Origin of the sequence: Pseudomonas monachiensis (genome assembly GCF_047345015.1) — a bacterium.
Lineage (GTDB): Bacteria > Pseudomonadota > Gammaproteobacteria > Pseudomonadales > Pseudomonadaceae > Aquipseudomonas > Aquipseudomonas monachiensis.
The window spans coordinates 2,222,661-2,335,428 of record NZ_CP178857.1 but is presented as its reverse complement, the minus strand read 5'-3'; the positions used below and the strand labels follow the sequence as shown (position 1 = coordinate 2,335,428).

Here is a 112,768-nt window from a genome sequence, read left to right as displayed (position 1 = left end):
GTCGTACACGCCCGGGCCGATTTCGTTGGGGTAGGCAAAGGCTTCGAACGCGTCCAGCAGTTCCATGTCCGAACGCGAGGTCTCGATGGTGATCACGTCGGCATCCATGGCGGCAATGGACTCGATCACATCGTTGAATTCGCTGTAGCACATGTGGGTGTGGATCTGGGTTTCGTCACGCACGCCGCAGGCGCACAGGCGGAACACTTCGGTCGCCCAGTCCAGGTAGTGCTGCCACTGCGCCTGGCGCAACGGCAGGCCTTCGCGGAACGCGGCCTCGTCGATCTGCACGATCTTGATCCCGGCGGTTTCCAGGTCCAGCACCTCGTCGCGAATGGCCAAAGCCAGTTGACGAGCCTGCACTTCGCGGCTCACGTCTTCACGGGGGAACGACCACATCAGCATGGTCACGGGACCGGTCAGCATGCCCTTCATCACCTTGTCGGTGAGGCCCTGGGCGTAGCGGATCCACTCCACGGTCATGGCTTTCGGGCGGCTCAGGTCACCGTAGATCACCGCCGGTTTCACGCAGCGCGAACCGTAGCTCTGGACCCAACCGAAACGGGTGAACACGTAGCCGTCGATTTGCTCGGCGAAGTATTCGACCATGTCGTTGCGCTCGGCTTCACCGTGCACCAGCACGTCCAGGCCTAGCTGCTCCTGCACTTGCACGGCGTGACGAATCTCGCTGTGCATCGCCTCGGTATATTCGGCTTCGGTCAGCTTGCCTTGCTTGAACGACTGGCGAGCCAGACGGATCGACGCGGTTTGCGGGAACGAACCGATGGTGGTGGTCGGGAACAGGGGCAGGTTCAGGCCGGCGCGCTGTTTCTCGATACGCAGGGCAAACGGCGAATGACGCTGGCTGTCCTGGGCGGTGATGGCAGCAACCCGCGCCTGCACGGCCGGTTTATGAATGCGTGGCGACGCAGCACGGCTGGCCTGCACGGCGCGGCTGTGAGTCAGCGCTTGCAGCACCTTCGGCGCTTCCGGTTCGCTGACAGCCTGAGCCAGCACCGCGACTTCTTCACACTTCTGCACGGCAAACGCCAGCCAGCTTTTCAGTTCGGCATCGAGCTTGTCTTCACGCTCCAGATCAACCGGGCTGTGTAGCAGCGAACAGGATGGCGCGACCCACAGGCGATCCCCCAGACGCTCGTGAGCATGTTGCAAGGTAGCCAACGTGTTTTCCAGATCGCAGCGCCAGACGTTACGGCCGTTGACCACGCCCAGCGACAGAACTTTGTAGGCCGGCAGGCGATCGAGGATGGTCGGGTACTGCTCAGGCGCACGCACCAGATCGATGTGCAGGCCATCCACCGGCAGGTTGGCGGCCAGGCCCAGGTTCTCTTCCAGCCCACCGAAGTAAGTGGCAACCAGCTTCTTCAATGGGTCACGCTGAATCAGGTTGTAGGCCCGCTCAAAGGCGTTCTTCCAGGCCTGTGGCAGGTCGAGCGCCAGGATCGGCTCGTCGATTTGCACCCATTCGACACCCTGTGCCGCCAGGCGCTGGAAGATCTGGCCGTACAGCGGCAGCAGGCGATCCAGCAGTTCCAGCTTGTCGAATTCGGCGCCCTTGGCCTTGCCCAGCCACAGGTAAGTCAGCGGGCCAATGATCACCGGCTTGACGTTATGCCCCAGTGCACGGGCTTCTTCGACTTCTTCGAACAACTGGTCCCAACCGAGCTGGAACTGCTGATCGGCGCTGAATTCAGGGACGAGGTAGTGATAGTTGGTGTCGAACCACTTGGTCATTTCCTGGGCGTGCGCGCCGCCGCAGCAGCTGTCGCTCACACCACGGGCCATGCCGAACAGGGTTTGCAGGCTGGCCTTGCCATCGTGCGGGCGGAAACGCTCCGGGATCACACCGAACATCAACGAATGGGTCAGGACCTGGTCGTACCAGGCGAAGTCGCCAACCGGCAGCAGCTCGATACCGGCGTTTTTCTGCAAGTCCCAGTGGGTCTTGCGCAGGTCGCGGCCCACGGTACGCAGACCGGCTTCGTCGAGTTCGCCCTTCCAGAACGCCTCTTGCGCCTTTTTCAGTTCACGGTCGCGACCAATGCGCGGAAATCCAAGGGAATGGGCCACAGCCATGTCAAATAACTCCAATGCGTTCAATGGGGCCATTGTCGACAGTGCCAGCGAGTGAGACAAACTCATTTTAATCTTGATGATCACAAGTTCTCCTCATGATCGATAACGCCATACATAAACACCTGATCTGGCGTGACCGAACCGTGGCGTGTGCGTAAGCCGGGCGTCGATGGCATCATCACCCGCTACGAACCCCTCTGATCGGCCAAGGAATAGTCCCGATGCGTATCAAGACACTGCCGGCCCGTGCCACGGCGTTCTACCCGGACGCCAAAGCGCGGACCGCCGGGATCAGCCCATGACGGCCATTTTTCGGCCGCGTCCGACGTTGATCTTTTTGCTGTTGTTGCTGGTTCTGGTGTTCTGGCTGTCCCTGGCCCTCGGGCCGGTCAGCCTGCCGCCGGGAGACACCTTGCTGGCCGGGATGCGTCTGCTGGGGTTGCCGCTCGAAGGTGGCGACACGCAGCAGGCGGAGTTGATCCTCGGGCAGATTCGTCTGCCGCGCAGCTTGCTCGGCATCGCCGTGGGTTCGGTACTGGCGCTGTCCGGCGTGGCGATGCAGGGGTTGTTCCGCAACCCCTTGGCCGACCCGGGTCTGGTCGGCGTCTCCGGTGGTGCGGCGTTGGGTGCCGCCCTGGCCATCGTCGGCGGCAGCCTGCTCGGTGGCTTGCCGCCGGCCATCGAACCTTATCTGCTGTCGGTGAGCGCCTTCTCCGGCGGCTTGATCGTCACGATAGTGGTGTATCGCTTCGGTCGCCGCAATGGGCAGACCGACGTCGCCACCCTGCTCTTGGCGGGTGTGGCGATGACGGCCATGGCCGGTGCCGGGGTCGGTCTGTTCACCTACCTGGCCGATGATGCGACCTTGCGCACCCTGACGTTCTGGAACCTGGGCAGCCTCAACGGTGCCAGTTACCCACGCTTGTGGCCCCTGTTGATTGTCACCGTAGGCGTGGCGTTGTGGTTGCCCCGTCGCGCGGCGGCGCTCAATGCCATGCTGCTGGGTGAATCGGAAGCGCGTCACCTGGGTTTTGACATCGAGCGGATCAAGCTTGAGCTGGTGTTGTGCACGGCGCTCGGCGTCGGCGCGGCCGTCGCGGCGGCCGGGCTGATCGGTTTTATCGGTCTGGTGGTGCCGCATCTGATGCGCCTGCTGGTGGGTCCGGATCACCGGGTGTTGCTGCCCGCCTCGTTGCTGGCCGGTGCCAGCCTGTTGTTGCTGGCCGATCTGGCGGCGCGCCTGTTGTTGGCGCCGGCCGAACTGCCCATCGGCATCGTGACTGCACTGATCGGCGCTCCGTTCTTTCTATATCTGCTTGTGCGAGGGCGTTCCTGATGCTGCGGGCAAACAACTTGCTGGTACGTCGTGGCAACCGCACGGTACTGGCAAACATCGATATCGAGTTGCGCCCCGGTGAAGTGCTAGGCGTGCTGGGGCCGAACGGTGCCGGCAAAAGCACCCTGCTCGGGGCTTTGTGTGGTGAACTGGCGACCAGTGAAGGCAGGGTCAGCCTCGACGAGCGTCCACTCGCCGACTGGCCGGGTCAGGAACGGGCCAAACGCCTGGCCGTGCTGCCGCAGAGTTCGAGCCTGAACTTTGCGTTTTCGGTCAATGAAGTCGTCGGCATGGGGCGCTTGCCCCACGCCAGCGGCCGCGTGCGTGATACCGAAATCGTCGCCGAGGCGCTCAAGACCGCCGATGCCCTTCATCTGGCCGGACGCAGCTACCTGGCCCTGTCGGGCGGTGAACGCCAGCGCGTGCATCTGGCGCGGGTGCTCGCTCAGCTCTGGCCAGGTGCCGAAGGGCAAACCCTGCTGCTCGATGAGCCGACATCGATGCTCGATCCACTGCACCAGCACACTATTTTGCAAGCCGTGCGCGACTTCGCCGAGCGTGGTGCCGCGGTGCTGGTGATCCTGCACGACCTCAACCTGGCCGCACGTTACTGCGATCAACTACTGTTGTTGCAACAGGGCCTGCCCCACGCCTACGGTCCACCGGCAGAGGTGCTGACCACCGAGGCGCTGGCGGCGGTGTATGGTCTGGAAGTGCTGATTCAGCAACACCCGGAACGTGGCCACCCGTTGATCATCGCGCGCTGAGACCAATAAGGAAAACCGATGCGCTTTGTGTTGCTCTGTGCATTCAGCCTGCTGGCTGCCTGCCAAACCCATCAGGTCACCCCACTGCCGGCGCCGATCGCCCCGCAAGGCCGTGATCACACCGACCTCGGGGTCATTCGCGAACTCGCCACGGGCCGTACGCTGACGCCACAAGAACTGGTCGAACGCCTGGCCGCTGCGCCGCGTGTTCTGGTCGGCGAACAGCACGACAACCCGGACCACCACGCCCTGCAATTGTGGCTGCTGCGCGAACTGGCGGCGCAACGCCCACAAGGCAGTTTGTTGATGGAAATGCTCAATCCAGATCAACAGGCCAGGGTCGATGCCGCGCAAGCTGCGACCCGCGCGGGCCAGCCACCGATCGATGCGTTCAAGGCGCTGGCCTGGCAGGCCAATTGGGACTGGAGTGTTTATGGCGCACCCGTCAACTACGCGCTGCGGCAACCGTATCCGCTGCTGGCGGCGAACCTGGACCGCGCGCAGATCATGCAGATCTACAAACAGCGCCCGCTACTCACGGGGCAAGCATCCACCACTCAACAGGTGCAGGCGACCTTGCTGGACGACATCCGCGAATCCCATTGCGGCCTGCTGCCCGAAGCGCAGATGCCGGCCATGCTCGCCGTGCAGCAGCAACGTGACCGGCGCATGGCCGAGCGCCTGATGGCCGCGCCGAAGCCTGCGTTGCTGCTGGCCGGTGCCTTCCACGTGCGCAAGGACCTGGGGGTGCCGCTGCACCTGAAGGATCTGGGTGCCGGTGAAGGGAATGCGGTGCTGATCCTGGCCGAAGCGGGCAAGACCGTGACCGCCGAGAGTGCGGATTACGTGTGGTACACCGCTGCGCAACCGCAACAGGATCATTGCGCGAAGCTGCGTCGTTAAAACGACCCGACAGATTGCCCTGAACCTTTGTGGCGAGGGAGCTTGCTCCCTCGCCACAAGAGCACTTTCACCCTGACAGCGCGACACTATGTCACGCCTGTGCGCCGGTCCAATGGTCGTATCCGCACCTCCGGCACCGGCACAGTTTGTTAACATCCCTGCGATTTTTTCGTCTGTACAGTCATCACGCTGTCATTTCAGCCTGTTCAACAGGATGCTTTTTTTCATGAGTACTTTGTATACCCGCCGGACTGTCCTGCAAGGCATGGGCCTGTTGAGCCTGGGCCTGCTCGCCGGTTGCGACGACAGCAGCAAGCTGTCGTTCAACTACGGCAAGGACCTCAGCGACAAGATCATGGGGCGTAACTTCAAGCTCAAGAACCCTGAGGGCGAAACCCGGATGCTGGGCAGCTATCGCGGCCTGATGCCGATGGTGTTCTTCGGTTTCACCCAGTGCCCGGCCGTGTGCCCGACCACCCTGGCCCGCGCCGCACAGGCCAAGAAACTAATGGGCCGCGATGGCGAAAGGCTGCAGGTGGTCTTCATCACCCTCGACCCTGAACGCGACACGCCAGAGTTGCTCGACAAGTACGTCAAGGCTTTCGACCCGAGTTTCGAAGCCCTGTACGGCACGCTGGAAGAAACCGCCGCCACCGCCAAGGAATTCGGCGTGTTCTTTGAGAAAGTCCCAAGCGGCGATACCTATACCCTCTCCCATACCGCGACCAGCTATGTCTTCGACTCCCGGGGCAATCTGCGCCTGGGACTGTCCGCGTCCCTGACGGCCAAAGAGTGCGCAGAAGACCTGCTCACCGTGATGGAGGTTTGCTGAAATGAATGCCCCGCAGGCTAAAAACCGCTTCGTGCAACGCTGCAAGCAACTGGCACTGGGCCTGTCCCTGGTCGGCCTGGCCCTTCAGGTCTCGGCACAAACCCGGGTCGACGACGCCTGGGTCCGCGCCACCGTGGCCGGCCAGCCGTCGAGCGGCGCCTTCATGACCGTCACCGCCAGCAGCGACAGCAAGTTGCTGAGCGTGCAAACGCCGGTCGCCAAGCTGGTGCAGATTCATGAAATGAGCATGAAAGACGACGTGATGAAGATGCAGCAGGTGGACTCCGTGGCTCTGCCGGCCGGCAAGCCGGTGAGCTTCGATCCCAACGGCTATCACATCATGCTGATGAACCTCACAGGCCAGATCAAGGACGGCGACAAGGTGCCACTGACCCTGACCGTCGAAAACGCCAAGGGCGAGAAAGAGTCGATTCAGGTAGAAGCCGTTGCCAAAGCGATTAACACCATGGATCACGGCACGATGATGCATGATCACAGCAAGATGAATTGAATTTCTCGTAGTATCGCAACACAAAAAAAAGATCGCAGCCTGCGGCAGCTCCTACACCGATTTCGTAGGCGCTGCCGCAGGCTGCGATCTTTTTTTAGATCAAGACCTTTTCACGTCAACTTAAACAAGCTTGAGCACCACATTGATGTTGTTGCGCGTGGCTTTCGAGTACGGGCAGTACTGGTGCCCGGTGTCGACGATTTTCTGTGCGGTTTCACGGTCCAGCCCCGGCAGGCTGACATTGAGCCGCGCCTGCAGCAGGTAGCCGCCTTCATTGGTGCCCAAGTCAACCTCGGCATCGACCGCCACATCCTTGGGCAGCGCCACTTTCATTTCCCTGGCTGCAACCTGCATGGCGCCGATGAAACAGGCTGACCACCCGGCAGCGAACAGTTGCTCGGGGTTGGTTCCGCCACCGCCCGCACCCGGCGACGACAGCTTCACGTCGAGGATCCCGTCGGAGCTGCGGGACGCGCCATCACGCCCGCCGGTGGTGTGGGTTTGGGCGGTGTACAACACTTTATCGATCTGGCTCATGATGACCTCCTGATTGAGTTGTAAAAAACCGGTTTCACCCCATCGGGTCGCTGGGATGGTCAATCAATATAGTCGTCACAGCCCCGCACGGCGGTCGATCCGACCGACGCCCGCTTCTTCTTTATTTACGCGCCAACTTGTACCTGACGCAGTCCTCATAAAAGCTCTGGCGTACAGCAGCCGGTTTGAATCGCGACGGACTGTCATAAGTTTGCTCTGTAATGCCAAGAGCCATCATGCGCATCCAGCTTTTAGCGAACTTGTAGACCTGGATTTTCTGCCGGGCGGCATACAAGGAAACCCCTGAGAGCTTGAGTTCCTGTGCCCTTGCAGCGGTGCCCGCCCCCCAACTGCACATGTACTGATCTTTGGCGGCCAGTTCTTTTGCTTGAACCGAAGTGGCTATGCCCGCAACTACTAGCGGGACTAATGCGATCCATATCTTGCGCATTTCGACCTATCTAACCAATTGAAAACCAAGTAATTTTGCAGATAACTTTGAAACTTGGGGGCCAGCATCCTGCCTTTTTTGCAAATAAATGAAAAAGCCGGATGGGGGGTCGTCAATTTCTTGCGGGATTTCAAACCTTTGCTATAGCTAAGGTTCTCAATCGCCAACTAAGTGAGGCAACGGAATGTCAGTCGCAAAGAAAATGAGTGTGGGGCAACTGACAATGTTGACCGCCGTCAACATGTTGGGCTCAGGAATTATCCTGCTACCGACTAAACTCGCCGAAGTCGGTGCGATTTCTATCCTCTCCTGGCTGATAACGGCCACCGGCTCCCTCGCTCTGGCCTACGCCTTTGCGCGATGCGGGATGCTCAGCCGCAAGACCGGCGGCATGGGCGGTTATGCCGAATACACCTTCGGTAAAGCAGGTAACTACATCACCAACTACACCTACGGTCTCTCGCTGTTGATTGCCAACGTGGCGATCAGTATTACCGCCGTCGGCTACATCCAGGTGTTGTTCGGGATAAAGCTTGATTCGCTGCAAGTAGGCCTGGCCACTATTGCCCTGTTGTGGATCACCACTTTCGCCAACTTTGGCGGTGCCCGCATTACCGGCCGGATCGGCGCGGTCACGGTCTGGGGTGTGATTGCACCGGTGGTACTGGTATCCACGGTGGGCTGGTTCTGGTTCGACAGCAGCGTTTACGCCGCTGGATGGAACCCCCACGACAAGGGCTGGTTCGAAGCGGCAGGCGCCTCGGTGGCAATTACCCTGTGGGCCTTCCTCGGCCTGGAATCGGCTTGCGCCAACACCGACGCGGTGGAAAACCCTGAGCGCAACGTACCGATTGCCGTGCTGGGCGGCACCCTGGGGGCGGCGGTGATCTACATCGTCTCCACCAACGTCATCTTCGGCATCGTCGGCAACGAAGAACTGGTCACGTCCACCGCGCCGTTCGGCCTGGTGTTCGCCAAGATGTTCACCCCAATGGTCGGCGATATCGTGATGGCGGCCATGGTGCTCGCCTGCATCGGTTCGCTGCTGGGTTGGCAGTTCACCATCGCCCAGGTGTACAAAAGCTCGGCCGACACCGGCTACTTCCTGCCGATCTTTGCCAAGGGCAACAAAGCGGGAACGCCGATTGTCGGCATGCTGGTGCTGCTGGCGGCACAGACCGCGCTGGCCCTGCTCACCATCAGCCCCGACCTGAGCAAGCAGTTCGACACCCTGGTCAACCTCGCGGTGGTCACCAACCTGGTGCCGTACATCCTGTCCATGGCCGCACTGATGACCATGCAGAAAGTCTCCAACGTGCCGGAAGGCAAGGCACTGGCCACCAACGTCATCGCCCTGATCGCGGCGGCCTACAGTTACCTGGCACTGTACAGTTCCGGTGAACAGGCACTGATGCTGGGCGGCGTGGCCACGATCGTTGGTTACACCCTGTTCGGCTTCGTCAACAACCGCCTGATCCGCCTCGAAGCACTCAACAACAGCGTACCGACGCAAACCGTCAGCGCGCAGCACCTCACTGCCGAGCCAGTGCCGGTGAACAATCTGAATACAGCCACTATGGAGGTTCAAGCATGACGGAATATAAACACTCGCTGGGCATGCTGGCGCTACTGGTCAGCAGCCCGCCGGACAAGCGAACGGTGTTTGGCCGCGCCCTGGACCAACTGGTCCAGGACGTAGAGGGACGTGGTGTCAGCGTACTGGCCTCGGAAAGCCTCACCGATGCCGCCTCGATCCTGCGCTCGGACCCTGCCATTCAATGCGTGCTGATCCGTTGGGAAATGGACACCAGCGAAGGCCACGCCGACTGCACCAAATTGCTGGTCAAGCTGCGCGAGCGCAACACCCGCGTGCCGGTGTTCCTGATCAGCGACCGTACCACCGCGTCGAGCATTCCGTTATTGGTCATGCAGCACGCCGACGACTTCATCTGGCTGCCCGAGGACACCTCCCGCTTCCTCAGCGGGCGCATCCTGGCGGCCATCGAGCGCTATCGCCAGGCCGCCCTGCCGCCGATGTTCGGCGCGCTGGTGAAGTTTGCCCGCAGCTATGAATACTCCTGGCACACCCCAGGCCATGCCGGCGGCACCGCGTTCCTGAAAAGCACAGCGGGTCGGGCCTTCTACGAGTTCTTCGGGGAAAACCTGCTGCGCTCCGACCTGTCGATCTCGGTGGGCGAACTCGGTTCGCTGCTCGATCACAGCGGCCCTATCGGCCAGGGCGAACGTTATGCCGCCAAGGTCTTTGGCGCCCACCGCACGTACTACGTGACCAACGGCTCGTCGATGTCCAACCGCGTCATCCTCATGGCCAGCGTCACGCGCAACCAGATCGCCCTGTGCGACCGCAATTGCCACAAGTCCGCCGAGCATGCGATGACCCTGTCCGGGGCGATTCCGACCTACCTGGTACCGACCCGCAACCGCTACGGCATCATCGGCCCGATCCTGCCGCAGACCCTGAGCGCCGAAGGCGTGAAAGCCGCCATCGCCGACAACCCGCTGGTCAAGCAAGGCATCGACCCGACGCCGGTGCACGCCATTGTCACCAACTCCACCTACGACGGCCTGACCTACAACGTCACCCGCGTCGAAGAACTGCTGGGTGAAAGCGTGGACCGCCTGCACTTCGACGAAGCCTGGTACGGTTATGCGCGTTTCAACCCGCTGTACAGCGGACGCCATGCCATGCACGGCGACCCGGCCGATCATGACAAGTCCGGGCCGACCGTGTTCGCCACCCAGTCGACTCACAAGCTGCTGGCCGCCCTGTCCCAGGCCTCGATGATCCACGTGCGTGACGGGCGTAACCCGATCGAACATGCGCGCTTCAACGAGTCGTACATGATGCACGCCTCGACCTCGCCGAACTACGCGATCATGGCGTCCTGCGACGTCAGCTCGGCGATGATGGAGGCACCGAGCGGGCAGATCCTCACCAACGAGTCGATTGAAGAAGCCATCAGCTTCCGCCAGGTGCTCTCGCGCATGCATAACGAGATGCTGAGCAAGGACGACTGGTTCTTCACCTGCTGGCAGCCGCCGACCGTACAGGTTGGCGCAGCGACCGTGCCGTTCCATGAGGTCGACCCGGCCACGCTGAAAACCGACCCGAACTGCTGGGTCCTGCACCCGAACGCGGTCTGGCACGGCTTCGGCGACATCGAAGACGGCTACTGCATGCTCGACCCGATCAAGGTCTCGGTGCTCAGCCCGGGCATGGGTGACGACGGCAACCTGCTCGCCTCCGGGATCCCCGCTTGCGTGGTCACGGCGTACCTGGGCCGTCAGGGTATCGTGGTCGAGAAAACCACCGACTTCACCATCCTGTTCCTGTTCTCCATCGGCATCACCAAAGGCAAGTGGGGCACGCTGCTCAACGCCCTGCTCGACTTCAAGCGTGACTACGACGACAACGCCGAGCTCGAGCTGTGCCTGCCCGACCTGTACAACGCCAACCAGCATCGTTATGCCGGCATGGGCCTGAAGGATCTGGCCAACGAAATCTTCGCCGCAATGAAGAAGCACAAGACCACCGCCAACATGTCCCAGGCCTTCGGCACCTTGCCAAAAGCCGAGTTCAGCCCGGTGGAGGCCTACGAAAAACTGGTGCGCAACGACATCGAGCTGGTGACGCTCAACGAAGCCGCCGGGCGTCTTGCCGCGACCGGTATCGTGCCGTATCCACCCGGCATCCCGCTGCTGATGCCGGGTGAGAACGCAGGGCCGGCGGACGGTCCGCTGCTGGCGTATCTCAAGGCACTGGAAGCCTTCGACAAATCCTTCCCCGGCTTCACCCATGACACCCACGGGATCGAAGTCGAAGACGGCGTTTATCGGATGCTGGTACTGAAATAGGTCACGCAGTTTCACCGCAACACCTGTGGGAGCGAGCTTGCTCCGGGCGGCGCTCCGACGATAGCGTTTTTGCAGTCAACATCACTGTTGCCTGACACGACGCCATCGCGAGCAAGCTCGCTCCCACATTGCTTTGCATCCCCCCAAAAATCCCTATGGGCAAACTCGATCACTGCGCTCTATGATTGATCCCCATGACCACCACTGCTGCGATCCGCTCACCCTGCCCGCCCGGCGCCTGCGACTGCGGGCGCGACCCGCTGCTGGAAACACCAGGGGCGGACCTGCGCATTCTGTTTCTGACCCGCAACGAAGAAAAACGCCTGATCGAGCGCCTGGAGAACCTGCAGAGCCTGAGCGATCTGGAGCACCTGCAACGGCGCATGCTCGAACAGTTGGGTATCCGCGTGCACATCGCCCCCGGTTTCAACGAAGTGCGCACCATGCGCGGCATCGGCATCCAGGTTGGCGAACTGCCGGGGCTGTGCCGCAAGACCCGCGCCAACATCCCCGCCGCCATTCGCCGGGCCATGGAAAAGCGCCCGGAGATCGCCTACGACCTGCTCAATGCCAACGACCTGTTGCGTGACGCCTGATGACACCTCTTCTCGAACTCCCCCTCACCGACGAGATTCTCACTTCGTTCGCCCTGGCCATCGGGGCCGACCTTCAGGGCTACCGCAACCATATTTACCGGGTGCTGAATTTCCATGGTGCCCTGCGTGGTGCCGAAGGCCTGCCCCCGGACGCGGTACAAATCGCGGCGGCGTTTCATGACCTGGGTATCTGGACCGATGACACCCTCGACTACCTGCCCCCGTCCATCGCCCTGGCCACCGAGTACCTCGACAACCGGCAACGACCGGAACTGAAAGATGAAGTCAGCGCGCTGATACTTGAGCATCACAAGCTGCGCCGGTATCGCGGTGTCTACGCCGACAGTGTCGAACCCTTCCGCCAGGCCGACCTGGTGGACGTATCCCTGGGCCTGGTGCGTTTCGGCTTGCCCCGCAGCTTCATCAAAACCGTGCAGGCGACCTTTCCCGATCACGGTTTCCACTCGATGCTGATCAAGCTTTCCGCCCGGCAGCTCATCCGCTCGCCGCTGCGGCCGCTGCCGATGTTTCGCTGGTAACACAAACGTCTGCCTTCCCCTCTGACGTCGCCATTGCCGGAAAGCCATTTCGCGGCAATGTGCCTGAAACACTAACTTTCTGACTATTCACTACTGGATATTTCGAAATTCAAACCTACGCTCTTCGCGGGGGGTAACGCATTTCAACGACGGTTGGGGGCTCGTCTCTATGTACTCACGCTAGTGCGCAGGAGCTCGACATGAACCGGACAACCTTTTCCTCGATGTTTGCAGTCCCCCTTTTACTGTCTGCAATGGCGTTTCCCGGTCAGGCCCTGGCCGCCGACAAGGCCCCCAACATTCTAGTGATCATGGGCGACGATATCGGCTGGTCGAATATCGGCGTCTACAACCAGGGCATGATGGCCGGCAGAACCCCCAACCTCGACCAACTGGCGAATGAAGGCATGCGTTTCACCGATTACTACGCCGAAGCCAGTTGCACCGCTGGACGCGCCAATTTCATCACCGGCGAACTGCCGATTCGTACAGGCATGACCACCGTCGGCCAGGCTGGCTCGCCCGTGGGCATTCCTGCCGAAGCCGTGACCATCGCGACCGCCCTCAAGGCCATGGGTTACGCCACCGGCCAGTTCGGCAAAAACCACTTGGGTGACCTCAACCAGTTCCTGCCCACCGTCCACGGTTTCGACGAATTCTTCGGTTACCTCTACCACCTCGATGCCATGGAAGACCCGGCGCACCCCAATTATCCGAAGGAGCTGCTGGACAGTGTCGGCCCACGCAACATGGTCCACAGCTGGGCCTCCACCACCGATGACACGACGGTGATGCCACGCTGGGGCAAGGTGGGCAAGCAGAAAATCGAAGACGCCGGCACGCTCTATCCGGAGCGGATGAAAACCGTCGACGAGGAAATTCGCGACAAGGCCTTCTCGTTCATCGACAAGGCCAAACAGGACAACAAACCCTTCTTCGTCTGGCTCAACCCGACCCGCATGCACATCGTCACGCATCTGTCCGACAAGTACCAGGCCATGCGCAACTCGGAAAATGGCTGGTCGGAACAGGAAGCCGGCATGGCGCAGCTCGATGACATCGTCGGCGACGTCCTGGCGAAGCTGAAAAAAGACGGCATGGACGACAACACCATCGTCATTTTCACCACCGATAATGGGGCCGAGAACTTCACCTGGCCCGATGGCGGTACGACGCCGTTTGCCATGGGCAAGGGCACGGTGATGGAAGGTGGCTTCCGGGTGCCGGCGATCATTCGCTGGCCGGGCAAGGTACCGGCCAACCAGGTCGCCAACGGCATCATGTCCGGCATGGACTGGTTCCCGACCCTGGTCGCGGCGGCGGGCAACCCGAACATTACCGCCGAACTGCTCAAAGGCAAACAATTGGGCGACACCACCTACAAAGTTCATCTGGACGGCTATGATCAAACTCCAATGATCACCGGAAAAGGACCGTCGAACCGCCATGAAATCTTCTACTTTGGAGAGAGCGCCTTGGGTGCAGTGCGCATAGACGACTACAAATATCGCTTCATCGACCAACCGGGTGGCTGGATGGGAGCTAAAGTTGCTGTGGATGTGCCGATCCTGACCAACCTTCGACTCGACCCGTTCGAGCGCATGGGCTGGCCGGAAAACCAGGCCGCGCAGGGTTCGCAACAGTACTTCGACTGGTTCAAGTTCCAGTTCTGGCGCTTCGTGTTCGTCCAGCAACAGGTGGCCAAACTGGCGGAAACGGCGATCGAGTTCCCGCCGATGCAAAAAGGCGCAAGCTTCAACCTCGACTCGGTTAAAGCCAAGATCGCCGCGGCTCGGGCAGAGATGGCCAAATAACAGCCGAATCCACGGGTGGCTGGTGCAGTCCACCCGTATTCGAAATGGACAATTGCTGAGGGATTTCAATGCCAATAAAAACAGCTGCCCTGCCCACTTCTGCGCTTCTTGCCCTGTGCTGCCAACAAGCCTGGGCCGGTGGCATCATGCTCTATGAAATCGGCACCGATAACGCCGGCCTGGCCAACGCCGGTGCCGCCGCCCGTGCCCAAGGCCCCTCGACCATCGCCAGCAACCCGGCGGGCATGAGTTTTCTGCCGGGCACGCAAATCACCGGTGGCTTGCAGGTGCTGTACGGCGACCTGAGCTTCGACCGCGACTCCGGCACCAACACCCCGGGCACAGGCAGTGGCAATGCCCTCGATCCGATGCCCGGCGCCAGCTTCTTCATCAGCCATGAACTCGACGAGCACTGGAGCGTCGGTTTCGGTTCCTATGGTGACTTCGGCCTGGCGCTCAATTACGACAACGACTGGTCCGGCCGCTACTTCGCACAAAACTCCAGCCTGCTCGGCTTGTCACTGGTACCGAGCGTGGCGTATCGCTTCAACGAGCAGTGGTCGGTCGGCCTCGGCGTCAAGGCCATGTACGGCATGTTGCAGGCCGACACCGCCATCGACCGCTCCCCTTTCGGCTTCACTGACCGCGCTGACGGCCAATACAAGTATCAGGACAACACCTGGGGCTATGGCGCCAACGTCGGTGTGATCTACGCCCCGCAACCCGGCACGCGCATCGGCCTGACCTACACCAGCCAGGTCGACCTGGACTTCAAGGACAGGCTTGATGTGAAGGGCGACGGACGTCTGCTCGACAGAGTCAACAACACCAACACCGAACTGGACATGAAGGTGCCGCAAACCGTCACCCTGAGCCTGTTCCAGCAACTGGACCGACAATGGGCACTGCTGGCCTCGGCCAACTGGCAGGACTGGTCGGAATTCGGCGACATCGCCGTAGAGGTCGACACCACGGCGTTCGGCTCGCAATCGAAGACCGTCGACGCCGGCTTCAAGGACACCTGGCACCTCTCCCTTGGCACGCAATACCAGGCCACCGAGCAGTGGTTGTGGAACTTCGGCGTGGCTTACGACAGCAGCGCCGTCTCGGACAGTAACCGCAGTGTAGTCGTGCCGATGAACGAATCCTGGCGTATTGCCACCGGGGCCACCTATGCTCTGGACAAGGACACCGATGTCAACGTCAGTTGGGCCATGGTCTGGCTCGGCGACATGCCGGTTGAGCAGACCAAATCCGTATCGGGCAATCGAGTATCCGGTCAATTCGACAATGCCTGGATTCAAGCCTTGAGCGGAAACATGACCTGGCGATTTTGATGTCTTGTAAACAAAAGAACGAAGATTTCTTCCAAGGAGTAAACACCACTATGAATCTGTCCCGAAAACTGCTCGTCGGCGCCACGCTGGCCAGTCTGCTGCTAGGCGGTTGCACCTCGAAAGTGACTGAGAAAGAGCAATACTCAGGCTTCCTGTCCAACTACAACAACCTGCAGGAAGTGGAAACGCCGAGCGGCGGTACCGTGATGCGTTGGGTCAGCCCTTCGTGGAACCCGAATGCCTATGACACCGTGGTGTTCAATAAACTGGAGCTCTACCCTGCGCCAAAACCCGATGAGCGGGTCAACCAGCAAACGCTGACCGACATTCAGAACTACATGACCAACAAGGCCAAGGCCACCCTGGGTCAGAAGTATCGCGTAGTGACCAACACCTCATCCGCACCGGCGGGTTCTCGTCCCCTGATCATGCGTGCGGCAATTACCGGGGTGAACGCCGAGAACGAAGGCATGAAGTGGTATGAAGTGGTTCCCATCGCGGCCGTCGTCGGCGCAACCCAGGCCGCCACCGGCCACCGTGACCAGGAAACCACCCTGTTCATCGAAGCCGAGTTCGTCGACGCCAGGAGCAACCAGACCGTAGCCAAAGCGGTGCGTAAGGTGTTCGGCACCGAACTGAAAAACGAAAGCCAGCAGATTACCGCCAAGGACTTCAAGGCGGCGATCGACAAACTGGGTACCGACTTCCAGGCATTCCTCAAGTAACACCTGCCTTTGTGGCGAGCGAGCTTGCTCGCGCCGGGCTGCGTAGCGGCCCCTGGACTGTCGGCAACGACATGTTTTGCGACTGCTGCGCAGTCGGGAGCGGGAGCAAGCTCCCTCGCCACAGAGGTTCCCCTCCTGACCCTTGCGGTCACTTCTTCATCCCCACCCGCCGGCGCATCTCGGCAGTGATCGCTTGTCGGGTTCCGGGCATCTGCGCCCACGGCCCATCCCCGACTTCAGCCAGACGTTCATGCACGTTGTGCAGGTTCCATTGATTGGCACCCTTGAGTTCGGCCACCTCTTCGCGCCAGATCGGCATCGACACCGGCAACCCTTCGCGGGTACGTACGGCGTAGGCGCAAATGGTGGTCGCCCCCAGGCCGTTGCGCAGGTAATCGATAAAGATCCGTCCGACCCGGTTCTTCGGTCCCGACACCGCCGAAAAACGCTCGGGCAACAGCTTGGCCATGTGGTTGACAATGGCATGGCTGAAATCCTTGACCTCGTCCCAACCGAGCTTGCGGGTCAACGGCACTACCACATGAATGCCCTTGCCGCCGCTGGTTTTCAGAAACGCCTTGAGCCCCAGTTCATCCAGCACCGACAGCGTCAGTTGCGTGGCCTCGACCATGCGCTTCCATGGCAGCGCCGGGTCCGGGTCAAGGTCGAGGACAAAACGGTCCGGCTTGTCGAGTTTGTCAGACGTCGCATTCCAGGTATGCAGTTCCACGGTACTCATCTGCACCGCGCCAACCAGCGCCTCGGCATTGTCGATGAGCATCATCGGCTGGCCAGTGAGTTGTTTGTCCAGCATGGTGATGCCGGGGATCGCCAGGTGCTCGGCGTTTTTCTGAAAAAACAGCTCGCCAGCGATGCCGTCCGGGGCACGCACCAGCGCCACCGGACGATCCTTGAGTTCGGGCAGGATCCACTCGGCGACACTGGCGTAGTACTGCGCCAGTTGCAGTTTGGTCGTGCCGCTGGCGGGGTCGATCACCCGGTCCGGGTGAGTGATGCGGACCTTGCCGTCCTCCAGACCGATCTGTGAGGGGGCAGGCGCGGTTTTCTTTTGCGTGGCTGCGGGCTTTGCCGTGCCGGTTTTTTTCTCAGTGGAGGTTTTCACGGTACTCGCACGCTCCTCGGTGATGGCTCGGGCCGGTTTGTCCTTGCGCAGACCATGGAACACGGCATGGCGTACCGAGCCGTCCCTGGTCATTTCAGCGAAGGCCACTTCCGCCAGCAGCCTGGGTTTGAGCCAGTGCACATCCCTGGCCTGCGAACCGACGGGTGGGTTAACCACAGGCGGCTTTTTCACCTGCAACGGCTTGAGTTGTTCATGGAGGCTGCGCAAGGTCGCCTCGTTGAACCCGGTGCCGACCTTGCCGGCGTAGCGCAACTCGCCGCCATCGCGGTCATGCAGCCCCAGCAGCAATGCCCCGAAGGCATGACGCGAGCCTTTCGGCTCGGTGAAGCCAACGATGATGAATTCCTGCCGTTGCTGGCATTTGAGCTTGATCCAGTCACTGCTGCGCCGGGAGAGATAGGGCGAACCCAGACGCTTGCCGATCAACCCTTCCATGCGCATCTGGCAGGCGCTGTCGAGCAAGGCCCGGGGCTCCTGGCCAAACGACTCGGAGAAGCGCAGCAACGGATCTTTATTGGCCTTGAGCACGGTCGCCAGCGCGGCCCGACGCTCTTCGACCGACACCTCGCGCAGGTCCACGCCATTGAGGTACGGCAGGTCGAACAGGTAGTAGAGAATGCCGTCGCTGCGATCCTCTTCGAAGGCGTTTTGCAGCGCCTGAAAGTCCGGCACACCCTGTTCGTCCATCACCACCATTTCACCGTCGAGCCACGCCGATTCCAGGCCCAGCGCGGCCAGGGCCGCGGCCTGCCCCGGCAGTTTGTGGGTCCAGTCGTGGCCATTGCGGGTGATCAGCTTCACCTCGCCGTGGTCGATGCGGGCCATGATGCGGTAGCCGTCGAACTTGATTTCGTAGCTCCACGGGCCGTCGGGGATTTTTTCCACCAACGTCGCCAACTCAGGCTTGAGCAACTCGGGTAGCCTGGCTTTGCGCGCACCGGTGAGGGGCGATGATGTTCCCGGGCGTGAGCGCTTGGCGGCGGCCCTGGAGGTCGCCGAAAAGTCACCCAGGCGGTTGTAATCATCGAGGTTGCGGGGCATGGCTTACCTGCTTCACGCCAGGACGTCGAATGCAAACGTCTTCTAATCAAGCAGAGCCAGCGAGCGGCGCAATAATTCAATCAACGTTGAAAAAGCCCGGACGGACGGGCTTGTAGCGCGGGGTACGGCCGGTGTTTGCGCAGGTTGACCGAGTCATCGTTCTTCGCGAGCAGGCTCGCGAAGCTTTACCAAGGCGGATGCACCCTTTCAGGCAGTACCCTTGGCCTGCTGTTCCAGATGCAATTGCAATAGCGGGTCGATCTGCAACGCCGCAGCCAGTTCATCCAGGTAGTTGCGCTCGGCGTCCTGCTGGTCGTCCACCAGCATCACACTGGCCAGGTACATCTCCGAGGCCATGGCCGGGTCGGTGGCCGATTGCGCCACTTCATTGGGGTCCAGAGGCTTGGCGACCTCGTCGTCCAGCCATTGCTGCAATTGCGGATCGTCGGTGTGACGGCCGATTTCAGTGCTGATCATGTGCTTCTCGGCTTCGTCGATGCGGCCATCGGCCTTGGCCGCGGCGATCAATGCCCGCAGGATCCCATGGCTGTGCTCCTCGGCCTCCGGGCCGGCCAGCAAGTCCACGGTCCGTGGCGCTTCTTGCGGCGCCGACGCCTGACTGCGTTGCCAGGCCTGGTACGCCTGGAACGCCATCATGCCCAGGGACGCCAGCGCCGCATAATTAGTGCCGCCAGCGGAGCGACTTTGCGGTGCACCGCCCATCGGCGAACCACCACCGAGCAAGCCACCGAGCAAATCGCCCAACCCAGCGCCACCACCGCCACTGCCTGCACCAGCACCACCACCCAACAAGCCGCCGAGCAATCCACCCAGGTCGCCGAGCCCGCCTTGGGCCGACGAGCCACCGCCCCCCTTTTGCGCCATCGAGCCCTGGCCGGCGCGCAGTAATTGTTCGAGCAGATCGCTGGTGTTCATGGCAGTTGTCCTCTTGAAGGGCGTTTATCCAGTCAGGCAACGATAGCCCCCGCCGGCGAATGTGCCAGCACCGTTGGGCTGACCCGCCCGCGCTACCGCGGATTGCTCCGGAGTATTTCCTGGCGGCGCAGCTAAGATTCACAGGTGGTGAACCTTATTCCCGCAAACCCGGTCGATACCTGCAACCCGACCCGGTTTGCCACCGCCCCCATACGCGGGGCGACAACTGGCTTGCTTCATTCACTGGAGAACGCCCCCGTGATTTCAACCCTGTACATCGCCAGGCTCAAAGCATGGGGCGCCCATGGCTTTACCGCCACTGGCGTGGTCACCGCTTTCCTCGCCACCCTGTCCCTGCTGGATAACCAACCGACCCATTGCCTGCTGTGGCTGGGTGTCGCCCTGATCGTCGACGGACTGGACGGTGCGCTGGCACGCAAGGTCAACGTGCAGTCGGTGTTGCCGAGCTTCGATGGCTCGATCCTCGACCTGGTGATCGACTACCTGACGTACGTGTTTATCCCGGCACTGTTCATCTACCGCTACATTCCGTTGCCGGACTACACCCTGCTGCTGAGCGTGTCGCTGATTCTGGTGTCGTCGCTGTTCTGCTTCTGCAACGTCAACATGAAGAGCACCGACAACTACTTCCAGGGTTTCCCCGCCGCCTGGAACGTGGTCGCCCTGTGCCTGTACATCATCGCCCCGCCGCCGTGGATCACCTTCGCCACGGTCATCGGCCTGGCGCTGCTGACCGTGACCCGGATGAAATTCCTGCACCCGTTTCGCGTGCGCCGGTTCATGCCGATCAACATTGCGGTGACAGCCATCTGGTTGCTGTGCAGCCTGTCACTGGTGCTCAACCATCCACGGATCAATCCGTTGGTAATGGGCTTGTGGTTGCTGATGTCGGCGTACTTCCTGGGCATCTGCCTGTGGCGCACGGCGCTGGAGTGGTTCGACGAGTCGGGGCTCAAGTAGCCATGGCGGTCCATATCGTTCAACTCGGATCACCCCGTCGGCCTGACGAAGGCTTGCGCCTGGGCACGGTACGCCGCCCTCCACGCGGCGTACCGAAAACCGAATTCGCCCGTCGGGACTTTTATGATGTCTGGCAACCGCTGCTGTCGCCCAGTGCCGAGTTGGTGGCCGAGGCCAAGGCTGCACAGGATGCCAAGGCCTGGGAGGTGTTCCGGCGCAAGTTCAAGGCCGGGATGAGCCAGCCCGCTGCCAGTCAGATGCTGGACCTGCTGGCCGCGCTGTCCCACCAGACGTCCCTGGCCGTGGGTTGTTATTGCGAGGATGAAGCGCATTGTCACCGGTCGGTGTTGCGCGAGTTGCTGCAAGCCCGTGGTGCCCTAGTGATTTAGAGGCAATGACCACCACACAACTCCTGTGGGAGCTGGCTTGCTCGCGAATGCGGTCTTTCAGTCGAAGATGCTGTGGCTGACACACCGCTTTCGCGAGCAAGCCCGCTCCCACATTGGACTTGTGGTAACTCAACGCCGCGTAATCACCACCTCCAGGTATTCACTCGGCACCACCAGCGACTTGTCGCCCGCCCGGTTCATCCGGTTGATCAGCTCGCTCAGGTCCCTCTCCAGTGCCTTGGCGCCATCCGCGGGCAGCGCGGCGAAGGCCTTGTGCACCGGCCCGTACCACTGGCGGAAGGTGTCGATGAAATGCGCCGCCGAGCGATAGCGGAAATTGAACGTGCGGCGTGTCACCTGAAGCAGGAATTCACGCTCGTCGAAATGCTCGCGCAGCCAGGCTTCGCTGCCCCAGCGGGAGGGCGGATTGGCGCCCGGAGGGGGTGGCAGGTGTTGGCCCAGGGTCTTGAACATCTGGCCGACGAAACCTTCCGGCGTCCAGTTGGCCAGGCCGATCCGCCCGCCCGGGCGACAAACCCGCGCCAGTTCCGCGGCGGCCTTGGGCTGGTCTGGCGTGAACATCACGCCGAAGGTCGACAGCACGGCATCAAAACTGCCGTCGGCAAAGGGCAAGGCTTCGGCATCGGCGACCTGGAAGGAGACCTTCAGGCGTTCTGCCCGGGCCCGTTCTTCGCCGCGTTCGAGCAAGGCGGCGACATAGTCGGTGGACGTCACCTGGCAGCCACGGCGGGCAGCCGCGAGGGTTGCGTTGCCGTTACCGGCGGCTACGTCGAGCACGCGCTCATCGCACAACAGGTCGCAGGCTTCGGCCAGTTGCTCGCCGACGATCTGCAGGGTGGTGCCGATCACGGCGTAGTCACCGCTGGCCCAGGAGGCCATCTGGCGGTTTTTCAAGGCAGTCAGATCAATGGGTGTACTCATGGAAACGGTCTCTGGTTTGAAACACGAGTCGGGTCCGGTCGCGGTTACTCCGCCGTCGTCGGATCGATGATATTCATGACCTGGGAAATGCGGTTGGCGGGAAAACCACTGATCCTGGCGTGCTCCCGGATCTGCTCCTCGTTCGGCGAGATGTACACGCAGTAGAGTTTGTCACCGGTGACATAGCTCTGCAGCCACTGCACCTCTGGCAACTCACGCAACGCCTGGCAGGACTTCAGCGAAGCGGCTTTCAAATCCCTTTCCGACAATGCTCCGGCGCCCTGGATCTCGCGTTCAATCACGAACTTCGGCATGGCAACCTCTCTTTTCTTGTTCTGGGTAGCAGGGCCGGTATTGACCCCGTAGACAAACTATCGTCCTGACGGGCGCTGGCGTCCTGTCCGATCGTCGCCCAACCCTGCCCGATCGTCCGGAGATTCCACGTAGCGCGCAGGCGCGCTCACAATCAGGAACCTCCCACGGGGAAACCCCAATGGACGCTCTGTCACAGACCCTGCGCGTCGTGCACCTGGTCGGCGCGATCTTCATTAACGCCCGGTTCACCGCGCCCTGGTGCTACCAGTCGCCCAGCGCCGATACGGCGGCGCCGTTCCTGGAACCCGATGCGGAACGAGTGGTGATCTTTCACCTGATCACCGAGGGTGAGTGCTACGTGGAATTGGGCGATGCCCCGCCGCTGCTGCTGAGTGCGGGCGACGTGGTGATCTTCCCCCAGGGCGATGCCCACCGCATGTGCTCCCGTCCCGGGTTGCCCCCGGCCACGGGTGCGCGACTGGATGCGGTGCTCGCGCGCCGCCCTCGGCAGTTGAGTTATGGCGGAGGTGGCGCGGTCACCCGGTTGGTGTGTGGTTACCTGGCGTGCGACACGCGCCTGGCGGGCATGTTGCTCAAGGGCTTGCCGGCCGTGGTGCGCGTCAATGTACGCGGTTCGGATGCCGGTATCTGGCTGGAATCCTCCGTGCGTTATGCCCTCGCCGAAGCCCGCTCGCCTCGCCCTGGCGGCGAAGGGGTATTGGCCAAACTGGCCGAAGTGCTGTTCATCGAAGTGTTGCGCCTGTACATGAACGAACAGGGCGAAGGCCGCACCGGCTGGCTGGCCGGCGTGCGCGACCGCATCGTCGGCGCCGCCCTCAACGCCTTGCACAAAAAGCCCTGCCACGCCTGGACGCTGGACGAACTGGCGCGCACCGCCAGCACCTCAAGATCGGTGTTGGCCGAACGCTTCCAGCAACTGGTGGGGGTGTCGCCGATGCAGTACCTGACGCAATGGCGCATGTTGCTCGCCGCCAACCTGTTACGCAGCAGCAACAGCTCATTGACGCGCATCGCCGAAGAAGTGGGTTACCAGACCGATACCGCTTTCAGCCGCGCCTTCCGTCGCGAGTTCGGTGCGCCACCGGCGGCGTGGCGGCGCGGCCAGGAGAAAAAAATCATGGCCCACGAGGCAAGACCTGTGAGCCATTGATCGAGCCAATTACGCCGTTGGCGCGCTTGCCTTGGCCTCCTCCAGCAACTGCTGAATCATCTTCTCCTGAGTGTCATAACTACCCTCACCGAAGTGGGTGTAACGCATCTGCCCCTTGGCATCGATCAGGTAGTGCGCCGGCCAGTACTGGTTGTCGAAGTTGCGCCAGATCGCGTAGTTGTTGTCGATCGCCACCGGGTAGGTGATGCCGTACTCCTTCACCTTGGCCCTGACGTTGTCGATGATGCGTTCAAAGCCGTATTCGGGCGAGTGCACGCCGATCACCACCAGCCCGTCCTTTTCGTACTTCTTCGCCCAGTCCTTCACGTACGGCAGGGTGTGCTTGCAGTTGATGCAGTCGAAGGTCCAGAAGTCCACCAGCACCACTTTGCCTTTAACGGCCTCGTTGCTCAGGGCCGGCGAGTTGAGCCAGTCCACCGCGCCGGACAGCGAGGGCATGGCGCCCTGGGCGCTGTCCATGGTGCTGTCGGCCTTGACCTTGCTGACCAGGTAGTCGACGACTTTCGGCACGGTTTCCAGCACGCCTTTCTCCACGCTACCGACACCTTGCGAGGAGGTGTTGGCCAGCAACAGGTCATTGGCCCCCGTTGCAATCACCGCCGCACCGGACAGCACCGCAACCCCGGCGCCACGGCGCAACCAGCCAGTGACCGGAATCGACGGTTTCAAGCGATTGACCAGGCCGCGACCGGCAAAGATCAAGGTGCCCAGGGACAGCGCACTGCCCGCGCCATAGGCCACCAGCAACAGACTGGTGCCGGCGTTCGCGCCTCGCAGCATGGCGCTGGTGAGAATCACCCCGAGGATCGGCCCGGCGCAGGGTGCCCAGAGCAGCCCGGTGGCGACGCCGATCATGATCGAGGCCAGCGGCCGGGACATCTTGCGCGAGTTCGGGTCGATGCGATTGCCCAGCAGCACGAAGGGCCGCGCCAGCCATTCACCGACCCGGGCGGAAATCAGCGACAGGGCGAACAGCACCATCACCACCAGCGCGACGTGGCGGCCGGTATTGCTGGCCTGGATCACCCACTCGCTGCTGACCACGGCCAGGCTGGAGACCAGGGCAAAGGTCAGGACCATGCCGCCGAGGGTCAGCAGGATCGAGGAACGTGTGCGGTCGGCCCCGGCAAACAGGAAGGGCACGACCGGCAGGATGCACGGGCTGAGGACGGTCAATATGCCGCCCAGGAAAGCGATGAGTAACATGGGATCACCTGATGCAGGTTATAGGGCGACACAGAGCCAGTGTGGGAGCGGGCTTGCTCCGGGCGGCGTTCCGACGAAGACGTACTTTCAGTTGATATCAATGTTGAATGTACTGGCCTCTTCGCGAGCAAGCCCGCTCCCACATTGGATTGGGGTGTTCTCAAGCCGTCTGCTCATCCAGCAACTGCCCTTGCGGCGTGCGGCTGGAACCGTCTTGCGCCAACAAGCCCTGGGTATCCTTCTGCGCCACAGGCGTGAGCTGGAAGCAGGTGTTGCCGGCGCAGGCGCTTTGCTCGACAGTGGCGTTGGCATGGGCCGCCGCACCGGCGACGGAAAAGACGATGGCGGTCAGGTAGCGGGAAACGTTGTTCATGATGTCCTTCCTGTTTCAAATGGATCAGGCGGTGGTCGGGCGCGACACTCAGTTTTGCGAGTTGCAGTTGTCAGCGAATTTGCGGTAATCCAGCACTTGGGTCCTGGACTGGGAGTCGAGGTACGTCAGCTGCGCATTCACCACGCCGCAGGAAGGCGTAGCGTCCTCGGTCAGCGACAGCACTTTCCTGATGTCCAGTTGGGTGCCGTAGGTGTAGGTTCTGGGAGCGACATCGGCTTCGGCACGGGCCGACAAGGTGCAGATGTTCAGGGCGGCAAACAGGCAGGCGGCGTAGATGGCCTTGGTGTTCATGGCGGATTCCTCAGGGTTCGACAGGTCGTTGGGCCGAGGCGCTCTGGCTGGCCTCGATGGAACCCATTAAAAGCCTGTGAGGTATCTCGTCTGTGTCGGGAATCGGCGTGAATCAATCGCTGCGTATCAGAACGGCGCCTGGATACACAGGCATACAAAACCGCTGGAAATCGGCTTTTTTGCCTTCGTGTGTATCCGCAGGCAAGCCAGATACACTGCAATACAAAGGGTGGCAGGCGAGCCCGCCCAGGCTCTATAGACTGTGTGGCATTCCCCATTTACCAGAGGTTTGGCCCAATGGATCACGTTGATCACATCCTCATCGTTGACGATGACCGCGAAATCCGCGAACTGGTTGGCAACTACCTGAAGAAAAACGGTCTGCGCACCACGGTCGTGGCGGATGGACGGCAGATGCGCGCTTTTCTGGAAACCACTCCAGTGGACCTGATCGTGCTGGACATCATGATGCCAGGGGACGATGGCCTGCTGCTCTGCCGCGAATTGCGCGCCGGCAAGCACAAGGCCACGCCGGTGCTGATGCTCACCGCCCGCAACGATGAAACCGATCGCATCCTCGGCCTGGAAATGGGCGCCGACGACTACCTGGTCAAGCCATTCGCCGCCCGCGAACTGCTGGCGCGGATCAACGCGGTGCTGCGACGCACGCGCATGCTGCCGCCGAACCTGGTGGTGACCGAAGCCAGCCGCCTGTTGGCCTTCGGCCGTTGGCGCCTGGACACCTCGGCCCGTCACCTGCTCGATACAGACGGCACCATGGTGGCCCTGAGCGGTGCCGAATATCGATTATTGCGGGTGTTTCTCGACCATCCGCAGCGGGTGCTCAACCGCGATCAATTGCTCAACCTGACCCAGGGCCGCGACGCCGACCTGTTCGACCGTTCCATCGATCTGCTGGTCAGTCGCCTGCGCCAGCGCTTGCTCGACGACGCTCGCGAGCCGGCCTACATCAAGACCGTACGCAGCGAAGGCTATGTGTTTTCCCTGCCGGTGGAAATCCTGGGCGATCAATCATGACCCTGGCGCTGCATTGGCCACGCACCCTGGCTTCGCGGCTGTCGCTGATTTTCCTGATCGGCCTGATCCTCGCCCAGGCGCTGTCCTTCGGTGTGCAGTACTACGAACGCTACGAGTCCTCGAAAAACACCATGCTCGGCAACCTGGAAACCGACGTTTCCACCTCCGTTGCCATCCTCGACCGCTTGCCCGTCGATGAGCGAGCCGCCTGGCTCAAACAACTGGAGCGGCGCAATTACAGTTACATGCTCAATGAGGGTTCGCCGGGCACGCCCATGCGCACCGACATGCCCGATGCGCCCATCGCCATTGCCTCGATCAAGGACGCCATCGGCCACGATTACCCGATGACCTTCACCGACATCCCCGGGCCGAAAAAACATTTCCAAGTGCACTTGAACCTGGCCGATGGCAGCCCGCTGACCATCGACGTCCGCCCGGCGATGGTGCCGTTGTCACCCTGGCTGCCCATCGTGTTGCTCGGGCAACTGGCGTTGATGCTGGCGTGCTCCTGGCTGGCGGTGAGAATCGCCATCCGCCCCCTCACCCGCCTCGCCGGTGCCGTCGAAACCCTGGACCCCAACGCGCACCCCGTGCTCCTCGACGAAAGAGGCCCGAGCGAAGTCGCCCACGCTGCCAGGGCCTTCAACTCGATGCAGGCACGCATCGCGGCCTACTTGAAAGAACGCATGCAACTGCTCGCGGCAATCTCCCACGACCTGCAAACCCCGATCACCCGCATGAAACTGCGCGCCGAGTTCATGGACGACTCCAGTGAGAAAGACAAACTGTGGAACGACCTGGGCGAGATGGAACACCTGGTGCGCGAAGGCGTGGCCTACGCCCGCAGCATCCACGGCGCCACCGAAGAAAGCCGCCGCACCGACCTCGACTCGTTCCTCGACAGCCTGGTTTTCGACTATCAGGACGTGGGCAAGGATGTTCAGCTCACCGGCAAGAGTGCGGCCGTCATCGATACCCGCCCCCACGCCTTGCGCCGGGTGCTGGTCAACCTCACGGACAACGCATTGAAGTTTGCCGGTGCTGCTCAATTGCAGGTGGAAAAACGGGCCGATGGCAACCTCTCGATCAGGATCCTCGACCGTGGTCCGGGGATCGCCGAGGAGGAACTCAAGCAAGTGATGGAGCCGTTCTATCGCGTTGAGAATTCCCGCAACCGCAGCACCGGCGGCACCGGGCTGGGGCTGGCGATCGCCCAGCAACTGGCGGTCGCGATTGGAGGGTCGTTGACCTTGAGCAATCGTGAGGGTGGCGGGTTGTGTGCGGAGTTGCGATTGCCGGTGTAGATGTTTTTGGTTCGGGTTTGCGGGTTTACTCGGGACTTGTGGCCACTGAGGATCCCTGTGGGAACGGGCTTGGTCCGGGCGGTGTTCCGACGATGGCTTTGTGTCAGGCGGCATGGATTTTTGAGGGTGTACATATCCGTTTCTGCGGTAACGGCGGCTTATGGTTCCGCCCTTACGGCGGGTCACTTGGAAAAACGGAACGCCGCCCGACCCCAAGTAACCAAGGGCTCTTGCCCCTGACATTCGGTGCCTCGCCTAGGCTCGGCATTCCCTCGCTCCGGTCCTGCTCCGTGGGCCCGCCGCCATCGGCCATCCATGGCCGGGGGCGGCTAACCCGGCATCCATGCCGGGTTGACCACTGCGCAGAACCTGCGCTCGGCCTCACGAGGGGGCGTACACTGTAACAGCGTCCGAGGCGGCCTACCGGCCGACCTGGTTGACGGGGTCGTTCGTCTGGGAGGTACCTGGTCGCCGGTAGACTGCTATCGCGAGCAAGCTCGCTCCCACAAGTACTCAGTACATCAGCAAGATTTCGGTCGGCTGGCAGGCCGTCTTCGCGAGCAAGCCCGCTCCCACAATTGGACCGTGTGCAGCAGCAAAACCAGGTCGGCTGTCAGGCCGCCTTCGCTGGCAAGCCAGCTCCTACAGTTGATCGGCGTACACCCACGCTTTTCACCACTCATCAGGCCGAGCGTTAGCTCGGCAGGCTGAGCGGAGGTGTTCATCCGGGGATGGGCGCGCAGCGCCGTTCGACGCAGTCGAACTCATTGCATGTAGGTCGAAGCGAAGCCGACCGGAGGGCAATGCCCCCGGATGAATACCGCAGCGAAGGAACCCCGAGCCTTAGCGAGGGGCCGTACGTAAGGGGCGAGACCTTTGGTTCCTTTGGGGCGTTTGCCAAAGGGACTCGCCGTAAGGGCGAAACCGCCAGCCGCCGTTACCGCAGCAACGGATATGTACTCAATCAACCAAGAACCTGGTCGGCCCAAAGGCCGCCAAGGTCAAAGCAGATCAAACACCCCCAACAACCCCCTCCCCATGCATCTGCCGCAACAACGCCAACCCACCCACCAGAAACCCCGAATCCCCCACCATCCCCGCCTCCACCGCCAATCCTTGCAACTGCTCATGCCCGGTCAACTCCGGAAACTCACGAATACGCAGCAACAACCGCCACGCCAACGGACTCAACTCAGAAAACCTCACACTCCAATCCTCGGCACGACGCACCAGCAACAAAGTCGGCTGAGCAGGTAAAACGTCCGGCTGATAATCCGGCCCCACCTGCTGCACCGGCCAGGCATAAGCCAACGGCCAGGCCAACGGCGACACCCCCAAGGGCCGATCCAGCAGCAACGCGGCATCACCGCCAACCAGAGGCTCGGCGTCGGATTGTTGCAAGGCCATTTCCACCCACTCGTAATGCGCCAGCTCCACCATGAACGGCGGCCACGGCCCATCGCTCAACGCCTGAGGCCCGGCCGCGAGAAACCCGACAAACTCCTCAGCAATCTCACCAAACTTCGGCGTGCGGGCGCGGTAGTCCCGCAGAAAAATCCGCACCAGCGAACGCCAGTGCTCATTGCCCAGAATCTTCACCAGCACCGGAAAAGTGCCACTGAGCAAGGACGACAGATTGGCAAACACCAGATCGCGATACACCTGCGCCCGGGCAGCGTCCATTTCGGCCGGTGGCGCGAAACGCTCGGGATCACGCAGGTATTGGCCCATGGTGCTTTGCTGCTGATGCAACGATTGCTTCTCCACGGTTCAAACCTCCTGTTGCAAGCGGCGAATGGTCTGCAATTCCGCCACCAGCTCAGCGAACGCCGGAAAGTTGAAATCCCGCTCCAACAAGGTCGGTTGCACACCGAACCGGGCATAGGCCTGGGCCAGCAACGACCACACCGCCGGTTTGACCGAAGCGCCGTGAGTGTCGATCTTCAAGGAATCGGACTCGTCGAAATGCCCGGCAATGTGCATCGCCACCACCCGGCCCGAATCGATGCCAGACAGAAACGCCTGCGGATCGAAACCGTGGTTGATCGAATTGACGTAGACGTTATTGACGTCCAGCAACAGGTCGCAATCGGCCTCACGCAGTACGGCATTGGTGAAGGTCACCTCGTCCATGTCCTGTTGAGGCGCGGCGTAATAGGAAACGTTTTCCACTGCCAGGCGCCGACCAAGGATGTCCTGGGCCTGACGGATACGCGCCGCGACGTGGTGCACCGCTTCTTCAGTGAACGGCAACGGCAACAGGTCATACAGGTGGCCGTCGTCGCTGCAATAGCTCAGGTGCTCGCTGTACAGCGGCACGTTATAATGATCGAGGAAGCTGCGAACCTCCTGCAGAAAACCGACGTCCAGCGGCGACGGCCCGCCGAGGGACAGGGACAAGCCGTGACAGGACAATGGATAGCGTTCGGCCAGGGCGCGCAATGCCGCGCCGTGGGCACCGCCGATGCCGATCCAGTTTTCCGGCGCGACTTCCAGAAAATCGAAATCCCCTGCCGGTGCGGCCTGGAGGTCTTTGAGTAAACCGCGACGCAGGCCAAGCCCTGCGCTGGCCTTGGCTACGGGGGGAATGGATGTCTGCATGGTGTCGATCTCACAAGATGTTCAAGGACGCGAGCCGGTGCCCGCCATGAGACAGAGTTAATCGAAAGGGTGTATCTGGACTGTGTTCGGCTGGGGTCTGAAGTTGCGCGGGACTGTATCGAAAGGCCGGTGGGACACAGTGAGATACATCTCTCCCACAGGGTCGTATAGCGGCAGAATAAACGTTGCTTTCGTCGCGCCAGGCCGCGCGCTACAAGGCCCGGACTAAACTTACTGCACACAGGGCCCGCTTGGTGCCCTGTACATCCCCACGACCACCGCCCAGCGGCGAACGCCTCGCCAGACAATGCCTCTGGACCGTGATCCTGCTAAAGGAGCACACATGATGGACGAGGCCAGACTCAACGATTTCATGGGCAAACTGGTGAATGACATGGGCGGCGCGGCGATGCTCGCCAACGTCATCCTTGGCGAAGAGCTCGGCCTGTACCGGGCGATGGCCGACAGTCAGCCCATCACCCCCGAAACCCTTGCCGAGAAAACCGGCTGCAACACCCGCCTGCTGCGCGAATGGCTCAGCGCCCATGCAGCCTCCGGCTACATGGAACACCGTGACGGCCAGTTCCGGCTCCCCGAAGAGCAAGCCATGGCGTTGGCAAACGAAGACTCACCGGTTTATGTGGCGGGTGGGATTGGCGTGGTCGCGTCGTTTTTCCATGACAAGGACAAACTGGTCAGCGCCATGCGCGGCGACGGCGCCCTGCCCTGGGGCGATCACCACCCGTGCATGTTCAGCGGCACCGAACGCTTCTTCCGCCCCGGCTACAAAGCCCATCTGGTCGCCGAATGGTTGCCGGCCCTCGACGGCGTGGTGGCCAAACTGGAAGCCGGGGCCAAAGTGGCGGACATCGGCTGCGGCCATGGCGCCTCGACGGTGATCATGGCCCAGGCGTTTCCGGATTCACGCTTCGTCGGCTTCGACTACCACGCACCGTCCGTCACCGTTGCCACCCAGCGGGCCGAAGAAGGGGGTGTATCCAGCCGGGCCAGGTTCTTCCAGGGCACGGCGAAAAGTTACCCCGGCAGCGATTACGACCTGATCTGCTACTTCGACTGCCTGCACGACATGGGCGACCCGGTGGGTGCGGCCAAACACGCCTATGAATCGCTGAAGGACGACGGCACGGTGCTGCTGGTCGAGCCCTACGCCAACGACTTGCTCGACGACAACGTCAACCCGGTCGGACGCCTGTTCTACGCGGCATCGACCTTCATCTGCACGCCCAACTCGCTGTCCCAGGAAGTTGGCCTCGGCCTCGGTGCCCAGGCCGGTGAAGCACGCTTGCGCAAGGTGTTCAGCGAGGCCGGCTTCACTCGTTTTCGCCGGGCCACGGAAACGCCGTTCAACCTGATTCTGGAGGCGCGTAAATAATCCTCGCCGTCATCTGTAGGCGCGAGCTTGCTCCGGGCGGCGTTCCGACGATGGTGTGTCAGCTATATTGATGTCGACTGACACTCCATCGCGAGCAGGCTCGCTCCTACAGGTTTCCCGGCATGCTCGACCGCCAGACCCGTGACCAACTCGATCGCCTCCATCAGCTCATGGCGGATCAACCGTTTGCCGTGCTGACCGGGGCCGGTATCAGCACGCCCTCAGGCATCCCGGATTATCGCGACAGCCAGGGCGTGCGACGGGGCCGGCAGCCGATGATGTACCAGGAGTTTCTCTCGGCCCCGGAGTCCCGGCGGCGCTATTGGGCGCGGGCGATGCTCGGCTGGCCGAGGGTGCGAATGGCACAACCGAACGTGGCCCACGACACCCTCGCCCGCTTGCAAGGCACGCGGCAGATCAGCGGGTTGATCACCCAGAACGTTGACACCCTGCACGACCAGGCCGGCAGCCACGACGTGATCGAACTCCACGGCAGTCTGCACCGGGTGTTGTGCCTGGATTGCGGCCAGCGTAGTGAGCGCGACTCGATCCAGCACCTGATGGAAACACAGAACCCGTACCTGGCCGGCGTCGACGCAGTGCAGGCGCCGGATGGCGACACCTTGCTCGACCCGGCCTTCGAGGCACGCTTCCAGGTCCCCCGCTGCCCACATTGCGCCGGGGAACGGATGAAGCCGGACGTGGTATTTTTTGGCGAGAACGTCGCACAGGCCACGGCGGCCAAGGCGATGGCCGCCGTCGAACAGGCTGCCGGGCTGTTGGTGATTGGCTCGTCGTTGATGGCCTACTCGGCGTTTCGCTTGTGTCGGGCGGTGGTGGACCAGGGCAAGCCGTTGATTGCGATCAACCTGGGCAAGACCCGGGCCGATGAGATGCTGGATTTGAAGATCGAGGGGTCGTGCGAGCGGTTGTTGCCAATATTGGCCGAACGCCTCTCTTCCTGATCAACACAGTACCCTGTGGGAGCGGGCTTGCTCGCGAAGAGGGCGGCACATCCAACATCTTTTTTGCCTGACCCACCGCTTTCGCGAGCAAGCCCGCTCCCACAGGTAATGTGATCAGTTCGTGGAGAAACGTTGCCCAAGGTTTTCCTCTTTGAGCACATCAAACAACGCCTGCGCCGCCGCCGACAGCTCTCCCCCCGGCAACGTCAGCACCCCCAGCGCGCGCTCCACCACCGGGTCGCGCAAGGTGATGCAACGCGCCCCCAACTCACGCATCTGTCCGGCACACAAGGCTGGCACCGCGCTCACGCCCAGGCCACTGGCGACCATGCGCCCGACTGTCGCCAGTTGATGGCTTTCAAACTCCACCGGCAGCTTCATGCCCCGGGCCTGCAAGTGTTCTTCGAGCATCACCCGCACCGTCGACGGACGCTGCAAGGTAATGAACGGCTCCTTGAGCAGGGTCTGCCAGTCGATGTCATCGAGTTCGGCCAGCGCCGAATCCAGGGGCACCACCGCGACGAAGCGGTCGATGTACAACGGCGTGAACTGCAGCGACGAACTCTGGGTCGGCTCGAACGCCACCCCCAGTTCCACCTGGCGGTCCCGGACCATTTCCAGCACTTGCTCGTTGATCACGTCATTGACCGTCACGTTGACATTCGGATAACGGGCGCGGAAGGTCTTGAGGATCGGCGGCAGCAGGTTGCCGGCGAACGATGGCATCGCCGCCAGGGTCACGCGACCGCGCTGCAAGGTAAAGCGCTGGCGCAACTCATCCTCGGCATTGTCCCAGTCGGCGATCAACCGGCGCGCCAGCGGCACCAGGGATTCGCCTTCGGCGGTGAGCGCCACATTGCGCGTGGTGCGGGTGAACAAGCGCCCGCCCAGGCCCTCCTCCAGCGCCTTGATGGTCAGGCTCAGGGCCGATTGCGACAGGTGCAGGCGCTCGCAGGCCACGGCAAAGCTCAGGCTCTGGGCCACGGCCAGAAAGGCACGGATCTGCTTGACGGTCATACTCGATTTCTCCCGGCTATTGTAGGAGCTGCCGAAGGCTGCGATCTTTTGATCTTGATCCAAAAGATCGCAGCCTTCGGCAGCCCCTACAGATTGTTGAGTTTTATCTATTAATTAACCTTAAAAATCAACTTAACAAATGAATACTCCAGCGAGACACTCCATCCCATTCGGCTAGCCAGCCGCCCACAAAGAATAAAAGAGGTGCATATGGCAGGTTTCGACAAGCGTGTGAGTTCCTACGAGGAAGCTCTGGCAGGTCTTGAAGACGGCATGACCGTGATCGCCGGCGGCTTCGGCCTGTGCGGGATCCCGGAAAACCTGATCAACGAGATCAAGCGCAAGGGCACCCGCGATCTCACCGTGGTTTCCAACAACTGCGGCGTCGACGGTTTCGGCCTCGGCGTACTGCTGACGGACCGCCAGATCAGCAAAGTGGTGGCGTCCTACGTCGGCGAAAACAAGCTGTTCGAAGAGCAACTGCTCAAGGGCGAAATCGAAGTCACCCTGACCCCGCAAGGCACCCTCGCTGAAAAAATGCGCGCAGGCGGCGCCGGCATCCCGGCCTTCTTCACCGCCACCGGCGTTGGCACCCCGGTCGCCGAAGGCAAGGAAGTGCGCGAATTCCATGGCCGCAAGTACCTGATGGAAGAATCCATCACCGGCGACTTCGCTATCGTCAAAGGCTGGAAAGCCGACCATTTCGGTAACGTGATCTATCGCCACACCGCCCAGAACTTCAACCCGCTGGCGGCCACCGCCGGCAAGATCACCGTGGTCGAAGTCGAAGAAATCGTCGAACCCGGCGAGCTGGACCCGGCGCAGATCCACACCCCTGGCATCTACGTCGACCGGATCATCTGCGGCACGTTCGAGAAGCGCATCGAACAGCGCACCGTGCGTAAGTGATCCCCTGCCCCCGGACCGAATGAAGGAATAACGACAATGGCACTTTCCCGCGAACAAATGGCTCAACGCGTCGCCCGCGAAATGCAGGACGGCTTCTACGTGAACCTGGGCATCGGCATTCCGACCCTGGTCGCCAACTACATCCCCGAAGGCATGGAAGTCATGCTGCAGTCGGAAAACGGCCTGCTGGGCATGGGTCCGTTTCCTACCGAAGAAACCATCGATGCCGACATGATCAACGCCGGCAAGCAAACCGTGACCGCCCGTACCGGCGCGTCGATTTTCTCCTCCGCCGAGTCCTTCGCGATGATCCGCGGTGGTCATGTCGACCTGACCGTGCTGGGCGCCTTTGAAGTGGACGTGCAAGGCAACATCGCCTCGTGGATGATCCCCGGCAAACTGGTCAAGGGCATGGGCGGCGCGATGGACCTGGTGGCCGGCGCCGACAACATTATCGTCATCATGACCCACGCCTCCAAGGATGGTGAGTCCAAGCTGCTGGACCAATGCAGCCTGCCGCTGACCGGCGCCGGGTGCATCAAGCGTGTGCTGACCGACCTGGCCTACCTGGAAATCGAAAACGGCGCGTTCATTCTCAAAGAACGTGCGCCGGGTGTCAGCGTCGAAGAGATCGTCGCCAAGACTGCCGGTAAACTGATCGTGCCGGACCACGTGCCGGAAATGCAGTTCGCTGCCCAGTGAGGAATCATTCCATGCAAGAAGTCGTCATTGTTGCCGCCACGCGCACCGCGATCGGCAGCTTCCAGGGATCCCTGGCCAATGTGTCCGCGGTTGACCTGGGCGCTGCGGTGATCCGTCAGTTGCTGGCGCAAACCGGCCTGGATCCTGCGCAGGTCGATGAAGTGATCATGGGCCAGGTGCTGACCGCCGGCGCCGGGCAAAACCCTGCGCGCCAGGCCGCGATCAAGGCCGGCCTGCCCTTCGCCGTACCGGCCATGACCCTGAACAAGGTCTGCGGCTCCGGTCTTAAAGCATTGCACCTGGGCGCCCAGGCGATTCGCTGCGGCGACGCCGAGGTGATCATCGCCGGTGGCCAGGAAAACATGAGCCTGGCCAACTACGTCATGCCCGGTGCCCGCACCGGCCTGCGCATGGGCAACGGGCAAATCGTCGACACCATGATCAGCGATGGCCTGTGGGACGCGTTCAACGATTACCACATGGGCATCACCGCCGAGAACCTGGTTGAGAAATACAGCCTGACTCGCGAGCAGCAGGACGCGTTCGCCGCCGCCTCGCAGCAGAAAGCCGTGGCCGCCATCGAAGCCGGGCGCTTTGTCGATGAAATCACCCCGATCCTGATCCCGCAGCGCAAGGGCGATCCGCTGTCCTTCGCCACCGACGAACAGCCACGGGCCGGCACCACCGCCGAATCCCTGGGCAAACTCAAAGCCGCCTTCAAGAAGGACGGCTCGGTGACCGCCGGTAACGCCTCGTCGCTGAACGACGGTGCCGCGGCCGTGATCCTGATGAGCGCCGAAAAGGCCAAGGCCCTGGGCCTGCCGGTCCTTGCAAAAATCGCCGCCTACGCCAACGCGGGTGTCGACCCGGCGATCATGGGCATCGGCCCGGTGTCGGCCACCCGCCGCTGCCTGGACAAGGCCGGCTGGAACATCGACCAGCTTGAGCTGATTGAAGCCAACGAAGCCTTCGCCGCGCAATCGCTGGCGGTGGCCAAGGACCTGGAATGGGACTTGAACAAGGTCAACGTCAACGGCGGCGCCATTGCCCTGGGTCACCCGATCGGTGCCTCGGGTTGCCGCGTGCTGGTGACCCTGCTGCATGAAATGCTCAAGCGTGACGCCAAAAAAGGCCTCGCCACCCTGTGTATCGGTGGTGGTCAGGGCGTAGCGCTGGCGCTCGAAAGGGCGTAAGCCAACAGCGTTCAACAGACGGCGCGGGGACCCACGAAGATCCGTGATCTGTCTGGAAAAACACCCGGTGCGATGCAAGTCGCACCGGGTTCTTTTTTGCCTGGGTTTTTCATTTCCAGCGGGTTTGATTTTTGTATACAAAACTCGCGAACACATAAAGCAATCCACCCGATGCAATGCTACCGTTGCCACCTCACACAGGTCGGAGACGTGCGCGTGTTGATCCTCAAGTTGCTGTTGATCCCAGGCTTCCTGCTACTGATTTCCCTGGCTGGTAAACGCTGGGGGCCGAGCGTGGCCGGTTGGTTGTCGGGGTTGCCGGTGGTGGTCGGGCCGATCCTGTTGTTCCTCGCCCTCGAACAAGGCCAGGCGTTCGCCGCGCAATCGGCCACTGCCGCGCTGTCAGCCATGTTCGCGATGATTGCGTTCTGCGTGACCTACGCCCAGGTCGCACAACGGGCCGGATGGCCGCTGGCGCTGGTGATCTCGCTCTCGGTCTGGGCACTGGTGGCGGTTGTCCTGTCGCTGATCCCGGCCTCCCTGGTGTTCTCGGTGTGCGCCGCCGCCACCGCGCTGCTCGCCGCACCGTACCTGTTCCCCACCGTGCAACCGGTGCTCAGTGGCCCGGCACCGAAATCCGACAAGCTCCTGTTGCGCATGATGGCCGGTGCATTGCTCACCCTGGTTGTCACGCTGTTGGCCAGCACCGTTGGCGACCGCTGGAGCGGCCTGCTGGCGGTGTTCCCGGTATTAGGCAGCGTGATGGCGGTGTTCTCCCAGCAAACCCGTGGCCCGGCCTTTACCGCCGCGTTGCTGCGCGCCACCGCCACCGGCATGTACTCGTTCGCCGCCTTCTGCCTGGTGTTGGCGCTGGCCCTGCCAACGATGGGAATGAACGCTTTTGTGCTGGGAGTCGCGGTATCGGTGGCCATGCTGGGCGTGACCAAACGCCTGCTGGCGCGGCCGGTTGGCCCGGTGACGGACACCGAGGGAGCAGTCATCAAACGCTAAGCTGCATCAGGTCATCGGGCCAGGATGATGCCCGCCCCAGCGACCGCTGAGTAGAGCACACTGGAATGCATCGCAACCTCCATGGGATGATCGCCCCCACTGCGCGCCCATCCCTGGAGATCCCGATGTCATTGTTGAGTAAGAAAGCCCTTGTCCTGCTGCTGGCCGCCGCTACCGGCCTTGGGGCTTTGAATGCGCAGGCCGCCAAGGCCACGTCCAGTGCTGCGCCCGCCCACAAAGTCTCGATGCTCGGCAGCAAGTTCACCTTCAACCTGCCCAAGGGTTTCATCGCCAACCCGCTGCCGGCCAGCCCGGACGGTGCCAGCGGCACCCTGTACAGTAACGAGACCACCAAGACCGTGGTGATCGCCGCCGAAAACACCCTGCCCAACGGTGTCAGCGTCAAGGACAACGACGGCGGGTTCCTCGACGGCACCGCGGCCGATTTCGAAGCGGCGCAACACAAATCCCTGCCCGACTACAACAAGCTCAGCGAGAAAGCGCTGACCCGTACAACCGGGCTGGGCCTGCGCCAGATCGACGGCACTGCCACGCAGGGCGGTGGCATGACCCTCACCACCACGCTGATGGCCGCATCCGGCACTCGCATGGCGGTGATCCAGGTGATTTCCCGCCCAGGCGACATGGCGGCCCACGAAACCCTGATCAAACAGATCGTCAGCGGAAAATGAACCTCAGGGGTTGAGGCGCTGCAACCAGGCGCTCAAGTCCTGTATCTCGTCGGCGCTGATACTGTGACCGACACCGGGGTAGGCGTGAAACTCGGGTTCGAGTGACACGCTCTGCAGCAGGCTGTTGGCTTCGGTGCCGTCGCTCAATGGCAGGCGTTTGTCCTGCTCGCCATGACCGATGAAAATCGCCAGGGACTGGCGTTTTTCATCCGGTTGGAGCTCGGACTTGAGCACCGGCAGAATCCGCCCGCTCAACGCAGCGATCCCACCGAACGCCTCGGGATGGCGCAGGCCTGTTTCGTAGGACATGATCGCACCCTGGCTGAAACCGACCAGGAACACCTTCTCGGGTTCGGTGTGATATTTCTTCGTGGCCTGTGCGACGAAGTCCAGCAGCAACTGGCCGCTGGCCTTCAGATCATCGGTCTCGCCGTTGTAGGCCCCTTCACCCTTCTTGCGAAACCACTGGTAACTACCCTCCTGCATCACCATCGGCGCCCGCACCGACAGGAAGGTGTAGGACGCGGGCAAGTCATCCTTGATACCGAACAGGTCCTGCTCGTTACTGCTGTAACCGTGGAGGAAAATCACCAGGGGTTGATGGTTCGAATCGGCGTTGGCCTGCGCCAGGTACTTGAGCGGCAAATCGGTTTGCAGAGGGGTTTGAGCGTGGACAGCGGTGGATAGCAGGAGCGTGAGCAGCGCGAGCATCTTCAACATGGGTCTTCCTTCACTGAATGCAGGATTCGGGGAAGAGCCTAACACTGGTCAGTAGGCAGGAACATCTCGGGCGTGGCGGATGCCGCCTTCGCGAGCAAGCCCGCTCCCACAAGAATCGCGTAAACCCTGTGGGAGCGGGCTTGCCCGCGAAGAGGCCCGAACAGCCTGCGAAATTTCTGAATCAGTCGTTGATCAACTTGCCCACCCGAATCGGCTCGCGCCCGGCGACCTTCGCCTGCCAACTGCCTGGGTGGGTGTAGCGCCCACGGTCGATGGCGAACAGCACACCGCTGGTGCCGGCCTGCACGGTGGTGACCTTGTCGTTCAACGGGTCGACCACCTCGAACAGCGCATCGCCCTTCTCCACCCATTCCCCGGCTTCACGCAGGAAACTGACCACGCCGTGATGCGGGGCGAACAGGTATTGGGTGCCTTCGAATGGCATGCCCTCACAGCATTCAGCCGGTGCCGCCGGCCAGGTGCCGGAGATGAATCCTTGCTCGGCGAGGAACCCGAGAATGGCCTCGCAATTGGCCTGGGCCTGGTCGACCCGAGTGTCGCCCATGCTGCCCAGTTCCAGGGTGGTCGCCAGGTTGGCCGGTGGAATCGCCGCCGCCGGGAACGCCCTGGCCAGGCGCAACCATGGCGAAGAGCAGGACTCATCGAACGAACTGCCGCCGGAGTCTTCACACAACAACGCCACACCGGCCTTCAAGCGCGCCGCCAGGGATTGCCACTGCGGCCAGTGCTGCGGCAACGCATAGATGTGGATCGCAGCGTCGAAATCGCAATGCAGGTCGAGGGTGATGTCGGCGTCGCAGGCATGGCGCAGCAACAGGCGGTGCATGGCTTCCAGCTGCGATGGCGCTGCCGGCAAGCCGTCGAGGACCTCGCCCATGGCCTGGCGAATCAGCGCGATGTTGGCCTGGGCGTCGGAGCCCAGGCGATCACCGATCAACTCGGCCACCGGCGCACTGAGTTCGACGAACGAACGGTTGAAGTTCTTGCCGCTGCCGAGCTCGAAGCGCCCCAGGTGGCTGCCTTGCAAGTGCTGGTCGAGGCCAATGGGATTGGCCACCGGCACCAGTTCGATCACACCCTTCAATTGTCCCAGTTGTTCCAGTTCGGTCAGGCGTTTCTTCAACTCCCAGGCGGTGCGCATGCCCGGCAATTCGTCGGCGTGCAAGCTGGCCTGGATGTACACCTTGCGCGTGCCCGCGCCATAACGGAACACGCTGAGGGTGCGCTCGCTGCCCAAGTGGCTCCAGGGCAGTTTGTGGTCGATGCGTTGCATGGAAATACTCCTGAATAGCAAGGTCACCATTGTGGGAGCGGGCTTGCTCGCGAAGGCGTCGGTACATTCAACATCTCTGTTGCCTGACACGACGCCTTCGCGAGCAAGCCCGCTCCCACAGGTATCTCGTTTCAATAGAAGAAGCACAAAAAAAATGGCAACCGCGTCTGACGGTTGCCACTTTTCCAAACGGTTGGATTACTCGCCGTAAACGTCAAACTTGAAATACTTGTCCTGCACTTGCTTGTACTTGCCGTTGGCGCGGATTTCGGTGATCGCTGTGTTGAATTTCTCGGCCAGGGCGGTATCGCCCTTGCGCACGGCAATGCCGGCGCCGCCACCGAAGTATTTCGGATCGTTGTACTCTGGGCCAACGAAGGCAAAACCTTTACCGGCGTCGGTTTTCAGGAAACCGTCGTCCAGGTTGACCGAGTCGGCCAGCAGCGCGTCAATGCGGCCGGAGACCATGTCCAGGTTGGCTTCCTGCTGGGAGCCGTAGCGCACCAGGACAATGCCCGCCGGTTGCAGCACTTCAGTGGCGAAGCGGTCGTGGGTACTGGCGCGCAGCACACCGACTTTCTTGCCCTTGAGCTCGGTCAGCGGGTCCTTGACGTCGGTGCCTTCCTTCATCACGAAGCGTGCCGGGGTGTGGTAGTACTTGATGGTGAAATCGACGTTCTTCTTGCGGTCGTCAGTGATGGTCATGGACGACAGGATGGCGTCGATTTTCTTGACCTTCAGCGCCGGGATCAAACCGTCGAACTCTTGCTCGACCCAGGTGCACTTGACTTTCATCTGCTCGCACAGCGCATCGCCGATATCCACGTCGAAACCGGTGAGTTTGCCGTCAGGGGTTTTCATCGAGAATGGCGGGTAGCCGGCTTCGATACCGATACGGATCGGCTTGGCGTCTTCGGCCACGGCGGTCAGGGACAACATCGACAGTGCCAGGGCACCGAACATCACTAGCTTCTTCATTTATAACTCCTGTGTGCGGAGGCTTTTATTGGCAGCTTCGATTGGCAGCGTTCGGTCATCGCTTCGTGAGCAGGAACCGAAGTGGCCGGCAGTCTAGAGCGGCTACAGGAGGGCAAATTACGCCGAGGCGACAAATATTTACAGAAAAGTGGCAGCCGGAGGGAGGCGTCGAGGTGAACGCGCCATGACCAGGTTTTCAGGCGTCATCCGACAGAACGGGTCGACTGGCTATGCCCGGTGTTTTGCGGCACATTGAGCGCCCTTGTGTCCCATCGAGAGTAGCTTGATGCCCACGTTGAACCTGATCCAGCACCACCCCGCCGAAGGTCCGGGCGCCATCGGCATCTGGGCCGAATCCCGAGGGCTGGCGCTGAAGGTGTTTCGCGCCGACCTCGGCCAATTGCCGCCGGTCAGCGCCGATCCGGTGATCCTGTTGGGCGGGCCTTATGAATCCAATGCCGGCCCGGCCTGGCTGGAAGCCGAACGGCAATGGCTCAGAGGCTCGCTGGATCAGCACGCGGCCGTGTTCGCGATATGCCTGGGAGCACAGTTGCTGGCGCTGAGCCTGGGCGGGAATGTACGGCGGATGGACCGGACCGAAACCGGATGGACCAACGTGAGCTTTATCGATGGGCAAACGCTGAAGGTGCTGGAGTGGCACGAAGACGCCATCGACCTGCCGCCTGCCGCGCAGCTGTTGGCCAGTAGCGCGCACTGCGTGCAGCAGATGTACCGCGCCGGGCCGACGCGGCTGGGGCTGCAGTTTCATCCGGAGTGGAACGCCGAGTCGGTGGCCATGCTCAATGCGCACTTTGGCGATGAGTCGCTGTTGCCTCGGGAGCCGCAGGACGATGCGGCCTACGCCGATGTGTTGGCGTGGTTGCAGGCGACACTGGATGAGTGGTGGGCGGCGGGAAATGAATAATGCAGATCAAAAGATCGCAGGCTGCGCCAGCTCCTACAGGCAACGCAATCCAATGTAGGAGCTGGCGCAGCCTGCGATCTTTTCGGTTACATCAACACTCGCAACCGACCACGCGGCTGGTTTGCCGCGGCACCCCGGCACTCAACTCAAACCCTTCATCCAGCCATCCGGTCACGCCGCCGATCATCTCCTTGACCGGATAACCCAGGGCCGCCAGTTTCACCGCCGCCTTGTTGGCACCGTTGCAGTGAGGCCCGGCGCAATACACCACGAACAGGCTGTTTTTCGGATAACCCGCCAAACCTTCGGCATTCAGCAAGCGCCCGGGAATGTTGATCGCTCCCGGTACATGCCCGCGTTCGAACGCCAGAGGGCCACGAACATCCACCAGAATGAAATCGACTTCGCCAGCCTGCTGGCTGCCGTGGACGTCGGAACAATCGGTTTCGAAGGTCAGACGGTTGCTGAAATGCATCAGGGCGATGGCCGAAGGGGCGGCGGGGATTTCGCGGACCAGGCTGGTCATGGGCTCTACTCCAAAAAAGCGGTGGGTGTGGGAAGACTTTATCCGCCAGCCGCTTGCGGCTACAGTGGCGTACAAGACACCTACCGGGAACTTTCCGCCAAATGCACCCCACCCCAGGAACGGTCGCGATTCTGGTCTACGACGGCCTCTGCACCTTCGAGTTCGGCATTGCCGTGGAGATCTTCGGCCTGCCACGGCCTGAATTCGATTTTCCGTGGTACGAGCATTGTATCGTCGCGGTCGATCAAGGCCCGATGCGTGCCATGGGCGGCATCCAGGTACTGGCCGATGGCGGCATGGAATTGCTCGCCAATGCCAGCACCATCATCATTCCCGGTTGGCGCGACCGTAGCGCCACGGTGCCGGCGGAACTGATCGCCGCCCTGCGCCAGGCCCATGCCCGGGGGGCGCGGTTGCTGTCGATCTGCTCCGGTGTTTTCGTCCTCGCCGCCACCGGGTTGCTCGACGGGCACGGCGCGACCACGCATTGGCGCTATACCTCGGAACTGGCCGAGCGCTTTCCTGGCATCCTCGTGGACCCGGACGTGCTGTATGTCGATTCCGGCCAATTGATCACCTCCGCCGGCAGCGCGGCAGGCATCGATGCCTGCCTGCACCTGGTGGCACGGGATTTCGGCACCCAGGTGGCCAATTCAGTGGCCAGGCGCCTGGTCATGTCGCCGCAACGCAGCGGTGGCCAGGCGCAATTCATTCCAACGCCGGTCAGTCCTGCACCGCGTAGCGATCTTTCCCGCGTCATGCAGTGGGCACGTGAGCGTTTGCACGAGCCGCTGGAGGTGCGCGACCTGGCCAGTGAAGCCGCCATGAGCGAACGCACCTTCCTGCGTCGCTTCACCGAAGCCAGCGGCCAGTCACCGAAAACCTGGTTACAGCACGAACGTCTGGGCCGCGCCCGCGAACTGCTGGAAAGCAGCGACCAGAACACCGAGCAGATTGCCGAACGTTGTGGTTATCGTTCGGTGGAAAGCTTCCGGGTGGCCTTTCGAACGGTGGTTGGCGTACCGCCTTCGGTGTATCGGGAGCGGTTTGGGCGTGGGAGTAATGCTATTTCTTGAGCTGTTCTCAAGGGCCCCTTCGCGAGCAAGTCGGATCGCCGCATCGCCGCTCCCACAGGTTTTTGTGTTGTTCACACCATCTGTGCAGTGCAGCAGATCCCTGTGGGAGCGGGCTTGCTCGCGAAGGCGTCAGCCCGGTCACCGACCGATCAAAGCTTACGCAACAGATAGGTATCCATGATCCAGCCATTGGCCAGCCTTGCAGCCTTGCGCACCCGTTCGATTTCATCCGCCACATCCTTGAGCTTGCCGCGGATCAGGATTTCATCCGGCGTCCCCAGATAGGCCCCCCAGTAAATCTCGGTGTCCTGATCCACCACCTGATGGTAAGCATCCTGAGCATCGAGCATCACCACCAGGCTGTCGGCATCGCTCACCTGCCCTGCCGCCAGACGCCGGCCGGTGGTGATTTCAACGGAGCGGCCAATCTGGTTGAGCGGCACCTTGTGTCGGGCCGCCAACGCCTGGACGCTGGTAATGCCGGGGATCACCTCGAACTCGAACCCACAGGCGCCAGAGGCCTGGATCGCCTGAAGGATACGGATCGTGCTGTCGTACAACGCGGGGTCGCCCCACACCAGAAAACCGCCGCACTGGCTGTCGGAAAGCTCCTCGTTGATCAGCCGTTCGAAGGTTTGTTGCTTGGCCAGGTTCAAGTCGTCGACACTGGTCTTGTAGTCCACCTCACCGCGCTCGCGCTCAGGGCTGTGGGCTTCGACAAAACGGTAATCGTGGCCGGTGATGTAGCGTGAGCAGATTTCGCGGCGCAGATCGATGAGTTTGTCTTTGTCCTGGCCCTTATCCATGAGAAAAAAAACATCGACCTGATTCAACGCCTTCACTGCTTGCATCGTGATGTAGTCGGGGTTGCCGGCACCGATCCCGATGACCAGGAGTTTTTTCATCACAGCAAGTCCTCGGGGTCGGTGCCCGGCAAACGCAGCCGCCAGCAACCATGGAACCGCAACTCGACAGCCGACAGGGGCTCGACGTCGATCAGGCTGGACGCTGCCCCCTGCAACACCTGCGTCAGCGCGGCACGGATGACAAAGGGATGGGTAACGGCAGCGATGTGCCCCGGCGTCGATTGCAAGGTTGTCAACCACGCGCCAACCCGCTCCTCCAGTTGCACCCGCGACTCACCACCGTGGGGCGCCGAAGCCGGATCGTCCAGCCAATCCTGGAGCACCAGGGCTGCGGTTTTTTGCAGCTCACCGATGCGCACACCACCCCAACGCCCGAAGTCGCAGTCCCTCAAGGCGTCGACAATCTCCGGTGCGCTGCCGAACAGTTCAGCGGTTTGCCGGGTGCGCAACTCCGGGCCGCAGACAAGACGCGGAGCGCCCTTGAACTGTTTGCAACGGGACAGCCTGAGCGCTTGCCAATCCATCTCCAGAGGTTCGTCCAGAGGAAAACGCGCCAATTTCTGTGCGACGGTTCGCGCGTGGCAAATCAGGGTTAAACGGGTTGCCTGCACCAGCAATCACTCCGGGGTGGAAAGGAACGACGGCGTAAGGTGACCGCCATCGCGCAATTGTGCCGCAACACAGCAGGCCCGGGGGGTGTTTAATTTTCCTGCTTGAAACGGATTCCTTCAGTCATTTCCTGCCAGATTTTCTGTCATGGCTGACCGTAATGCAGGCAATCGCCTACAAGACTTTACGACATCGCCGTAGCCCTTTGGTACAGGCATTTCGCCCCTTTTTCGGGCACGAGCAAAGCACATGAAAATTCACTAGACAGGCAGTACGCGATGATCAAATACTCCTTTCAACGGACCGTTAAAACACTTGCCACGTTCATCCAGCAGGAGCCCGGATGCCTTTTGTCGACCCCCCGTTCAAAGCACCTGGCCAGGCATCGCCTGCGGCCGAGCCGCCTGTTCCTCGTTTAATGCGGTCGATCCCAGGAAATATCCGATAAGAAAAAGCGTGGCGCCTGACAACGTTCAGACGACCACCGATTTAATGTGTGGAAAAACCGACAGTGATAGTCAGGTTCGGCTCGATCGCCGAATCGTTTGATACAGGAGTGTCTCCATGCTGGTCTTGCGTCCAGTCGAGTTGGCCGACCTGCCCCAGTTGCAGAGGCTGGCACGTGAAAGCCTCGTGGGCGTCACGTCCCTGCCCGACGACAGCGAACGGTTACGCGGAAAAATCCTCGATTCCTGTGCCTCGTTCGAAAAGGACGTTCAGGCTCATGGCGCGGAAAACTATTTCTTTGTACTCGAAGACCTGACGACACGACACCTGGCCGGCTGCTCGGAAATCCTCGCCACGGCCGGGTACGACGAGCCGTTCTACAGCCTGCGCAACCGGCACTTCAACAGTGCCTCGCGGGAACTGAACATCGAGCACGGCGTTCCGGCCCTGTCGTTGTGTCACGACCTCAGTGGCCACACCTTGCTGCGAGGCTTCCATATCGATGCCGCGCAGGTGCGCAGCGCGCATTCCGAACTGCTGTCGCGGGCGCGCCTGCTGTTCGTCGCCGCCCACGCCCGGCGTTTTTCCGACACGGTGATCACCGAGATCGTCGGCTACAGCAGTGATGAAGGCCACTCGCCATTTTGGGACGCCGTGGGCAAGCATTTCTTCGACCTGCCCTACATCGAGGCCGAACGGCTTTGCGGCTTGCAAAACCGCAGCTTTCTCGCCGAACTGATGCCGCAGTATCCGATCTACGTGCCCATGCTGCCCCAGGCGGCACAGGACTGCATCGGCAGCATCCACCCCGATGGCCAGGAAGCCTTCGATATCCTCGAACGGGAAGGCTTCGAAACCAACAGCTACATCGATCTGTTCGATGGCGGCCCGACACTCTTCGCGCGCACCTCGGGCATTCGCTCCATCACCCACAGCCAGTGCGGCGTAACCCAGCCTGGCCTGGTGATCGATGCTCGTGGCAGATTTCTGGTGAGCAACGATTCACTGAAGGATTATCGGGCCATCGTCGCCGATCTTGATTACATCCCCGGGCAACCCGTGACCCTGGACACCGCCATGTGCGAGGCGCTGAAGGTGACCGAGGGCAGCCCCATCAGGCTGGTTGCCCTGTGAACACTCAGCAGATTCAACGCCCGGGCACACGCGCACAAGGAACCACCGCATGATTGTTCGTCCGGTCCAGATCACCGACCTGCCCGCCCTGTTCACGCTGGTGCGTCAGGCCGTTCCGGGGCTTACCAGCCTGCCGGCCGACGAAGAACGCCTGGCCAACCGGATTCGCTGGGCCCAACGCACCTTCGCCGGGCAGGTCGATCGGGCCGATGCCGATTATCTATTCGTGCTTGAGGACGACGAGCAACAAGTGATGGGCGTCAGCGCCCTGACGGGTGGTGTTGGCCTGCGCGAGCCCTGGTACAACTACCGGGTCGGACTGACAGTCAGCGCTTCGGTGGACCTGGGCATCCAGCGCCAGATCCCGACCCTGTTCCTGAGCAATGAATTGACCGGGCAATCGGAGATCTGCTCGTTGTACCTGCGCCCCGATCAGCGTCAGGGCAGCAACGGCCGTTTGCTTTCCCTCGGGCGCCTGTTATTTGTGGCCGAGTTTACCCAGCTGTTCGGCAACCGGATCATCGCCGAACTACGCGGCAGTGCCGACGAACGCGGCGGCTCGCCGTTCTGGGACAGCCTCGGCCGGCATTTTTTCAAGATGGAATTCAGCCACGCCGATCACTTGTCCGGGCAGGGCAACAGATCCTTCATCGCCGAACTGATGCCGCGCCAGCCGCTGTACACTTGCCTGCTCACCGAACAGGCCCAGGCAGTGATCGGCAAGGCCCACCCCAATACCGAACCGGCCCTGAAAATCCTCAGCGCCGAGGGTTTTGCCCACAAGGGCTACATCGATATCTTCGACGGCGGGCCGGTCATCGAAGCCCCGGTTTCCGCGATCCGCACCGTGCGCGACAGCCGGCCGCTGTCACTGGCCATCGGCTCGCCGGACGAGAAAGCGCCCCTCTGGCTGATTCACAACCGCCGCCTGGAAAACTGTCGCATTACCTGCGCCCCGGCCCGACAGGTGGGCAATAGCCTGGTGGTTGATCGCCTGACCGCCAAGCGCCTGCAGTTGCAACCCGGTGACTCGGTGCGCGCCGTACCGCTGCTTGACCAGCGGCAACAGGCTGTGGCGGCGTGACTTATCAGTTCCATCGCTGCGACGTCAATCGGCCTGATCCAGCAAATTCGTCATCATTCTCCCCTGGCGCGCGTGATAGCCTTTTATCTCTTCGGCGTTGACACTTTTGCTCAAGCCCTTCCATTCCATTCCATTGGTGGAACTCATATGTCCAGGCTTTCCCATCAAGACTTGCGCCGCAATTTTCGCCAACTGTTCGCCTCCGACACCTGCTACCACACGGCCTCGGTGTTCGACCCGATGTCGGCCCGCATCGCCGCCGACCTGGGCTTCGAAGTCGGGATCCTCGGCGGTTCGGTCGCCTCGCTGCAAGTGCTGGGCGCCCCCGACTTTGCCCTGATCACCCTCAGCGAATTCGCTGAACAGGCCACCCGCATCGGCCGTGTCGCCCAGTTGCCGGTGATCGCCGACGCCGACCACGGCTACGGCAACGCGCTCAACGTCATGCGCACCATCGTCGAACTCGAACGGGCCGGCGTCGCCGCGCTGACCATCGAAGACACCCTGCTGCCCGCGCAGTTCGGCCGCAAATCCACCGACCTGATCACGGTCGCCGAAGGCGTCGGCAAGATCCGCGCAGCGCTCGAAGCCCGCTGCGATTCGGAAATGGCAATCATCGCCCGCACCCATGCCGGGATTCTGCCGGTGCAGGAAATCATCAGCCGCACCCGGCAATACCAGAGCGCCGGCGCCGACGGGATCTGCATGGTGGGCATCAAGGACTTCGACCATCTGGAGCAGATCGCCGAGCACCTGAGCGTGCCACTGATGCTGGTGACCTATGGCAACCCGCTGCTACGCGATGACAAGCGCCTGGCCGAATTGGGTGTGCGCGTGACCATCGACGGCCATGGCGCCTACTTCGCCGCGATCAAGGCGACCTACGACAGCCTGCGCGAACAACGCCAGATCCTCACCCAGACCTCGGACCTGAGCGCCACCGAGCTGACGCACACCTACACGCAACCCGAGGAATACATCCGCTTCGCGGAAGAATTCATGAGCGTCAAGGAATGACCGTTTAAACCGACACGCCGCCTTCGTCGGATCGCCGCCCGGAGCAAGCCCGCTCCCACAGGGATTCGGAGTGAGTACAAGATTTGTGTTCAACAGAAATCAACTGTGGGAGCGGGCTTGCTCGCGAATAGGCCATCACATCCAGCATCCCTGCCGACTGACACCCCGTCATCGCGGGCACAAATGTCTTGCGCTAGACAGTCACACCGAGTCGAGCAGTTCGCGATGGGGTTTGCCGTTACCGCAGCAGATCACTCGATTGCGCCCGGTGGTCTTGGCTTCATACAACGCATGATCGGCGTCATTGAGCCAAAGCGTCGCGTCGGCGTGGGCCGGGTTGAATGACGCCAGGCCGATGCTCAGGCTGACTTTCAGCGCCGGATTCTGCTCGTAGCCCAAGGTGGCGAAGCGATCACGCAGGGCATCCATGACGGCGATGGCGCGGTTCAGGGGCAGGTCCGGAAGGATCACGCAGAACTCGTCACCGCCGTAGCGCCCTGCCACATCAGTCGCCCGCAGGTTCTGCTTGAGCATTTTGCTCAACTGACGCAAGACGATGTCGCCGGCAACATGGCCGTAGGTGTCGTTGATCGCCTTGAAATGGTCGATGTCGATCAGGGCGATCGCCCCACCTTTTTGCTGGCGTTTGCAACGCTGGAACTCGATCTCCAGCTGGTCCTTCCAGGTGCCATGGTTCAGCAGGCCTGTCAGGCTATCGGTGCGGCTCAGTGCCAGCAGTTCACGCTTCTGACAGCCGAGCGTATGGGCCTGGCGGAAGCAGATCCAGCCCAGCGCCAGTGGATACAGGCACAGCAACGGCAAACAGGCATAGAGCTGCACTGCGCTGGTGGCAGGAATGAACGCCGGGGCGAAAATCCGCAGGCCAACGAGCACGCCGAGGATTTGCGCGGCTGTCCCGGCCAGCAGGAAGCGCAAGCCGCCGATGGCCACGTTGTTCATGGCCATCATGGAAATGGTGGTCGCGCTGGGCAGTGGATTGAATTGCATCGCGGCAATCCAGAAGCCGCCGAGAAAGGCATCGATCAGCAGATTGCGGTGTTCGGCATGATAGGGCGTCCTGGCCCGGCGCGCCCATTGGTAAGCCAGATGCGGCCAGACCAGGCCATTGAACCACATGAAACCCCAGACCCAGGGCGCCGGATCGAGTGGATACATTGCCGCGCTCACGCACACCAACCCCAGGGCCAACCCCAGGGTCCGCGATGTATAGAGCCTCCTGGCCAATGAAGATCCTTTTCCTCCCGCTTTTGCCATAGGGCCTCTGTGCCACTCGACGGAATGCGATTACAGCCTGTGCCTGTGCGCTGGAGTCTATCAGGGTGAGATTAAATAGCCATCACCGGCTGACAGGCTGAATATCGCGACATCACGCTCACATAAAAGCAAAAGCCTCACCCCGGAAACGGCTATACATGAAAGAAGGGGTTGATCGATGACCATAAGAGGAGGCCCATGCAGACCTTTCAAGTATTGATCATCGGCAGCGGGTTTGGCGGCCAATGTGCAGCAATCAATTTGCTCAAGGCCGGCATCGACGATTTTCGCCTGCTGGAGCGGCGGGATTTCTTCGGCGGCACCTGGTGCCAGAACACCTACCCCGGCGCGGCAGTCGACGTGCCCTCGCCACTGTACTCCCTGTCTTTTGCTCCGTATCACTGGACACAAATGTTCGCCGAACAGGCCGAACTGCACCGCTATACCCGCCACGTGGTGGAACACTTCGGCCTGCGCGACAAGGTGGAACTGGGCGCCAATGTCGAGCGTGTCGAATGGGACGACACCAACAGACGCTGGACGGTATACACAACCGACAAAGGCACGTTTTGCGCGCAGTTCCTGATCAACGCGACCGGGCCGCTGAGTCAACCGGTGGTCCCGCGCTTCGACGGACAGGAACGCTTCCAGGGCAAGACGTTCCACACTAACAACTGGGATCACCACTACGACTACCGGCAAAAACGCGTGGCCATCGTCGGCAGCGGCGCCAGTGCGGCCCAGGTCATTCCGGCCATCGCTCCGGACGTCGGGCACTTGCATGTATTCCAGCGCACGCCTCACTGGGTGCTGCCCCGGGCTGACCGCCGCTTTGGCCGTTTCCAGCGCTGGCTGTTGGGATTCAAGCCGGCCTACAAGCTGCTGCGCTGGGGGATCTACTGGCAATTCGAAACCCGGGTGATTGCCTTCAAGTATTCGAAACCGGCGGTGCACATGGTCCAGCGCCAGGCCCTGCGCTTTCTCAAACGCCAGGTGCCGGACGCCGAACTGCGGCGCAAGCTGACTCCGGACTACACCATCGGCTGCAAACGGGTAATCCTGTCCAGCACGCTGTACCCGACCCTGGCGCGCAGTAACGTGACGCTACACGGGCGCGAGCAAGGCATCGCGTCCATCGACGAAACCGGCATCGTGACCCTGGACGGCCAGCACATCGACCTGGACCTGATCGTCTGGTCCACCGGCTACGATGCCACCGACGGGGTGATTTCCTACCCGGTAACGGGCAAGGACGGCACCCGTCTCAAGGAGGTCTGGGCTCAGTACCCCCGGGCCTACCTCGGCACCGCCCTGCCCGACTTTCCCAACCTGTTCATCGTCACGGGACCGAACACCGGCATCGGCCACACTTCGGCGCTGTTCATCATCGAATCCCAGATGAATTACATCCTCGATTGCATTCGCACCGTGAAGACTCAAGGTTTACGCAGCATCGAAGTTCGCCATGAGGCGGAACGTACCTACACTGAAATGATCCACCGGGAAATGGAACGCACCGTGTGGAAATCCGGTGGGTGCCACAGTTGGTATCAAAGCAAGAGCGGTCATGTGATTGCCATGTTTCCGGGATTCAGCTTCAGCTTTCATCGCTTGACCCGAGCGCTGAAACCCGCCGATCACATATTGTCCTGAGCAGATAGAAGGGAGACGCGTGATGCTTTTGTTGTTCGTCGTTCTCGTAGTGTTCGTCGCCTGGAGCTGGCTGACCTACCCGGCCATCGGCTACTGGCTCTATGACTTGAGCATGGCGGCCGAGGCCAAGTTGTACCGGCTGCACAAGATCGTCGTGCCCATCCCCGAAATGACCGTCTCGACCTGGCAAGGCGGGCCGTACGAGGCCACCAGCAGTGTGCTGATGCTCCATGGCTTCAGCGCCGACAAGAACCTCTGGCTGCGTTTCGCCCGGCACTTTGTCGGCAGCCATCGGGTGATCATCCCGGACATCGCCGGCCATGGTGAAACCGGCTTCAAGGCGGGCGGCGGCTACGACATCCCGCTGCAAGCCAAGCGCATGATCCAGCTGCTGGACGTGTGTGGAGTCGAGAAAGTCCATGTCATCGGCAACTCCATGGGCGGCTACATGGCGGCCTGGCTCGCGGCCACGTATCCGGAACGCATTGTCTCCGTAGCCCTGATCGACCCGGCCGGGGTCACTTCGCCCGAGCCCAGTGACCTTGAACGGCATTTGGCCAAGGGCCACAACCCGTTTCTGATTCATTCGCGGGAAGAATTCAAGCGCTTCTACGCCATGACCATGGCTTCGCCGCCCTGGGTACCGAAACTGGTGCTCGATGCCGTCGCCCAGCGCTATGAACAGTCCCGCGAGGAGCTGGAAGAAATCTTCCACGAATTCCGCGCCAGCCCGCCGATGGAACCGCGCCTGCCCGACATCACCGCCCCGGCGCTGTTGCTGTGGGGACGCAAGGACCGGCTGATCGATGTCAGCAGCGTGGCGGTCTGGAGCAAGGGCATCGCCGACCTGCGCGTGCATATCTGGGACGCCATCGGGCACATGCCCATGGTGGAAGCGCCCTACGGCTCGGCGCGCCTGTATCGCGAGTTTTTGGCATCGCTGCGTTCGGAGAGCCCACAGGATCAACGACTGCACTAGGGGCGTTCTCAGGTGGGGAAACTAATTGAGAACGCCCCCTGACAGTCCTTTACAGAATGAAGTTCGTCAGAAACTTCGTTTGTCGGCGTCGCGCAAGGCTGCGATCTTTTGTCCATCCTTTACGTCACCGCGCCAGGAATCCTGTTCATGAACCACCCGAACTTCATCAGCCCTGACCTGATCCGCCAACGCTTCTCCAAAGCGATGTCCGACATGTACCGCGAGGAGGTGCCGTTGTACGGCGCTTTGATGGAACTGGTGGAACAGACCAACCGTCACGTGCTGGACAGCGATGGGCAAATCCTGCGGCAGCTCACCAGCACCGGCGAAATCGAGCGCCTGGACCTGGAGCGTCATGGGGCGATCCGCGTCGGCACCGCCGACGAACTGGCGACCCTCGCCCGCCTGTTCGCGGTGATGGGCATGCAACCGGTGGGTTACTACGACCTGACACCGGCCGGCGTGCCGGTGCATTCCACGGCGTTTCGCGCGGTGCATGAAGCATCGCTGCAAGTCAGCCCGTTCCGGGTGTTCACCTCGCTGTTGCGCCTGGAATTGATCGAAGACCAGGAGCTGCGAGCGTTCGCCCAGTCGATGCTCGACCAGCGCTCGATCTTCACCCCCACGGCCCTCACGCTCGTCGAACGCGCCGAATCCCGGGGTGGCCTGACCGAGCAGGAAGCCCAGGTGTTCGTCGAACAGGCACTGGAAACCTTTCGCTGGCACCACAGCGCCACCGTCACCGCCGAACAGTATCGACAGCTCAGCGCCCAGCATCGTCTGATCGCCGACGTGGTGGCGTTCAAGGGCCCGCACATCAACCACCTGACACCGCGGACCCTGGACATCGACATCGTCCAGGCGCAGATGCCGGCCCATGGCATCACCCCCAAAGCGGTGATCGAAGGCCCGCCTCGCCGCCAGTGCCCGATCTTGCTGCGCCAGACCAGCTTCAAGGCCCTGGACGAGCCGATTGCCTTCACCGATCAAAGCGAGGCTCGCGGCAGCCACAGTGCCCGGTTCGGTGAGATCGAACAGCGCGGTGCCGCCCTCACGCCCAAAGGTCGCGCACTCTACGACCGCTTGCTCAATGCCGCACGGGATGAACTCGAGGACTTCCCCAACGAAGCCAACGCCGCACGCTACAACGCCCTGATGGCACAGCATTTCAGCGAGTTCCCTGACACCTGGGAAGGCATGCGCCAACAGGGCCTGGCTTACTTCCGCTACTTCGTGACGGAAAAAGGCATGACGGCGGGCGACCTGAAAAGCACGCCCCTGGAAGACCTGCTCAGCGATGGATACCTGCGGGTTGAACCGCTGGTGTACGAAGACTTCCTGCCGGTCAGCGCGGCGGGGATTTTTCAGTCAAACCTGGGGGATGCGGCACAAACCCGTTACGGCGCCCATGCCAACCAGCAGGCGTTCGAACAGGCCCTGGGGCGTTCAACGATCGATGAACTGGAACTGTATGCCGAGAGCCAGCGGCGTTCGATCGAACAGTGTTTCGCCGCGTTGGCCGATGTTGTTCAAGTCAATAAAAAACAAGGCTGAAGGACTTGTTACAACTCAATAAAAAAGGGCGACCTGCAGGCCGCCCGTTTTTTTATATCCAAAACCTTCAATACAACAAATAAAGTGTTCGCCCAGTGCAATGGCCTCGGCAATCCATGCACTGGTAAAGAGCCCTGACACTGGGCGAACGGAAAGCATTTTAGTAGAAACGGACTGATATGTCCGTGCCACAAAGATGAAATTTATCGACACAATGTTTAACAAGATGTCGATTTAAATACTATGCAACACGACAGTACAAACTCACCTGTTCGGCCATTACGGGCTGATTATTCCTATACAAAACTTGCACAAAAATAATCAGCCTGTATAGAACCATTACTCAATATTAGTGTTGGCTGGTCACCGTTAATACGTCGGTATAAACCACGTTGACGCTTTGCCCGACTTTCAAGTCCTTGAGTTTGGCCTGGACTTCAGGTCGTTTGACGTCGACGGTCTTGGACTTGCCTTCCGGGTTTTCGAAGGTCACCTGGTTTTTCTTCAGGTCGATGTGGGTGATTTTCAGCTGCACTTTCACCTGGCGGTAAGCTTCGCCGCCCGGATTGGCGCTGCCGGGTGCTGCGCGGATTTCGCCGGTGGCTTCGGCGGTGCCGGGCAGGCCTTTGTCGATATCGGTGTCGAGGTACGCTGCAACGGCGCTGGTGACCGTGATGTCGACCGTATCGCCGGCCTTGAGGTTATCGAGGTTTTTCGCCTTGTCGGTCAATTGCACCGGGAACTCGTTGCCCTGCGGGCCCTTCAGAACCACGGAATGGTTCGCGGCATCAACCGAAACGACTTTGGTGGAGACCTGATCAGCCACAACGACTTCGGACAATGGGATATCGGCGGCAACCGCGCCAAAACTGGCGGCAGACAACATGGTAGCGAGGGTGATGGCTTTGGTCAGTGCATGGCGTTTCATAGGCAGAACTTTCCCTGTGATAGATGGCAACAGACGGCGTTGAAAACGGGCTCAACGCCATGTGTGCGCTGAGCATAGACGCTGTTCGGCAAGTGGTCGCGGCAGACCGCTGAATTTCGTGGCACAGGGTACTAATACCCGGTCATTTCCAGATAGCCACTCCCTGCATGACTGCCGCCGAGGCGCACCGGGCCTTCCCAGTACGGAATGCGCAAGTCCATCCAGGCCTGGGGATTGAGCGCGGTAATGGCGATATCGAGGTGTCTGGCGGGGATGTTGATCGACCAGCGAATGGGCATCGTGCGCCCGGCAACCCGGGCGGTGTCTTGCGGCGTGAGGATGATGTCGCCGGCATGCAGCAACTGTACCTGGCCCCGGGCGTCGATCCAGGTGCCGGTGAGGTAAGGCTCGCCGTCCTTTTGCCGCATGCGATACAGCATCACCTGCTCGCCGCTGTCCAGGTGCAGGGAAAACCAGTCCCAACCGGTCTGGTTGCCCGTCAGGGGCTGGCTGCTCCATTCCCGGTCGAGCCAGGCCGGGCCACTGACCTGGAAGGTCTTGCCGTCGATGTCCAGGGTGCCGCTGGCCCGGAAGAACGGCTGGCTGTAGTAGTAAGAGGCCTGACCCTGTTCTGATTTCTGGCTGAAGCCACGGTCCCCCTGAAGCACCAGCGGACCTGTCGGGGTCAACCTCAGCCGGTAGCTGAATCGCCGGTCGCGGGCACTGAGTAGCACGTCAGCCAACGGGTCGTCGGCAGTCGCCTGGCTACGCAATTGCCAGTCGTCGATCCATGCATTGAACGGCGCAACGCTGACACCGGCCTGACCGATGCCGCCACGGGCATAACGTTCGGCCGCGTGATGTGCCGTCGCCGAGGTCACTGCGGCGTGGCCGAGCCAGATCGTCTGGTTCTGCCAACCCGCCACCTCGGGGCTGGCTTTCAGGGCGCTGCGGAACAAGGTCCATTGCACGCCGAATTCATTGCCCTGATCGTCCTGCAGGTTGGCCGTGACGTACCACCATTCGATGCGAAAGCCGTCGTGGGGGCCGTGATCCGCCGGGAAACTGAACATCCGACCGGGCACCACCGGGGTGAACGCAGCGGCCTGGGTACCCAGCCCGGCAAAGCCCTTTTGCTCCGGTGCCGGCTGATCGCAACCGCTCGCCAGCAGCGCCAGGAGTAACACGCAGGCCTTAATCTTCATGGGCAAACGTACGCAGCAGGTCCGCCGGTTGCGTGCGGTACAAACGGTACAACGGCCAGGCCGAGGCCAGTAGCGTCGCCACCAGCGCCAGCCCCATCAATTGCAACAGTTGCAATGGAAACACCCGCAACGGCAGGCGCCAGCCAAAGGCCTGCACGTTGATCACCGTGTCCAGGCACCACGCCAGGGCGATGCCCAGCGGCAACGCCAACACCAGGGTCAAGATCGCCAGCAACCAGGTTTGCCCGAGGTTGAGCAACATCAGATGCCGCCGGGTCACGCCCAGCGCCCACAATGGCGCCAGTTGCCCGAGACGGCTCTGGCTTTGGGTCAACAGGCTGATGAACAGCGCCACCCCGGCCACGCACAGCGTCAGGCTGTTGAGGGCGGCGGTGGCGGCGAAGGTGCGCTCGAAGACTTGCGTGGACCAGCCCTTGAGCCGCGCCTGATCGACGATGCGGCTGTCCTCCAGGGTAAAACGCGCCTGCAATGCCGTGACGAACGCCGGGATCGACGGCGGTTCGATGCGCAGGTTGAAGCGGTTCGGTGTCAATTGCGGCCAGCCGCGCAGCAGGTGGCTGATGTTCACCAGTATGTGGCCCTTGGGATTGCCGTAGTCGGCGTAGATCCCGACGATCCGTGGCGACCACAGGCCGGTGGGCGTCGGCAGCGTCAAGTGATCGCCCAGTTGCACGTGCAGGCGCCGGGCCAGTTGTTCGCTGAGCATCACCGCATCGTCCTTGGCCAGCCGCTCCCAAGGGTTGTCGCCCAAGGTCTCGAGCAACGGCCAGTGCTGGCGATAGGTCGGATGGTCAATGATCCCCGACAGGTCCGTCGGCCAGCCCTGCAACTGGATCGAAACCTGCCAGTTGGGCAGCACCGCCGCCAGTTGCGGCTGCTGATTGAGCCAGCTGTGCAGCTCCCGGGCCTGGGCCGGGTTCTGGGGATTGAGGTAAAGCTCGGCCGTCAGCCGTTGTTCGAGCCAGTCACTGAAGGTCTGGCGAAAGCCTGCGGTCATGCTACCGGCACCGATGTTCGCCGCCATGGCCAACAGCAGCGCCATCAAGGCCAGGCTCAACGCCGGCAGTTGCTGGCGGCAATCGGCGACAAACCACTGGCCGAGTACCGAGCGACTGCGCTGCGAAACGAGACTGAGCAGCCAACTGAGCATCACCGGCAAGGCCAGCGCGGCACCAATCAACAGCGCCGCCATCAACACCAAGCCACTGATCAGGCTGTCGCCGAAAATCAACGCCAGCAGCGCAATCACCCCGGCCAAAGCCGCCACCCAACCCTGGCGGCGCAACCAGCGTGCGTGGGCCTCATGCCAGGCCTGCGGGTCGGCCAGCGCCAACAAGGGCAGACGCGCCGCCCGCAACAGACTGTTGGCCCCGGCCAGCAACGCGCCGATCAGACTCAAGCCGATACCACTGAACCACCACGACAGGCTGAGGCTCAACTGCCCCGCCACTTCGGCGCCGTACAAGCCACGCAGGCTGGCGGCGACATCGGGCAACAGCACGCCGGCCAGCAGGTAGCCGCTGACCACCCCGGCCACGCCGCCGATCAGGGCCAATCCAGCCAATTCGACGGCGAGACAAGCGATCAGCATCCGCGCACTCACACCGCAGGCACGCAGGGTCCGCAGCAGGCTTCGCCGTTGCTCCAGCGCCAGCCCGATGGCGGCGTGCACGATAAACAGGCCGACCACGAACGACAGTACCCCCAGGGCATCGAGGTTGAGGTGGAAACTTTCGGTCAGGCGCGCCAGGTTGTTTTCTTCGTCGGCGCGCTTGAGTTGCAACTGGCCCTTGAACGGCTCCGGCAGCGACGCGGTGAAATCCTTTGGTAACAGCAGCCGCGACAGTTGATCTGGCAATCCCAGAATCTGCTGGGCAAAACCGATGTCCACCAGCAGCACACCGGGCGCCATGTCGGCCTGCACCTGCAGCGGCGGCAGTGCCACGCCCGCCAGGTTCAGTGGCCGGTCTCCCTCACGCAATCCCAGTGCCTGCAAGGTCTGCGACGAGATCCAGGTACTGCCCGGCGGACTGAAAAAGCCGACCACCTGTTCAATCGCCATGGCCTGTCCGGCCACCGCCGCACCCGCCGGCAGCGACACCGGCTCGATGCCCATCAACTGCAAACGCTGCTCTTCGTGCCCCTTGAGCATGACCCGACCTTGCAGCACCGGTGACACCGGCCACCCGGCGCGGCGCAGATCGATAAACCACTGCTGGGGGAACGTGCCGCCGCCGGGTGCACCGAGGCTGGCCTGGGGCTCGCCGCCGATCAACTGACTGGCGCGGGCATAGCTGTCACGGGCCTGGCTGTTGAGTGCCTGGACGCCGGTCAACAGACCGGTAGCCAGCCATAACCCGGTCAGTACACTGAAAAACTGCACCGGATGCTGCCGCCAGTGGCTGAGCAGCGCGCGCAGGGTTTCGCCAAAGATGCGCATGTCAGCGCTCACCCGCACCGGCCAGGCGACCGCCGCACAGCAGGGCTTTTTTGGCCAGCCGCGCCGCCACGCCGGGACTGTGGGTGACCATCAACAGGCTGGTGGGACTGTCCTCGAGTAATTCCAGCAGCAACTGCAATACCTCGGCACCAGTGGTTTCATCGAGGCTGCCGGTGGGCTCGTCGGCCAGCAGCAGTGGCGGGCGCGCCGCCAGCGCCCGGCCCAGCGCGACCCGTTGCTGCTGGCCGCCGGACAGTTGCTCCGGATAGCGCCGCAGCAAATCGCCCAAGCCCAGGCGTTGCACCAGGTGCGCCTGCCAGCGTGGGTCATGACGCCCCGCCAGGCGTGCCTGAATCGCCAGGTTGTCTTCGACCCGCAGGCTGCCGATCAGATTGAATTGCTGGAACACCAGGCCGATTTCCGTACGCCGCCAGTTCGCCAGTTGCCCTTCATTCATCTGTTCCAGGCGATGCTCGCCACTGCGGATGCTGCCGCGATCGACCTTGTCCAGCCCGGCGATCAGGTGCAGCAAAGTGCTTTTGCCACTGCCCGACTCGCCCATCAGCGCCAGGCTGCTGCCGGGCTTGAGCGTCAGGTCGACGCCTTGCAGCACCGGCAGTGGCCCCTGCGGTGTGGCGTAGCTTTTGAAAACGCCATGGACTTCAAGCATGGGTCAACCTGCTGGATATGCATGGCCCAAGGATAGCGGCCCTGAATGTTTTTTGTCCGTTGCTGATGATCGCCCCGGCTGAACCCCGCCCTACCCTCGACGCTGGTCTAACCATAACGATAAAAAACGGAGACGCCATGCCTCGTTTCACCTTGAGCCCTCGTGGGTTGTTCGCTTGCCTGATCACTGCCTGCCTTGCGCAATCGGTGGTCGCCGCCGATGGACCGGTCGCGGCCAGCCCGCAAACCACCGCCAGTAACGCCGCGGTGCTGCAGCAACTGCCCTTCACCGACCGCACCGACTACGAGTCGGTCACCAAGGGTCTGATCGCGCCGTTCAAGGGCCAGGTCAAGGACGCCTCGGGCAAGGTCATCTGGGATATCCAGGCCTATGACTTCCTCGCCAAGGATAAGGCCCCGGAGTCGGTCAACCCGAGTCTCTGGCGCCTGGCCCAACTCAGTGCCCATGCCGGATTGTTCGAAGTCAGCCCCCGGCTGTATCAGGTGCGCGGCCTCGACCTGGCCAACATGACCATCATCGAAGGCGACGACGGGCTGATCATCATCGACCCGCTGACCATGGCCGAAACCGCCAAGGCGGCGCTGGACCTGTACTACCAGAACCGTCCGCACAAACCGGTAGTGGCGGTGATCTACAGCCACACCCACGTCGACCACTTCGGTGGCGTGCGCGGAGTCATCGACGAAGCCGACGTCAAGGCCGGCAAGGTCAAGGTGTTCGCCCCCGCCGGGTTCATGGAACACGTGATGAGCGAGAACGTCTACGCCGGCAACGCCATGAGCCGCCGCGCGCAGTTCCAGTTTGGCAGCCTGCTGCCCCGTGGCGAAAAAGGCCAGGTCGACGCCGGCCTGGGCAAGAGCACGCCGAGCGGCGGCACCGTCACCTTGATCCCGCCCACCGACCTGATCGACAAGGAACTGGAAACCCGCACCATCGCCGGCCTCGACGTGGAATTCCAGTTGACCCCGGGCACCGAGGCGCCGGCGGAAATGAACCTGTACCTGCCGCAGTTGCGCGCCTTGTGCATGGCGGAAAACGCCACGCAAATGATGCACAACATCCTCACCCCACGCGGCGCCCAAGTACGCGACGCCAAGGCCTGGGCCGAGTACCTGGACGGCAGCCTGGCGCGTTACGGCGACAAGAGCGACGTGTTGTTCGCCCAGCACAACTGGCCGACCTGGGGTGGCGAGCGCATCCGCACCTTCCTCGCCGACCAGCGCGACATGTACGCCTTCCTCAATGACCGCACCCTGCACCTGCTGAACCAGGGCCTGACGCCGCTGGAAATCGCCGACTCAATCAAGAAGTTGCCCGGCAGCCTCGACCAGAAGTGGTACACCCGTAGCTACTACGGCTCACTGAGTTTCAACACCCGGGCGGTGTATCAGCGCTACATGGGTTTCTATGACGGTAACCCGGCCAACCTCAATCCGCTGCCGCCGGTAGAAACGGCCAAGCGTTCGGTCGAAGCCATGGGCGGCGAAGCGGCGGTGCTGGGGAAAATGCAGGCAGCAATGGCCAAGGGCGAATACCGTTGGGCCGCGCAACTGGGCAATCAGTTGCTGTTCACCAATCCGGACAACGGCGACGCCCGCAAAGCCCAGGCCCAGGCGCTGGAGCAAATGGGCTATCAAAGTGAAAACGCTACCTGGCGCAACATGTACCTGACCGGCGCCATGGAACTGCGCAACGGCGTGCCAGCCAATGCCGGCACTTCGGTTTCGGTGGATATGGTGCGGGCGATGAGCCCGCAGATGTTCTTCGACTTCCTGGCAGTGCGCCTGGACAGTGAAAAGGCCGTAGGCCATGACCTGACCCTGAACTGGACCTTCGATGACCTGAACCAGGACTTCAACCTGACCCTGCGCAATGGCGTGCTGACCCACCGTGCCGGGCTCAACGCTCAGGCGGATGCCAGCGTGACCATGAGCAAGGCCACCCTGGAACAGATCAGCCTCAAGCAACTGGATATCCCGACGGCGATGCAGAAAGGCCTGATCAAGTTGCAGGGCAATGGCAAGAAGCTTGGGGAGTTGATGAGCAGCCTCGATACGTTTGCGCCGCAGTTCAATATCGTTACGCCTTGATATCGCCTTCGCGAGCAGGCTCGCTCCCACTGGAATCCATGCAGCTCACAGCATTTGTGAACGACACAGATCCACTGTGGGAGCGAGCTTGCTCGCGATGGCTATGTGTCAGGCGATGATTGTTTTGTGGGTGTACATATCCATTGCTGCGGTAACGGCCTCTGGCGGTTTCGCTCTTACAGCGAGTTACTTGGAAAAACGGAACGCCGCCCGACCCCAAGTAACCAAGGGCTCTTGCCCCTTACGTTCGGTGCCTCGCCTAGGCTCGGCATCCCCTCGCTCCGGTCCTGCTCCGTGGGCCCGCCGCCATCGGCCATCCATGGCCGGGGGCGGCTAACCCGGCATCCATGCCGGGTTGCCCACTGCGCAGAACCTGCGCTCGGCCTCTCGAGGGGGCAAGAAGGTCAAAAGCAAACGCAAAAGCAAAAGCAAAAGCGAGGCGGCTTAGGCAGTAACCACTTCAATCGCTGGCATTTGCCAGCGTTGATTGACCACCTGCTGCCCGGGTCCATACAGGCGCAGGACCAGGCTGAACGCCCCGCTCGCTGGCGTCGGCAACCAGTTGCTCTGCTCCGGCGGAGCGGCGCTCTGCAGGACCAACGTCAACCCACCGTCCGAATCCTCTTGCAAATGATCCCGGCTGCTCAGGCAGTAGCGATTGATCGGGTTGGCCACCAGTTGCCGGTCAGGCAAGTCATACAAGGTCAGCGACCAGAACTCGCTGGCCGGCGGCAATTGCCCCGGTGCGAAACGCAGGCGATAGCTTCGCCCGCCCTGCAAGGGTTGCCCCTGGTTATCCACGCGAGTGCCGGTGTAGAAGGCCTCTTCCACGCTGTTGCCGTAGATGCCGACATTCGCCGCGACTGCGCGGTTGAGGTAATTGCCGTTCAGCGCTTCGCGCGTGCCGAACAGGCCGAGGGTGGTGCGTACCTGGCTCACGGCGGTTTGCAGTTGCGCCCGGGCGTCCTGAATCCCGGCGAGCAGTGCCTGGCGCGTGGCCTGCGGCAACGTCGCCGGGTCGAAAGCCTGGCCCGGCACGATGCCGATCCGGGCAAAGCGTGCGCGCAAGGCTTGTTCGGACGGTTGCGTGGGGCACAGGCTGAGGATCTGGTTCAGCGCCGGGATAAAATCCAGCCCCAGCCCGGTCTTGCTGTCCCAGGGTTGCCAGTCAATGGCTGGCGCAGCCACGGGCGGCGCACTGCCGATGTATTCATGCAACGAAACCAGACCGTATTGCTGCTGCAAGGCCCGCACCGCCGGCAGGTCCCCGGCGTTTTTCAGACCCGTTCTTCCAAGCACCATGACGATTTCGGTTTCACTGCGCAGCACGGCCTTGACGCCATCCGGTGTCGGGCCTTGCCAGCCGGGTCCGGCGATCAGGTAATTCCCCGCTTCGCGACCGGTGCTGAGCACACCGACATAGGCAAAGTTGTGGGTGTACTGGTCGACCAGTTGAAGCACGTAATAGCGCTCGTCATCGACCGCCGGCACACTCAACACCTGGGGTTCGCTGCGCAGGTCGAGCCAGGCCCAGGAGTACGGTGTGTCGTTGTTCGGCGTGACGATGTCGCGGTTGTTCGGGGTAAACAACTCGCCGTAATGACGAAAGCGGTTGAAGCCACCGACATACTCCGGCGCAGCCGGGTTGAGCGCCTGTTTTTCCATGGTCTGGTAATGCATGAGCATGGGGTAGGCGTAAATCCACGCCTCTTTGGCAATCTGCCGAGGGTCATCGGAATCGGCAGCCAGCAACCAGCGTGGAAACATCAGGCTGCCGCCCAATACCCCCATGCCGCCCAACACCCGACGGCGACTGCAAATCAGGTTCATGATTCGATCCTCGTTATCGTCGGCAACTGATAACTCCCGTCCAGTGCCCCGCCCCTGGGCAGGTACAGGCGCAACAGCAGGTTGAACGGACCTTGCGGCGTCGGCAGCCAGTTGCCCTGCGGCGCAGCCTTGGGCGCATCGGCTTGCAGGATCAGGGTCAAGCCGCCATCGGCATCGTATTGTAGACCAGGGCTGCGGTCGCCCAGGGCGTAACGCTGGATCGGGTTGGCCACCAGCAACTGGGTTTTGCCGTCATACAGGGTCAGCGACCAGAACGCATTCACCGGCGGCAATTGCCCGGCGGGAAAATGCAGGCGATAGGCGTGCTGGCCGGTGAGCGCCTGGCCCTGGGCATCGTGCAACGCCATCGGGTACTGCGCTTCCACCGCATCGTTGGCGTAGATGTAGCGCCAGGCGACTGCGGCACGGGTCAGGTCATCGCCGCCGTATTTGCCGACGTTGGACGGCGACGGTAACCAGCCCTGCCGTTCTACCGACAGTTGGCTGGAGGCTGCGCGGACCAGTTCGCGACCGGCCTCGGCGCCTTGGGCGACGGCTTCGCTCAAGTCTTCCGGGGCCTGGAATGCGGTCCCCGGCTTCACGCCGATGACGGCGAAACGGGCCAGTTTCTGTTGTTCGCTGGCGGTCCATTGGTGCAAGGGAGCCAGCGCGTTGAAGGTGCTGAACAGCGCCTGCGCCGGCCCTTGCTTGGTGTCCGCATACGCCGGCAGTTGCAGCGGTGCCAAGGGTTCAGGGGCCGCGCTGCCGCTGACTTTGGACAGCGGTTGCAAGGCGTAGCCCTTCAGCACTTGTGCGGCGTCTTTCTGATCCGCTTCGCCCTTGACCTCGGTCCGTCCCAACAGGAAGACCAGCCGGCTCGGCGAGCGAATCACCGCACTGAAACCCGATGGCACTGGCCCCTTCCAGTCCGGCCCGACCATCAGGTAGCGCCCCGCTTGCTCACCCGTGGCGCGGGTGCCGATGTAGTCGAGGTTGTCGGTGCGCATGTCCACCAGTTGGAAGCTGTAGTAGCGGCCTTGCACGGCCGGCACGTCCAGCACCATCGGTTCGCTGCGCAGATCGAGCAAGGCGCGGGAATAGAAGGTGTCGTTGTTGGGCGACACCACTTTGTCGTCTTGCGGGCCGAGCAGGCGCGGCTCGCTGTAGAGATGGTTGAACGGCAGTTTAGCGGCGATGGCGCTGAGTACCTTGTCGTGTTCGACGGTGGCGTAGGCGAACACGTAGGCTTCCTGGGCCAGGGCTTTCGCTTGCTGTCGGTCGAGGGTTGCGGCGTGAACAGTGCCCAGGCTCGCGCCCAGGGCCAGAGCGGATATCCAATAGCGCATGGCAGATCTCCTTGGCAGATACAAAAACATCATCCCCCCGTCCCCTTGTGGGAGCGGGCTTGCTCCGGGCGGCGTTCCGACGAAAGCGGTGTGCCATGCAACATTGCAGCCGCCTGACACTCGCTCTTCGCGAGCAAGCCCGCTCCCACATTGGATTTGTGGTGGTTTGGCGAATGGTTACTTGGCCCAGCGCCGCAGGTCCGACGGGGTGTAGTCGTCAGTCTTGGCGGCGAAGCCCACGCGCATCGGCTCGGTCTCTTCGTTGGCCAGGCCGCCGGCGTAGTAGCGTCCGGAGATCAGGTCATAGGAGGTTTCCAGCACGTTATAGGTGAAGCCGTGGTCGTACTGCTGGATCGCATGCAGTTCACCGCTGCGCCACAGTTCACCGCGGCTGTCGTACTGGTCCGACTGGGCGATCTGCCAACTGTCTTCGTCCACATAGAAGCGGCGCTTGGCGTAGATGTGCCGGGCACCGGGCTTGAGGGTTGCCTCGACGACCCACACCCGATGTTTCTCGTAGCGAGCCAGGTCCTGATTGACGTGGTTGGGCTTGATCACGGCGTCGTACTTGAGGTCGCGGCTGCCGATCCTGTAGCTGTTGTAAGGGATGAACAGCTCTTGCTTGCCCACCAGTTTCCAGTCGAAACGGTCCGGCGCGCCGTTGTAGCCGTCGATGTTGTCGGCGGTGATCAGGCCGTTGCTGTAACGGGCGCTGTTGTCGTAGGCGATCATCGGCGCACGACGCACGCGACGTTGCCCCGGCAGATATTGCCAGGCCGAACGCGGCTCGGCGACCTGGTCGATCGGCTCATGCACCAGCACCGCCTCGCCTGACAAGCGCGCCGGTTCCAGCACCCGGCTCTTGAACATGAACAGAATGTTCGAGTTGGGTTCCAGCCCGCCCACGGTGTCGGCGAAGTTGATCAGCGACTGGTTGCGCACGTAGCTGGTGGCGCCGTTTTCACGCACCAGCGCGGCGCTGCTGATGCGCTCGTAGCTGCCGCCGCGATAACGGGTCATGTGGTTCCACATCACCTCCAGGCCTTCGGTGGGCAACGGAAACGGAATGCCCCTGGCATAGTCATGCAAACCGTTGCCGCCGTCGGCCATGCTGGTCTTGGCGACGTTCTCACGACTGGCCGCCAGTACCTCCTTGGGCAGATTGGCGCTGCGATGGCTCGGGTAGATGTTCATCTTGTAGGTGTCGGGAAAACGCTTGAACAACGCGATTTGCCCGGGGCTGAGAAACTTCTCGTACTGCGCCACGTTCTTTGCCGTGACCGTGAACAACGGTTTCTCGGCGGCATACGGATCGCTGTAGCCGCCCTTGCTGTCGACGGTGCCGGCGTTGCTCCCCAGGCCGCCGGTCCAGGCCGGAATGCTGCCGTCGGCATTGGCAGCCACTTCCGAGCCCATGGGGGTCAGGGTCTTGCCCAGTGCCGCCGAATCGGTGCCTTTGGCCTGGGCCAGGCCGACGGTGCAGGCCAGGGCCAGCACGCACAATTGCATACGCATAACGGTTCTCCTTAGAAGTCTGCCTTGAAGCTGACGGATGCGAAATCGCGATCGTCGAGGGTGCTGTAGTCGTTGGAACCGAAGAACGTGTTGTAGGCCAGTTCCACGCTGTAATCGTTCATGTAGACGCCGGTCAGGCTCACGCCCAGCGCTTGCTGGCCTTCCTGGAACGGCCCTTGCGGATCGTAGGAATAGCCCGAGACGTCATGCCGCCAGTTGACGGCGGGAATCAGGTTGATGCCCGGCAACACATCGCTGTATTCGAGGCTGGCGCGCAGGCGATAACCCCACGACCAATCGGTGGCAAAGCCCTTGTCGGTGCAGTATTGGTTAGTCACGCCTGAAGCTACCGTGTTGCACGCCGTGCCGTTGCGCGGGGCGCTGCGGCCGAACGCGGCGTTACGGCCCAGGCGCTCGTCCCCCAGATCGTCGATGTGCACGACCCCGGCTTCACCGAACAGGCTCAGGCGCGTGGCACCCAGTACGTTGTCGATGGCCTGGGTGGCCGAACCGGTCAGTTGCCAGACACCCTTGCGTTCCCACGCATCGAACTGGCTACCATTGGTGGTGCTGAAGCCTGGCGGCAACTGCAACCAGGAACTGCCCCCCGGCCCTGAAATCACGGCGACGTTGACGTCAGGCGCGTTGATCGCGATCGGCATGTTCGGCCGGTAGCTCAACTCACCGGCCAGGGAAATCCCGGTGACCGGCTCGACGCCATTGAGGCTGATGCCGTAAAGGTGAATGTTTTCCGGGAAGGCCGCCGCATAGCTCGGCCCCTGGATGCCACCGGGGAAGGTGCCGGGCAAGGCGGTGTTCCTGGCGTCAATGGTGAAATACGGCAACCGCGAGTGATAGTTGATGTAGTAGATCGCCGCTTCCGCATCGTTGAGCGCCGGGATCATCTGGCGCAGGGCGAAGCCGAATTGGCCGTTGTCGGAGGGCGATTCGTTACCCCGGGACGTGGCGTACAAACCGGCGGCCTGCATCTGTTGATCGGTCTGTACCTGACTCAGGTACAGTGGCCCGCAACCCGGCTGGATCACATCGCTGCTGGCGAAGAAGGTGCCGCAACCATCGAGTACGCTGGGGCGCCAGTTGTACTGGTAGAAACCTTCGAGGTTGGTGCTGTCGGTCAGGCCGAAACTGAAGGAGACCATCTCCACCGGCAACTGGCCTTCCTTGATTTCCACGCCGGGACGGTTGAACGCCGAGATGTCCAGCGGGTTGATCACGTTGATGCCGTTCTGGATCAGCAGCGCTTCGCCCCAGGACAGCACCTGGTTACCGACCTTCACGTTCAGCGGATGCCCGGCCACCTGGAAGTCTTTCCAGACGTAGGCATCGAGGACCTCGAAACCCTTGAATTTTGACAGGTTGTCCCAACCCGAATCGTCGAAATCCTTGAAGCGGCCATTGCCGGTTTCATAGGCATGGTCGTACCAGTATTTGAAGCGAATGAACGCGCCCTGGCCCTGGCCGTCGAGACTGACATCGGTGAGGCCCTTGAAGAGTTGCGAGATGGTGTCGCCCTTCTCGAAGTTCAGCCGGTTGTCGTCGGCGCTGACGCTGGTGCCATTGGCATTCACGCCCTGGGCCTGCAAGGCGTTGGCGCGGGTCATCAGGCTTTTGTCGGGGTTTTGCGTCGACCAGCTGCTGCCCAGGCTCAGGCTGGTCCTGGTCGACAGGCTCCAGTCTTCGTTGATGTCGAATGTGGTGGCGTAGGTTGGCCCCGTCAGTACGGCAAGAATCGCCAGCGCAAGGGGTTGCGGGCGAGTGTGGCCAAGCCGGTGAAGCCGCGGACGGACTCCGGCTATGGCCGAGCGTTTTTTTATCATTATTGGGCTCCGGTCAGGTTTGCTCAGCCTGGACACGGTGCCCAACTATCGGGCGGGACACGCAAGCGATGGCCGACAAAAAATAATCATCGGGGGAGTGCGGGGGGCCTCGGTTAATTTCTGAAGGTGTGCATTTCCATCTCTGCGGATGCGGTCCCCTGTGGGAGATTCTATGGTTGAGGGAAAGCCCTCAACTGGCTTTTGGCTGATATTCGCTTTGCCCTTTCAGCAAGGCGAATACCACCCGAGCAAGCTTGCGAGCCAGCATCACCAGCGCCCGAGGCGGCCTACCGGCCGGCCTGGTTCTGATGTGTGCGTGTTTCCCTGTAGGAGCTGTCGAGTGCACCGAGGCTGCGATCTTTTGATTTTTGACAATGTCGAAGGGTGCGGAAAATCAAGATCAAAAGATCGCAGCCTGCGGCAGCTCCTACAGGGGGAATGCGTTTAGCCGAAAGAGATTGGTCGGCCATAAGGCCGCCATCGTCGGAACGCCGCCCGGACCAAGCTCGCTCCCACAGAAGAGCAAAGACAGAGCAGCCCACACCACCGCGTCGCTTCTCACCACTCATCAGGCCGAGCGTTAGCTCGCCTGCAGCTCTTGATCTTGATCCACCCGCCCCCTCGGCAGGCTGAGTGGAGGTGTTCATCCGGGGACTGGCGCGCAGCGCCGTTCGACGCAGTCGAACTCATTGCATGTAGGTCGAAGCGAAGCCGACCGGAGGGCAATGCCCCCGGATGAATGCCGCAGCAAAGGAACCCCGAGCCTTAGCGAGGGGCCGTACGTTCGGGGCGAGCGTTTTTTTGGTTACTTTTTTTAGGCGCTTGTAAAAAAAGTGACTCGCCGTAAGGGCGAAACCATAAGCCGCCGTTACCACAGAAACGGATATGTACTCAGTCACTTTTTAGACCGGCACCACGCCCTCGACAATAATCACCTCAGCCAAAGCGACCCCCTCACGATACCCCCTGGCCTCCTGATACAACGCCGACCGATAGCAAGCCACCGCCTGCTCATAGGAATCAAACTCGATCACCACACTGCGTTGCGGCGTAGGCCGGCCTTCCATCGCCTCGCTACGCCCACCCCGCGCCAGGATCCGCCCCCCATACAGGGCAAACGCCTGCGGCGCCCGCCGGGTGTATTGGCTGTATTGATCGGCGTCGGTGACATCCACATGAGCAATCCAGTAAGCCTTCATAGTGACCTCTCGGTTTATTTTGTATTATGGTATACCACATTACCAATCCAACAAATACCGAGACTCCAGCATGGCCTTCAACAGCATCGAAGAAATCATCGAAGATTACCGCCTCGGCAAAATGGTCCTGCTGGTCGACGATGAAGACCGGGAAAACGAAGGCGACCTGTTGCTGGCCGCCGACTGCTGCACACCCGAGGCGATCAGCTTCATGGCCCGTGAAGCCCGGGGCCTGATCTGCCTGACCCTGACCGACGAGCACTGCAAGCGCCTGGGCCTGGAGCAGATGGTGCCGAGCAACGGCAGCGTGTTCAGCACCGCCTTCACCGTGTCCATCGAGGCCGCCGTCGGGGTGACCACCGGTATTTCCGCCGCAGATCGCGCCTGCACCGTGGCCGCTGCCGTCGCCGCCCATGCCGGCCCCGCCGATATCGTGCAACCGGGCCATATCTTCCCGTTGCGCGCTCGGGAGGGTGGCGTGCTGACCCGCGCCGGCCATACCGAAGCTGGTTGCGACCTGGCACGCCTGGCCGGCCATACGCCGGCCTCGGTGATCGTCGAAGTGATGAATGACGACGGCACCATGGCCCGCCGCCCGGACCTGGAAGTGTTCGCGCGCAAGCACGGAATCAAAATCGGCACCATCGCCGACCTGATCCACTATCGCCTGAGCACCGAACACACCATCGTGCGCATCGGTGAACGTGACCTGCCGACCGTGCATGGCACCTTTCGTCTGATCACCTTTGAGGATCGCATCGAAGGCGGTGTCCACATGGCCATGGTCATGGGCGATCTGCGCCGCGAGCAACCGACACTGGTGCGGGTGCATGTGATCGATCCATTGCGCGACCTGGTCGGTGCCGAATACAGCGGGCCGAGCAACTGGACCTTGTGGGCCGCCTTGCAGCGTGTCGCCGCCGAAGGCCACGGCGTGGTGGTGGTGCTGGCCAACCACGAATCCTCCCAGGCGTTGCTCGAACGGGTGCCGCAATTGACCCAGCCGCCCCGGCAGTTCAGCCGTTCGCAGTCACGGATTTATTCGGAAGTGGGTACCGGTGCGCAGATCCTGCAGAACCTGGGAGTCGGCAAATTGCGCCACCTCGGCCCGCCGCTGAAATATGCGGGCTTGACCGGGTATGACCTGGAGGTGGTGGAGAGCATTCCATTCACCGAGTGATGCCCCCTGTGGGAGCGAGCTTGCTCGCGATAGCGGTATGACAGTCAACACTTGTATCGACTGACACGCCCTCATCGCGAGCAAGCTCGCTCCCACAAGGGATTGCATTGCCTGACAGGCTCAGACCAATCCCCAGAGCCAAAAAAACCACTTTCGGCTGATAGCCGGTACGGCAAAGTGCTTGCACAAAGCTTGGAATACCATAATATGATATTCCATAGACCGGACAGTCAGCACTGACTCGACGGACCTACTGCTCCCGATAGGCGGGCACTCCAAGCCCCGCTCATAAACACAACAATGAGGGCGTGAAAATGGTGTTGAACAAACGTGCGACCGCGGTTCTTTTTGCGGGACTGCTGAGCGTCACCAGCCAGGCACTGCTGGCGGCTGAAAGCGTCAACTTCGTCAGTTGGGGCGGCAGCACCCAGGATGCGCAGAAGCAGGCCTGGGCCGACCCGTTCAGCAAGGCCAGCGGCATCACCGTGGTGCAGGATGGTCCGACCGACTACGGCAAGCTCAAGGCCATGGTCGAGAGCGGCAATGTGCAGTGGGACGTGGTCGACGTCGAAGCCGACTTCGCCCTGCGCGCCGCAGCCGAAGGCTTGCTCGAACCCCTCGATTTCAAAGTCATTGATCGCGACAAGATCGACCCGCGCTTTGTCAGCGACCATGGCGTCGGCTCGTTCTTCTTCTCCTTCGTCCTCGGCTACAACGAAGGCAAGCTCGGCGCCAACAAGCCTCAGGACTGGTCCGCGCTGTTCGACACCAAGACCTTCCCCGGCAAACGCGCCCTCTACAAATGGCCAAGCCCTGGCGTGCTGGAACTGGCGCTGCTGGCCGACGGTGTAGCGGCGGACAAGCTCTACCCGCTGGACCTGGACCGCGCGTTCAAAAAACTCGACACCATCAAGAAAGACATCGTCTGGTGGGGCGGCGGCGCACAGTCGCAGCAGCTGCTGGCCTCCGGTGAAGCGAGCATGGGTCAGTTCTGGAACGGCCGGATTCATGCCCTGCAAGAAGACGGCGCCCCGGTCGGCGTAAGCTGGAAGCAGAACCTGGTCATGGCCGACATCCTGGTCATTCCAAAAGGCTCGAAGAACAAGGACGCGGCGATGAAGTTCCTGGCCAACGCCAGCAGTGCCAAGGGCCAGGCGGACTTCTCCAACCTGACCGCCTACGCCCCGGTCAACGTCGACAGCGTGCAGCGCCTGGACTCGACGCTGGCCCCTAACCTGCCGACCGCTTACGCAAAGGATCAGATCACTCTTGATTTCGCGTACTGGGCCAAGAACGGTCCGGCCATCGCGACACGGTGGAACGAATGGCTGGTCAAATGAAAATGACGGCAACCGCGTCTCGTCCATCCACTGCCACCGGGAGCGCCACTGGCGCTGCCGGTTCGGCCCCCGCCAAGGCAGCTGTGATGACGCAATCCCCTTCCCTGGCGCAGCGCTGGCGTGGCGCAAGCAACCTGGTGCCCGCCCTGCTGTTTCTCGGCCTGTTTTTTCTGGCGCCGTTGATTGGCCTGCTGCTGCGCGGCGTGCTGGAACCGGTGCCGGGCCTGGGTAACTACGAACAACTGTTCGCCAACTCGGCCTATGCCCGGGTGTTGCTCAACACCTTCTCGGTGGCTGGCCTGGTGACCCTGTTCAGCCTGTTGCTGGGCTTCCCGCTGGCCTGGGCGATCACCCTGGTGCCCCGTGGCTGGGGTCGCTGGATCCTGAACATCGTGCTGCTGTCGATGTGGACCAGCCTGCTCGCCCGCACCTACTCCTGGCTGGTATTGCTGCAAGCCTCCGGGGTGATCAACAAGGCGTTGATGGCCATGGGCATCATCGATCAACCGCTGGAGATGGTGCACAACCTCACCGGCGTGGTGATCGGCATGAGCTACATCATGATCCCGTTCATCGTGTTGCCGTTGCAGGCGACCATGCAGGCCATCGACCCGATGATCCTGCAGGCCGGTTCGATCTGCGGCGCCAGCCCCTGGACCAACTTCTTCCGGGTGTTCCTGCCGCTGTGCCGGCCGGGGCTGTTCTCCGGCGGCCTGATGGTGTTCGTGATGTCCCTCGGTTACTACGTGACCCCGGCACTGCTGGGCGGTGCGCAAAACATGATGCTGCCCGAGTTCATCATTCAGCAGGTGCAGTCGTTCCTCAACTGGGGCCTGGCCAGCGCCGGCGCCGCGCTGCTGATCGTGATCACGCTGGTGTTGTTCTACTTCTACCTGAAGCTCCAGCCGGAATCCCCGGTTGGCGCCAGCAACGCGAGGTAAGCCGTCATGCTCCTGACCCCCAATGCCATGAGCCGGCGCATGCGCTTCGGCCTGTACACCACCACCGGGCTGATCGGTCTGTTCCTGCTGCTACCGATCGTGTTCATCGTGCTGCTGTCGTTCGGATCGTCGCAATGGCTGGTGTTCCCGCCGCCGGGCTGGACGCTGAAATGGTACGGCCAGTTTTTCTCCAACGCCGACTGGATGAACGCGGCCATGGCCAGCCTCAAGGTCGCGGTGCTGACCACCTTCTTCGCCGTCGCTTTGGGCCTGCCCACCGCGTTCGCCCTGGTGCGTGGCCGCTTCCCCGGCCGGGAAATGCTCTACGGCCTGTTCACCCTGCCGATGATCGTACCGCTGGTGATCATCGCCGTGGCGGTGTACGCGCTGTTCCTCAAACTGGGTTACACCGGGACCATGTTCGCCTTCGTGGTCAGCCACGTGATCGTCGCGTTGCCGTTTACCATCATCTCGATCATCAACTCGCTGAAGCTGTTCGATCAGTCGATTGAAGACGCGGCGGTGATCTGCGGCGCCTCGCGCTTGCAAGCGGTGTTCAAGGTGACCTTCCCGGCGATCCGTCCGGGCATGGTGGCCGGCGCCCTCTTCGCCTTCCTCGTCTCGTGGGATGAAGTGGTGCTCAGCGTGATGATGGCCAGCCCGACCCTGCAAACCCTTCCCGTGAAAATGTGGACCACCCTGCGCCAGGACCTGACGCCCGTGATCGCCGTCGCTTCGACGCTGCTGATCGGCCTCTCGGTATTGGTCATGGTGATCGCCGCCGCTCTGCGCCGGCGCAACGAAATCAGCGCTTGAGCGCCAGGAGTACGACATGAGTGCAGTGATCAAAGATTCCGCGCAGCAAAATGACAAGCCCCTGGTCAGCCTGCGTAACCTGAACAAGCACTACGGCGACTTTGCCGCCGTGGACAACATCTCGCTGGACATCAAGGACGGTGAATTCCTCACCTTCCTCGGCTCCAGCGGCTCGGGTAAAAGCACCACGCTGTCGATGCTGGCCGGCTTCGAAACCCCGAGCAGCGGCGAGATCCTGGTCAACGGCCAGTCGCTGGTGAACGTGCCGCCGCACAAACGCGACATCGGCATGGTGTTCCAGCGCTATTCGTTGTTCCCGCACCTGTCGGTACGCGACAACATCGTCTTTCCGCTGGCCATCCGCAAACTGGCGGCCGCCGAGCGCGAGCGCCGGGTCGATGCGATGCTCAAGCTGGTGCAGCTAGAGCAGTTTGCCCATCGCCGCCCTTCGCAACTGTCCGGTGGCCAGCAGCAACGGGTCGCCATTGCCCGGGCGCTGGTCTACGAACCACGCATCCTGCTGATGGACGAACCCCTCGGTGCACTGGACAAGAAACTGCGCGAAGACTTGCAGGATGAACTGCGTCAGCTGCATCGACGCCTGGGCATCACCATCGTCTACGTGACCCACGATCAGGAAGAAGCCATGCGCCTGTCCCAGCGCATCGCGATTTTCAGCCACGGCAAGATCGTCGGCCTGGGCAGCGGCTATGACCTGTACCAGAATCCGCCGAACGCCTTTGTCGCCTCGTTCCTCGGCAACTCGAACTTCCTCAAGCTCAAGGCCCAGGGCAATGCGGTGGCGACCTTCGAAGGGCAGCCGCTGTCGATTCGCCTGACCGCCGGCCTGCAAACCGATCAGGACGTGCTGCTGATGGTGCGCCCGGAAAAAGCCCTGGCCCTGAGCAATGAACAAGCCATTAGCGAACCGCTGGCCGCGGGCTGGAACGAAGTGACGGCCAAGGTCGTGGAAGTGTTGTTTCTCGGCGAGAGCCAGACCTGCAGCGTGGTCACTGCTGGCGGTACCTCGATGACGGTCAAGGCGCTGTCCGCCGCCGGCATGCCGCTCAAGGCAGGCGACCCGGTGCGGGTGCGCTGGGCCACCGCCGATGCCTGCGTCTACACCGAATGGGCCGAAAGCGACCTGAACAAGGCTGCCGGCGCTCACTGATCCATTGGCCTGCGCGCGCGGGCCACTATAATGAGTCACCCTCGGGCCACCACAACGTCGGGTTGTGGTGGCCTTTTTTCTGTCGCCTGTAAGATAAATTGGACAACGGATTCCTAAAATCCCGGTTTAATGCTAAATAGTGCTCAGTATTTTTAACACCCGACCCTGTCGTGCCACACAGTGCAACGAGAATAACGATATGAAAGTCCATTTCGAGAAAAGTGAAGTGTTTGGGACCCTCCACCTGCAAGCGGCGGTGGCAGCATGATCGAAGTTACCGAAGTTTCCATCGCCGAGCTGCGCGCCGCGCTCGAATCCGGCCAGACCACCTCGGTTGAACTGGTCCAGGCTTATCTCGCGCGAATCGACGCCTATGACGGCCCCGAAACGCCTACCGCGCTGAACGCGGTCGTGGTGCGCAACCCGGAGGCGCTGGCCGAAGCGCAGGCGTCCGACGCCCGTCGTGCCAAGGGCCAGACGCTGGGAGCGCTGGACGGTATCCCCTACACCGCCAAGGACAGCTATCTGGTCAAGGGCCTCACCGCCGCTTCCGGCAGCCCGGCCTTCAAGGACCTGGTCGCCTATCGCGATGCGTTCACCATCGAACGCCTGCGTGCTGCCGGGGCGATCTGCCTGGGCAAGACCAACATGCCGCCGATGGCCAACGGCGGGATGCAGCGCGGCGTCTACGGCCGCGCCGAGAGCCCGTACAACGCTGACTACCTCACCGCCCCTTTCGCCTCCGGCTCGTCGAACGGCGCGGGTACTGCCACTGCCGCCAGTTTCGCCGCATTCGGTGTGGCGGAAGAAACCTGGTCGAGCGGGCGCGGCCCGGCCTCGAACAATGGCTTGTGCGCCTACACCCCTTCGCGCGGGGTGATCTCGGTACGCGGCAACTGGCCGTTGACCCCGACCATGGACGTGGTCGTGCCGTTTGCCCGGACCATGGCCGACCTGCTCGAAGTGCTCGACGTGGTAGTGGCCGATGACCCGGACACCCGTGGCGACCTGTGGCGCCTGCAACCCTGGGTGCCGATCCCGAAATCCTCTTCGGTCCGCCCTGAGTCCTACGCGGCGCTGGCCGCCAACAGTGATGCGCTCAAAGGCAAGAAGTTCGGCATTCCACGCATGTACATCAACGCCGACCCTGAAGCCGGTACGTCCGAAGCACCGGGCATTGGTGGCCCGACCGGCCAGCGCATCAATACCCGTCCTTCGGTGATCGGGCTCTGGGAACAGGCGCGCAAGGCCCTCGAATCCGCAGGCGCCGAAGTGCTCGAAGTGGACTTCCCGCTGGTTTCCAATTGCGAGGGCGATCGTCCTGGTGCGCCGACCGTGTTCAATCGTGGCATCGTCTCCAAAGAATTTCTGCACCATGAATTGTGGGACCTGACCGCCTGGGCCTTCGATGATTTCCTGCAAGCCAACGGCGATCCCAAACTGAATCGCCTCGTCGATGTCGACGGCCCGCAGATCTTCCCTCACGACCCGGGCACCCTGCCCAACCGCGAGGGCGACCTGGCCGCTGGCATGGACGAATACGTGCGAATGGCCGAGCGCGGCATCACCCCGTGGGACCAGATCAGCACGGTGCCGGACGGCCTGCGCGGGCTGGAAAAAACCCGCAAGATCGATCTGGAAGACTGGATGGATCGCCTGGGGCTCGACGCGGTGCTGTTCCCGACGGTGGCCGATGTGGGTCCGGCGAATGCCGATGTCGATCCGCAATCGGCGGACATCGCCTGGAGCAACGGCGTGTGGGTCGCCAATGGCAACCTCGCCATCCGTCACCTGGGCGTGCCAACGGTCACCGTGCCGATGGGCGTGATGCCGGACATCGGCATGCCGGTCGGCCTGACCTTTGCCGGTCGTGCCTATGACGACTCGTCGCTGCTGCACCTGGCATCGGCGTTCGAGTCGACCGGCAGCAAACGCATGATCCCGCCGCGTACTCCGCCATTGGTTGCGGGCAAGCAGTAAATCGTAAAACCATGGCGGCTCACTCGAGCCGCCATTGTTGCCGATCAAGGATCAACCTGAGCCATCAGTTCCGGAATCGATTCCGACCGCTTGGCATAACGCTGCGCCAGCACCGCACAGACCATCAGTTGAATCTGGTGGAACAGCATCAGCGGCAGGATCAGCAAGCCAATGGTGCTGCCGGCAAACAACACCTGCGCCATTGGCACCCCGGTCGCCAGGCTTTTCTTCGAACCGCAGAACAGAATGGTGATGCGGTCTTCCTGATTAAAACCGAACGCCTTGCCCAGTACGGTCGCGGCCACCAGCACCAGCGTCAGAACGATGCAGCAAACCAGCACCAGCCCGACCAGATCCAGCAATGGAATCTGCTGCCACAGGCCTTCGATTACCGCCTCGCTGAACGCGCCGTAGACCACCAGCAAAATCGACCCCTGGTCGACGAACTTCAACCAACTCTTGTTGCGCGCCACCCAGTTGCCGATCCAGCGCCGAGCGATCTGCCCGGCAATGAACGGCAGCAGCAACTGCACGCTGATCTTGAGGATGGCGTCGAGGGTCGAGGAGCCTTCGCCGTGCACGTTCAACAGCAGGGCCACCAGCAACGGCGTGAGGAAAATCCCGAACAGGCTCGACGCCGCCGCGCTGCAAATCGCCGCCGGGATGTTGCCCCGTGCCAGGGAGGTAAAGGCAATCGCCGACTGCACCGTGGCAGGCAGCGCGCAGAGGTAGAGCATGCCCATGTACAGGTCATTGCCGATCAGCGGCGACAGCAGCGGCTTGAGCGCCAGGCCGAGCAGCGGGAACAGCACGAAGGTCAGGCTGAACACCAGCAGATGCAGGCGCCAGTGCCCGGCACCGGCGATGATCGATTCGCGGGACAGCTTGGCGCCATGCAGGAAAAACAGCAGCGCGATGGCGATGTTGGTCAGCCAGCCAAAACCGACCGCGACCTGACCGCTGGCGGGCAGCAGGCTGGCGAGCGTCACGACGCCGATCAGGGTCAGGGTGAAGTTGTCGGGTAACAGACGGGGGCGAGTCATGGGGTTGATCATCCGGGGGTTGCCAGTACGTGAAAGCGACTCTAACGTGACTGGGAATTACCGACTAACGCCGATGAGCCAGCTGATGCCGCCTAAAGGACATGACAAGAGTGTTCGACGCAGTATTCCCGGGCTGTCCAGCCTGCCACGACCGCTCTATGGCCGTACCGAATCGCTGCCCAATCGCGCCCTGACCCGGCGCCACAGCCATCCGTGGGTGCAGCTTTCCTATGCGATTGCGGGCGTGCTCGAAATACAGACCGGCGCCGGGCGCTTCGTCGCCCCGCCGGAGCGTGCGGTGTGGATTCCGGCGGGCATGCCGCACCGGGTGTTCAGCTCGCCACGCACGGAAATGCGCAGCCTGTACATCGATTGCAGTGTCTCGACGTGGGCGCCGCCGGGGTGTCATGTGTTGGGGGTCAGCGACTTGTTGCGTGAGTTGATCCGCGCCTTCAGTCAGATACCGGTGGAATACGATCAGGACGGACCGCACGGTCGGTTGGCCCAGGTGATTCTGGATCAGTTGGCTGAGGCACCGCAGATCGACCTGATGCTACCCCTGCCCCAGGACAGCCGATTGCGGCAAATCGCCCAAAGCCTGGAGTCGCACCCGGAGCAACAGACCACCCTCAGTCACTGGAGCGACCAATTCGGCGTCACCGAGAAAACCCTCAGTCGCCTGTTCCTGCACGACACCGGCCTGACCTTTCGCGCCTGGCGCCAGCGCTTGCGTTTGCTTGGCGCCCTCACGCCACTGGAGCAGGGCGAGCGCGTGACCGACGTCGCGTTGGCCTGTGGCTACGATTCGACCTCGGCGTTTATCGCGGCCTTCCGTCAGCAGTTCGGCGAAACACCGGGCGAATTCTTTCGCTGAGCCCCACACAGAACAAACTGTGGGAGCGGGCTTGCTCGCGAATGCGCTGGATCAGTCGACATATGCATTGACTGACACTCTGCCTTCGCGAGCAAGCCCGCTCCCACAGGGTCATGTGGTGTACACAAAATCTGTGCCCCACAGAGATCTCACACAATTTCTCGCTGTTACTGATCGGACTTGATGCTGGTCCAGACCCTGGTGCGCACCCGCTCAAGCTTTTGCGGCAATGGCTGCACGACGTACAGCGTCTTCAAGGCCTCGCTGGTCGGTGTCAGGTTCGGGTTGCCGGTGATGTCCTTGTTGATCAGCGCCAGCGAGTCCTTGTTGGCATTCGGGTAACCGAGGAAGTCGCTGATCGGCGCGATGACTTTCGGGTCCAGCAGGTTGTTGAGGAATTCGTGGGCCTCGGCGACGTTCTTCGCGCTTTTCGGGATGGCGAAGGTGTCGAACCAGATCGGTGCGCCCTCTTTCGGCAGGCGCCAGTCGACGACCACGCCGTTGCCCGCCTCTTTGGCGCGATTGCCGAATTGATAGAAGCTGCCGGAGTAACCGATGGCCACGCAGATATCGCCGTTGGCGATGTCGGTCATGTACTTGGCGGAGTTGAAGTAGGTGACGTAGGGGCGAACCTTGAGCATCAGCGCCTTGGCTTTTTCGTAGTCATCGGGGTTCTGGCTGTTCGGGTCCAGCCCCAGGTAATGCAGGGCCAGCGGCAGGATCTCCGACGGCGAGTCGAGCATGGCGACGCCACAGGCCTTGAGCTTCTCCATGTTCTCGGGCTTGAACACCAGGTCCCAGCTGTCCACCGGTGCATTCTCGCCCAGCGCCGCCTTGACCTTGGCCGGGTTGAAGCCGATCAGCACGGTGCCGTACATGTAGGGCACGCCGTACTGGTTGCCCGGGTCGTTCTTGTCCAGCAGCTTGAGCAAGGCCGGGTCCTGGTGCGACCAGTTCGGTAGCTTGGACTTGTCGAGTTTCTGGAACACGCCCGCCTTGATCTGGGTTTCGATGAACTGGTTCGACGGCACCACCAGGTCGTAACCCGAGTTGCCGGTCAGCAGCTTGGCTTCCAGGGACTCGTTGGTGTCGAAGGTGTCCCAAGTCACCTTGATCCCGGTGTCCCTGGCGAAATCCTTGGGCACCGACGGCAGGATGTAGTCCGCCCAGTTGTACACCCGCAATTCGCGCTGTTCGGCGTGCACCGCGCTGGCCAGCAGCGACAGTCCGCAAACGGTGGCGCCCAGTATGCGTTTCATTGAGTCCATGGATCATTTCCCCAAGTGTGGCGTGAGTTCGATGGTTTTTATGTTCTGTACACGGCAGCGGCCTTGAAAGTAGCCAAGGGCAAGGAAGTGAAGCGTCTGGTTGTGGTTTCAATGCGGGTTGCCGACTCAGCCACCCGCGTCTGATTCTTGCTGACGGCGTGGTCGGTTCACAGCGTGAGGCAGGCCAAAAGGAGACCGAAATGGCCAAAATAGGTGTCCGCATTGATCAGCGGCGCGAAGCACTTCACCGTGGGTTAGTCCAAACAGCCGATGCCCGGGCAGTCTCCTTGCTGCTTATTGCGCATCACACCAATAACAAGATCGCGAGGCTTCGATGCGTGCTCCACTCCTGCTTGCCCTGCCCCTGCTCGGCCTGCTCAGCGCCTGTTCCGAACCCTATGACCCACAACCGCTGGCCAGCACCGGCAATGCCACTGCATTGATCGGCAGCGCCACTGTCCCTCGACCGCTGAGCGGCGCCATACCCGCAAACCCCTTCATGGCCAGCAACGGCAGCAGCTACATGCATGCCGATGGCTACAGCTCCGACTCGCACCCCGGCCCCGGTCCATTGGGCGGCGACATGCAAGTGAGCAGCCGCGACGGCAGTCGCAAGCCCGGCGGCATGTGCCCGATCCATACCTTCGATCAGCAGGGTCGCCTGGTGGTGCTGTGCGCCAACCTGATGCAGTTCGAACTGCAACTGCTCGAACCGCGCACTCTCAAGCTGCTGGCCCGCTACCCGCTGCCGCCGCGTCCGTCGACCTTCCACGCGCTGATTACCCTGGACCCGGACAAGATCATGGCCGACACCTCCGGCGCCTATTTCTATGTCGACGAACAGAATCGCGTGGTCATCGCCGATGCCGAGCAGCACATCCAGCGCGTCGTGCATCGTCAGGATCAATCCGGTGCGTGGTCGTTCGAAGAGGTCGACAACTGGGACCTGAGCGACAAGGTTCCCCACGATTGCGTGCGCCCTACTTCCTGGTTTCCCAAGGGTGAGTGCGATCCCATTACCGGGGTCATGCCTGATCATCAGGGCTTGATCTGGTGGATCACCCGACGCGGGCGCATCGGTACCCTGAACCCGAACACCGGCAAGGTCCAGGGCATCCAACTGGCCAACGAAGAAATCCAGAACGGCATGTCGGTGGCGGCCGATGGCGTCTATCTGGTGTCCGACCACGCCATGTACCGCTTCGCCGCCGATGCCGATGGCAAGCCCGTGCAAGGCTGGCGCGAAGTCTACGACCGTGGCACCGGGCGCAAGGTCGGGGCGATCAATCAGGGCAGCGGCACGACCCCGACCCTGCTCGGCGAGCGCTACGTCACCATCACCGACAACAGCGACGGGCGCATCAACCTGCTGGTCTACCGTCGCGAGCAGGACTACGCCGGCAACCGGCTGATCTGCAAGCTGCCGGTGTTCGACAACAACGCCTCGGCCACCGACAACTCGGCCATCGGCTGGGGGCGCTCGATCATCCTCGAGAACAATGCCGGCTACACCAGCGCCTTCGCGCAGAAGGACTGGCAGGCCGTGCATGGCGGCATCAGCCGCATCGACATCCGCACCGATGAGTCGGGCTGCGACCGGGTCTGGGAATCGAAGGAGCGGTCGCCTTCGGTGGTCCCCAAACTCTCGGTGAGCAACGGCCTGTTGTACTTCTACACCTTCGAGCCGCAGCCCGACGGCGAGAACGCCTGGTACCTGATGGCGCTGGATTTCGACAGCGGCCAGACCCGATTCAAGGCGTTGAGCGGGGTCGGCCAGGCGTTCGACAACAACTGGTCGCCGATCACACTGGCACCGGATGGCACGGCCTATGTCGGGACTTTCGGTGGGTTGGTTGCGCTTTGGGACAAGGGTGTGAATGCAGTCAATGAGCCACCGCGCTTCAGCGAGAAACAGACAAACCGGGTTCCTGAATGAGCCGGGCCCCCTGTGGCGAGGGAGCTTGCTCCCGCTCGGCTGCGCAGCAGTCGCACATCCTGCCGACGCGGTATATGACCGAATAATGGGGGCCGCTGCGCGACCCAGCGGGACCAAGCTCCCTCGCCACAATCACCCTCTGTTCTATCTCGTTGCTCACCTACAACAACGACAAGGTGTAGTTGATGATGAACCGGCTCTGATCCACGTTGCGGCCCGCGTCAGTGTTCGATTTGGCATTGCGCAAGGAGAACCCCACCCCCTTGAACGTGCCCGACTGCAACACGTAGTCCAGGGTCATGTCGCGCTCCCACTCGGACTGGTCACTGGCGTTTTGCGCCTTGATGTCCGTGCCCTTGAGATACACGATCGAGGCTTTCAGGCCCGGCACGCCCAAGGGCGCGAAGTCGTAGGTGTATTGGCCGAAATTGGTCTGCTCGCCGGCCCGGGCAAAGTTCTGGATCATCTTGTCGGTGGGCAGGTAGACACTGCCGCCGCCCGCCCCCTTGTCCACCAGGCTGCCCTGGTTGGGCTGGACGAAGTTGCTGCCGCCACCCACCTGTTGATGCCCCACCGACACCGCGTGCCCGCCATGGGTGTAGGTGACCATCGCAGACCAGGTGCTGTTGTCGATTTCACCGTCGTTGTCGTCGGTATAGCCCGACACCCGATAGCCTTGCGCGCGGCCGGCGGCAGAGCTGTTGGCACCGCTCGACGTGGTGCGGAAATAGCGCAGGTCGGTAGTCAGTGAGCTCGCGCTGTCGATGGGCAGGATGTGCGTCAGCCCGAGGAAGTTCTGGTTGTAGAAGTCTTCCAGTTGCGCGAAGTAATACTGGCTCTTCAGATTCCTGGTGAGGTTGTAGTCGCCGCCGGCGTAGTAGAACTTGTTGCTGTCCTGCGTGCTGCCGGCGACCGACAGGCCTGTGCGGTCCGTCGAGGCACGCCCTACCGCGTGCTCCAGCACACCGCCGGTCAACGTCAGGCCATCGATGTCGTTGGATGTGATCTGCGCGCCGGTAAACGATTGCGGCAACACACGGGCATCGTTCGCCAGCAGGATCGGCAATTTCGGCAGCAAGGTGCCGTAGCGAAATTCCGTCCTGGCCAGGCGCATCTTCGCCGTAGGACCGAAGCTGCTCCAGGCGGCCGCCGCGCCGTCGCCGTCAGAGGGAATCATGCCGCTGCCGACGTGGCGCCCCGCGCCGCTGTCCAGCGTGATGCCGAGCAATGCCTGGGCATCGAGCCCGAACCCCACCGCGCCCTGCGTAAACCCGGACTCATAGCGCAACACGAAACCCTGGGCCGCCTCTTCGGTTTTCGAAGGGGTCGCGCTGCCATCGCGATTGTCGCTGTTGAAGTACAGGGTGCGCATGGACAGGCTGGCCTTGCTGTCTTCCAGGAAACCATGGCTTGCGGTGTCAGCCGCTTGTGCGCACACCGAACTGGTGGCCAGCAAGACTGCGGTGGGGATGGCTCGTTTGAACATAGGGTGCTCCTGGGTGTTTCTTATCGTTATTTGAAGGTTTCACCGCCAGGCAGGACCCGGTTGCCGCCCACGCAACAGCGCTCAACACGGGCGCGAAAACGGGCGCGCTCGATGAGTGGCATGAGCATCGTACGTTCGGGGTGAGGGTTGACTGACTGGCTTGTGAAACTCTTAAAACATTTCGAGAGGCTATTATCAAACGCGATGAAAGTAGTTTTCGTGCAGGGATAAGGCTTGTCGCGCAGGGGTATGGACGATCACTGTTTTTGTATATCGGTGCGGCGGATTTTCACCATACTGACATCGTCGGCGGTGCTCGGAGGCTGCTTGCCTGTCCCAACAGGAGCAATGACCCATGAACGATCAAATCGAACTTTACGGCGCGAACACCGGCAACAGCCTGCGGGCAGCGATTGCCCTGGAAGAGTCGGGCATCGCCTACACCGCACGCAGGCTCGACCTGTACGCACAGGAGCATCGTGGGCCGGCCTTCCTGGCACTTAACCCGGCCGGGAAGGTCCCGACCCTGATCGATCACGGGACAGCGCCGCCGCTGGTCATCAACCAGTCCAACGCCATCATCCAGTACGCCGACTCCATTGCCCCCGGAAGGCTCGCACCGGCGCAGCCGGGACCTGCGCGCACCCGGGTGATCGACCGCTATTTCTTTTTCGTGACCGATGTCATCGCCCCCAGCCATGCGGCGTTTTTCCTGCACCAGGCGGGGCAGGACAAGGCCGCGGCGATCATTGATCTGCGGGTGATCGAGCAACTGACTTACGCGGAATGTTTTCTGGCTGCCGGATTCATGGCCGGAGAGCAGTTCTCCATGGCCGACATTTCGGCGTTCACCATCGTCACAGCGTTCCGTGATCGACTGGAATGGAAAGAGCTTCCGCAACTTTCGCGCTGGTTCGACTCGGTCGAAGCCAGGCCGGCGGTACAACGCGGCCTGAATGCGTTCAATCATTGCTGAGCGATTGCCGAAAACAAAAATGCCCGACAAAGCGCCGGGCATTTTCAGACGAACACGAAAGGATTTGCCTCAGTCGGTGTAGCCGAGTTCGACCGAGCGGCTTTGCTGCGACTGGTTTCGTGTTGCGAGGCAGTAATACAACGGGCACGTCACCGCCAGCCCCACCAGCCACGACAGGTCCGCGCCCTCCACAAGATTGGCGTACGGCCCGACGTACAACGATGTGTTGGCAAACGGCAGTTGCACGATGATGCCGATGAAGTAGGCAATGATCGCGTGCAGGTTGAAGCGCCCGTAGATACCGCCGTCAGCCCGGAAGATCGAGGCGATGTCATAGCGACGAAGCTTGATCAGGTAGAAGTCGATCAGGTTGATCGAGGCCCACGGCACCAGCACCAGCAACAGCGCCAGGATCAGGCCGATGAATTGCGCAATGAAATTCGCCGAGGCCCCCAGCGCCACCACGCAGCAGCCCGCCAGCACGATGCTCGACAACACCACGCGCACCTTGATGCTGGGCGTCCACTGGCTGGCGAAGGTCTGGATCGAGGTGATGATCGACAGCACCGCGCCATACAGATTCAAGGCGTTGTGGCTGATGATGTTGAGCAGAAACAACACCATCAGGATCGGCCCCAGCCAACCGGTGGACTGCTTGACCGCCGCCATCGCCTCGGTGCCTTCCGGGGTTGCCAGTACCGCCACGGCGCCGAAGGTGAACGACAGGATCGTGCCCAGGGTCGCCCCCAGGTAAGTGGCGAAGAACGGCCGGGTGATGCCGATATCCGCCGGCAGGTAACGCGAATAGTCCGACACGTACGGCGAGAAGCTGATCTGCCAGATGATGCCCAGCGACACCGTGGCCAGCCAGCCGGACAGGTTGAACCCGCCGCGGGTGAAGAAGTCCGCCGGCAGATCATGGGCGAAGATATAGAGGAAACCCGCGAGCAAGGCACTGCCCATCACCCAGGTGCCGATACGGTTGAGGGTATGGATGAAGCGATAGCCAATCACTCCGATGGCCGTGGCGCTGAGGGCGCCGATGAGGATGCTGGCCGGCACCGGAACCGACGGCGCAATGCCGACAATCGATTTGCCCGCCAGCACGATGTTGGAAATGAAGAAACCGATGTAGATCAACGCCGCGAAGAACACGATCAGCAGCGCGCCATAACGGCCGAACTGGCCACGGCTCTGCACCATCTGCGGGATGCCCATGCACGGCCCCTGGGCCGACGCCAGCGCAATCACCACGCCGCCGACCATGTGCCCGAGGGCAATTGCCAGCAACCCCCAGAACAGGTTGAGGTGGAACACCTGGACCACCATGGCGCCGGTGACGATGGGCAGTGGCGCGATGTTGGTGCTGAACCACAGGGTGAAGAGATCGCGGGCCTTCCCGTGGCGCTCTGCGAGTGGAACGTAGTCGACCGTGTGGTTCTCGATCAACGGGTCTTGCCGGGACATCTGGGACATGTGCATGAACTCGAGTTTGTCTGTTCTTATCTTTGTATGAAGCCAAACCGGGGGGACTCTCTGGCCGCCCCTCAGATGCTAGCCATATTATGGTATTCCAAACTTTACACAAGACTGATCCGGTCTTTAAACAAGCATCTGAGCCGGCATCCTGCCCGAAGCGCGCCAGCACTGACTAGCTGAAAGCCCTGTAATCATTGGGCTTAAGACGAAAGCCTTACGTTTATCGGTTCACCCAAAAAGACCTTGCAATCGACGTATTACGGTATACCATCAGACCTACAAACACATAAAAACGCACCACAGCACCCGAGGACCGTCCAATGATCGATGCCGCCATCTATAAACAAGTCATGGGGTCGTTCCCGTCCGGAGTGACCGTGATCACCACCCTGGATGACGACGGGCAAATCGTCGGCCTGACCGCCAGCGCGTTCAGCTCGCTGTCGATGGACCCGGCCCTGGTGCTGTTCTGCCCCAACTACAGTTCCGATTCCTACCCGGTCCTGATCAAGAACAAGCGTTTCGCCATCCACGTGCTGTCCGGCGGCCAGCAAAACGAAGCCTATGCCTTCGCGCGCAAGGGCAAGGACAAGGCCCAGGGGATCGAGTGGACGTTGAGCGAACTGGGCAACCCGATTCTGGCCAACGCCACGGCGGTCATCGAATGTGAGCTGTGGCGCGAATATGAAGGTGGTGACCACGCCATCATGGTCGGTGCGGTGAAGAACCTGATCGTGCCCAACCAGAATGCCGGCCCGCTGGTGTATTGCCACGGCAAGATGGGCGCTTTGCCCGTTCTGGCCTGACCATTGAAAAGATCGCAGCCTTCGGCAGCTCCTACAGGGGCAAACGCATATCGCCCGTAGGAGCTGCCGAAGGCTGCGATCTTTTGCTCTTCAATTCGTATTATGGTATACCAAAAATCAACAGGCCCGCGATCGACCGGCCGACAACAATAGATCCGAGGTAAGCGTCATGAAGTTTTCCCTGTTCGTACACATGGAACGTTGGGACGAAAGCGTCAGCCACCGCCAGTTGTTCGAAGACCTGACCGAACTGACGCTGATGGCCGAGGCCGGTGGTTTCAGCACCGTGTGGATCGGCGAACACCACTCCATGGAGTACACCATCTCGCCAAGCCCGATGCCGCTGCTGGCTTATCTGGCGGGCAAGACCACCACCATCCACCTGGGTGCCGGCACCATCATCGCGCCGTTCTGGCATCCGCTGCGGGTGGCCGGTGAGTGCGCGTTGCTCGACGTGATCAGCAACGGGCGCATGGAAGTGGGATTGGCCCGTGGCGCCTACCAGATCGAGTTCGACCGCATGGCCGGCGGCATGCCGGCGTCCTCCGGCGGCCAGGCGTTGCGGGAAATGGTCCCGGTGGTGCGGGCACTGTGGAACGGCGACTATGCCCATGACGGCGACATCTGGAAATTCCCGACCTCCACCAGCGTGCCCAAGCCGATCCAGCAGCCGAACCCGCCGATGTGGATCGCCGCCCGCGACCCGGATTCGCACAACTTCGCCGTGGCCAACGGCTGCAACGTCATGGTCACGCCGCTGATGAAAGGCGACGAGGAAGTCCTCGACCTGAAGAACAAGTTCCAGGCCGCGCTCGATAACAACCCTGGCGTGCCGCGCCCGCAACTGATGGTGCTGCGTCACACCCACGTGCACACCGCCGACGATCCACAGGGCTGGGAAGTCGGGGCCAAGGCGATCTCGAAGTTCTACCGCACCTTCGATGCCTGGTTCGGCAACAAGACCACCCCGGTCAACGGCTTCCTCGCGCCGAGCCCGGAAGAGAAATTCGCCGGTCGCCCGGAGTTCGAGCTGGAAAGCCTGCACAAGACCGCCATGATCGGCACCCCGGAAGAAATCATTCCGCGCATCAAGTACTACCAGGAACTGGGGGTCGACGAATTCAGCTTCTGGTGCGATAACAGCCTGCCCCACGCGGAAAAGAAAAAATCCCTGGAGCTGTTCATCAAGCACGTGGTGCCAGCGTTCCGGTAGGAGCGAGTTCCCACAAGGGTCGATTCCAATGATGACTGGTCGCCTCCCATCACTCGCCCTTCCCTCCGGCGCCGCGCGGGCTTACCTGCGCGGTGAATGGACCGCTTCGCACCTGCATTTCAAGCGCCTGCGCGCCAGCGTTTCGGCCAAGCAGAACGGTTTCTGGCAAATAGTTCACTGAGCCCACCCGAACAGCCAATCACGCACCCCGCGTCTCGCCATTGCATGGCGCGTACGGTGCATCGTGTTTCGCCTTGATCAGGTTTGCCCAATGAACAATAACAACGCGCTGTTGATCATCGACATGCAGCAGGAGGACGGCTTCGTCCTGGAAAACCTCGACAGGGTGGTCGCCCATACCGCCGCCCTGCTCGATACCGCCCGCCATCAGCGGACGCCTGTCATCTATACCCGCCACATCAATCAGGCCGATGGCAGTGACCTGCCCCACGGCGAACCCCTGGCCGCCGACGGAGGCCCCGGCAGTTACCGCGCCGGCACCCGGCAAGTGGAAATCATCGGGTCGCTGAGGCCGCAGCCCGGTGAGCTGATCATCGACAAGGGCCGGTACAGTGCCTTTCATCGCACCGACCTCGATGCCCGACTCAAGGCAATGGAGGTCAACACACTGATCGTCTGCGGCGTGCTGACCGACGTCTGCGTGCTCACCAGTGTGTTCGATGCCTTCGCCCTGGGTTATCGCGTGCGCCTGGTCAGCGATGCCTGCACCACGACCACCGAGGCCGGGCATTACTCGGCCCTGCTGATCCTGGCCAACTGGGTCTACGCACTGGAAATCCTCACCACCACCGAGTGCCAGCGCGCCCTCGAACGCCGCGATTACATCAGCCTGATCCCCGAGCAGCCGGACCTGTTCGCCCACCAGCCCCATGAGCTGCAAAGCACCATCGCCCGTCTGCAATCCCGTCTCGTCCGGACTCAGGAGTGATCGCCATGCAAGTCGAAAAAAGAAGCATCGATTTCATCCCCGAGACCGAACGCCACGGCAAGCCGGGTTCGCTGTTCTATATCTGGTTCGGCGCCAACATGAACATCACCACCATCGCCTCCGGCGTGTTGCCGGTGGTGATGGGGCTCAACCTGTTCTGGAGCGCGCTGGCGATCATCATCGGCTCGTTGCTCGGGGCGATTTTCATGGCCTCCCACTCGGCCCAGGGACCGAAGCTGGGCATTCCGCAAATGATCCAGAGCCGGGCGCAATTCGGCGTGTTGGGGGCGGTGTTGCCGCTGCTGTTCGTGATGCTGATCTACCTGGGCTTCTTCGTCAGCAACACCTTGCTCGCGGCCCAGGCGCTGGAGTCCGTCAGCCCGCTGCCGATGTCCGGCAATATCTACCTGATCGGCGCGTTGTGCTTCATCGTCGCGCTCTATGGCTATCGGTTGATTCACCGCTTGCAGAAGCTGCTGTCGATTCTGTCGCTGGTGGTGTTCGTCGCCGCCACGGTGCTCGCCTTGCAGTTGCCGATCCCGGCCGAACAGTGGCTGCCAACAGGCTTCTCGCTATCGAAGTTCCTGGTGGCGGTGAGTATTGCCGTAACCTGGCAACTGTCCTACGCGCCTTATGTCGCCGACTACTCGCGCTACCTGCCGAGCAACACGCCGACCGCCCAGGTGTTCTGGTACAGCTACGCCGGCACGGTCAGCGGCGGTGCGTGGATGATGATTCTCGGGGCGATCCTGAGCGTCGGCATCGGCGACTTCTCCAGCAACGTCGGCGGGCATGTCGCCGGTCTGTTCGGCCCTGGCGCGGTGCTGCTGTTCGCCTTCATCGTCTACGGCCAGGTGTCGATCAACGTGTTCAACCTGTACGGCGCGTTCATGTCGACCATCACCGTGATCGAACCTTTCGCCCGACTCAAGGTGACGCCACGGGTGCGCGGCGTGTTCATGCTGCTGATCAGCCTGGTGGCCACGGCCCTGTGCACCATCAGCCAGGACGACTTCATCACCTTCTTCCTCAACTTCATCTTCTTCATGAGCTACTTCCTGATCCCGTGGACGGCGATCAATCTGGTGGACTACTACTGCCTGCGCAAAGGCCAGTACCGGATTGACGACATCTTCGACCTGAACGGGATCTACGGACGGGTCAACCGGATTGCCTGCGGCAGTTTCCTGCTGGCGATTGCCCTGGAAATTCCGTTCATGAACACCACGCTGTACGTCGGCCCGGTGGCCACGGCGCTGGACGGGGTGGACCTGGCGTGGGTGGTCGGGTTGCTGGTGCCGGCGTTGAGTTATTACTGGCTGATGAAAATGACCACGCGCGTCAGCGTGCCAGCGTAGTCATCAGCATTTGACGGCATAAAAGATCGCAGCCTGCGGCAGCGCCTACGAATGTAAGGCGTACATCCCCGTAGGAGCTGGCGAAGCCTGCGATCTTTTGATCTTCTGCTTCCGGCCCCCCCCCAACGGCTGGACGCCATCAAACGCCAGCCGCGAACGGTCCTACAGGTACGCAGCATCAACACTCGGATGCATCCTACGCGAGCGTCGGAAGCGTCCTATATCACCCTTTTTTACCTTCCTGAAAGCTGTCGAGCGCTTGAACGCGGGAGGAAGCGAAGCCTCCCCGTCCGCTTCAACAGCCCAGGGAGGCCTGATTTTGTCCAACGCACCGCGTACCTTTTTCGACCACAGCCGCCACACACTCTGGGTCCGGGAGCTGGACGCCCCCCTCGACGTCCTGGCCTTCCACGGCGAAGAACACCTCAGCCAGCCGTTCAGCTACTACATCGAGTTCACCTCCAGCCAGCTCGACATCGACGCCGAGCTCATGCTTGGCCAACCCGCCAGCTTCAGCCTGCACGCGCTGCCGGAAAAGCTCTCGTCGCTGATCTTCGAACCGTCCGAGGTCAAGCCGCTGCGCAGCTTGCACGGGGTAATCAGCGGCTTCAAACGCCTGTCCGCTTCCGTCGACGAGGCGCGCTACGAAGTCACCCTGCAACCGCGCCTGGCGCTGCTCGCGCGGGGCCGGCAATACCGGATCTACCAGCACCGGTCGGTGCCGGAAATCGTCGAGCACATCCTGCGCAGTCGCCACGATTTCAGGGGCCAGGACTTCCTCTTCCACCTGCACCGCGAATACCCCCGGCGCGAACAGGTGATGCAATACGGCGAAAGCGACCTGGCCTTCATTGCCAGGTTGCTGGCCGAAGTCGGCATCTGGTACCGCTTCACCAGCGACGAACGCCTGAGTATCGACGTCGTCGAATTCCACGACTCCCCGCGCGCCTACCAGTTCGACGTCGAACTGCCGCTGCGTCCGCTCTCCGGGTTGAGCAGCAGCGGCGAGGACAGCGTCTGGGCCCTGCAGTCGGAACACCAGGTGGTGGAACAGCACGTGAACATCCGCGCCTACCAGCACCGTGACGCCCGCGCGTACCTCGACGGCGACATCGACCAGACGCGCGGCGCCAAGGGCACCTACGGCGAGGCCTATCACTACGCCGAACCCTACACCGCGCTCGGCGACCGCCATGCCTTCTCCGAAGACGTGCAGTGCGAAAGCGGCTACTTCTATGCACGCCTGCGCCACGAGCGTTACCTCAACCGCCGCACCCGCCTTTGCGGCATGAGCAGCAGTCCCCGCCTGGCGCCGGGGCAGGTGCTGGAAGTCACCGACGGCGCGCCCCAGGCCTTCGCGCCGCGGGCGGTGATCATCGCGCTCAAGGCCGGCGCCGCCCGCGACCGCAGTTTCGAGTGCAGCTTCCAGGCCATTCCCTACGCGCAGACGGTGTGCTTTCGCCCAGACGTACCGCCAAAACCCTTGATCGCCGGCACCGTGCCGGCCCGGGTGACCAGCGCGCAGGCAAACAACCCCTACGCCGATACCGACGCCGAGGGCCGCTACCGGGTGCAATTCCTGTTCGACCGCGACACCTGGGACGCCGGTCGCGAAAGCACCTGGCTGCGCCTGGCCCGGGCGTACGCCGGCGACACCCACGGCCTGCACCTGCCGCTGATCGCCGGCACCGAAGTGGCGGTGGCCTTCGAACAGGGCGACCCCGACCGGCCCTACATCGCCCACGCCCTGCACGACAGCCAGCACCCCGACCCCGTCACCATGTACAACGAAAAGCGCAACGTGCTGCGCACCCCGGCCAACAACAAGCTGCGGCTGGACGATACCCGAGGGCAGGAGCACATCAAGCTCAGCACCGAACACAGTGGCAAGAGTCAGCTCAACCTTGGGCACGTGGTGGATGCCGAGCGGCAAAAACGGGGTGAAGGGTTTGAGTTGCGCACCGATGCCTGGGGCGCGATTCGGGCGGGCAAGGGGTTGTTTATCAGTGCCGATGAACAAACCAAAGCCCAAGGCCTCGTGCTGGAAATGGGCCCGGCGATCGAGCGCCTGCGACAGGCCGGCGACCAACTGCAAACGCTGTCCGTCGATGCCTTGGCCGCCAACGCCGATCCCGCAGATGTGGCGGCGCAATTGGCGCTGATGCGCCAGCAACTCGATGAACTGAAAGCCGCGGTCCTGCTGCTCAGCGCACCCCAGGGCATCGCCCTGACCAGCGGCCAGCACCTGCAACTGGCGGCAAAAGACAACCTGATGCTCAACGCCGGCGGCGAGGCCGACCTCAGCGTGGTCAAGCGCCTGTTCATCGGCGTCGGCCAGGGCCTGAGCCTGTTCGTACGCAAGCTGGGGATCAAGCTGATCGCCAATCAGGGCCCGGTGAGGGTGCAGGCGCAGAACGATCGCCTGGAGCTGATCGCACGGCACGGGTTGGAGATCACCAGCACCGAAGATGAAATCCACATCACGGCGAAAAAGAAAATCGTCCTCAACGGCGGCGGCAGCTACATCACCCTGGAGACGTGTGGCATCGAGTCGGGCACGGCGGGCGATCACAACGTCAAGGCGGCGCATTTCGAGTACAGCGGTCCGGCGAGCATGAAGGCCACGCATCCGGACTATCCGCAAAGCCTGTCCAGACAGACCTTACGAGTCAACCTGCCACCCGCCCCAAATGCCTCCAGCCAGAACTGGGCAGGCATGCCCTACACCTTGTACGCCGACGGCGCAGTGCTCAAGCAGGGCGTGCTGGACAAGACCGGGCAACTGTCGATCGACCATCAGGTCGTCACCCAGGGCTACCGGTTGGTGATGGCCAACGATGTGACCTACCAGATTCCGGTGCCCACGGAATACCGCAACGCCGAGCAGGCGGAACTCGCCAATCGTGGCCTGCACAACCACCCTTCGCAAGCCCACGCCGAGGTGAGCCAGCCCATATCGCACACCGATCACCGCGGCCTGTATGCCACGGTGATGGAAGGCGCTGGTGATCAGGAAGGGAAAACACCATGAGCCAATACGAGATCGTCACACCGGTCGCACTCCAGCACACCCAAGAGGTGACCTGTACCCCGCCATGGTATGTGCGCAATACCGAATACCCTCCCGCCATGGCGACGTATCAACCGCTGATCAATGGGGAAGAAACGTTCCGGGCCGTGCACCTGGCCATTTCAAAGGCCAAGGCAACTGTCGACATCATCTGCTGGGGCTTTCAGCCGTCGATGTATTTCATCCGCGACGGAATATCGCCGCGTATCGGTGAATTGCTGATGGCCATGGCTCGCGAAGGCGTCAAGGTGCGGATATTGGGGTGGGAAATGCCGTTTAACAGCGCGGGCTTTGCCGACGAATCCAATCTGCCCGGTAAAGGCCCGTACCGGATATACGACCGGGCGATGCAACCCTCCACGGACGAGCAATATGCTTATGACCGCCAGTGGTTTGCCAACTGTGCGCTTGCCGACAACATGGCCGCTGCGCATCTGGCGGCTCGCGGCACTCCAGTGTTCGTCAGTCGCGGTTTCAGCGTACTTGAGAGGGCCGAAATAGCCCATCAGGCGAAATACAAAAGTCTCGACCCGCAGGTCAGCGCCACCACGCAATTCATCCTGACTGCGACAGCGACCCATCATCAAAAAACCGTTCTCGTCGATTATGAACTGCCGGACCGCGCCGTCGGTTTCGTGATGGGTCATAACATGCTCGACGAGTACTGGGACACCAATGACCATTTGGCGGTGAACCGTGACAAGGACACCAAACCCGCCCCCAACAAGGGCCCGCGTGGCGATACCCCACGTCAGGACATTTCAAGCCAGGTCAGTGGGCCGATCCTGGAACACCTGCACCACAACTTCGCCAGCGCCTGGCGCAAGGAAACCGGCGAGGACTTGCTCGACCTGCGCCAAGCCAAAGAGATCGGGCCGCAACAACAATGCGCCCCGCAAGCCACCCGACAGATCGCGCAGATCCTGCGCACCCAGGCCCAGGAGGGCAAGCGCGACATCGAGAAGCTGTACCTGCAGGCGGTCAACAACGCGACCCAGTTCATCTACATCGAAAACCAGTATTTCCGCTGGCCGCCCCTGGCCGAATTGATCAAGGCCGTCGCCGCCGGCCAGACCAAGGCCGGGCGCGACCCCGCCATACACGGCCCCTTGCACCTGTTTGTAATCACCAACGCCAGCGAGGGTGGCATCGGCTCCGGCACCGTGAACACCCAGCGCATGCTCGAAAGCCTCGGGCGCGGCCATACCATGCCTGCAATCACCAAGTTACGGCGTATTGAACAGGCAAAAGCTGACGCCGCCGCACTGGAAACCAGCCTGGGCGAACGGCTGGAGCAGCATGCCCTGATCACGCTGACGAAACTCACCGACGCATTGGGCGGAACCGATCTCAGCGACAAGGCCAAGGAAGCTCAGCGGAGCAAGAATCGAGACAACGATTGGCGCAAAACCGCACTCCAGAGCCAAATCGAGGCAATCGAGAAAGAGACTTTTGCCCAACTCCCGGAACTCTCCGGCCTGAAAGTCCATGTGTGCTCACTGGTCGCCCCCGACTCGCCCGCCGGTAAGCCCTGGATGCCAGTGTACATCCACTCCAAGTTGATGATCGTCGACGATGTGTTCACCACTCACGGCTCGGCCAACATCAATACCCGCAGCATGCAGGTCGATAGCGAACTGAATATTGCGCATGAATGGGCGAGTGTGACGCAGGCGATGCGGCGGCGGTTGTGGGAGATGCATACGAATGGATTGGGCGCGCAGGATGATCCGGAGGAAGCGTTCGAAGCTTGGCAGTGGATCATCGACGACAACAAAGACTTTCAGGAAGACAAGGATGTGCCTTGTGCCCCCATCGTTGAGTTCTACTTCGGTAAATCAGACCTGTCGGACCTCGACTGATGCGACGGGTCTTGTTGTTGTCATGCCTGCTGCTGCTCGCCTGCGATACCAGTAATCCTACTTCTACTTCGACCAAGGAAGCGCCCTTGAACCCTTTGACTGAAGCCAAGGCCAATATGGCCTTTACCTGTGTGCACGAGCAGATCCCCACGGCCTCCGCCGAGGCCGATGTGCTGTTCCATTACGCGCGCTGGTTGCAAAAGAACAACCAACTCAAACAGGACAAGACCGTCGATGGAGAGATCGAACGTTTATATCGCATCGCCAGTGAGAACGGCCACTACAAGGCCAATATCAACCTGCAGAACGGTGCGATGCGCGGTACTTTCAAACTCCGTGGTGAAGAGCATTTGCGCATGAGTGAACAACTGATCAACGCGGAAGTGGCAACGGGATATTACTTTGTCGGTATCTTTTTGCAGCACGGCGCAGGCGGGTTGCAGCAAGATCACGAAATGGCCTTGCGTTACTACCGCAAAGCCGCCGATCAGGGCAATGCGCAAGCTCAGGCAGTTGTAGCCGACAAGTTGGCGCCGATTGATATTGCCCCGGATGTTGCGCGGCAGATGCGCCGTTGCGCAGCTGAACAAGGTCACGGTAAATCAGCCGTCGCCCTAGGTGTCCACTTTAAGAACAAAGGAAAGTACCAAGAAGCGCTTGAGGTCTTCCAGATGGGCGTTGTAGCTGGTAGCGACGGTGCTGCCGGCCGGTTGGAAAAAGGCTTCCGTGGCCCTAAGCCAGATAACCGCTTGCTCTACCTCGGCCAACAGGAAGACCTCGAACGCGCCGAACGCTACAAAAAAATCTGGAAAATCCTCTCGGGCTACTCCTACGCCAATCCCAAGGTCCCCGAGATCAACGAAATCCTCCCGCTGCCGCCTGCCCCGTTACCCGCCTGGGACGGCAAACTGCAATGGCTCGAAAAACGCCTGGCCAATGTCCCACCAGAAAAGCCCAGCGAAGCACTGATTCACCAACTGGCCAAGGCCAAAGTCCTCGAACCCGCCACCGGCCGGCCCATGCCCGGCTCCTCGGCCTTCATACCGATCGACTACATCAAACGACCGACCTGCATCAGCGGCCAAGCCTGCACGTATACCGGTTATTGGCTGGCGGAAAGTATCGCCGGTCAATCCTGGTGGCGCCTGGAAAAAGGCGAGCCCCGGCGCTTCGAGAAGGGCGACATCATGCCGACCCTGAACGTCAAGCATCGTCACAGCCGATTCCTGCTCGCCGACCGTGTGACGGTCGAGGAGGAAAATATCGAATGGAGACTGTTCGGTGAGGTCTGAGTATTTATGGAGCTGTTTGATACTCATCGCCTTGACCGGTTGTGGCGCCAACAGTGCCGAGCCTTTGTCGGTGGACTTTGTAAACCCGCTCACCGATATCAACGTTGATCTCGCCTTCACCTGCCAACACGAAACAATTCCGGCGCCGCCCGCTGAGGCCGATGTGCTGTTCCATTACGCGCGCTGGTTGCAAAAGAACAACCAACTCAAGCAGGACAAGATTGTTGATGCGGAGATCGAGCGCTTGTACCGCATCGCCAGTGAGAACGGTCACTACAAGGCCAATATCAATCTGCAGAACGGTGCCATGCGCGGGTATTTCGGACTCCGTGGCGAAGAGCATTTGCGCATGAGTGAGCAACTGATCAACGCGGGAGTGGCAACGGGATATTACTTTGTCGGCATTTTCCTGCAGAACGGTTCGGCGGGACTACAGAAAGATCACGAAATGGCGTTGCGTTACTACCGCAAAGCCGCCGATGAAGGTAATCCGCTAGCTCAAGCCTATGTCGCAGACAAGTTGGCGCCGATCAACATTGCCCCGGACGTTGCCCGGCAAATGCGCCGTTGCGCTGGGGAGCAAGGAAACGGCAAAGCGGCAAGAGCACTAGGTATTAATTTATCGACGAAAGGGCGTTATCAGGAAGCACTCGAAGCATTCCAGCACGGGGCAGCGGCCGGTGACAGCACTTCGACTTCTTTTTTGAGCAAAGGCTTCCGTGGTCCGGAGCCGGATGATCGGATGTACTACCTGGGCCAACAGGAAGACCTCGAACGCGCCGATCGCTACGAAAAAATCTGGAAAATCCTCTCGGGTTACTCCTACGCCAATCCCAAAGTCCCCGAGATCAACGAGATCGTCCCACTGCCGCCTGCCACGTTGCCTGCTTGGGACGGCAAGCTCCAATGGCTCGAAGAACGCCTGGCCAATATCCCACCAGAAAAGCCCAGCGAAGCACTGATTCACCAACTGGCCAAGGCCAAAATCCTCGAACCCGCCACCGGCCGGCCCATGCCAGGCTCCTCGGCCTTTATACAGATCGACTACATCAAACGACCGACCTGCATCAGCGGCCAAGCCTGCACGCATACCGGTTATTGGCTGGCGGTAAGTATCGCCGGTCAATCCTGGTCGCGCCTGGAAAAAGGCGAGCCCCGGCGCTTCGAGAAGGGCGAGATCATGCCGACCCTGAATGTTCAGCATCGTCTTAGCCGCTTCTTGCTCGCCGACCGAATGACCGTCAAAGAGGAAAACATCGAATGGAGATTGTTCGGTGAAGCCTGAGTATTTACTGATCTATATATTGGCCGCGGCCTTGATCGGCTGTGACACTTCCTCAGCCAATCGACCGGAGACGGCCAGTGGTCAAGTGCATTGAATCGAGACAAACCCCGCCTGTCCGGCCGCTCGGCTGATAGCCATGAGGGGGCGCCATTGCGGTCTCAAATCTCAGGCAAAAAAATCCCAGGCAGCTGATGGACGCCCGGGATTTAAAAATGCATAAACCGTGGTGGTGAACGCGGCGCGGATATTACGGAATATTTCGGCCTGTAACAAGATATTTTTATTCACTATCCGGTTACTAATCCTTCTAACCCCTTCAATATCCACATATTTTTAAGGGCGACTACAAGAACCAACGATACTCCCGCGCGCTGATGTCATGCAGAAATGCCAGATGATCCTGACGCTTGTTTTCGCAATAGACGTCCACGAACTCTGCCCCCAAGCCTTCGCGCAGCGATGCATGATTTTGCATGGACTGCACGGCTTCAAGCATTTCCAGCGGAAAATCGATGCCACTGCCGCGGTCTTCGTTGAGCGGTGCAATCGGCTCGCGCTCCCCTTCCAGACCCTGTTCCAGCCCTACCAGAATCGCCGCCAACGCCAGATAAGGGTTGGCATCGGCGCCCGCCAGGCGATGTTCGATGCGCAGGTTTTTGACGTCCGACTCCGGTATACGCAAGCAGGCATCGCGATCCTCGAAGCCCCAACTGGCGCGGGACGCGACGTTCACCGTGCCGCTCAAGCGGCGCATGGCGTTGTGGTTCGGGGCAAAGATCGGCATGCAGTGCGGCAACACGTCCAGGCAACCGGCCACCGCATGGCGCAGCGCCCGCTGGCCGTTCGCCGCCAGCAGGTTGTTGCCGGCCTGGTCATACAGGCTGACATGCACGTGCATGCCGCTGCCGGGGTGCTGCAGGTAGGGTTTGGCCATGAAGCTGGCGCGGTAGTTGTGCTTGAGCGCCACGCCCCGGGTGCTGCGACAGAACAGGGCAGCCCAGTCGGCGGCGCGCAGGCCGTCATCGCAATGGCCGAAGTTGATTTCGAACTGGCCCGGGCCGAGCTCGGCGGTGATCACCGTGGCATCGACGCCTTGGGCTCGCGCGGTCTCGACCATTTCATCGAGCACCGGGGCGAAGCGCGACAGGCGTTCGATGTGCATGTTCGGCTGATCGTCGGCATCGCCACTCAGCTCATCACGGGGAAATTGCGGCAAGCCGTCCTTCAAGCGACTGTCGAACAGGTAGAACTCCAGTTCGAAGGCCACCACCGGGAAAATGCCCTTGCGCTTGAGCCGCTCCAGCACCCGCGCCAGCACTTCGCGGGGTTCGAATTCGATGGGTTTTTCGGTGCCGTCGGAGGTGATCAGCATCTGGCCCAAGGGCTGCTTTTCCCAGCTCACCAACTTCAAGGTGCCAGGCACCAAACGGCGCAGTGCATCCGGGTCACCATCGTTGAAGCAGTAATCGCCGATCCTGAACAGTCCGCCCTGGGTGCCGAGCAGCACGCAGTTCTGCGGCAGCTTCAGGGCACTGCCGGCAGCGACTTTTTCCAGCATCTCGATCGGGTAGCGCTTGCCGTAGAAATGCCCCGGAATGTCCAGGGATATCAGGTCGACGTAACGCACTTCGGGGTTGCAGTGGCGGAAGTTGCGAACCTCGGCCAGCAGTTCAGAGCACACAGCATCCATCGTTTTGGTCCTTGTTGTTATCAGGTGTAAACCCAAAGCACGCGGGTCAGTTGGTCGGACAGGTTGCCGTAGCGGCAGTGCGCATGGCTTGCCAGTTGAAAGCTGTCACCGGGATGCAGGGTCACCGGTTCGTTGTCGTCGAGCCACAGGGTCAGTTGCCCTTCCAGGACATAACCGCCCTGCTCGGAACTGTCCTTCATGTGCCGGTCGCCGCTGCTGGCGCCGGGTTCGAGCTGGCTTTCGAGCATCGAAAAGGACGCGCGCATCTTTGGCGAAACGAGGATGTCGGTGATGCCGTCGGCGTAGTACAGCGTGCGGCGTTCGTCCGGGCGGGTGACCCAGGACAAGGCCATGGGTTTGGGCAGGCTGTAGAAATAGGTGGTCGGCACCCCCAGGGTTTCGCTGATGGCGGTCAGGTCCGCCACGGTCGGGCGCGACAGGCCGCGCTCGACCTGGGATAGAAACCCCACGGAACGACCGATTTTGTCCGCCAGTTCCTTGAGGGTGTATTTCTTGTGCTTGCGCAGGTCCTGGATCAGGATCGCCAGCGCCGAGATTTCTTCTTGCATGTCCATCTAGAGGCTTCCAGAAAAGTGTCGCTTCAAATGCTGTCGCGCAGTCGATACCAGGCCTTGCCGATGGCTTCCAGTGGCGCGGCCAGGTATTTTCCGCCGGGAAAACTGCCGTTGTTCAGGCCCTGGTACAGGGACAATTCGTCGGGCTGGCCGAGTACCGCGTCGGACACCGCCCGCGCCGCGGCGAGTGTCGGCAGCACGCCATGCCCGGAATACCCCTGCATCCAGTACAGATCGCCACGCCGGCCGATATCCGGCGTGCGCTTGAGGGTCAGGTCGATGTGGCCGCCCCAGGCAAACTCCAGATCGACGCCGGTGAGTTGCGGGAACACGCGCTCCAGGAACGGCCGGGTCGCGGCGGCGATGTCCTTGGGCATGCCGCCCAGGTAAGTGCAACCACCGCCGAACAGCAGGCGGTTATCCGGGGTGCGACGGAAATAATCGAGTACGAACTGGTTGTCGGTCACGCACACGTTGCTTGGCAGCAGGGCGGTAGCTTGCTCCTTGGAGAGCGGCGCGGTCGCGACTTGATAGGTCCCGACCGGCAACACGCAACTGGCCAGTTGCGGATCGAGTCGATCGAGGTAAGCGTTGCACGCCAGCACCAGCACATCGGCGCGAATACGACCACGCTCGGTGGTCACCACAAACCCGTCGCCCTCCTCGCCATAGCTCAGCGCCTTGCTTAGCTCATGGATGCGGCCACCGGCCCGTTCGATCGCATCGGCCAGGCCCAGGGCCAGTTTCAGCGGATTCAGATGCCCGCCTTCGGGATCGAACAGGCCGGCCTGATAACGCTCGCTGGCAACCCACCGGGGCAATTCGCTGCGCTCGATAAATTGCAGTTTGTCGTGGCCCCATTTGTGGCTGGCCTCGTGTTGCCATTCGGTCAGCAGGCCTACCCGACGGGGCATTACCGAGGTCCACAGATGACCGGCGCGGTAGTCGCAATCGAACTCATGGCGGCCAGGCAAGTCACGCAGTTCCCGCGCGGCCCAGCGCATGCCGTCCCACAGGCGCCGCGCCCGTTCGTAACCCAGTGCCGCTTCCAGCGGTGGCATGTCGCACGACCAACCAAGAATCGCCTGCCCGCCATTACGCCCGGACGCGGCCCAGGCCACCCGGCTGGCTTCGAGCAAAGTTACGCGCTTGCCGGCCAGCGCCAGGCGCAAAGCCGTGTGCAATCCGCTGAAGCCGGCCCCGATGATCAGCACTTCGGTGTCTTGCTCACCTTCCAGTGCGGCTCGATCGACCAGACGATCGGCGCAGGTATGGGCGTAGTAACTGGCGACATGCCGGGTGGATTGCTGAAACATACGGCCTCGTGAAATTTTGTATTTTTAATTTCATGAAAAAATACACGGTAAATTTCACACAGGCAAATGGCACGCAAAAAAAAACCGGATGCACGCCAGGCATCCGGTTTTTTCTCAATTGAGTCGAAAAACGGTCGGTGACCGATTTTCACCCTCCCTCGCTTACAAACAGTCGCGCACGATTTTGCGCAGGTCGCCTGACTTGGCCCAAGGTGGCCCCTGATAGAGCGAAACCCGGCTGCCGTCCTTGTATTTCACGATATCCAGCACTTCGTCGGCCGTGATCACGCTGGGCGCCGTGATGCGGTATCCATTGGATATCGAAACCTGAGTGGTATTCGATACTTCCTTTTTCCAGGCAGGCAACACACACGCCGCATACTCTTTTGGCGTTTTTTCGCTCTGCTTGCTGACATTTGGCTCGCCCGGTACCAGCGACGCCGGCAACGAACACCCGGCCAGTAATGCCAGCGCGACCCCTCCCATCAACATCCGCATGCTGCTTCCTTTAATTCGAAAAAAGAAAATGTAGCTCGCCATCGTCCCTACAGCCATCCCCAACGATTCGGCGACTTTCATTGATATCACTTTGCCCGGTTAGTTCCTTGCTTTCAGATAAAGCAGGAAAGCGTACTGTCATGTTCACGTTTATTTCCCCGACCAAAGGAAACCCCGCTCAATCAGACGAACATAACATCCGGCCCGGTAAACAGGTCTAGAATTCCTGAATGAGGCATTCAGGAGGTCATTATGTGGCTTAACGAATCGGAACAGGAACTTCGGCGCGATCTGCAGGGGCTTGCGTCAGATTTGCGCTGGTCGGCCGTGGAGCTGTTGCGCATCGAGCAGCAATTGCGCCTGCTTGGCAATGACATCGACGCGCAAGCCGTTCAGAAGCTGTGCGCCTTGTTTCAGGGCGATGAAGCAAAACTGTCCGGCTACGCCGAGGAAGTGAAAGCCAAGGTTATTAGCCGCAATAAGGCTCAATAGCGGGAGCGCTGCCATGAACAGGCCTCTATTTACGCTGGTCGTCGTACTGACCGCGTTGGCAGGCTGCAGCACCAACTCGATCTACCAGGACCAGCCTCTGGTCGCGAAAGTCGACACCGGCATGACCCAGGAGCAAGTCCGTCAAATCGGCGGCCAGCCCCTGACGGTCAGCGACCGTACCGCCGAACCCGGCACGTGCTTTGACTACAGGCTGACTCAGTCCGGCCATCAACAAGCGTTCAATGTCAGCTTCGACGGCCGGGGCATGGTCGACCACAAGAGTTTCATGACCTGCGCGCAATGGAGCAATACGCAGCTTAAGGCCCGGGAGCCCTCCCGCGCCGGTGGAGGTGGTGGCTACTAGCGTCGTAGCATCATGAAAAAGCCCCGGAGAACCGGGGCTTCTGGCCTGATTTCATTTTGTCTGATGGCTGCCCGCAGGCTTGCCAGTACGCGCCCTGTAGCCGGGCAACGAAGCGGCAAACGCCAGTGCTTCTTCTCGACTGGCAAACGAGCCCAGTCGGTCGCCCTGGGTGCACACCCGCCAGGGGCCGTGGTTCACACTGAGTACGTCGTAACCGTTCATGTGCATTTTGTTCAGCATCGGAACACTCATAGTCACCTCCTTTTGGGCAGTGATATCAGGTTGACTTGCTAACCTTACACCCACCCTTGTCCAAAATACCGACCAGCCGTCGCCATGGAAATTCCTTCTTTCGGTTGCACTTTTCGTCGCGTCGGCCGCTCAAATTACCCAGATAGCAGCACAATCGCGGCCCTGGCCCGAATGCTGCATTTGCATGCCTTTTCCATGACAACGGACATCGGGTAATCCATGAAAGTACGCGCAACGATCATCTGCGAGCGAGACAGGCATGTACTGCTGGTACGCAAGCGTGGAGGACGCTGGACGTTGCCCGGCGGCAAGCTTGAACGGGGTGAAAGCGCCGCCGATGCCGCCGTTCGCGAGCTGCTGGAGGAAACCGGCTTGCGGGTCGACGAGTTGGTGTACGTGCTGGAGCTGGAATCGGACGACACCCGACACCACGTATTCGAGGCGTCGGTACTGAACCTTGAGCAACTGCGGCCGCTGAACGAAATCACCGATTGCATCTGGCACCCTCTGGATGCGGTCCACAACCTGAACATCAGCGACACCATGCGCAGTATTGTCGGCACCTTTGTGCGCCGCCTGTAGGCCCTAGCCTTTGGCCAACGCCGTCGCGGCCCTGTCGATCAAGGCCGCCACTTCGGCGGGCATCGAAGCCAATGATGCGTGGCTGGCATGCAAGGTCAGAATCTCCCGGGCGTTGAGCCGCGCCGCCATCCATTGCTGGTTCTGAGGCGCGATCATCCGGTCTGCGGTCGAAACCTGATACCACGATGGCTTGTTCTTCCAGGCCACCGTGCCAATGGTGTCGCCAAAGGTGCTCGCCAGCGGTGCTTTCTGGGTGAGGCCCATGACCAACCCTTCGGTCGCCGGCAGGTCCTGGCAGAAGCTCTCGTGGTAGAGCTCGGGCTTGACCCACAGGTAACCGTCGCTATCCGGGGTCAGGTTTGCCGCTGCCGCAGGCGGGTGCCGTTGCGTGATGCCGCCGGGACTTTCGCCAGCGTCCGGGGCGAACGCGGCGATGTACACCAACCCGACCACGTTCGGCAAATCACCCGCTTCAGTGATGACCGCGCCGCCATAGGAATGCCCCACCAGCAGCACCGGACCGGGCACCTGGGCAACCATCTTGCGCGTGCGCTCGGCATCCTCGGCCAGGGACGTCAGCGGTAACTCGACGGCACGAATGTGCGTGTCACCCCGGCTGAGCAACTTGACGATGACCTTGTTCCAGTGGGCGGCACCGCCCCAGAAACCATGGACCAGCACGATCGTGGGTTTGTCACTCATCACCATGACTCCGTTCGCCGAAGGGGTTGTTCGCCGCTCGCCTCAGCCCTGATCGCCACCGCCCACGGGCATGACCATGCCGGTGATATAGGACGCATCGTCGCTGGCCAGAAACAGAATAGCCCCCGCTTGCTCATCCAGGGTGCCGTAGCGTTTCATCAGACTGCTGTCGAGGGTCTGGTCGACGATCTGCTGGTACCAGAGTTTTTCCTGCTCACTCTGCTCGGCACCGTTGCGGGGTATGCGTCGCGGCGGTGCTTCGGTGCCGCCCGGCGCCGTGGCATTGACCCGCACGCCGCGACCGGCGGTTTCGAACGCCAGACAAGCGGTCAAGGCATTGACCCCACCCTTTGCCGCACCGTAGGGCACACGGTTGAGGCTACGGGTGGCGATGGAGGATACGTTGACGATCGCACCACTGCCCTGCTCCTGCATGAACGGCAGCGCGGCATGGCAACACCACAAGGTCGGGAACAGTGAACGACGAACCTCGGCCTCGATCTGCGACGCTTCATAGTGCTCGAACGGCTTGGCCCAGATCGTCCCGCCGACGTTATTGACCAGCACATCGAGGCGACCGAAGCGCTCGACAGCGGTTTGCATCACCCGACTGCATTCCTCGTATTGTTCAAGGTCGGCGGTCAGGGCCAGTACCTGGGTGGTTGACGCCAACTGCTGCTGGGCTTCGAACACCAGGTCGGAGCGATCCACCAGGATCAGCTTCGCCCCTTCGGCGGCCATGCGCTCGGCCACCCGCCGCCCGATGCCTTGGGCGGCGCCGGTGATCAGGGCGACTTTTTCGTGGAATCTGTTCATGTGTACCTCATCGGTCAATGACGATGTATCGGTCGAAACACAAGCCCGCTCCCACATTGGGTCTTTACCGACACCGGGAGTTCGTGTGCGACTCACGCCGCGCTGGCAGCAAACTTTTCGTAGTAGAAGTTGGCCGGCGCGATGCCCTGTTCGCGAATGAACTGGCTGACCGCCTCGACCATCGGCGGCGGGCCGCACAGGTAGACGTCGACGTCGCCATCGTTCAGGTGCTTCGGCTCGATGTGCTGGGTCACATAGCCCTTGAGCGGGTGTTGGCTCTCGGGGCTGGCGACGCAGGCGCTGAAGGTGAAGTTGGGGATGCGCGCGGCAAAGGCTTCGAGGCGGTCGATTTCCACCAGGTCGAAATCGTGGGTCACGCCGTAGATCAAATGCAGCGGGTGATCGCTGCCCTGCTCGGCGATCTTTTCCAGCATCGCGGTGAACGGCGCCAGCCCGGTGCCACCGGCCAGCAACAACAGCGGCCGACGGATGTCGCGCAGGTAGAAGCTGCCCAAGGGACCGGCCAGGCTCATGCAGTCGCCGGCCTTGGCCATGCCGGTCAGGAAGCTGCTCATCAGGCCGCCGGGCACGTTGCGAATCAGGAAGCTGACCTCGCCATCGCGCTGCAACGAGCTGAACGAATAGGCACGAGTCTGCTCGCTACCAGGAATCCCCAGGTTCACATATTGCCCTGGCAGGAACGCCAGCTTGCTCAGGGCTTCGCCCTTGATCGACAGCGCGATGGTGCTGTCGGACAGCTGGCGCACGGCGCTGATGGTGGCGTCGTAGCTGGCCTGACGGGTGCGGCAGACCTCGGAGGACGTCGGCACCCGCACCACGCAATCGCTCTGCGCACGCATCTGGCAAGTCAGGACAAAACCCTGCGCGGCCTCTTCCGGGCTGAGGGCGTCTTCGATGTACTCCTCGCCCAGATCGTATTGACCGGCTTCGGCAAAACACTTGCAGGTGCCGCAAGCGCCGTCGCGGCAGTCCAGCGGGATGTTGATGCCCTGGCGGTACGCGGCATCGGCCACGGTTTCGCCGACGTTGGCGTCGATGAACCGGGTGACGCCGTCTTCAAAGTTGAACGCAATGGAATGGGTCATGACGGCAGTCTCACAAGTGATAAACATCGATGACCTGGCGAACGTAGTCGTTCTTCAGGATCACTTTCTTGGCCAAGATCCGCGGGTTCTCACCGCGCACATCGAGGGTGTAGAAACTGCTGCCGAAATAGCTGTCGACGGTCTTGTAGCGAAAACTCAAGGTGTGCCAGTTGAAGCGCACCTTGCACACGCCGTCGGCCTGTTCGAGCAGCTCGATGTTGCTGATGTTGTGGGAGGTGCGGGTGTCCGGCACGCTGGCGCTGGAGCGCTCGGTCTTGATGCGGAAGATGCGGTCTTCCAGGCCGGTGCGGTTGCCGTACCAGATCAGCGAGATTTCCCGCTGCGGATCTTCGGTCAATTCATCGTTGTCGTCCCAGGACGGCATCCAGTACGTCGCGTCGGGGGCGTACAGTTCCAGCCATTCGTCCCACTGACGATCATCGAGGTAGCGCGCTTCGCGATAGAGGAAATCGCGCACCGCTTCATAGGAAATACTCATTGCACGTCCTCCACGGCGATCAGCTTCGACTGCTCGGCCGCCAGGGCCTTGAGCATGGTCTGCTGCCAGTATTTGTGTTGCAGCACGAACAGACCCTCGTCTTCGGTGCGCACGCCACTGAGCAGCGGATGCAGGTCAATCTCTTTCGCGGCCTCGTCAGCGCCTTCGATCCAGTGCTCGGCACCCCGGGACATGTCATTCCAGGTGGTGACGCTGCCCTGGTAGCTGGTCTGGCAGGAGCGGAATTCCTCCAGGTCGTCTGGCGTGGCCATGCCGCTGACGTTGAAGAAATCTTCGTACTGGCGAATCCGGCTGGAACGGGCGTGGTCGCTCTCGCCTTTGGGGGCGATGCAGTAGATGGTGATTTCCGTGCGGTTGACCGAGATCGGCCGGGCGATGCGGATCTGCGAGCTGAACTGGTCCATCAGGTATACGTTCGGGTACAGGCACAGGTTGCGCGAATTCTCGATCATCCAGTCGGCGCGGGCCTTGCCGAAGTCTTGCGCCAGTTCATCGCGGCGCTCGTACAGCGGACGGTCTTCGGGGTTGGCCCAACGGGTCCAGAGCAGCATGTGGCCCTTGTCGAAGGAATAGAAACCACCGCCCTGCTTGGCCCAGCTGCCGGCGCTCATGGTCGGATTGCTGTCGCCGGCCTCGCGCTGCTTGCGCTGGTTCTGGGTGGCCGCGTAGTTCCAGTGCACGGAGCTGACGTGGTAGCCGTCGGCGCCATTCTCGGCGGTGAGCTTCCAGTTGCCTTCGTAGATGTAGCTGGAGGAACCGCGCAGCACTTCCAGGCCATCGGCGGACTGGTCGACGATCATGTCGATGATCTTCGCCGATTCGCCCAGGTGCTCGACCAGCGGCAAAACATCAGCCTTGAGACTGCCAAACAGGAAACCGCGATAGGACTCGAAACGCGCGACGCGGGTCAGGTCGTGGGAGCCTTCGCAGTTGAAGCTCGACGGGTAACCGGCGTTGGCCGGATCCTTGACCTTGAGCAGCTTGCCGGAGTTGTTGAAGGTCCAGCCGTGGAACGGGCAGGTGTAGGAGCTCTTGTTGCCGGACTTGTGCCGGCACAAGGTCGCGCCACGGTGGCTGCAGGCGTTGATGAAAGCGTTGAGCACACCGTCCTTGTTGCGCGCGATGAAGACCGACTGGCGCCCCATGGTGGTGGTGTAGAAGTCGTTGATGTTGGGGATCTGGCTTTCGTGGGCCAGGTACAGCCAGTTGCCCTCGAAGATGTGTTCCATCTCCAGATCGAACAACCGGGGATCGGTGAACATCTCGCGTTTGCAGCGATAGAGGCCCTGCTCGGGATCGTCTTCAAGCAGGGAATGCACGTATTCGGGTCGCAGGGTCATGGCCGCCGCCTCCATTGTTATTGTTCAGGCAGGGGTCATGCTAGGACGGGGAGGCAGGCTGGAATATCCGCGGGGTGCAGACCTTTATCCGTTTTGTGCAGATAAGCCCGTAGGAGCTACCCAAGGCTGCGATCCGTTGATCTTGTCTTAAAAAACAAAATCAAAAGATCGCAGCCTTCGGCAGCTCCTACAGGGAATATTGATTCAGTGACGACGCTTGAGGGTATCGGACGGCAACTCGCCGAACTGCCTGCGGTAGCTGTCGGAGAACCGCCCCAAGTGCAGGAAGCCGTAGTCCATCGCCACTTCGGTGACGTTGCGCACGTTGCAGGTCGGGTCGCTCAGGCAGGCGTTGATGCGTTCCAGGCGTTTCTGGCGCAGGTAGTTTTTCGGCGTAAGGCCGGCATTGCGCTCGAACAGGCCATACAGTGAGCGCAGGCTCATGTGCGCCTGGCGCGCCAGCTCTTCGCTGTCGATGTCCTGCTTGAGGTTATTGGCGATGTAATCGGCAATCGCTTCGAACGTGGCCGTCTGCGAGCCCAGTTCGAGGCGGCAGACATTGGTTTTCATCAGGCTGAGCATCTTGCTGACGATGATCTGCGTGTAATGCTCCTGCACCCTGGGGATCTGCTCGGTGGACTCGGCCTCTTGGCAAATCATCCCCAACAGGTTGACGAAACCTTCCAGTTCATTGAGCTGATAACGGTTTTCCAGAAACCGCACACCCTGCCCCGGATAGCGCCAGCGCTGCTCATCGCAGACCGATTCAAACAAACGGGTCGGGACCTTGAGGATGAATTTTTCGCAATCGTCGGAGTACGTCAGGTCCACCGGATCGTCGGGGTTGATCAGCAGCAACTCGCCGGGGGCGAAGTAATGCTCCTGGCCGTGGCCGCGCCACAGGCAATTGCCGCGCAGCAGCACTTGCAGGTGATAAATGCTGTCCAGCGCACCGGACGTCACGCGCACACTGGCGCCGTAGCTGATGCGGCACAGGTCGAGGCTGGCGAACTTTCGATGGTCGAGACTGGCCAGTGGCTGGCCCGCACGGGGCATGAGGATGCAATGGTTGCCGACGTGCTGATTGACGTAGCCCGACACCGCGTAAGGGTCGGCATGGTCGAACACCCGGCTACGCTGACTCAACAGTTGCGCTTGCATCATCAGGTCACTCTCGTTGTTGTTATAGGTTGCGTCGGATCATTCCAGAACAGTGCTCGCATCGATGTGTTATCGCAAGACCTTGTGGGAGCGAGCTTGCTCGCGATGACGGAGTGCCAGTCAACATGGATGTTGAATGTTAAACCGCTATCGCGAGCAAGCTCGCTCCCACAGTGTGGTGATCCCACAGGGTCGTGCGATCAGTCTTCCAGTGCGCGAACTCGCTCGTGGCGCTGCTGTTCTTCAGGCTGGGCCGAGGACTGCAGGGTGAAATCGAATTCGATTTCGGCAAAGCGTCCGCTCACACCGTGGGCCGCCGCACGCTGCTGATCATCGCTGAAGGTGATCTTGGCGATCAGCTCATCACGGGTGGCGTAGGCGAAATCGTCATGCAGGTACTTCTCGCCATCCAGGTTGATCTGGGTGGTCAGGTGGCGATGATCCGGCGCGGAAATGAAGAAGTGTACGTGCGCCGGGCGCTGGCCATGACGGCCCAGTTGATCGAGCAGTTGCTGGGTCGGACCGTCCGGTGGGCAGCCGTAGCCCGACGGCACGATGCTGCGAAAACGATAGCGGCCTTCGGCGTCGGTAACGATGCGGCGACGCAGGTTGAATTCCGACTGCGTGGTATCGAAGTACGAGTAGGTACCGCCTGTGTTGGCGTGCCAGACGTCTACCACGGCGCCGGCCAAAGGTTCGCCAGCGGTGTTGAATACGCGGCCTTGCATGAACAGGGTCACACCCGGATCGACGCCGTCATCCAGACGTGCTTCGCCTTCCGACAGCGGCGCGCCCGCCACGTACAGTGGACCTTCGATGGTACGCGGCGTGCCGCCGGACTTGCCGGCCTGCTCGTCTTCGGCGTCCATCAGCAGGTCGAGGTAGTGCTCCAGACCGAGACCGGCCACCACCAGCCCGGCTTCCTGGCGCGCGCCCAGCACGTTGAGGTAGTTGACGGCTTTCCAGAACTCTTCCGGGGTCACCGCCAGGTCTTCGATGATGTTCACCGAATCACGCAGGATGCGGTAGACCAGTGCCTTGGTCCGTGGGTCGCCGGCGTCGTTGAGCAGGCCGCTGGCCTCTTCGAGAAATTTCTGGACTTCGGCAGTGTGGGAAATCTTGACGTTCATTCTGGGTTCCTCATCTTGTAATTATTAGCGTAGCGCGCTGAACAGGCTGGGCTCAGCGGTCATCGTCACGGATGGAAGAAGGATGCCGGCACATCGCATCGATCTCGATGGCCATGTACGGAAACAGTGGCAATTGCATCAGCAGGTCATGCAGTTCCTGAACGCTGTCGACATCGAACACGCTGTAGTTGGCGTAGTGCCCGGCGATGCGCCACAGGTGGCGCCACTTGCCCTGCTCTTGCAGACGCTGGGCCAGGGCTTTTTCGTCAGCCTTGAGTTTGGTTGCCGCTTCGGGATTCATGTCGACCGGCAGGTTCACGGTCATTTTTACGTGGAACAGCATAATGCTCTCCTCAGGCTTGATGAATGGTCTTGTCGCGGCGGAAGAACGCCAGGCGCTCTTCATCCAGGCTCAGGCCCAGACCCGGGGTGTTCGGCACGTGCAGTTCAAAATCGCGATACACCAGCGGTTCGCTGAGAATGTCTTCGGTCAGCAACAGCGGGCCGAACAGTTCGGTGTCCCACGCCAGTTTGTTCAGGGTGACGAAGGCATGGGCCGAGGCCATGGTGCCCAGGCCGCCTTCAAGCATGGTGCCACCGTACAGGGCGATGCCGGCCGCTTCGGCGATCGAGGCGGTGCGCAATACGGCACGGGGGCCACCATTCTTGGCGATCTTCAGGGCGAACACCGAAGCCGCGCCTTCGCGGGCCAGATTGAACGCATCTTCCACGCATTCGATGGATTCGTCGGCCATGATCGGCGCCGGGCTCATGGCGTTGAGGCGAGCCATGCCGGCGCGGTTGTTGCGCGAGATCGGTTGTTCGATCAGGTCGATGCCGTTGGTGCCGAGAATCCGGCAGGCCCGCAGCGCGACCGCTTCGTCCCAGGCCTGATTGACGTCAACCCGCACACTGGCGCGGTCACCCAAGGCTTTCTTGATGGCGATGACGTGGGCCAGGTCGCGGTTGACCTCACCGGCACCGATCTTCAGTTTGAAGATGCGGTGGCGACGCAGGTCGAGCATTTTTTCCGCTTCGGCGATGTCTTTTTCGGTGTCGCCGCTGGCCAGGGTCCAGGCCACCGGCAGTGCATCGCGAACACGGCCGCCGAGCAATTCGCTGACCGGCAGACCGAGGCGTTTGCCCAAGGCATCGAGCAGTGCGGTTTCGATACCGGATTTGGCGAAGGTGTTGCCGCGAATGCTGCGCTCCAGGCGCAACATGGCCGCGTTGACGTTGTTGCTGTCCTGGCCGATCAACAGCGGTGCGAAATGCGTGTCGATGTTGGTCTTGATGCTGTCCGGGCTTTCATTGCCGTAGGCCAGGCCACCGATGGTGGTGGATTCGCCGATGCCTTCGATGCCGTCGGCGCAACGCACGCGGATGATCACCAGGGTCTGGTTCTGCATGGTGTGCATCGCCAGCTTGTGCGGGCGGATGGTTGGCAGATCGACGATGATCGTCTCGATCGACTCAATGGCTGTTGCAAGCATTTCGATACCCGTCAGGTTCTTGAAGTTCTGGAATCGATTCTCGTACGGCTTTTTTCCTGAAGCCAATATAGAATTGGTCTGACTTGATACCTTAAAGGTATGCAACTGATTGACTGGAGGCTCCATGGAACTGCGGCACCTGCGTTACTTCCAGGTATTGGCTCAAACCCTCAACTTCACCCGCGCGGCCGAGTTGCTGCACATCGCCCAGCCGCCCTTGAGCCGGCAGATCCAGCAGCTGGAGGACGAATTGGGGGTGATGCTGCTCGAGCGCGGCCGGCCGCTGAAGCTGACCGACGCCGGGCGGTTTTTCCATGAACACTCCACCGCCCTGCTCGAACAACTGAACAAGGTCTGCGACAACACACGCCGCATCGGGCTGGGTGAGAAAACCTGGCTGGGTATCGGTTTTGCGCCGTCGACACTGTACGGCGTGCTGCCGGAACTGATCCGGCGGTTACGCAGTGGAGAACCGCTGGAACTGGAGCTGGGGCTTTCGGAAATGACCACCCTGCAACAGGTGCAGGCGTTGAAGGCCGGGCGCATCGACATCGGTTTCGGCCGGATCCGTATCGACGACCCGGCCATCATCCAGACCGTGCTCACCGAGGACCGCCTGGTCGCCGCCCTGCCCGCCGGTCATCCATTACTTGCAGGGCCCATCAGCCTGCGGGATCTGGCCAGGGAACCCTTTGTGCTGTACCCCGGCAATCCACGGCCGAGTTACGCCGACCATGTGATTGCCCTGTTCGAATCCTACGGCGTGAGCATCCACGTCGCGCAATGGACCAACGAACTGCAAACGGCGATCGGGCTGGTGGGGGCAGGAATCGGGGTCACGCTGGTACCGGCCTCGGTGCAGTTGCTGCACCGCGACGACATCGGCTTCACCCCGCTGCTGGAGGACAACGCCACTTCGCCGATCATTCTCAGCCGACGGGTGGGCGATGTCTCGCCGGGGTTGAACCATTGTTTGCGGATGATTGATGAGCTGTTGCCGCGAGGCTGACAACAATCAGCCGGCAAACGCCCGGCGCCCCGCCTTCATCTCGGTACGCAATTCGCCGACAAAGTCAGAAATGGCGCGCACGCTGGTCAGCTCCGCCGTCGACACGCCGCTGATCAACAGCTCCACTCGCTTGGTGACGGGGTCGCAGACTTCGATGCGCAGCAGTCCGAGATTCTC

General features: G+C 61.5%; 104 protein-coding genes (2 of these 104 only partly in view). 55 read left to right on the top strand and 49 right to left on the bottom strand.

Annotated elements, in window-relative coordinates:
* A protein-coding gene (gene metE / locus ACMDB8_RS10600; protein ID WP_409079416.1) for a 5-methyltetrahydropteroyltriglutamate--homocysteine S-methyltransferase crosses the window boundary here: on the bottom strand, positions 1–2,097 show its 5' portion. Its footprint begins 192 nt before the window's first position; only the first 2,097 of its 2,289 coding nucleotides appear in the window; it begins with the start codon at positions 2,095–2,097; its stop codon lies beyond the left edge, outside the window.
* A gap of 298 nt (positions 2,098–2,395) precedes the next feature.
* Here metE and ACMDB8_RS10595 point away from each other — a divergent pair, with 298 nt between their 5' ends.
* From ACMDB8_RS10595 to ACMDB8_RS10575, 5 genes are all read left to right on the top strand, one after another.
* Positions 2,396–3,433, top strand: a complete 1,038-nt coding sequence (locus ACMDB8_RS10595) for a FecCD family ABC transporter permease (RefSeq protein WP_409079415.1) — start codon at positions 2,396–2,398, stop codon at positions 3,431–3,433.
* Positions 3,433–4,200: a heme ABC transporter ATP-binding protein gene (locus ACMDB8_RS10590; RefSeq protein ID WP_056723110.1), complete on the top strand. Its 768-nt coding sequence runs from the start codon at positions 3,433–3,435 to the stop codon at positions 4,198–4,200. Before ACMDB8_RS10595 ends, ACMDB8_RS10590 begins: the two co-directional genes overlap by 1 nt.
* Positions 4,201–4,218: 18 nt before the next feature.
* Positions 4,219–5,103, top strand: coding sequence for a ChaN family lipoprotein (locus tag ACMDB8_RS10585; protein WP_223542128.1), 885 nt, complete (start codon positions 4,219–4,221; stop codon positions 5,101–5,103).
* A gap of 226 nt (positions 5,104–5,329) precedes the next feature.
* The gene (locus ACMDB8_RS10580) at positions 5,330–5,935 is read left to right on the top strand and encodes an SCO family protein (RefSeq protein WP_056723114.1); all 606 of its coding nucleotides are present in this window, start codon (positions 5,330–5,332) and stop codon (positions 5,933–5,935) included.
* 1 nt (position 5,936) lies between these two features.
* Entirely contained in the window at positions 5,937–6,446 is a 510-nt protein-coding gene (locus ACMDB8_RS10575) for a copper chaperone PCu(A)C (protein WP_056723116.1), read from the top strand.
* A 120-nt stretch (positions 6,447–6,566) separates the two neighbouring features.
* On the opposite strand, the gene ACMDB8_RS10570 is transcribed toward ACMDB8_RS10575, so the two are convergent.
* Together ACMDB8_RS10570 and ACMDB8_RS10565 are read right to left on the bottom strand one after the other, a co-directional pair.
* Entirely contained in the window at positions 6,567–6,983 is a 417-nt protein-coding gene (locus ACMDB8_RS10570; protein ID WP_046040328.1) for an organic hydroperoxide resistance protein, read from the bottom strand.
* Between the two features lie 121 nt (positions 6,984–7,104).
* Positions 7,105–7,434 carry a hypothetical protein gene (locus ACMDB8_RS10565; RefSeq protein WP_056723118.1) on the bottom strand — a complete coding sequence of 110 codons (330 nt, stop codon included), beginning with the start codon at positions 7,432–7,434 and terminating at the stop codon, positions 7,105–7,107.
* A 184-nt stretch (positions 7,435–7,618) separates the two neighbouring features.
* Between ACMDB8_RS10565 and potE the strand changes: the two genes are divergently transcribed.
* The 7 genes from potE to ACMDB8_RS10530 all read left to right on the top strand — a co-directional run bounded on the left by potE (position 7,619) and on the right by ACMDB8_RS10530 (position 16,321).
* Complete coding sequence (gene potE / locus ACMDB8_RS10560; RefSeq protein WP_056723119.1) at positions 7,619–9,028, top strand: putrescine-ornithine antiporter; 1,410 nt, start codon at positions 7,619–7,621, stop codon at positions 9,026–9,028.
* The gene (locus ACMDB8_RS10555) at positions 9,025–11,310 is read left to right on the top strand and encodes an Orn/Lys/Arg decarboxylase N-terminal domain-containing protein (protein WP_056723121.1); all 2,286 of its coding nucleotides are present in this window, start codon (positions 9,025–9,027) and stop codon (positions 11,308–11,310) included. The genes potE and ACMDB8_RS10555 overlap by 4 nt, the downstream gene beginning before the upstream one ends.
* A 194-nt stretch (positions 11,311–11,504) precedes the next feature.
* Positions 11,505–11,906 carry a hypothetical protein gene (locus ACMDB8_RS10550; RefSeq protein WP_056723123.1) on the top strand — a complete coding sequence of 134 codons (402 nt, stop codon included), beginning with the start codon at positions 11,505–11,507 and terminating at the stop codon, positions 11,904–11,906.
* The gene (locus ACMDB8_RS10545) at positions 11,906–12,445 is read left to right on the top strand and encodes an HD domain-containing protein (RefSeq protein WP_056723124.1); all 540 of its coding nucleotides are present in this window, start codon (positions 11,906–11,908) and stop codon (positions 12,443–12,445) included. Before ACMDB8_RS10550 ends, ACMDB8_RS10545 begins: the two co-directional genes overlap by 1 nt.
* A 200-nt stretch (positions 12,446–12,645) precedes the next feature.
* Positions 12,646–14,259, top strand: a complete 1,614-nt coding sequence (locus ACMDB8_RS10540) for an arylsulfatase (protein ID WP_056723126.1) — start codon at positions 12,646–12,648, stop codon at positions 14,257–14,259.
* 68 nt (positions 14,260–14,327) lie between these two features.
* Complete coding sequence (locus ACMDB8_RS10535; RefSeq protein WP_409079414.1) at positions 14,328–15,596, top strand: OmpP1/FadL family transporter; 1,269 nt, start codon at positions 14,328–14,330, stop codon at positions 15,594–15,596.
* 50 nt (positions 15,597–15,646) lie between these two features.
* The gene (locus ACMDB8_RS10530; protein WP_056723678.1) at positions 15,647–16,321 is read left to right on the top strand and encodes a DUF3313 domain-containing protein; all 675 of its coding nucleotides are present in this window, start codon (positions 15,647–15,649) and stop codon (positions 16,319–16,321) included.
* Positions 16,322–16,469: 148 nt separating this feature from the next.
* On the opposite strand, the gene ligD is transcribed toward ACMDB8_RS10530, so the two are convergent.
* The gene (gene ligD / locus ACMDB8_RS10525; protein WP_409079413.1) at positions 16,470–18,506 is read right to left on the bottom strand and encodes a DNA ligase D; all 2,037 of its coding nucleotides are present in this window, start codon (positions 18,504–18,506) and stop codon (positions 16,470–16,472) included.
* A gap of 207 nt (positions 18,507–18,713) precedes the next feature.
* The gene (locus ACMDB8_RS10520; protein ID WP_409079412.1) at positions 18,714–19,442 is read right to left on the bottom strand and encodes a tellurite resistance TerB family protein; all 729 of its coding nucleotides are present in this window, start codon (positions 19,440–19,442) and stop codon (positions 18,714–18,716) included.
* Between the two features lie 258 nt (positions 19,443–19,700).
* Between ACMDB8_RS10520 and pcsA the strand changes: the two genes are divergently transcribed.
* Entirely contained in the window at positions 19,701–20,423 is a 723-nt protein-coding gene (gene pcsA / locus ACMDB8_RS10515; RefSeq protein WP_409079411.1) for a phosphatidylcholine synthase, read from the top strand.
* 2 nt (positions 20,424–20,425) lie between these two features.
* A complete protein-coding gene (locus ACMDB8_RS10510; RefSeq protein ID WP_409079410.1) occupies positions 20,426–20,812 on the top strand; it encodes a DUF488 domain-containing protein in 387 nt (128 codons plus the stop codon).
* Positions 20,813–20,941: 129 nt separating this feature from the next.
* On the opposite strand, the gene ACMDB8_RS10505 is transcribed toward ACMDB8_RS10510, so the two are convergent.
* Together ACMDB8_RS10505 and ACMDB8_RS10500 are read right to left on the bottom strand one after the other, a co-directional pair.
* Positions 20,942–21,754, bottom strand: a complete 813-nt coding sequence (locus ACMDB8_RS10505; protein WP_223542434.1) for a class I SAM-dependent methyltransferase — start codon at positions 21,752–21,754, stop codon at positions 20,942–20,944.
* Positions 21,755–21,798: 44 nt separating this feature from the next.
* Complete coding sequence (locus ACMDB8_RS10500) at positions 21,799–22,068, bottom strand: DUF4242 domain-containing protein (protein WP_056723667.1); 270 nt, start codon at positions 22,066–22,068, stop codon at positions 21,799–21,801.
* A gap of 179 nt (positions 22,069–22,247) precedes the next feature.
* Here ACMDB8_RS10500 and ACMDB8_RS10495 point away from each other — a divergent pair, with 179 nt between their 5' ends.
* Positions 22,248–23,240, top strand: a complete 993-nt coding sequence (locus tag ACMDB8_RS10495) for an AraC family transcriptional regulator (RefSeq protein ID WP_223542435.1) — start codon at positions 22,248–22,250, stop codon at positions 23,238–23,240.
* A 9-nt stretch (positions 23,241–23,249) separates the two neighbouring features.
* Here ACMDB8_RS10495 and ACMDB8_RS10490 read toward each other — a convergent pair whose 3' ends face one another.
* The 3 genes from ACMDB8_RS10490 to ACMDB8_RS10480 all read right to left on the bottom strand — a co-directional run bounded on the left by ACMDB8_RS10490 (position 23,250) and on the right by ACMDB8_RS10480 (position 25,152).
* Positions 23,250–24,467, bottom strand: a complete 1,218-nt coding sequence (locus ACMDB8_RS10490) for a cytochrome c biogenesis protein DipZ (RefSeq protein WP_409079409.1) — start codon at positions 24,465–24,467, stop codon at positions 23,250–23,252.
* Positions 24,468–24,627: 160 nt separating this feature from the next.
* The gene (locus ACMDB8_RS10485; protein ID WP_223542437.1) at positions 24,628–24,840 is read right to left on the bottom strand and encodes a hypothetical protein; all 213 of its coding nucleotides are present in this window, start codon (positions 24,838–24,840) and stop codon (positions 24,628–24,630) included.
* Between the two features lie 48 nt (positions 24,841–24,888).
* Complete coding sequence (locus tag ACMDB8_RS10480; RefSeq protein ID WP_223542438.1) at positions 24,889–25,152, bottom strand: DUF2790 domain-containing protein; 264 nt, start codon at positions 25,150–25,152, stop codon at positions 24,889–24,891.
* A 297-nt stretch (positions 25,153–25,449) separates the two neighbouring features.
* Here ACMDB8_RS10480 and ACMDB8_RS10475 point away from each other — a divergent pair, with 297 nt between their 5' ends.
* Together ACMDB8_RS10475 and ACMDB8_RS10470 are read left to right on the top strand one after the other, a co-directional pair.
* The gene (locus ACMDB8_RS10475; RefSeq protein ID WP_056723657.1) at positions 25,450–26,190 is read left to right on the top strand and encodes a response regulator; all 741 of its coding nucleotides are present in this window, start codon (positions 25,450–25,452) and stop codon (positions 26,188–26,190) included.
* Positions 26,187–27,497, top strand: coding sequence for an ATP-binding protein (locus ACMDB8_RS10470; RefSeq protein WP_056723655.1), 1,311 nt, complete (start codon positions 26,187–26,189; stop codon positions 27,495–27,497). The genes ACMDB8_RS10475 and ACMDB8_RS10470 overlap by 4 nt, the downstream gene beginning before the upstream one ends.
* A gap of 1,011 nt (positions 27,498–28,508) precedes the next feature.
* On the opposite strand, the gene ACMDB8_RS10465 is transcribed toward ACMDB8_RS10470, so the two are convergent.
* Both ACMDB8_RS10465 and ACMDB8_RS10460 read right to left on the bottom strand, forming a co-directional pair.
* Positions 28,509–29,264: a DNA-binding domain-containing protein gene (locus ACMDB8_RS10465; RefSeq protein ID WP_413966572.1), complete on the bottom strand. Its 756-nt coding sequence runs from the start codon at positions 29,262–29,264 to the stop codon at positions 28,509–28,511.
* 3 nt (positions 29,265–29,267) lie between these two features.
* Positions 29,268–30,098, bottom strand: coding sequence for a DUF692 domain-containing protein (locus tag ACMDB8_RS10460; protein WP_409079307.1), 831 nt, complete (start codon positions 30,096–30,098; stop codon positions 29,268–29,270).
* A gap of 346 nt (positions 30,099–30,444) precedes the next feature.
* Here ACMDB8_RS10460 and ACMDB8_RS10455 point away from each other — a divergent pair, with 346 nt between their 5' ends.
* Positions 30,445–31,491, top strand: coding sequence for a class I SAM-dependent methyltransferase (locus tag ACMDB8_RS10455; protein ID WP_056723650.1), 1,047 nt, complete (start codon positions 30,445–30,447; stop codon positions 31,489–31,491).
* 122 nt (positions 31,492–31,613) lie between these two features.
* A complete protein-coding gene (locus tag ACMDB8_RS10450) occupies positions 31,614–32,456 on the top strand; it encodes an NAD-dependent protein deacetylase (protein WP_409079306.1) in 843 nt (280 codons plus the stop codon).
* A gap of 114 nt (positions 32,457–32,570) precedes the next feature.
* Here ACMDB8_RS10450 and ACMDB8_RS10445 read toward each other — a convergent pair whose 3' ends face one another.
* Positions 32,571–33,473, bottom strand: a complete 903-nt coding sequence (locus ACMDB8_RS10445) for a LysR family transcriptional regulator (protein ID WP_056723646.1) — start codon at positions 33,471–33,473, stop codon at positions 32,571–32,573.
* A gap of 210 nt (positions 33,474–33,683) precedes the next feature.
* Here ACMDB8_RS10445 and ACMDB8_RS10440 point away from each other — a divergent pair, with 210 nt between their 5' ends.
* The 5 genes from ACMDB8_RS10440 (at position 33,684) to ACMDB8_RS10420 (ending at position 37,980) form a co-directional block, all read left to right on the top strand.
* Complete coding sequence (locus ACMDB8_RS10440; protein WP_046043267.1) at positions 33,684–34,382, top strand: CoA transferase subunit A; 699 nt, start codon at positions 33,684–33,686, stop codon at positions 34,380–34,382.
* Between the two features lie 36 nt (positions 34,383–34,418).
* Positions 34,419–35,084, top strand: coding sequence for a CoA transferase subunit B (locus ACMDB8_RS10435; protein ID WP_056723644.1), 666 nt, complete (start codon positions 34,419–34,421; stop codon positions 35,082–35,084).
* A gap of 11 nt (positions 35,085–35,095) precedes the next feature.
* Positions 35,096–36,277 (top strand): acetyl-CoA C-acetyltransferase, encoded by a 1,182-nt coding sequence (locus ACMDB8_RS10430; protein WP_056723643.1) that lies wholly within the window; start codon positions 35,096–35,098, stop codon positions 36,275–36,277.
* 216 nt (positions 36,278–36,493) lie between these two features.
* Positions 36,494–37,288: a hypothetical protein gene (locus ACMDB8_RS10425; RefSeq protein ID WP_056723686.1), complete on the top strand. Its 795-nt coding sequence runs from the start codon at positions 36,494–36,496 to the stop codon at positions 37,286–37,288.
* A 125-nt stretch (positions 37,289–37,413) separates the two neighbouring features.
* A complete protein-coding gene (locus ACMDB8_RS10420; protein WP_056723641.1) occupies positions 37,414–37,980 on the top strand; it encodes a hypothetical protein in 567 nt (188 codons plus the stop codon).
* A gap of 3 nt (positions 37,981–37,983) precedes the next feature.
* Here the strand turns inward: ACMDB8_RS10420 and ACMDB8_RS10415 are convergent, their stop codons facing one another.
* The 3 genes from ACMDB8_RS10415 to ACMDB8_RS10405 form a co-directional block, all read right to left on the bottom strand.
* Positions 37,984–38,700 carry an alpha/beta hydrolase gene (locus ACMDB8_RS10415; RefSeq protein WP_409079305.1) on the bottom strand — a complete coding sequence of 239 codons (717 nt, stop codon included), beginning with the start codon at positions 38,698–38,700 and terminating at the stop codon, positions 37,984–37,986.
* Between the two features lie 181 nt (positions 38,701–38,881).
* On the bottom strand, positions 38,882–39,994 hold the full coding sequence (locus ACMDB8_RS10410) for a succinylglutamate desuccinylase/aspartoacylase family protein (protein WP_409079304.1): 1,113 nt from the start codon (positions 39,992–39,994) through the stop codon (positions 38,882–38,884).
* A 198-nt stretch (positions 39,995–40,192) separates the two neighbouring features.
* The gene (locus ACMDB8_RS10405) at positions 40,193–40,972 is read right to left on the bottom strand and encodes an ABC transporter substrate-binding protein (protein ID WP_046043258.1); all 780 of its coding nucleotides are present in this window, start codon (positions 40,970–40,972) and stop codon (positions 40,193–40,195) included.
* Positions 40,973–41,258: 286 nt separating this feature from the next.
* Between ACMDB8_RS10405 and ACMDB8_RS10400 the strand changes: the two genes are divergently transcribed.
* A complete protein-coding gene (locus ACMDB8_RS10400) occupies positions 41,259–41,897 on the top strand; it encodes a type 1 glutamine amidotransferase (protein ID WP_409079303.1) in 639 nt (212 codons plus the stop codon).
* Positions 41,898–41,988: 91 nt separating this feature from the next.
* Here ACMDB8_RS10400 and ACMDB8_RS10395 read toward each other — a convergent pair whose 3' ends face one another.
* A complete protein-coding gene (locus tag ACMDB8_RS10395) occupies positions 41,989–42,423 on the bottom strand; it encodes a rhodanese-like domain-containing protein (protein ID WP_056723634.1) in 435 nt (144 codons plus the stop codon).
* A 101-nt stretch (positions 42,424–42,524) separates the two neighbouring features.
* On the opposite strand from ACMDB8_RS10395, the gene ftrA reads away from it, so the two are divergent.
* The gene (ftrA, locus tag ACMDB8_RS10390; RefSeq protein ID WP_409079302.1) at positions 42,525–43,499 is read left to right on the top strand and encodes a transcriptional regulator FtrA; all 975 of its coding nucleotides are present in this window, start codon (positions 42,525–42,527) and stop codon (positions 43,497–43,499) included.
* 149 nt (positions 43,500–43,648) lie between these two features.
* Here ftrA and cobF read toward each other — a convergent pair whose 3' ends face one another.
* Together cobF and ACMDB8_RS10380 are read right to left on the bottom strand one after the other, a co-directional pair.
* Positions 43,649–44,404, bottom strand: coding sequence for a precorrin-6A synthase (deacetylating) (cobF, locus tag ACMDB8_RS10385; protein ID WP_056723630.1), 756 nt, complete (start codon positions 44,402–44,404; stop codon positions 43,649–43,651).
* Positions 44,404–44,976 (bottom strand): histidine phosphatase family protein, encoded by a 573-nt coding sequence (locus ACMDB8_RS10380; protein WP_056723628.1) that lies wholly within the window; start codon positions 44,974–44,976, stop codon positions 44,404–44,406. The genes cobF and ACMDB8_RS10380 overlap by 1 nt, the downstream gene beginning before the upstream one ends.
* A gap of 562 nt (positions 44,977–45,538) precedes the next feature.
* Between ACMDB8_RS10380 and ACMDB8_RS10375 the strand changes: the two genes are divergently transcribed.
* Together ACMDB8_RS10375 and astA are read left to right on the top strand one after the other, a co-directional pair.
* Entirely contained in the window at positions 45,539–46,555 is a 1,017-nt protein-coding gene (locus ACMDB8_RS10375; protein ID WP_409079301.1) for an arginine N-succinyltransferase, read from the top strand.
* Between the two features lie 49 nt (positions 46,556–46,604).
* A complete protein-coding gene (gene astA, locus ACMDB8_RS10370; RefSeq protein WP_056723623.1) occupies positions 46,605–47,639 on the top strand; it encodes an arginine N-succinyltransferase in 1,035 nt (344 codons plus the stop codon).
* A gap of 24 nt (positions 47,640–47,663) precedes the next feature.
* On the opposite strand, the gene ACMDB8_RS10365 is transcribed toward astA, so the two are convergent.
* Positions 47,664–47,786, bottom strand: coding sequence for a hypothetical protein (locus ACMDB8_RS10365; protein WP_263291688.1), 123 nt, complete (start codon positions 47,784–47,786; stop codon positions 47,664–47,666).
* Between ACMDB8_RS10365 and ACMDB8_RS10360 the strand changes: the two genes are divergently transcribed.
* Complete coding sequence (locus tag ACMDB8_RS10360; RefSeq protein WP_008052116.1) at positions 47,787–48,656, top strand: isocitrate lyase/PEP mutase family protein; 870 nt, start codon at positions 47,787–47,789, stop codon at positions 48,654–48,656.
* Positions 48,657–48,857: 201 nt separating this feature from the next.
* On the opposite strand, the gene ACMDB8_RS10355 is transcribed toward ACMDB8_RS10360, so the two are convergent.
* Entirely contained in the window at positions 48,858–49,931 is a 1,074-nt protein-coding gene (locus ACMDB8_RS10355) for a diguanylate cyclase (protein ID WP_223541514.1), read from the bottom strand.
* Positions 49,932–50,129: 198 nt separating this feature from the next.
* Between ACMDB8_RS10355 and ACMDB8_RS10350 the strand changes: the two genes are divergently transcribed.
* The 3 genes from ACMDB8_RS10350 (at position 50,130) to hglS (ending at position 54,117) form a co-directional block, all read left to right on the top strand.
* Positions 50,130–51,584 (top strand): flavin-containing monooxygenase, encoded by a 1,455-nt coding sequence (locus tag ACMDB8_RS10350; protein WP_223541513.1) that lies wholly within the window; start codon positions 50,130–50,132, stop codon positions 51,582–51,584.
* A 22-nt stretch (positions 51,585–51,606) separates the two neighbouring features.
* Positions 51,607–52,563: an alpha/beta fold hydrolase gene (locus ACMDB8_RS10345; RefSeq protein ID WP_409079300.1), complete on the top strand. Its 957-nt coding sequence runs from the start codon at positions 51,607–51,609 to the stop codon at positions 52,561–52,563.
* A gap of 147 nt (positions 52,564–52,710) precedes the next feature.
* Positions 52,711–54,117 (top strand): 2-oxoadipate dioxygenase/decarboxylase HglS, encoded by a 1,407-nt coding sequence (gene hglS / locus ACMDB8_RS10340; protein ID WP_409079299.1) that lies wholly within the window; start codon positions 52,711–52,713, stop codon positions 54,115–54,117.
* 349 nt (positions 54,118–54,466) lie between these two features.
* Here the strand turns inward: hglS and ACMDB8_RS10335 are convergent, their stop codons facing one another.
* The 4 genes from ACMDB8_RS10335 to ACMDB8_RS10320 all read right to left on the bottom strand — a co-directional run bounded on the left by ACMDB8_RS10335 (position 54,467) and on the right by ACMDB8_RS10320 (position 59,381).
* Positions 54,467–55,045, bottom strand: coding sequence for a hypothetical protein (locus ACMDB8_RS10335; protein ID WP_409079298.1), 579 nt, complete (start codon positions 55,043–55,045; stop codon positions 54,467–54,469).
* A gap of 131 nt (positions 55,046–55,176) precedes the next feature.
* A complete protein-coding gene (locus ACMDB8_RS10330) occupies positions 55,177–56,250 on the bottom strand; it encodes a lipocalin-like domain-containing protein (RefSeq protein WP_409079297.1) in 1,074 nt (357 codons plus the stop codon).
* Positions 56,240–58,711: an ABC transporter permease gene (locus tag ACMDB8_RS10325; protein ID WP_409079296.1), complete on the bottom strand. Its 2,472-nt coding sequence runs from the start codon at positions 58,709–58,711 to the stop codon at positions 56,240–56,242. The genes ACMDB8_RS10330 and ACMDB8_RS10325 overlap by 11 nt, the downstream gene beginning before the upstream one ends.
* A 1-nt stretch (position 58,712) precedes the next feature.
* Positions 58,713–59,381: an ABC transporter ATP-binding protein gene (locus tag ACMDB8_RS10320; protein WP_056723609.1), complete on the bottom strand. Its 669-nt coding sequence runs from the start codon at positions 59,379–59,381 to the stop codon at positions 58,713–58,715.
* 137 nt (positions 59,382–59,518) lie between these two features.
* On the opposite strand from ACMDB8_RS10320, the gene ACMDB8_RS10315 reads away from it, so the two are divergent.
* On the top strand, positions 59,519–61,492 hold the full coding sequence (locus ACMDB8_RS10315) for an alkyl/aryl-sulfatase (RefSeq protein ID WP_056723607.1): 1,974 nt from the start codon (positions 59,519–59,521) through the stop codon (positions 61,490–61,492).
* A gap of 444 nt (positions 61,493–61,936) precedes the next feature.
* Here the strand turns inward: ACMDB8_RS10315 and ACMDB8_RS10310 are convergent, their stop codons facing one another.
* The 5 genes from ACMDB8_RS10310 to ACMDB8_RS10285 all read right to left on the bottom strand — a co-directional run bounded on the left by ACMDB8_RS10310 (position 61,937) and on the right by ACMDB8_RS10285 (position 69,220).
* Positions 61,937–63,322, bottom strand: coding sequence for a DUF1254 domain-containing protein (locus ACMDB8_RS10310; RefSeq protein ID WP_409079295.1), 1,386 nt, complete (start codon positions 63,320–63,322; stop codon positions 61,937–61,939).
* Entirely contained in the window at positions 63,319–64,668 is a 1,350-nt protein-coding gene (locus tag ACMDB8_RS10305) for a DUF1254 domain-containing protein (RefSeq protein ID WP_409079294.1), read from the bottom strand. Before ACMDB8_RS10305 ends, ACMDB8_RS10310 begins: the two co-directional genes overlap by 4 nt.
* A 177-nt stretch (positions 64,669–64,845) precedes the next feature.
* Positions 64,846–66,183, bottom strand: a complete 1,338-nt coding sequence (locus tag ACMDB8_RS10300) for a DUF1329 domain-containing protein (RefSeq protein ID WP_409079293.1) — start codon at positions 66,181–66,183, stop codon at positions 64,846–64,848.
* Between the two features lie 11 nt (positions 66,184–66,194).
* On the bottom strand, positions 66,195–68,021 hold the full coding sequence (locus tag ACMDB8_RS10295; protein WP_409079292.1) for a DUF1302 domain-containing protein: 1,827 nt from the start codon (positions 68,019–68,021) through the stop codon (positions 66,195–66,197).
* Positions 68,022–68,923: 902 nt separating this feature from the next.
* Complete coding sequence (locus ACMDB8_RS10285; RefSeq protein ID WP_223541505.1) at positions 68,924–69,220, bottom strand: DUF1330 domain-containing protein; 297 nt, start codon at positions 69,218–69,220, stop codon at positions 68,924–68,926.
* Positions 69,221–69,290: 70 nt separating this feature from the next.
* Between ACMDB8_RS10285 and ribBA the strand changes: the two genes are divergently transcribed.
* From ribBA to ACMDB8_RS10255, 6 genes are all read left to right on the top strand, one after another.
* On the top strand, positions 69,291–70,400 hold the full coding sequence (ribBA, locus tag ACMDB8_RS10280; protein WP_223541504.1) for a bifunctional 3,4-dihydroxy-2-butanone-4-phosphate synthase/GTP cyclohydrolase II: 1,110 nt from the start codon (positions 69,291–69,293) through the stop codon (positions 70,398–70,400).
* A 314-nt stretch (positions 70,401–70,714) separates the two neighbouring features.
* Positions 70,715–71,740, top strand: a complete 1,026-nt coding sequence (locus ACMDB8_RS10275) for an ABC transporter substrate-binding protein (RefSeq protein WP_056723596.1) — start codon at positions 70,715–70,717, stop codon at positions 71,738–71,740.
* Positions 71,737–72,681: an ABC transporter permease gene (locus ACMDB8_RS10270; protein ID WP_056723593.1), complete on the top strand. Its 945-nt coding sequence runs from the start codon at positions 71,737–71,739 to the stop codon at positions 72,679–72,681. The genes ACMDB8_RS10275 and ACMDB8_RS10270 overlap by 4 nt, the downstream gene beginning before the upstream one ends.
* A 6-nt stretch (positions 72,682–72,687) precedes the next feature.
* Entirely contained in the window at positions 72,688–73,497 is an 810-nt protein-coding gene (locus ACMDB8_RS10265; protein WP_056723591.1) for an ABC transporter permease, read from the top strand.
* 16 nt (positions 73,498–73,513) lie between these two features.
* A complete protein-coding gene (locus ACMDB8_RS10260) occupies positions 73,514–74,668 on the top strand; it encodes an ABC transporter ATP-binding protein (protein ID WP_409079291.1) in 1,155 nt (384 codons plus the stop codon).
* A gap of 264 nt (positions 74,669–74,932) precedes the next feature.
* Complete coding sequence (locus ACMDB8_RS10255) at positions 74,933–76,648, top strand: amidase (RefSeq protein ID WP_409079290.1); 1,716 nt, start codon at positions 74,933–74,935, stop codon at positions 76,646–76,648.
* Between the two features lie 44 nt (positions 76,649–76,692).
* Here ACMDB8_RS10255 and ACMDB8_RS10250 read toward each other — a convergent pair whose 3' ends face one another.
* Positions 76,693–77,691 (bottom strand): bile acid:sodium symporter family protein, encoded by a 999-nt coding sequence (locus ACMDB8_RS10250; RefSeq protein WP_056723684.1) that lies wholly within the window; start codon positions 77,689–77,691, stop codon positions 76,693–76,695.
* Between the two features lie 85 nt (positions 77,692–77,776).
* On the opposite strand from ACMDB8_RS10250, the gene ACMDB8_RS10245 reads away from it, so the two are divergent.
* Entirely contained in the window at positions 77,777–78,565 is a 789-nt protein-coding gene (locus ACMDB8_RS10245) for an AraC family transcriptional regulator (protein ID WP_409079289.1), read from the top strand.
* A gap of 167 nt (positions 78,566–78,732) precedes the next feature.
* On the opposite strand, the gene ACMDB8_RS10240 is transcribed toward ACMDB8_RS10245, so the two are convergent.
* Positions 78,733–79,833 carry a polyamine ABC transporter substrate-binding protein gene (locus ACMDB8_RS10240; RefSeq protein WP_409079288.1) on the bottom strand — a complete coding sequence of 367 codons (1,101 nt, stop codon included), beginning with the start codon at positions 79,831–79,833 and terminating at the stop codon, positions 78,733–78,735.
* Between the two features lie 334 nt (positions 79,834–80,167).
* Here ACMDB8_RS10240 and ACMDB8_RS10235 point away from each other — a divergent pair, with 334 nt between their 5' ends.
* Entirely contained in the window at positions 80,168–81,769 is a 1,602-nt protein-coding gene (locus tag ACMDB8_RS10235) for a hypothetical protein (protein ID WP_409079287.1), read from the top strand.
* Positions 81,770–81,929: 160 nt separating this feature from the next.
* On the opposite strand, the gene ACMDB8_RS10230 is transcribed toward ACMDB8_RS10235, so the two are convergent.
* Positions 81,930–83,255, bottom strand: a complete 1,326-nt coding sequence (locus tag ACMDB8_RS10230; RefSeq protein ID WP_223541500.1) for an OprD family porin — start codon at positions 83,253–83,255, stop codon at positions 81,930–81,932.
* Between the two features lie 355 nt (positions 83,256–83,610).
* Between ACMDB8_RS10230 and ACMDB8_RS10225 the strand changes: the two genes are divergently transcribed.
* A complete protein-coding gene (locus tag ACMDB8_RS10225) occupies positions 83,611–84,231 on the top strand; it encodes a glutathione S-transferase family protein (protein ID WP_056723580.1) in 621 nt (206 codons plus the stop codon).
* A 69-nt stretch (positions 84,232–84,300) separates the two neighbouring features.
* Here ACMDB8_RS10225 and ACMDB8_RS10220 read toward each other — a convergent pair whose 3' ends face one another.
* Positions 84,301–85,707: a purine-cytosine permease family protein gene (locus ACMDB8_RS10220; protein WP_409079286.1), complete on the bottom strand. Its 1,407-nt coding sequence runs from the start codon at positions 85,705–85,707 to the stop codon at positions 84,301–84,303.
* A 323-nt stretch (positions 85,708–86,030) separates the two neighbouring features.
* On the opposite strand from ACMDB8_RS10220, the gene ACMDB8_RS10215 reads away from it, so the two are divergent.
* From ACMDB8_RS10215 to ACMDB8_RS10175, 9 genes are all read left to right on the top strand, one after another.
* Positions 86,031–86,516, top strand: coding sequence for a flavin reductase family protein (locus tag ACMDB8_RS10215; RefSeq protein ID WP_046043515.1), 486 nt, complete (start codon positions 86,031–86,033; stop codon positions 86,514–86,516).
* Between the two features lie 169 nt (positions 86,517–86,685).
* Complete coding sequence (locus tag ACMDB8_RS10210; RefSeq protein ID WP_007982502.1) at positions 86,686–87,729, top strand: LLM class flavin-dependent oxidoreductase; 1,044 nt, start codon at positions 86,686–86,688, stop codon at positions 87,727–87,729.
* Positions 87,730–87,757: 28 nt separating this feature from the next.
* Positions 87,758–87,910 carry a hypothetical protein gene (locus ACMDB8_RS10205; RefSeq protein WP_008021288.1) on the top strand — a complete coding sequence of 51 codons (153 nt, stop codon included), beginning with the start codon at positions 87,758–87,760 and terminating at the stop codon, positions 87,908–87,910.
* 90 nt (positions 87,911–88,000) lie between these two features.
* Positions 88,001–88,678: a cysteine hydrolase family protein gene (locus tag ACMDB8_RS10200; protein WP_056723575.1), complete on the top strand. Its 678-nt coding sequence runs from the start codon at positions 88,001–88,003 to the stop codon at positions 88,676–88,678.
* Between the two features lie 5 nt (positions 88,679–88,683).
* Positions 88,684–90,036, top strand: a complete 1,353-nt coding sequence (locus tag ACMDB8_RS10195) for a purine-cytosine permease family protein (protein ID WP_409079285.1) — start codon at positions 88,684–88,686, stop codon at positions 90,034–90,036.
* A gap of 319 nt (positions 90,037–90,355) precedes the next feature.
* Positions 90,356–93,067 (top strand): type VI secretion system Vgr family protein, encoded by a 2,712-nt coding sequence (locus ACMDB8_RS10190; protein ID WP_409079284.1) that lies wholly within the window; start codon positions 90,356–90,358, stop codon positions 93,065–93,067.
* A complete protein-coding gene (locus tag ACMDB8_RS10185) occupies positions 93,064–94,968 on the top strand; it encodes a phospholipase D-like domain-containing protein (RefSeq protein ID WP_409079283.1) in 1,905 nt (634 codons plus the stop codon). The genes ACMDB8_RS10190 and ACMDB8_RS10185 overlap by 4 nt, the downstream gene beginning before the upstream one ends.
* 86 nt (positions 94,969–95,054) lie before the next feature.
* Entirely contained in the window at positions 95,055–96,260 is a 1,206-nt protein-coding gene (locus ACMDB8_RS10180; RefSeq protein ID WP_409079282.1) for an SEL1-like repeat protein, read from the top strand.
* A 16-nt stretch (positions 96,261–96,276) separates the two neighbouring features.
* Complete coding sequence (locus ACMDB8_RS10175) at positions 96,277–97,545, top strand: SEL1-like repeat protein (protein WP_409079281.1); 1,269 nt, start codon at positions 96,277–96,279, stop codon at positions 97,543–97,545.
* 343 nt (positions 97,546–97,888) lie between these two features.
* On the opposite strand, the gene ACMDB8_RS10170 is transcribed toward ACMDB8_RS10175, so the two are convergent.
* The 4 genes from ACMDB8_RS10170 to ACMDB8_RS10155 all read right to left on the bottom strand — a co-directional run bounded on the left by ACMDB8_RS10170 (position 97,889) and on the right by ACMDB8_RS10155 (position 101,624).
* Positions 97,889–99,235 carry a glutamine synthetase family protein gene (locus ACMDB8_RS10170; protein ID WP_409079280.1) on the bottom strand — a complete coding sequence of 449 codons (1,347 nt, stop codon included), beginning with the start codon at positions 99,233–99,235 and terminating at the stop codon, positions 97,889–97,891.
* A gap of 20 nt (positions 99,236–99,255) precedes the next feature.
* Positions 99,256–99,810, bottom strand: coding sequence for a helix-turn-helix domain-containing protein (locus ACMDB8_RS10165; protein ID WP_007976194.1), 555 nt, complete (start codon positions 99,808–99,810; stop codon positions 99,256–99,258).
* 26 nt (positions 99,811–99,836) lie between these two features.
* Positions 99,837–101,126: an NAD(P)/FAD-dependent oxidoreductase gene (locus ACMDB8_RS10160; protein ID WP_056723566.1), complete on the bottom strand. Its 1,290-nt coding sequence runs from the start codon at positions 101,124–101,126 to the stop codon at positions 99,837–99,839.
* Between the two features lie 162 nt (positions 101,127–101,288).
* Positions 101,289–101,624, bottom strand: a complete 336-nt coding sequence (locus ACMDB8_RS10155) for a hypothetical protein (protein WP_056723564.1) — start codon at positions 101,622–101,624, stop codon at positions 101,289–101,291.
* A 252-nt stretch (positions 101,625–101,876) separates the two neighbouring features.
* On the opposite strand from ACMDB8_RS10155, the gene ACMDB8_RS10150 reads away from it, so the two are divergent.
* Together ACMDB8_RS10150 and osmE are read left to right on the top strand one after the other, a co-directional pair.
* Positions 101,877–102,116 carry a hypothetical protein gene (locus ACMDB8_RS10150; protein WP_046043505.1) on the top strand — a complete coding sequence of 80 codons (240 nt, stop codon included), beginning with the start codon at positions 101,877–101,879 and terminating at the stop codon, positions 102,114–102,116.
* 13 nt (positions 102,117–102,129) lie between these two features.
* Positions 102,130–102,480, top strand: coding sequence for an osmotically-inducible lipoprotein OsmE (gene osmE / locus ACMDB8_RS10145; protein WP_056723562.1), 351 nt, complete (start codon positions 102,130–102,132; stop codon positions 102,478–102,480).
* Between the two features lie 51 nt (positions 102,481–102,531).
* On the opposite strand, the gene ACMDB8_RS10140 is transcribed toward osmE, so the two are convergent.
* Positions 102,532–102,732: an SPOR domain-containing protein gene (locus ACMDB8_RS10140; protein ID WP_056723560.1), complete on the bottom strand. Its 201-nt coding sequence runs from the start codon at positions 102,730–102,732 to the stop codon at positions 102,532–102,534.
* Between the two features lie 219 nt (positions 102,733–102,951).
* Between ACMDB8_RS10140 and ACMDB8_RS10135 the strand changes: the two genes are divergently transcribed.
* Complete coding sequence (locus tag ACMDB8_RS10135; RefSeq protein ID WP_056723558.1) at positions 102,952–103,314, top strand: NUDIX hydrolase; 363 nt, start codon at positions 102,952–102,954, stop codon at positions 103,312–103,314.
* A gap of 3 nt (positions 103,315–103,317) precedes the next feature.
* Here the strand turns inward: ACMDB8_RS10135 and ACMDB8_RS10130 are convergent, their stop codons facing one another.
* From ACMDB8_RS10130 to ACMDB8_RS10090, 9 genes are all read right to left on the bottom strand, one after another.
* Positions 103,318–104,016, bottom strand: coding sequence for an alpha/beta hydrolase (locus ACMDB8_RS10130; protein ID WP_223541495.1), 699 nt, complete (start codon positions 104,014–104,016; stop codon positions 103,318–103,320).
* Between the two features lie 42 nt (positions 104,017–104,058).
* Positions 104,059–104,832 (bottom strand): 1,6-dihydroxycyclohexa-2,4-diene-1-carboxylate dehydrogenase, encoded by a 774-nt coding sequence (locus ACMDB8_RS10125; RefSeq protein WP_409079279.1) that lies wholly within the window; start codon positions 104,830–104,832, stop codon positions 104,059–104,061.
* Positions 104,833–104,924: 92 nt separating this feature from the next.
* Complete coding sequence (benC, locus tag ACMDB8_RS10120) at positions 104,925–105,938, bottom strand: benzoate 1,2-dioxygenase electron transfer component BenC (RefSeq protein WP_056723552.1); 1,014 nt, start codon at positions 105,936–105,938, stop codon at positions 104,925–104,927.
* A gap of 10 nt (positions 105,939–105,948) precedes the next feature.
* Complete coding sequence (gene benB, locus ACMDB8_RS10115) at positions 105,949–106,437, bottom strand: benzoate 1,2-dioxygenase small subunit (protein ID WP_056723550.1); 489 nt, start codon at positions 106,435–106,437, stop codon at positions 105,949–105,951.
* A complete protein-coding gene (gene benA / locus ACMDB8_RS10110; RefSeq protein WP_409079278.1) occupies positions 106,434–107,798 on the bottom strand; it encodes a benzoate 1,2-dioxygenase large subunit in 1,365 nt (454 codons plus the stop codon). The genes benB and benA overlap by 4 nt, the downstream gene beginning before the upstream one ends.
* Before the next feature lie 204 nt (positions 107,799–108,002).
* Positions 108,003–108,962, bottom strand: coding sequence for an AraC family transcriptional regulator (locus tag ACMDB8_RS10105; RefSeq protein WP_409079277.1), 960 nt, complete (start codon positions 108,960–108,962; stop codon positions 108,003–108,005).
* 197 nt (positions 108,963–109,159) lie between these two features.
* Positions 109,160–110,089 (bottom strand): catechol 1,2-dioxygenase, encoded by a 930-nt coding sequence (catA, locus tag ACMDB8_RS10100; RefSeq protein ID WP_056723545.1) that lies wholly within the window; start codon positions 110,087–110,089, stop codon positions 109,160–109,162.
* A gap of 52 nt (positions 110,090–110,141) precedes the next feature.
* Positions 110,142–110,432: a muconolactone Delta-isomerase gene (catC, locus tag ACMDB8_RS10095; RefSeq protein ID WP_056723542.1), complete on the bottom strand. Its 291-nt coding sequence runs from the start codon at positions 110,430–110,432 to the stop codon at positions 110,142–110,144.
* Between the two features lie 10 nt (positions 110,433–110,442).
* A complete protein-coding gene (locus ACMDB8_RS10090) occupies positions 110,443–111,582 on the bottom strand; it encodes a muconate cycloisomerase family protein (protein ID WP_056723540.1) in 1,140 nt (379 codons plus the stop codon).
* A gap of 124 nt (positions 111,583–111,706) precedes the next feature.
* Between ACMDB8_RS10090 and ACMDB8_RS10085 the strand changes: the two genes are divergently transcribed.
* Positions 111,707–112,591 (top strand): LysR family transcriptional regulator, encoded by an 885-nt coding sequence (locus ACMDB8_RS10085; protein WP_056723539.1) that lies wholly within the window; start codon positions 111,707–111,709, stop codon positions 112,589–112,591.
* 6 nt (positions 112,592–112,597) lie between these two features.
* On the opposite strand, the gene ACMDB8_RS10080 is transcribed toward ACMDB8_RS10085, so the two are convergent.
* A protein-coding gene (locus ACMDB8_RS10080) for a DUF1652 domain-containing protein (RefSeq protein WP_056723537.1) crosses the window boundary here: on the bottom strand, positions 112,598–112,768 show its 3' portion. The gene runs 69 nt beyond the window's last position; 171 of the gene's 240 nt are visible here — the last part of the coding sequence; its start codon lies beyond the right edge, outside the window; the stop codon is at positions 112,598–112,600.

Excerpts from the sequence above, each read along its gene's own strand:
- ACMDB8_RS10595 (WP_409079415.1), top strand. The coding sequence starts at position 2,396 with ATGACGGCCATTTTTCGGCCGCGTCCGACGTTGATCTTTTTGCTGTTG.
- ACMDB8_RS10590 (WP_056723110.1), top strand. The coding sequence starts at position 3,433 with ATGCTGCGGGCAAACAACTTGCTGGTACGTCGTGGCAACCGCACGGTA.
- ACMDB8_RS10585 (WP_223542128.1), top strand. The coding sequence starts at position 4,219 with ATGCGCTTTGTGTTGCTCTGTGCATTCAGCCTGCTGGCTGCCTGCCAA.
- ACMDB8_RS10580 (WP_056723114.1), top strand. The coding sequence starts at position 5,330 with ATGAGTACTTTGTATACCCGCCGGACTGTCCTGCAAGGCATGGGCCTG.
- ACMDB8_RS10575 (WP_056723116.1), top strand. The coding sequence starts at position 5,937 with ATGAATGCCCCGCAGGCTAAAAACCGCTTCGTGCAACGCTGCAAGCAA.
- ACMDB8_RS10570 (WP_046040328.1), bottom strand. The coding sequence starts at position 6,983 with ATGAGCCAGATCGATAAAGTGTTGTACACCGCCCAAACCCACACCACC.
- ACMDB8_RS10565 (WP_056723118.1), bottom strand. The coding sequence starts at position 7,434 with ATGCGCAAGATATGGATCGCATTAGTCCCGCTAGTAGTTGCGGGCATA.
- potE (WP_056723119.1), top strand. The coding sequence starts at position 7,619 with ATGTCAGTCGCAAAGAAAATGAGTGTGGGGCAACTGACAATGTTGACC.
- ACMDB8_RS10555 (WP_056723121.1), top strand. The coding sequence starts at position 9,025 with ATGACGGAATATAAACACTCGCTGGGCATGCTGGCGCTACTGGTCAGC.
- ACMDB8_RS10550 (WP_056723123.1), top strand. The coding sequence starts at position 11,505 with ATGACCACCACTGCTGCGATCCGCTCACCCTGCCCGCCCGGCGCCTGC.
- ACMDB8_RS10545 (WP_056723124.1), top strand. The coding sequence starts at position 11,906 with ATGACACCTCTTCTCGAACTCCCCCTCACCGACGAGATTCTCACTTCG.
- ACMDB8_RS10540 (WP_056723126.1), top strand. The coding sequence starts at position 12,646 with ATGAACCGGACAACCTTTTCCTCGATGTTTGCAGTCCCCCTTTTACTG.
- ACMDB8_RS10535 (WP_409079414.1), top strand. The coding sequence starts at position 14,328 with ATGCCAATAAAAACAGCTGCCCTGCCCACTTCTGCGCTTCTTGCCCTG.
- ACMDB8_RS10530 (WP_056723678.1), top strand. The coding sequence starts at position 15,647 with ATGAATCTGTCCCGAAAACTGCTCGTCGGCGCCACGCTGGCCAGTCTG.
- ligD (WP_409079413.1), bottom strand. The coding sequence starts at position 18,506 with ATGCCCCGCAACCTCGATGATTACAACCGCCTGGGTGACTTTTCGGCG.
- ACMDB8_RS10520 (WP_409079412.1), bottom strand. The coding sequence starts at position 19,442 with ATGAACACCAGCGATCTGCTCGAACAATTACTGCGCGCCGGCCAGGGC.
- ACMDB8_RS10510 (WP_409079410.1), top strand. The coding sequence starts at position 20,426 with ATGGCGGTCCATATCGTTCAACTCGGATCACCCCGTCGGCCTGACGAA.
- ACMDB8_RS10505 (WP_223542434.1), bottom strand. The coding sequence starts at position 21,754 with ATGAGTACACCCATTGATCTGACTGCCTTGAAAAACCGCCAGATGGCC.
- ACMDB8_RS10500 (WP_056723667.1), bottom strand. The coding sequence starts at position 22,068 with ATGCCGAAGTTCGTGATTGAACGCGAGATCCAGGGCGCCGGAGCATTG.
- ACMDB8_RS10495 (WP_223542435.1), top strand. The coding sequence starts at position 22,248 with ATGGACGCTCTGTCACAGACCCTGCGCGTCGTGCACCTGGTCGGCGCG.
- ACMDB8_RS10490 (WP_409079409.1), bottom strand. The coding sequence starts at position 24,467 with ATGTTACTCATCGCTTTCCTGGGCGGCATATTGACCGTCCTCAGCCCG.
- ACMDB8_RS10485 (WP_223542437.1), bottom strand. The coding sequence starts at position 24,840 with ATGAACAACGTTTCCCGCTACCTGACCGCCATCGTCTTTTCCGTCGCC.
- ACMDB8_RS10480 (WP_223542438.1), bottom strand. The coding sequence starts at position 25,152 with ATGAACACCAAGGCCATCTACGCCGCCTGCCTGTTTGCCGCCCTGAAC.
- ACMDB8_RS10475 (WP_056723657.1), top strand. The coding sequence starts at position 25,450 with ATGGATCACGTTGATCACATCCTCATCGTTGACGATGACCGCGAAATC.
- ACMDB8_RS10470 (WP_056723655.1), top strand. The coding sequence starts at position 26,187 with ATGACCCTGGCGCTGCATTGGCCACGCACCCTGGCTTCGCGGCTGTCG.
- ACMDB8_RS10460 (WP_409079307.1), bottom strand. The coding sequence starts at position 30,098 with ATGCAGACATCCATTCCCCCCGTAGCCAAGGCCAGCGCAGGGCTTGGC.
- ACMDB8_RS10455 (WP_056723650.1), top strand. The coding sequence starts at position 30,445 with ATGGACGAGGCCAGACTCAACGATTTCATGGGCAAACTGGTGAATGAC.
- ACMDB8_RS10450 (WP_409079306.1), top strand. The coding sequence starts at position 31,614 with ATGCTCGACCGCCAGACCCGTGACCAACTCGATCGCCTCCATCAGCTC.
- ACMDB8_RS10445 (WP_056723646.1), bottom strand. The coding sequence starts at position 33,473 with ATGACCGTCAAGCAGATCCGTGCCTTTCTGGCCGTGGCCCAGAGCCTG.
- ACMDB8_RS10440 (WP_046043267.1), top strand. The coding sequence starts at position 33,684 with ATGGCAGGTTTCGACAAGCGTGTGAGTTCCTACGAGGAAGCTCTGGCA.
- ACMDB8_RS10435 (WP_056723644.1), top strand. The coding sequence starts at position 34,419 with ATGGCACTTTCCCGCGAACAAATGGCTCAACGCGTCGCCCGCGAAATG.
- ACMDB8_RS10430 (WP_056723643.1), top strand. The coding sequence starts at position 35,096 with ATGCAAGAAGTCGTCATTGTTGCCGCCACGCGCACCGCGATCGGCAGC.
- ACMDB8_RS10420 (WP_056723641.1), top strand. The coding sequence starts at position 37,414 with ATGTCATTGTTGAGTAAGAAAGCCCTTGTCCTGCTGCTGGCCGCCGCT.
- ACMDB8_RS10415 (WP_409079305.1), bottom strand. The coding sequence starts at position 38,700 with ATGTTGAAGATGCTCGCGCTGCTCACGCTCCTGCTATCCACCGCTGTC.
- ACMDB8_RS10410 (WP_409079304.1), bottom strand. The coding sequence starts at position 39,994 with ATGCAACGCATCGACCACAAACTGCCCTGGAGCCACTTGGGCAGCGAG.
- ACMDB8_RS10405 (WP_046043258.1), bottom strand. The coding sequence starts at position 40,972 with ATGAAGAAGCTAGTGATGTTCGGTGCCCTGGCACTGTCGATGTTGTCC.
- ACMDB8_RS10400 (WP_409079303.1), top strand. The coding sequence starts at position 41,259 with ATGCCCACGTTGAACCTGATCCAGCACCACCCCGCCGAAGGTCCGGGC.
- ACMDB8_RS10395 (WP_056723634.1), bottom strand. The coding sequence starts at position 42,423 with ATGACCAGCCTGGTCCGCGAAATCCCCGCCGCCCCTTCGGCCATCGCC.
- ftrA (WP_409079302.1), top strand. The coding sequence starts at position 42,525 with ATGCACCCCACCCCAGGAACGGTCGCGATTCTGGTCTACGACGGCCTC.
- cobF (WP_056723630.1), bottom strand. The coding sequence starts at position 44,404 with ATGAAAAAACTCCTGGTCATCGGGATCGGTGCCGGCAACCCCGACTAC.
- ACMDB8_RS10375 (WP_409079301.1), top strand. The coding sequence starts at position 45,539 with ATGCTGGTCTTGCGTCCAGTCGAGTTGGCCGACCTGCCCCAGTTGCAG.
- astA (WP_056723623.1), top strand. The coding sequence starts at position 46,605 with ATGATTGTTCGTCCGGTCCAGATCACCGACCTGCCCGCCCTGTTCACG.
- ACMDB8_RS10365 (WP_263291688.1), bottom strand. The coding sequence starts at position 47,786 with ATGAGTTCCACCAATGGAATGGAATGGAAGGGCTTGAGCAAAAGTGTC.
- ACMDB8_RS10360 (WP_008052116.1), top strand. The coding sequence starts at position 47,787 with ATGTCCAGGCTTTCCCATCAAGACTTGCGCCGCAATTTTCGCCAACTG.
- ACMDB8_RS10355 (WP_223541514.1), bottom strand. The coding sequence starts at position 49,931 with ATGGCAAAAGCGGGAGGAAAAGGATCTTCATTGGCCAGGAGGCTCTAT.
- ACMDB8_RS10350 (WP_223541513.1), top strand. The coding sequence starts at position 50,130 with ATGCAGACCTTTCAAGTATTGATCATCGGCAGCGGGTTTGGCGGCCAA.
- ACMDB8_RS10345 (WP_409079300.1), top strand. The coding sequence starts at position 51,607 with ATGCTTTTGTTGTTCGTCGTTCTCGTAGTGTTCGTCGCCTGGAGCTGG.
- hglS (WP_409079299.1), top strand. The coding sequence starts at position 52,711 with ATGAACCACCCGAACTTCATCAGCCCTGACCTGATCCGCCAACGCTTC.
- ACMDB8_RS10335 (WP_409079298.1), bottom strand. The coding sequence starts at position 55,045 with ATGAAACGCCATGCACTGACCAAAGCCATCACCCTCGCTACCATGTTG.
- ACMDB8_RS10330 (WP_409079297.1), bottom strand. The coding sequence starts at position 56,250 with ATGAAGATTAAGGCCTGCGTGTTACTCCTGGCGCTGCTGGCGAGCGGT.
- ACMDB8_RS10325 (WP_409079296.1), bottom strand. The coding sequence starts at position 58,711 with ATGCGCATCTTTGGCGAAACCCTGCGCGCGCTGCTCAGCCACTGGCGG.
- ACMDB8_RS10320 (WP_056723609.1), bottom strand. The coding sequence starts at position 59,381 with ATGCTTGAAGTCCATGGCGTTTTCAAAAGCTACGCCACACCGCAGGGG.
- ACMDB8_RS10315 (WP_056723607.1), top strand. The coding sequence starts at position 59,519 with ATGCCTCGTTTCACCTTGAGCCCTCGTGGGTTGTTCGCTTGCCTGATC.
- ACMDB8_RS10310 (WP_409079295.1), bottom strand. The coding sequence starts at position 63,322 with ATGAACCTGATTTGCAGTCGCCGTCGGGTGTTGGGCGGCATGGGGGTA.
- ACMDB8_RS10305 (WP_409079294.1), bottom strand. The coding sequence starts at position 64,668 with ATGCGCTATTGGATATCCGCTCTGGCCCTGGGCGCGAGCCTGGGCACT.
- ACMDB8_RS10300 (WP_409079293.1), bottom strand. The coding sequence starts at position 66,183 with ATGCGTATGCAATTGTGCGTGCTGGCCCTGGCCTGCACCGTCGGCCTG.
- ACMDB8_RS10295 (WP_409079292.1), bottom strand. The coding sequence starts at position 68,021 with ATGATAAAAAAACGCTCGGCCATAGCCGGAGTCCGTCCGCGGCTTCAC.
- ACMDB8_RS10285 (WP_223541505.1), bottom strand. The coding sequence starts at position 69,220 with ATGAAGGCTTACTGGATTGCTCATGTGGATGTCACCGACGCCGATCAA.
- ribBA (WP_223541504.1), top strand. The coding sequence starts at position 69,291 with ATGGCCTTCAACAGCATCGAAGAAATCATCGAAGATTACCGCCTCGGC.
- ACMDB8_RS10275 (WP_056723596.1), top strand. The coding sequence starts at position 70,715 with ATGGTGTTGAACAAACGTGCGACCGCGGTTCTTTTTGCGGGACTGCTG.
- ACMDB8_RS10270 (WP_056723593.1), top strand. The coding sequence starts at position 71,737 with ATGAAAATGACGGCAACCGCGTCTCGTCCATCCACTGCCACCGGGAGC.
- ACMDB8_RS10265 (WP_056723591.1), top strand. The coding sequence starts at position 72,688 with ATGCTCCTGACCCCCAATGCCATGAGCCGGCGCATGCGCTTCGGCCTG.
- ACMDB8_RS10260 (WP_409079291.1), top strand. The coding sequence starts at position 73,514 with ATGAGTGCAGTGATCAAAGATTCCGCGCAGCAAAATGACAAGCCCCTG.
- ACMDB8_RS10255 (WP_409079290.1), top strand. The coding sequence starts at position 74,933 with ATGATCGAAGTTACCGAAGTTTCCATCGCCGAGCTGCGCGCCGCGCTC.
- ACMDB8_RS10250 (WP_056723684.1), bottom strand. The coding sequence starts at position 77,691 with ATGACTCGCCCCCGTCTGTTACCCGACAACTTCACCCTGACCCTGATC.
- ACMDB8_RS10245 (WP_409079289.1), top strand. The coding sequence starts at position 77,777 with ATGCCGCCTAAAGGACATGACAAGAGTGTTCGACGCAGTATTCCCGGG.
- ACMDB8_RS10240 (WP_409079288.1), bottom strand. The coding sequence starts at position 79,833 with ATGGACTCAATGAAACGCATACTGGGCGCCACCGTTTGCGGACTGTCG.
- ACMDB8_RS10235 (WP_409079287.1), top strand. The coding sequence starts at position 80,168 with ATGCGTGCTCCACTCCTGCTTGCCCTGCCCCTGCTCGGCCTGCTCAGC.
- ACMDB8_RS10230 (WP_223541500.1), bottom strand. The coding sequence starts at position 83,255 with ATGTTCAAACGAGCCATCCCCACCGCAGTCTTGCTGGCCACCAGTTCG.
- ACMDB8_RS10225 (WP_056723580.1), top strand. The coding sequence starts at position 83,611 with ATGAACGATCAAATCGAACTTTACGGCGCGAACACCGGCAACAGCCTG.
- ACMDB8_RS10220 (WP_409079286.1), bottom strand. The coding sequence starts at position 85,707 with ATGTCCCAGATGTCCCGGCAAGACCCGTTGATCGAGAACCACACGGTC.
- ACMDB8_RS10215 (WP_046043515.1), top strand. The coding sequence starts at position 86,031 with ATGATCGATGCCGCCATCTATAAACAAGTCATGGGGTCGTTCCCGTCC.
- ACMDB8_RS10210 (WP_007982502.1), top strand. The coding sequence starts at position 86,686 with ATGAAGTTTTCCCTGTTCGTACACATGGAACGTTGGGACGAAAGCGTC.
- ACMDB8_RS10205 (WP_008021288.1), top strand. The coding sequence starts at position 87,758 with ATGATGACTGGTCGCCTCCCATCACTCGCCCTTCCCTCCGGCGCCGCG.
- ACMDB8_RS10200 (WP_056723575.1), top strand. The coding sequence starts at position 88,001 with ATGAACAATAACAACGCGCTGTTGATCATCGACATGCAGCAGGAGGAC.
- ACMDB8_RS10195 (WP_409079285.1), top strand. The coding sequence starts at position 88,684 with ATGCAAGTCGAAAAAAGAAGCATCGATTTCATCCCCGAGACCGAACGC.
- ACMDB8_RS10185 (WP_409079283.1), top strand. The coding sequence starts at position 93,064 with ATGAGCCAATACGAGATCGTCACACCGGTCGCACTCCAGCACACCCAA.
- ACMDB8_RS10170 (WP_409079280.1), bottom strand. The coding sequence starts at position 99,235 with ATGGATGCTGTGTGCTCTGAACTGCTGGCCGAGGTTCGCAACTTCCGC.
- ACMDB8_RS10165 (WP_007976194.1), bottom strand. The coding sequence starts at position 99,810 with ATGGACATGCAAGAAGAAATCTCGGCGCTGGCGATCCTGATCCAGGAC.
- ACMDB8_RS10160 (WP_056723566.1), bottom strand. The coding sequence starts at position 101,126 with ATGTTTCAGCAATCCACCCGGCATGTCGCCAGTTACTACGCCCATACC.
- ACMDB8_RS10155 (WP_056723564.1), bottom strand. The coding sequence starts at position 101,624 with ATGCGGATGTTGATGGGAGGGGTCGCGCTGGCATTACTGGCCGGGTGT.
- ACMDB8_RS10150 (WP_046043505.1), top strand. The coding sequence starts at position 101,877 with ATGTGGCTTAACGAATCGGAACAGGAACTTCGGCGCGATCTGCAGGGG.
- osmE (WP_056723562.1), top strand. The coding sequence starts at position 102,130 with ATGAACAGGCCTCTATTTACGCTGGTCGTCGTACTGACCGCGTTGGCA.
- ACMDB8_RS10140 (WP_056723560.1), bottom strand. The coding sequence starts at position 102,732 with ATGAGTGTTCCGATGCTGAACAAAATGCACATGAACGGTTACGACGTA.
- ACMDB8_RS10135 (WP_056723558.1), top strand. The coding sequence starts at position 102,952 with ATGAAAGTACGCGCAACGATCATCTGCGAGCGAGACAGGCATGTACTG.
- ACMDB8_RS10130 (WP_223541495.1), bottom strand. The coding sequence starts at position 104,016 with ATGAGTGACAAACCCACGATCGTGCTGGTCCATGGTTTCTGGGGCGGT.
- ACMDB8_RS10125 (WP_409079279.1), bottom strand. The coding sequence starts at position 104,832 with ATGAACAGATTCCACGAAAAAGTCGCCCTGATCACCGGCGCCGCCCAA.
- benC (WP_056723552.1), bottom strand. The coding sequence starts at position 105,938 with ATGACCCATTCCATTGCGTTCAACTTTGAAGACGGCGTCACCCGGTTC.
- benB (WP_056723550.1), bottom strand. The coding sequence starts at position 106,437 with ATGAGTATTTCCTATGAAGCGGTGCGCGATTTCCTCTATCGCGAAGCG.
- benA (WP_409079278.1), bottom strand. The coding sequence starts at position 107,798 with ATGACCCTGCGACCCGAATACGTGCATTCCCTGCTTGAAGACGATCCC.
- ACMDB8_RS10105 (WP_409079277.1), bottom strand. The coding sequence starts at position 108,962 with ATGATGCAAGCGCAACTGTTGAGTCAGCGTAGCCGGGTGTTCGACCAT.
- catA (WP_056723545.1), bottom strand. The coding sequence starts at position 110,089 with ATGAACGTCAAGATTTCCCACACTGCCGAAGTCCAGAAATTTCTCGAA.
- catC (WP_056723542.1), bottom strand. The coding sequence starts at position 110,432 with ATGCTGTTCCACGTAAAAATGACCGTGAACCTGCCGGTCGACATGAAT.
- ACMDB8_RS10090 (WP_056723540.1), bottom strand. The coding sequence starts at position 111,582 with ATGCTTGCAACAGCCATTGAGTCGATCGAGACGATCATCGTCGATCTG.
- ACMDB8_RS10085 (WP_056723539.1), top strand. The coding sequence starts at position 111,707 with ATGGAACTGCGGCACCTGCGTTACTTCCAGGTATTGGCTCAAACCCTC.